The organism is Kribbella sp. VKM Ac-2568, assembly GCF_004345365.1.
GTDB classification, from domain to species: Bacteria; Actinomycetota; Actinomycetes; order Propionibacteriales; family Kribbellaceae; genus Kribbella; species Kribbella orskensis.
The window spans coordinates 1-115,031 of record NZ_SLVF01000014.1 but is presented as its reverse complement, the minus strand read 5'-3'; the positions used below and the strand labels follow the sequence as shown (position 1 = coordinate 115,031).

Sequence of the window (115,031 nt, the reverse complement as noted above, 5' to 3'; positions counted from 1 at the left end):
CCGACCGTTTGGCACCCGGGCTGGCATCGATCCCGCCCAACGACGCCCGCTGGCGTTCGAGGCAACTCGTCGGCGCCGGCACCCCGTCATACGTGCGGGTCGGCGAGCTGGAAACCGGTACTCCGGTGGTGGCGCCGCTGCTGCGCACCAACGGGTGGAAGGTGACGGCGGATCGTCACGAGGCCGCGCGGCGGTTGCTGCAGAGCGTGGCGTTGCGGCTGGTCGCCTCGGCCGAGCCGTTCCGGCTGCGCATCGACGCGTTCGACCCGCGGCTGACCGGGATGATGGGGCTGCTCGGGCACCTGACCACGAAGTACCCGCAATTGGTGCCGAGGGCAACGCACACCGCGGATCAGCTGCACACGGTGCTGTCCGGGTTGGTGGACGTGTCTTCGATGCGTGCCAGCAGGCAAGCACAGTTGGGGCACAAGCGGTTCGAGGATCTGGTCCGGGAGAGCGGCCGGGTGACCGATCCGTACCGGTTGATCGTGCTGTTCGACTACCCGGCCGGCATCGACAACCTGGCCCAGCGCGACCTGGTCCGGCTCGCGGCGACGGGTGCCGATCGGGGCATCTGCTTCCTCGTCCACCACGACCCGAGCAGCACCTCCGAGCACGAGGTCGACGCGCGGCAGTTGCTCACCCTCCTCGATCCCGTTGCCATCATCAACGAGAAGGTCGAGCTGTCGCAGCTGCCGAACGTGCCGGCCAAGCTCGATCCGGCCTTCGACGCGAACGTTGCCGCCGGCATCTGTGATGTCATCGCCGAGCTGGCCGAGATCGCGGTGCTGCCGACGATCGACTTCAACCGCACCCTGCCGGAGCGCCACACCTGGTGGCAACCGGTCACGGACGAGCTCAACACGGTCATCGGGTACGACGACCGCACCCCGGCGCTGGTCCGCCTGCGCAGCGGCAATCCCGCTCTTCCGCATGTTCTCGTGGGTGGCGCGGTCGGCCAGGGCAAGTCGAACCTGCTGCTGGTGCTGATCCACGGACTGGCCGCGCGCTATACCCCGGCGGACCTGGAGATGTATCTGCTCGACTTCAAGCACGGTGTCGAGTTCTCCTCGCTCGGGCCGGCCAACGAGCGGGAGCACTGGCTGCCGCACGTGCGGGTCCTCGGCATCCACAGCGACCGGGCGTTCGGCCTCGCCGTGCTCCGCCATCTGTCGGACGAGCTGGCCCGGCGCAGCGAGATCTTCAAGTCGCACGGAAACGTCGCGGACATCGCCGAGCTGCCGGTGAGCGAGGACCGCCCGCCGCGCATCCTCGCGGTACTGGACGAGTTCCAGGTGTTGCTCGAGGACGACGACGAGCTCGCCGACGAGGCGGCTCGGTTGCTGGAGCGGCTGGTCCGGCTTGGCCGCGCGTACGGCGTCCACGTGGTGCTGGCGACGCAGACGATCGAGGGCGTGAAGCGGCTGTCCACCCGGCGCGACTCGATCTTCGGGCAGGTGCCGTACCGGATCGCGCTGAAGACCACGCCGGCCGACTCGCAGGCGATCCTGCGGACCGGGAACACCGCCGCCGCCGAGCTGCAGTTCCGCGGCGAGGCCGTACTGAACGCGAACTTCGGCTCGCCCGACGACAACCAGCACGTCCTGGTGAGCTTCGCGGACAAGGTCGTCCTCGACGATCTCCGCCGCGAGCTGTGGGAGAAAGCCGGTACTACGCACCCGCCGCGGGTGTTCCACCTGGCCGAGCCGGCCCGGGTGACCGACACGGCGGCGGCGGTTCGACCCGAGTTGGGGGGTCCGTGGACTGGGCTGCCGATCGCGGTGACGGAGGAACCTGTTGCCGTGGAGGTGCGGCCCGAGCCCGGAGCCGGAGTACTGGTTCTCGGTGATGGTCCGGCGGATGCGCTCGGTGTGTTGACGGGACTCGCCGTCTCCGCGGCCGCGGCAGCTGCCGTACCGCCGCGGTTCATCTTCATGGACGGGACCGACTCGGCGCCGGTGGTTGCCGAGGGCAAGGGCGCGTTGATCCAGACGTTGCAGCAGCTCGGGTGTGAGGTCGAGACCGTCGACAAGCACGGCGACATCGTGCCGCGGCTGTTCTCCCTGCGGGACACGGTGCGGGACGGCCACGTCGGCGGTGCGACGTACCTGCTGGGCTTCGGCTTCCACGGCGTGCCCAAGATGCAGCTGCACGCCGACGGGTTCTTCGAGAGTCCCGCGAACGCGTTGCAGGACATCGTCCGCGGGGGACCGGCCCAGGGCCTCGTCACCTTCGGCTGGTGGAACCGGCTGCACGTCTGCACCGAGCAGCTCGGCTTCAACCGAGCCAACGTCGCCACCCACCTGTTCCTGCGCCACCCGCAGGACGGAGTCCGCGCGGTGGCCGGCTCGCTGATCAGGTGGGCGTCCGAGCCGCACCGCGCGCTGCTGTGGGACGGGCTGCACCCCGAGGCGCAGGTCGTCGTACCGTTCGCGCCGCTGCGTTTCGACGAGGTCGACCGTCTGCTGGAGCTGGTACGCCGATGAAGACCGAACAGCAGGAGTGGTCCGACTACGCGCGGGCCCTGCGGCAGGTGGCAGGCGCGCGGGCGGACGCCCAGCAGGCCCAGGACAGACTGACCGCGAACCGGTCGAAGGCGGAAGCCACTGCGATGGCAGAGGCGGACGCGATGGCCGAGCGTGGCCGCAAGCTGGAGACCCGGCTCAACGCGCTCGCCGAGGCGGCTGCTGCCAGCTTGCAGCGTGCCGGACTACCGCCGGAGGGCAAGCGGGCCACCATCCCGCTGCCGGAAATGCGCGGTATGACGGACATGGAGGCCGCCGCGGCCAAGCTCACCAAGCAGCTCGAGGACACGGTCGACAAGCTGGAGGAGGTCCGGACGAAGGCCCGGGCCCTGCAGGAGCGCCGCAGACGCCGTACGATCAGCGCCGCCGAGGTGCTGGTCGGGCTCCTGGTGGTCTGGGCGTTCAGGGGCTCGCTCCTGGTCGCCCTGGAGGCTGCCGCGATCGCCGCGGTCACACTGCTCGCCGCGTCGCGGGCGCTGGGGCTGCCGCGCCTGCCCGGTGCTCGATGGTGGGGCTGGGGCGGGTCGGCCGTGGTCTTCATCGTGATGGCAGCAGGCCTGCCCTGGTGGCTGGCGATCCTGGTACCAGCGGCAGTCTCCGGTACGGCGATCGTGCTGCCGAAGAAGCGCAACCAGTAGAAGCGACTTTCAGGAAGAGGCAGTAAGTGTCCGACGTACAGCGGCTCAAGGAACAGCTGCACCAGGTCTCCGCCGAGGCCAAGCAGGCAGCGGGCGGCCTGGCCGGCTTCAAACTCCGTTTCACCCAGCACAGCGCCCAGGTGGAGAGCCTGATCGCCGGTACTGCGACCGGGGTGGACCGCGACATCTCGGAGATCCTCGACGCCGCCGGCAAGGCGGTCGAGCAGGCCGCGGAGGCCCTGGAGATCGCCTCGGCCGGCTGCAAGAGCTACGCCGACCAGATCTGAGCAGATGCCCTCCGACCTGCAGCGAGTCGCTCGCGGCCTCGTCGAGTGTCTCGACGAGGTCCCGCAGGTAGTAGCCCACCTCCAACGCACAGCCGAACGCTGTAGGGAGAACGCTGCCCTAGCCATGGCCGCTTCCGAGGGCCGCGCCACGGTAACCGCCCAACAACTGGACGCGGCCGCCCGTTCGTGTGAGCAGGCCGCGCATTACTTGTCGATGGCGCCGCCGAAAGCCCGTGCTTGGGCCGAACGGCTGGTCGGCGCGTCGCGCTCCAGCGACCAGCCAGACGCCCAGTCGGCAGACCGAAACAAGGCGACCGGCGGGTCGGGGGACATTGCCGAGCGTGATGTCTTCGGCCGTGTCGAGCGGCTGTCGCTGCCGTTCAAACCTTCGGAACCTGCCGAGGGCAACGAACCCCCGCTGATCCAGGTCGCCCGGAAAGCCTTCGAGAAGCTCCGCAACAAGCAACAGAAGGCCGAAGAGCAGTACGAGGAACCCGAGCCGATCGAACTGGAGATCCTAGTCGCGGAATCAGGCGACCTCGAGATCACAGAGCAGGACCCGCCCGAGGAGTCGCAGTACGAGATCCAGGTCGACCTCGGCCCGGCGGTCGCAGAACTCCTGAAGTCCATGGCCGCCGACTCCCGCCAACAATGGTCCGAAGCCCACATCACCATCACCCCAGACCGAGTAACCGCGAACTACACCTACACCAAAAACCCGATCGCACCCGAGCCCCCTGTGGTTGATATCGAGCTCCCTGCACTTGTCGGCAGTTCTAGAGACACTCGGCAGCAGGAGCCGGTCGTCGTACCGGAGCTAGACGTCGCACTCGACGAAGCCCCAGACTTCGACCCGGCCTTCCATCGAGGTGCTCTGGGTGTGGAGTTCACCCCTGGGGTTCACGACCCGCAAGGCACCTTCGAACCCAAGGAACTGGACGTGGCGAAGCGGTTGGAGAAGGAAGGATGGCGGGTCGACGCCAGGCTGGCAGATCACGGGTCAGGTGATAAGAACCCGGACTCGATGGTGAGGAGGAGCCGCGCCGACCGCGGGGTTGAAGTCGAGTTCAAGACACTGAGGAGCGGCAAGGCCGATGCAATCAAGCGCAACATCCTCGACGCCGGCAAGCAAGTCCCACCGGGTGGTGAGGTGGTCATCGACGGGAGGCACGTCGGCTTGGAGGAGGCTGCCGCCTTGCGCGCGTTCCGCAGGGCGGTTGGTCAACCGGGGAGGACAATTGCGGGGGTCGTTCATTGTCTTCTGGGCGATGGGCGGCTGGTGACCTACACGAAGGGGTCTTGATGTCGACCGTCGACAATGTGTTTTTGAGTGTGGAGGAGCCTCCAACGGTGGTCGCCGGATGGCTGACGGACGTGCTGGGGTTCGAGCAGGTTGCGGGGCAGGCCGTTGGTGAGGAGGTCGGTCTGCGTGGCCGAGCGAAGGCGGACGATGGATGGCTCGGAGTTGTGGTTCAGCGCAACGGCTATGTGTCGCCGGAGCCGGAGGCTGATGAGGTTCAGGCGATCGATGCTTATGGGATCGAGATCGGCATTCGATACCGGCCCGAGGCCATGCTCCATCGGGAAGCACGGTCGATCTTCGACAAGTTGGTCGAGGCGCGACCGGAGGTTCCGATGTTGTTGACAGAGAACCTGGAGATCCTGGTTGCAGCCCACCTGCCAGGAGTGGGTACGCAGTACTTCGACCCCGGTACGACGCTCGACGCGCCAGATGTCGACACCTGGCGACCGTGGGTGCGTATGTAAGGCGGTCACTCTCGAGCCGGCGGATGTCGGGACGGCGGCGGACTCACTGACGGCATCACGTCGGGAGAACGGTGCGCTCTCCGGAAGGTTCGAAAAAGTTCTGTGGAATCGCGTCATGACCCGGTGACAGGGCCGTCACTACGAGTGAACCCATCCGCAGAGGAAAGTGGAAGTGATTGACGTGAACTGCAGGTCTTCGACGTCGCTGATGGGAACTCCGACAGGTGACGGGGCGGCGGCTCCGGGCGATGGGGCGGTCGCGCTCCGCTGGTACGGCGACTACCGACCACCACGGTCTGGGACAGCATCGAGTCCGTGATCGCGATCCACGGTCACCACGGCGCCACCGAGGTCGAGTGGTACGACCCCGACCCCGACCCCGACCCGGATCCGGACCTGGACGTGAGAACGGACCTGCCACCCCAGCCCTGGCCGGACCTGCACGCGGCTCCCGAACCAGACGACACCGAGCCGGCCGACAATGAACCCGACGGCGCCGTACGCGCTCCAGGCGACGGTCGAGCCGACGGACACAAGACCACGACCGGATCCAGCGCCGCGGACCTGGTCTGACCCAAGCGGGCCGGCGCGCCGAACTGCCTCCGGCGCCCGGCCCGCTCTCGCAAGTGTCCCGGGTCCTCGTGCTCTGGGCCTCCTGCCTAGGGTCCTAGCGCGTGTACTCCATCGACTGGGTGACGTCGAGGTTGTGGAACGTCGGCTCGCCGTCGCAGAGCGCCATCATCTTCTGCGCGAACTCCGTGGTGTCGGCGCGGTTCGAGTTCTCCATCGCCGCCTCGTACGACGCGAACTCCACGATGCTCAGGTAGTGACCCGGGTCGTCCCGGTCCTGCCCGGTCGTCGCCCGGACCGGAGCCTCGCCTTCACCCGCGGCCTCACGGGCCTTGCGGAACTCCTCGGTGAGCGCAGCGACCTCGTCCGGCTTGGAGGTCCGGTACTCGATGATCTGAACGAATGCAGCCATTTCTCCCCCTTGCTAGTTGGTCCTCCTGCTGCTGACATTGCGCCTGATAGGTGCCCACCGCAAGGGTTTGCCGGACGGTTGACTCGGTGCAGATCAGAGGCGACGAAGCGTGTCCGGCTGTCTGCCCTGGGCAGAGATCGTGGGTTTTGTCCGGGGCGCCTGATTTGCTGTCCGGGTGGACATTCTGATTCTTGGTGGAACCGCTTTCCTGGGGCGCGAGATCGCCACCCAGGCGCTGGCTCGTGGGCACGCCGTCACCTGTCTGGCCCGTGGTGAGAGCGGCGCCGTGGCCGACGGAGCGACTCTCGTCGTCGCCGACCGCAGCCAGCCGGACGCGTACGACGGCGTACCGGAGCAGGAGTGGGACGCCGTGTTCGAGGTGTCGTGGCAGCCAGGATTCGTCCGGGCCGCGCTGGAGGCCTTCGGCGCTCGCGCGAAGCACTGGACCTACGTGTCATCCGGCAATGCGTACGAGAAGTTCGACACCCCTGGAGCCGACGAGTCCGCGGCCTTGCGGGAGGCGACCGATCAGGACGTCGTCGATCGGGAGCTGTACGGCGAGGCCAAGGTCGCCTCGGAGCAGGCGTCCCTCGAGGCGGTGGGGGATCGCCTGGTGATCGCGCGGGCCGGCCTGATCGGCGGGCCGGGGGACAAGAGCGACCGGGCCGGGGCGTGGGTCGCCCGCGCCGCGCGAGCGCCTGAGGAGCCGCTCCTGGTCCCGGACACACCCGAGCAGCCGACGTCGGTGATCGACGTACGGGATCTCGCGTCCTGGCTGCTGGACTGCGCCGAGAAGGGCACGACGGGGACCTTCGACACCGTTGGCCCGGTGGTGCTGTTCGGCGAGTGGATCGACCTGATCCGGTCGGTCGGCGGGCACACCGGGCCGGTTGTGCTCGCACCGCGGGAGTGGCTGGAGGAGCAGAAGGTCGAGCAGTACATGGGGCCCGACTCGCTCGCGATGTGGCTGACCGAGCCTGGTTACGAGGGCTGGTCGAACCGCAGCGGTCAGGCGGCGATCGCGGCGGGGCTGAAGCATCGCTCGCGGGAGTCGTTCGTGGCGGACACGCTGGTCTGGGAGCGCGAGCTCGGTCTCGACCGGGAGCGCAAGGCGGGCCTCAGCCCACAACGCGAACGGGAGTTGATCGCGGCACTGAACGGCTGAACTCCTGGCGAGGGTGTCTGGCAGAGTGGGAGCCATGCGGCTCGTGCTGATCTCGGACACCCATCTGCCGGTACGCGCGAAGCGGCTCCCCGCCGCGATGTGGCAGGCGATCGACGACGCCGACGTGGTGATCCACGCCGGCGACTGGGTGAACGTCGAGCTGCTCGACGAGCTGGAAGACCGGGCCCAGCGACTGGTCGGCTGCTGGGGCAACAACGACGGTCCGGTACTGCGGGAGCGGCTGCCGGAGGTCGCCCGAGTGGCGTTGGACGGGCTGTCCGTGGCCGTCGTGCACGAGACAGGCGCGGCGAAAGGTCGCGAGGAGCGGTGCGAGAAGGCCTACCCGGACGTGGATCTGCTCGTCTTCGGGCACAGCCACATCCCGTGGGACACGACGACGCCCCGCGGTCTCCGCCTGCTCAACCCGGGCTCGCCGACGGATCGCCGGCGCCAGCCGCACTGCACCTTCCAGACGGCCGTGATCGAGTCCGGCCGCCTGAAAGATGTTGCCCTACACAACCTTTAGCCGTGCGCGGGTCAGCCCGGCACGACCTTCAGGTGAGTGCCGACCTCGGCCCGGGTGCGCAGTACGAGGTACTGCTACGCGTTGGCCGCTTCCTTGACGCGGGTCTTGAGACGGTCGCGGACCTCCTCGGGGGTATAGGCGTGGCGCTTCCGCTCGCCCCGCGCGATCACGACACCGGTGGCGGCGACTCCGACGAGCCCAGCCAGCCCTACGACCTTCCATGCCTTCATGTCACTAACCTAACTATGTGGAGACACGGATTTCACTGGATGACGCTACGGAACTGACACGAACAGGTGACATTTGGCTGTTCCGCGGGGAGAGCGCGGCCGATCGCGCGATCCAGCTGACCACGAACAGCCCGATCAACCACGTCGGCATGGCGATCGTGATCGAGGATCTGCCGCCGCTGATGTGGCACGCCGAGCTCGGTCGTTCCCTGCCGGACGTGTGGACCGGGAGCCACCACCGCGGCGTACAGCTGCATGATCTGCGCGACGCGGTGCTCGTCTGGTCCCGGCGGTACGGCCAGCGCGCATGGTTGCGCCAGCTCGAGTACCCGATCACCCGCGAGACCGAGGACGCCGTACTGCGGACCGTGGCGCGCCTGGACGGTACGCCGTTCCCGTCCACCGCCCGGCTGGCGTCGCGCTGGTTGCGCGGGCGGATTCCCAAGTTCCGTCGCGGCGAACGCGAGTGGGAGTTGGAGACCGCGTACTGCGCGGAGGTGGTCGCCGTGACGTATGAGGAGATGGGCCTGCTGCCGCCCGGGCGGCGTCCCAACTGGTATGACCCGGGGCGTTTCTGGAGCGGCGACGACCTCGACCTGGCCGACGGCGCGACCCTCGGCGAGGAGATCGCCGTGGACATCCCACCGGCAGACGAGCCCAGCGTCGCCCCAAGCTGACGAGCCACCGGCGGGAGCCCCGAAGGCAGGCGGACGTCTTCGAAGCTGACGAGCCACCGGCGGGACGTCATCCCTGGCTGACGTCCTGCCGGTGGGGAGGTTCCTCGCGCTGACGCCCCCCCGATCAGCGAAAGGTCCCCCTGCGCCGTACGCCTCCCCCCGGCGTACGGGCGTTGGTCAGGAAGCGCGGGCTGCCGCCGCGTGCCGGCGGGCGCGCAGCCACAGGACCACGTCCAGCGTGCGCAGGGGGGTGATGATCGGTTCGAGGCCGGCTTCCTGGTGCAGCACCTCGAGGTGCTCGCGGAGCTCCTGGGTCAGCGCCGAGTTCAAGGACACCCACCAGTTCGCGCCGTTGCTCAGGCCGACCAGAGTCCTCACCTGGCGGTCGTAGATCGGGATCAGCAGGGGCCGTTTGCGAGCCAGCAGCTTGCTCGCGGTGACTCCGGAGGTCCCATGCTCCCCGCCGTTCCACGCCATCGCCCGGAACCGCTGGAACAGCCGGCCGGCCGCCGACCGCGGCCCGAGGTCGGACCTGGAGGCGTCCCAGAGGTCCACATCCGCAGGGATCTCCGCCAGCAGTTCGGAGATCTCGGCGGCGTCCTTGACCAGCAGCCGGCTGGACACCGTGATCGGCAACCGGATCCCCAGGGCCGATATGGCAACGATGTCATCAGCCGTCAGCCTGTTCCGGTCCCGCTCCTGATCCTCCGGCGTCCCGATCCGCTCGAACCACCGCCCGCTGTACCCCGTACCGCGCGGTCCATCCTGGTAGTAGCTCGCGAGATCCTCCACTGCCTCGGAGTCCGTGACGAACTCCAGAAGCCGCGGCCTGAGACTTGTGTCGATAGTCAGTTGCATGTCACTCCGTTGTGAGCTGCGCAAGGCGTTCTCGGCGGGCACCGAGCGAACGCCGGAACGCGTTCAGTGCGCTGTTGGTCCAGACGAACCAGACGAGCGGTCTGACCAGGACGAAGATGCCGATGACTGACTCATCAGTGATTCCCCCTTGGCGCGCGTTGCGGCGCATTCGTTTGATGCGCGGCGCCGTCCGGCGTTCCCCCCACGCATCTGGCCTATCGATCGTTCCAATGCGTTCGTTACAACGAATTGCGGCCGTCGTTTTGTCTCGTGCGGCAACGTGTGCAGGTGTGGCTGTCGAGTCGTGTGTTTGAGGTTGTCCGTGGAGCCCGCGTGGGGGCGGTCGACGGAAAGTGTCGGTGGGGTGTGGTTGGGTTGAGGCAGGTTGGAATTCGAGCTGGAGGAGGCGCCGGGGATGTATGCCGTCATCGACACCGAGACCACCGGCCTGCTGCCCGGACACCGGCATCGGGTGATCGAGATCGCCGTCGTGCTGCTCGACGCGCACGGCCGGGTTGAGCGCGAGTGGGTGACGCTGCTGAATCCGCAGCGCGACCTCGGACCTCAACATATCCACGGGATTCTGACCGCGGACGTTCTCGCCGCGCCCGAGTTCGCCGATGTCGCGCGCGAGCTGGGGGAGTTGCTCGCCGGCCGGATGGTTGTCGGGCACAACGTCGAGTTCGACCTCGGTTTTCTCCGCGCGGAGTTCGCCCGCCTCGGCTTCGCAGTTCCGCTGATCACCGAGCGGTCGATGTGCACGATGGCGCTCGCGGGCTATCTGTATCCGGGCGCGAAGCGCACCCTCGGCGCGTGTTGTTCGGCGGCCGGCATCTCCATCGAGGGCTGGCATTCGGCGCTCGCGGATACTCGCGCGACCGCCCAACTCTTCAGTCACTATCTGCGCGCATTCCCCTCACCACCGCCCTGGCAATGGGCGTACGACGAGGTCCGCCGGCTGAGGTGGCCCTCGATACCCGGTGGGGAGTTCACGCCCACCGTGCGGCCGGTGCACGCGGGTGGCCGGCACGGGTGGATGAGTCGTCTGGTCGACCAGTTGCCCCGCGTTCCGGAGCCGCCGCAGGCCGACTCGTACCTCGCCGTGCTCGACATGATCCTGGCCGATCGCGAGATCAACCAGGAGGGCGCGGATCAGCTCGTGCACGTGGCGACCGATCTCGGGTTGAGCCGGTCGCAGGTGGACGAGCTGCACCGGGTCTACGTAGCGGATCTCGCGGATGCCTTGTGGACCGAAGGTTTCGAGGTCAGCGCCGAAGAGCGCAACGACCTGGACCGGGTGGCGGTGATGCTCGGGCATCGCGCTTCCGACGTTGATGATGCTTTGGTCCGAGCAAGCAACGGGCGATACGTCGTACCGGCGCGGCCTGGTGCACGAGCGTTTCCCGCAGGGAGCACGATGGTGTTCACAGGCGACATGGTCGAGCGGCGCGAGGTGTGGTGGGACCGAGCGGTGGCTGCGGGGTTCATCCCGCAGGAGTCGGTGCGACCTGACACGACGTTCCTGGTCGCCGCCGACGTGGACAGCCTGTCGGTGAAGGCGCGGGCGGCCCGCGGACTCGGCGTACCGATCGTCGCGCTCGCGGACTTCATCCGCATGCTGCCGCCCCACTTGCTCCCATCCTCCAACGAACGCAAGGCCGGCTGAGACGCCGCCCAGCCGGAACAGGTTCGACCCACCTGGGCGCTGTGGCCTGCCGGTAGGTGCCGGGCTGCTTGGGGCCCACCCGGCAGGTTGTCGGTCTGCAGGGGAGGTGCTGGGCGGCCGGGGTCGGCTGGAAGGGGAGGTGCCGAGGGTCGGGTTGCCGTGGGGAGAGCGGCTTGGCGCGGGGGATTAGGTGCTGGGTGCAACCGGCTGGTCGGGCGGTGGTTAAAGTGCGGGCGTGGACCTCGACGAGTTGGCGCAGCGGATCTATCAAACCTCGCATCTGACCGGTGCGTTCGTACTCCGCTCGGGCATCACCACGAACGAGTACTTCGACAAGTACCGCTTCGAGTCCGACCCGGTCCTCCTCGACGCGATCACCGAGGCGATGGCACCCCTCGTCCCACCGGACACGGAGGTTCTAGCCGGCCTGGAGATGGGCGGCATCCCCGTCGTCACCGCCCTCAGCCGCCACACCGGCCTCCCGTGCGCCTTCGTCCGCAAACATCCCAAGGCCTACGGCACCCGCCGCCTCGCCGAAGGCGCCGACGTCACCAACCGCCGAGTCCTGATCGTCGAAGACGTCGTCACCAAAGGCGGCCAAATCCTCCAGTCAACCAACGACCTCCGCACCCTGGGCGCCACCATCCACTCCGCCCTCTGCGTAATAGACCGCCAACAGGGCGGCCCCGAAGCCCTAGCCCCCGCCGACATCACCCTCCTCTCCCTCCTAACCGCCACCAGCCTCCGCCCACCCACTCCCCACCCCTAACCGCAGAGCCCCGCCTCTCCTACCCCGAGCCCGACCTCGGCCCCATCTGCTCGCCGACCACCACCAGCCCACCTCTTCCCAGCGCCATCCACTCCCCGCCGCCTGGCCACCTCTTTCCAGCGCGCCCGGTCCCGCCCGCACCCCTAGCCCGAGCCGCGTCCGCTCCCACCGCATGGCCACCTCTTCCCAGCGCGCCCGCCGCACCCGTCCGCTGGACACCTCGCTCCAGCGGCGTCCGCTCCCACCGGCTGCCGACCTCCTTCCAGCGCGCGCCTGCACCCGCCGCCGGACCTCGGCCGTCCTCCGCAGCCACTCGACCCGGGTGCGCCGCGACTTTGTGCACCGTTCGTGCATCGATGGAACCCAGGACTACTCATCCCGTGCACTAAGTGGATGGCAGATGCGGGCGGACCGGCGCCTTGTGCACGGTCTGAGCGCTCGTCGCCGGATGGAGTGCTCACGCGATGCACAAAGTCGTCGCGGTTTCGCGGCCGACCTCCAACCAGATCTCTGGTCGCTGCCCCAGGTCATCACCCGATCGTCGCCCGACGTTCGCCATCCGCTGCCACTGGGCGGCTGACCTCTGCCCATCGCCTGCCCGCCGCTCGCTGTGCTCCAGCGGCTGGCCCGGCTGATCGGTTGCTGGTTGCTCGGCTGTGCTGCGGTGGTTGGCCTCGGGTGATCGTCTGCTTGTTGCGCGTCGTGCGCCGATGGCTGGGCTCTGCTCGCCAGCTGCTCCTGGGGCGCTGGCTGCTTGGTTTCGCTTGCGGAGTCTCCCCGCGGTGGCTCGGGATGTGGTTAGGGGTGGTCTATTTGGTGGGCTTGGGTGGGGGAGACGGGGACCAGGATCTGGCCGGTGGTGGGGGTGCCTAGGAGGAGGGTTTTGGTGGGGTGGGTGGTGGTGTAGAGGGCTATATAGGCGCAGACGACTGAGTCGATGGCGTCTTCGAGGCGTTTCAGGTGAGACTTGCGGGTGGCGGATTCGGCTGCGGAGCGGATGGCGTGCCATTCCGGGTTGGACTTCAGGAGCAGGGGTGGGGAGGCATCTGCGAGGGAGTCCAGGAGCGTGATCAGGCGGAGTAGTTCGGAGTGGAGGTGGGGGAAGTCCCGGCCTGGTTTGTGTTTGTAGGTGAGGATTTTCGGCAGGTCGAAGAAGGTGACCAGGGCTGGGTGGGGGTAGACCTCGGCTGCTCGTCTTGGTGAGGTCGGGGCCAGGCCGAGGTCGAGAGCGTCTGCTAGGCGGAGGGCTCGGGAGCCGTTGGTGAAGCTGGGATTCGCGGTGTTGGCGGCGTGGCAGGACGCGCCGAAGCGGCCGAAGTGGCGGCTGACCAGGCGTTCGCACGAGCGGTGACCCGAGGGGTTCACCACGATGATCGGGGCGTCGAACGCGACGAAGCACGGGCCGGCCGTCCACGGGCGCAACCAGTCGAGGATGTCCTCGTCCGTCTGCCGGGTGGTGACGTCCAGCAGTGATCCGGTGTGGTCGAGGACCGCGAGGCCGGTGGTACCTCGCTGTCCCCAGGCGAGGTCCACACCGACGAAGTACTCGACCCCCGGCGCGACGGGATGCTCAGGTGCGGGCATGCCGGCGGATCCGGTCCGGCGTGCCGGGGTGTTTGGGTTCGGGGCGGCTCACTCCTCGACGTGGGACTGGCCGTCCTCGCGCTCTATTTCGAAGCGGAGGGTTTTGCCGGATCGGAGTCGCTCGATGGCCGACAGGCAGGCCTCCTCGCTCATGTGTACGCCGATCTCACCCAGTTTGTTGCGCAGCACGAGGGCGGCGTCCTCGGCGGACCGCGCACTCGACTCGTTGACCGCCTCGATGGTGGTGGCGGTGAGTTGCTCGCGGATGTCCGGGTGGACCTTGTGGATCTCGTGGGTGATTCTGAACTCCGACATCGCGACCTCGTTCTCCCTTGGCGGTCTGCCTGGCCTTGTCAATCAGACTAGTTCTCCGGACCAGTCGGACAGAGAGATTGTGTCGTCCTGGTCGTGGTTAGGCGAGTACCCGGCTGACGAATGTTTCAAGCCGTTGTCCGAGACGTTCGACCCGGACCCCCGCGGCGACGGTCTCGCTCTGCGGTACCTCGAGCTCGCGAAGGCCGCGCAGGTAGAGCGAACACGCCAGATCCGCGCAGATGTAGGTGCCCACGGTGTTCCCGGCCTTGCCGACCGCGCCGGCCCTGCGCGCGACGAACAACGCCACGTCGGTGACCTGGTGCGCCGTATGGCACAGGTCGCACAACCCGGTACCGCGCCGGGGCTTACCGGTCGCCGCGGTGTTCACGGCGATCCCGGTCACGTCGTCGTCCCGGCGTACGACGAGGTAGCCGCGGGCGGGCGCCTTCGGGTCGCGCCAGCCGAGGTAGTCCAGGCTGTCCCAGGGCAGGGAGTCGAAGTCGCGGGGGAGCGTCATCGCCTTCACGAGGCTCCTGGACGAGTTCACGAAGGAGCTTCTGATCTCCTCCGCACTGAGCGGCTGCACGGCTGGTCCTCCGGATCGGTCGACGATTGACGCAGCCGACCTCCTCGGGCTGCCGCCACAGCCAACCCGCTCGGGCGGCGCGCTGGCAACCGAAATAGTCTCGTTGCCTTAAGCAAGAAAGTCGATGCGAGACGGAGTCGACAACGCGGTAGTCGGCGGTGGCGGTGGTGGTGGCCCTGGACCTGGCGCGGCTCGGGGTGGCGGTCGTGGGTGGGAGTCAGGGCAACTGTTGCCCGGAGAGGGGTGGCGTTGGCGGACACGAAGGTGGCGGACGGCAAGCCCGTGAGGCATGGCGGAGCGGCTCCGGGCGCTTGTTGAGGCGGCAGGAGGTTTCTTGGGCGGATCAGCGGACATCCCGTAATCGGGTCTGGACGGAGGGCTCCCGGTCTGACAAGTTAGAAGATGAAAACTTAAACTACCTCTTTGGGAGGCGGACTGCATGACCACTGGACATCCCGAACTGACCGGCGACTACACCATCGACGCGGCGCACAGCCGGATGGGCTTCGTCGCCCGGCACGCGATGGTGGCCAAGGTGCGGGGCGGGTTCGACGAGTTCGAGGGCACGCTGCACATCGATGGCGAGAAGCCGGCGAACTCCAACGGCCGGGTCGCCATCCAGGCCAAGAGCATCGAGACCCGGAACAAGCAACGCGACGACCACCTGCGCAGCAATGACTTCCTCGATATGGACAACCACCCCGAGATCACGTTCGTGTCGACGGCCATCGAGCCGCAGGGCGACGAGAGCTTCAAGGTGACCGGTGACCTCACCATCCGCGGCATCACGAAGTCGGTCGACATCGACTTCGAGTTCACCGGCGCGGCGACCGACCCGTTCGGCAACTCCCGGATCGGGCTGGAGGGAGCGGTCGTGGTGAACCGGAAGGACTTCGGGGTCAGCTGGAACGCTGCCCTCGAGGGCGGCGGCGTCCTGGTGAGCGAGAAGGTCTCACTCGAGATCGAGATCTCGGCGATCAAGAACGCCTGACCCGCTACCCGCGCATGCCCGGCAGCTCTCCGGCTTCGGCAACGCCGCCCACTCCATCCACAGACCGAGCTCGTGGGAAATCCGAGGTCGTGGAAATTGTTGGGTGGCGGAGGTTTCGCGGGTTCGTCGCAATGGTGTCACGATCAGCGGTGGACCCCTTCCGGGCCTGGTTCGTCACAGTCGGTGCTGACAGACTTTCTGTGAGTGCCGGCTAGGTCCAGGGGGTCCGCCGATGATCGACACCACGCTGTATCGATGGTTGCGGCCCCTGCTGGGGCGCCGGCGACGAGGTCGCCGCACACCGGAGACGTTCCGTCCGCTCGGAACGAGTTCCCGGGTCAGCCGCCTGGCGACCCGGTACGACGCTGAGGTGGATCTTGCCCTGCAGCGACTCTGGCCGAAGGCGCGGGTGTACCACGATCGCGAGTTCACCCGGGATCGCGCGGACTTCCTGCTGGTGGTCCGCGGTCGCGGGGTGATGATCGAGACGAAGGTGAAGAGCGACCCGGGCTTGTTCCGCGGGTCCACCTTGCCGCCGCTGCTGGACCGGCTCCAGCGCGATGGGCGGCGTCTCGTCGTACTGCTCAATCAGGGCGATCCCACACCGGCGCGTGAACTGGTGGCGGCCAAGCTCGGTGACAAGGCTCGCGTCATCGTGTGGTCCGGGCCTGCTGACGACCCGACCCTGCTGGAAGCCGTCGAATCCCTCCTCCATCAGTCCAGCCGCCACGCCTGACAATCCCGGGGAGCCAGGCCGCCATCTCGGCGGGAAGCCTCATCATCCTCGCTGGAGAGCTGGAGAGCTGGAGAGCTGGAAGGGCCAGGGAGAGCCTCGGCGCCCTTGCCTGGGTGGAGAAACGACAGCGCGGAGAGCTTGGGGCTCTCCGCGCTGTGAGTTGGCTCCGGTCCGCGAGGTGTGCCCGGAGGCAGCGGACCGGAGTCGATTTGGGGGGGTGGTTACTCAACACTTCTCCGGGGTGGTGCGGCCGCCGTCGACCACCCAGACGCCTTCGAGGAGTTCGACGCGCATCTCGTCGAGCCAGCGGGTCGGGGTCGTCGCCGGGAGGACGCTCCTGCCTCTGGCGTTCACCGTGCGGGCCCGAGTCGTGTCGTAGCAGGCGCGGACGATCACGCCGGTGGAGCCGAGGGTTCGCTTGGCCCAGAGCACCTTGGTCTCGCCGGTGTTGTGCAGCTTGCTGGAGCGGTAGTACCTCGCTTGCTGGCTGATCGACTTGTACAGGGTCGGCGTCATCACTGGGACCAGTTGCTTGGTCGACTGACCGCCGCTCTGCATCATCACGTCGAACGCGACGCGGTACTCGTAATACGCGTTCACGACGGGGTCATCCGAGGGGCCGGCGTTCTCGTCGGCGGCCGCTCCCTTAGCGACCGGGTCGGGCAGGCCGTGCTTGAACGCCTTCTTGGCGCCTGGCGACGATGCGGCCACGTCGGCGGACTCGTCGTTACCGCAGCCAGCGAGCATCAGGACCGGGATCAGCGTGGCGATCACCGCCAGGTTCCGAATGCGCATGTTGTCCGAACCTCCTGTCGGGCGCGGCACTGCCGCTCGCGCCCACCGGCACTGACCGTGTAACGCCTCGACACGGACCGTGGTCACTGTGAGCTAGATCACAACGACCCCGTACCGGGGTACGGGATGCGACTTCGCTCTGTGGCTGGATGCCTGACGGGACGCAGATTTCTAGGCTCGATCTCACTTACTGAGACCAAGGAGCACCCCATGACGAACAGCCTCCCGCCCACCTCCGCAACCCCCGGCACCAGGTCCGCGGCAGGCGGTGGCACCACCTCCGCTGCGAACCGCCGCGGACCGGTGGCAGGCCGGGCGGCGGGGAAGGATCGGCGGCGGCGCGGGCTGGTGGGCCGGGTTGTGCGGGCGGTTGGGTATGGCGTGATGTTGGTGCCGATGGGGGTTGGCGCGATGGTGGGAGCGGTGGTTGGGCGGGGGGATGGTGTGCACGAGAGGTGGCGGAGGCTTGGGCGGTTTCTGGGGGCCGCCGAGGCTGTTCGGCTTAGGCGTCCGGGGCGGGTGGCCTTGTTCCTGCACGGGTTCTCGAGTCTGGTGCTCGGAGTCGTGTGCTGGTTTCTGGTGATGATGCTGGTGCTTGCTGTCGTCCGTGGGCCGTTCTATGGATTTGTCGAGCACGGTCCTTACGGGCCCGGCACTTGGGGCGGGCCAACCAAAGCAGGTGCCTGGGCGGCCCACGCCGCGATCGCCGTGCCGCTTATTCCGCTCCTCGGTTTCGGCCTCCGTGGCATCGCGCTCCTGCAGGCTGCAACTGTGCGCCGTCTCTACGGCTCCCGCACTGCTTGGTGGACTATCCCAGTCACCGCGGCGCTGACTCTTGCCGGTCTCGTCCTCCTCTACTCCTGGACCCAGCAGGTATGACGACGCGGGAGATTGAGCGGTCTAGGCTCGCGTCGTGACCTCCGAGCCGCGTGTTCAGGCCGGCTGGCCTGCCGGGCGAGGTGGGATCGCAGCCGGCGTTGCCACTGGGGCCTTGCTGGTCTTGACGACGGCCGATCTTGGGCAGCACTACGAGGTGCCCTTGGGCGGCGCGTTTGCGTTGGCAACGCTGCGCGCCCTGGCGTTGGCCCTGGCCTGGTTGCGGCCGACAATGGCGATGCCGGTTTCCTTGCTGGGAGCGGCTTTGACCGCCGCGGTGTGTGTGCCGGTCTCACCGGACGAGGCGTGGCCCTGGCCGGTGACGAGCGTCTTCGGGCAGGCGGCGGTGCTGGTCATCGTCGGCGCACGTGGTGCATCGCGGATCGCGCTGGCGGTCTGGTGGGCGGCCACGCAGGTAGTCGGCGTGGTCGCGATGGCGTTGGCGCCAGAGCGCGGCACCTGGGCCGGCTTGCTGACGATGGCGGTGTTGTCGGCGGTAGCCGTCGGAGTGGCGGACCTGCTCCGGTCACGAGCAGAGACCCGACGTCGGCTGGCTGAGCAGGAGACCATCAGCGAAGCAGAACGTGGGCAACGCGCCCGGCTGCAGGAGCGCGCACGCATCGCCCGGGAACTCCACGATGTCGTCGCGCACCACCTGTCCGTCGTGGTGGTTCGCGCCGACAGCGCGCCACACCGGTTGCGAGAACTGCCGGCTGACGTGCGCGAGGAGTTTGCCGGAATCGCGGACGATGCGCGCTCGTCCCTGATGGAGATGCGCCGCGTACTCCGCTTGCTGCGGGAGGATCCTGCCACCGAGGGGGACCGGCCGACAGAGCTTGGTCCGCAGCCAGGTCTGGCCGAGCTAGAGGAACTCGTGGCGACCACTCGCCGGGCAGGAGCCGACGTAAGGCTTGAGGTTGCACTCACGGCCGAGGCGGACCCGGCGGCGGAGCTCACGGCGTACCGGGTGGCGCAGGAGGCCATCAGCAACGCGGTGCGGCACGCCCCTGGCGTCAAGGTAGAGGTGGCAGTCCATGGAGCGGCGGATGCGCTTGTGTTGACTGTGGCGAACGGGCCTTCGCCGACAGCGGATCGTGCGGCACCGGGGAGCGGCCACGGGCTGGTCGGGATGCGTGAGCGGGTCGGATTGCTCGACGGCACCTTCCAGGCCGGGCCGACCTCCGAGGGTGGATACCTCGTGGAAGCATCGATCCCCTTGAACGCGAAGGAAGCCGGATGACGATCAAGGTCCTGGTGGTGGACGACCAGGCGATGGTCCGCGCTGGTTTCAGCGCGTTGCTGGGCGGACAACCGGATCTCGAGGTGGTGGGCGAGGCCACGAACGGCTTCGAGGCGGTGGAGCTCGCCGCCGAGAAGGCGCCCGACGTCATCCTGATGGACGTGCGGATGCCGGTCCTGGACGGGCTGGCCGCGACCCGGCAGATCCTCGCCGGCGCAACACCGGGTGAACCACCTCGGGTCATCATGCTCACCACGTTCGACCTCGACGAATACGTGTACGACGCGCTGCGCGCCGGAGCCAGCGGGTTCCTCCTGAAGCACTCGTCGCCGGACGAACTCGCCGCCGCAGTACGGGTGGTCGCGGCGGGAGATGCGCTGCTGGCTCCTTCGATCACGCGTCGCTTGGTCGAGGACTTCGCCCGGCTGCATCCCGTCCTCCCGACCACTGCAGCCGACCTCACGCCGCGCGAGACCGACGTACTCCGGCTGGTGGCGCGGGGTCAGTCCAACCGGGAGATCGCCGCGACCTTGGTGCTCGCGGAGCAGACGGTGAAGACCCATGTGAGCCGGATCCTGACCAAGCTGGATCTCCGGGACCGAGCCCAGGCTGTCGTCTACGCCTACGAGTCCGGTGTGGTCAGCCCGGGGCCGCGGCATTGAACAAACGAGCTCCCGTTTCGACAAGACGATCGCTCCTGTCCGGTGGGAGGGTGAGACGACTGAGGCGGGACCGGGCGGCAGTGGAGAGGCAGGGTGGTCGTGGTGGATGGGTTGGACAGGTTGCGGAAGCTCTGCCTCCGGTTGCCGGAGACATCTGAGCGGTTGAGTCATGGGGAGCCCACCTGGTTCATCCGCGGGAAGAAGACGTTCGTGATGTTCGCCGACCAGCATCACGACGACCGGACCGGTTTCTGGTGCGCGGCTCCCGAGGGTGTCCAGGAGTCGCTGGTGGCGGCCGATCCGGAGCACTTCTTCCGGCCGCCGTACGTCGGTCATCGTGGCTGGCTGGGGGTGTATCTGGATGTCGAGGGAGTGGACTGGGACCAGCTCGAGGAGATCGTCGACGACGCCTACCGCCAGATCGCACCGAAGACGCTGATCGCGCAGCTCGACCAGTCCGGACCGCAGTAGGGCGACTCAGCCACTCGGCGAGGCCGAATCGCTGGTGAGAGCAGCGAGATCCTCGGACCAGTGCTCGGAGAAGTCGTCCTCGGCGACATCGCAGTCATCCCGGCCTTGGCTGAGATCAGGGAGCTCGCGTGAGTCCCGGCCGTGGGTGAGCTCAGGCAGCTCGCGCGCAGGGCCCGACGGATCGGCCAGCCAAGCCGCTCGGGCGTCGTGACGGCAGGGCATGGCTGTTCGGTAGGTGGCGGCCGACAGCAAGAGAACCGTCAACTCGCCAGTGGTCACGCCCAGCTGCTCGGCATCCCGGGCGGAGGGCGGTCACCAGTGCTCCCGGCACGTCTTCGAGGACGACCCGGTGTCCCGGCCGGAGCCCTTCGACGGATTCCACCGGCCAGTCACGAGCCCAGCGCTCATCGCCCAGTTGCAGGACCTCGTCGAGCGGCGGCAGGGGGTCGATCAGCAGATCGGGGACCTCGGCGATGGCGCGGAGCATCACATGCCCGAGGGTGTGGTGGCTGCGCCAGTTGTTCAGGCTGTCGTCGGACTTCAGATGCCGCCGGAGCACGACGCGAAGACGCTCCAGCTCGGAGCTCTGGCGGGGTGGTTCGGGTGCGACGGGCTCAACCCAGAGCCGGCCGTTCCTGAGACGGAAGGCGAGCAGCGAATCGGTCGGGACGTCGGGTAGCCAGTCGGGCGGCCCGCACCAGCCACCGAACTCGCCGAGTGAGGACGTCACGGCCCCGCCGGCCGCCAGGGCGAGGGAGCCCTCGTGCACGAGCAGGTGGTCGAGCACCGCGAGCTCAGGACCGGTGAACAGCACCTGACGGTCCTTGGTGCCGTAGCGGACGCGGTGGGTCAGGGCAGCACCGTCGAGCATCCGCCGGGCGCTGTCGAACCGGCCGTCCGGGAGGTGCACCATGATCGGCGACTGGCGCAGCGCGGTGCGGACCGTGGTCACCGGGTTGGTCGACTTGGTCAGGCCGGCCGCGGCTACCCGGCGGGCCAGTTCGTCGGTGGGTTGCGGGCCGGCAGCGGTGATGAGATCGGAACAGAAGGCGACGATTCGTTTGCTCATGCCAAGGAAAGTACGAGCCTCCGACTATCGAAACCGCCTTGTCCACAAGGCAATTCAGTCGTGCTGAGGATCAGGGCGCTGTGGCAGGCGGGACACGGCGGCCGCCCGGTGCCGATCGCGCCGTGCAGATCAGCCTCGTGGGTGCCCGCGTCCACATATGGGTGGCACACCAGCGGATGGGTCGTGCTGCCGCTCCGGATCAGCTTCTCCAGCGTCGGTCCGGTCTCCGCCCACTCTTCCAGGATCGCGTCGACGGGCAGAACCTGACGAGCCTTCACCTGTACTGCGGTCCAGGGCGGCCGGGGTGCACCGTCCAGGTTGCCCGCCACGAAGTCGCGGGCGACACCTGCCAGGTGCGAGATCAGGTCGTGCACGGTCCAGTCGGGGCACGCTGGCACCCGGGTGTTCAGCTGCTCGGCGGTCAACGCCTGCGCCGCCTCGGTCACCCGCGCCCGCGTCGCGGCGTACAGGTCGGCACTCTCGGTCGCGTCCATGGCAGAACCTCCTCTGGATCTCATTGAAACCCTGACGAACGGCCGACGCGAAATTCGACAGGCGTCGATAGGGTGGCGCGGTGAGCGAGACGGCAGATACGCCCGCCCGGCAGTCCAGCGGGGAACAAGCTAGCGACGAGCAGGCAGGCGCCGGACAGGGTGGCAAGACGGTCGGTGACAAGGTCGCCATCGCCCTTGCGTTCGGCAGTTCGGCCGCGGTGCTGGTCCTCGAGTTGGTCTCCCTGCGGCTGGTCGCGCCGTACCTCGGGCTGACCCTCGAGACGAACACCGCGGTGATCGGCGTCGCCCTGGCCGCGATCGCCACCGGCGCCATGATGGGCGGCAAGTTCGCGGACGCTGTCCCGCCGACCAGGACGCTCGGCCCGCTCATCATGTTCGGCGGGGCTCTGGTGCTCCTGATCCTCCCCGTCGTCCGCTGGACCGGCGAGGCGGTCCGCGGCTCAGCCGGCGACGCCGTGTTCCTCGCCGTCGCGATCGCACTGTTCCTGCCGGCGTCGCTGCTCGCCGCGGTGACGCCGATGGTGACCAAGCTCCGGCTGTCCACCCTCACGCAGACCGGAACGGTAGTCGGACGGCTGTCCGCCTACGCGACTGTGGGCGCGATCGTCGGCACCGTGCTCACTGGGTTCGTCTTCGTCGCGAAGGTCCCGACGAGCACGATCGTGCTGTGGCTCGGCGGCGTCCTGGTGGTCGGCGGTGCCGCGCTGACGATCTACTTCCGGGGGCTGAAGGCAGCCGCGCGCCCGCTCGTGCTAGCCCTGATCGGCACTGGTCTGACCGCCTTCGCGCCGAGGCCGTGCGAGGTCGAGACGGCGTACCACTGCGCCCGCGTGGTGGCGGACCCGAGCCGGGAAGGCGGCCGGACGCTGTACCTGGACCAGCTCCGGCACTCCTACGTCGACCTGAACGACCCCAAGCACCTCGAGTTCGCCTACACCAAGGACTTCGGTGCCGCGATCGACGGCAGTTGGCCGGGCGCGCAGCCGTTGACCGCGCTGCACGTCGGTGGTGGCGGCCTGACCATGCCGCACTACCTGACGGCGACCCGGCCGGGCACCGAGAACAAGGTGTACGAGATCGACTCGGGGGTGATCGAGATCAACAAGGCGGAACTGGGCGCCGAGCCGGGCCCGGGCCTCAACCTGCAGGTGCGCGACGGGCGACTCGGCGTACGGTCGGAGCCGGCTGACAGCCGGGACCTGGTGGTGATGGACGCGTTCGGGGGAGTGGCGGTGCCGTGGCACCTGACCACCCGCGAGGTGGTCGCCGACGTCCGGCGAGTGCTCAAGCCGGACGGCCTCTACCTGGTCAACGTCATCGACTACCCGCCGCAGGCCTTCGCCAAGGCCGAGACTCGGACCCTCGAGGCGGAGTTCCCGCACGTCGCCGTGATCTCCAGGCCGAACGCGCTGAGCGGCGCCGAGGGCGGCAACTTCGTCCTGCTCGCGTCGGACCAGCCCATCGACTCCGCGGCGATCCGGCAGCGCCTGGCCGGCCGGTCCACCTTGCTCTCCGACGCCCCCGCGGTGCGGAGCTTCGTCGGTGCAGGACCGGTCCTCACCGACGACTACGCACCGGTAGATCAGCTGCTCACTCCCTACCCGAGCTGAGACGCGCCACCGCAGGAGTTGTGGAAGCCGCCGAAGGCTTGTTGCATGTCCACATGCACCCACGCGCAGGTCAGCCCGCACAGCCCGAGGATCTCGTCGACGTCGACGCGCTGCTCGCGGCCTACGACGGGATCACGCCGGACGTCGAGAACCCCGCCCAGAAGGTCGTCTTCGGTACGTCGGGCCACCGCGGCTCGAGTCTCGACGGCGCCTTCAACGAGGCACACATCCTGGCCATCACCCAGGCGATCTGCGAGTACCGCGCGGGAGAAGGTACTACGGGTCCGCTGCTGGTGGGCAGGGACAGCCACGGCCTGTCGGAGCCCGCGTGGCGCACCGTGCTCGAGGTGCTCGCCGGGAACGACGTGCAGACACTGGTGGACAGCGCTGACCGGCTGACCCCGACTCCGGGGGTGTCGCACGCGATCCTGCGGCTCAACCGTGGCGCGGGCGCCGGTGCGGATGGCATCGTCATCACGCCGAGCCACAACCCGCCGCGCGACGGCGGCATCAAGTACAACCCGCCCCACGGTGGTCCCGCTGACTCCGACGCGACCGGCTGGATCGCCTCCCGCGCGAACGAGTTGATCGCCGGCGGCAACCGCGAAGTACGGCGGAAGTCGTTCGAGGCGGCCCGGGCGCAGGCGGGGGAGTACGACTTCCTCGGTCACTACGTCGACGACCTGCCCGCGGTGCTCAACCTGGACGCGATCCGCAGTGCGGGCGTCCGGATCGGCGCGGACCCGCTGGGTGGCGCGAGCGTGGACTACTGGGCCGCGATCGCCGAGCGGCACCGCCTCGACCTGACCGTGGTGAACCCGCGGCTCGATCCGACCTGGTCGTTCATGACGCTGGACCACGACGGCAAGATCCGGATGGACTGCTCCTCGCCGTACGCGATGGCCTCGCTGGTCGCGCAGAAGGACCGCTTCGACCTGGCCACGGGCAACGACGCAGACGCGGACCGGCACGGCATCGTCACGCCCGACGCCGGGCTGATGAACCCGAACCACTACCTGGCCGCGGCGATCTCCTACCTGTTCGCCAACCGGCAGTGGGGTCCGCAGGTCGCGGTCGGCAAGACGCTGGTGTCGTCGTCGCTGATCGACCGGGTGGTCGCGGACCTCGGCCGCCGGCTGTGGGAGGTGCCGGTAGGCTTCAAGTGGTTCGTACCCGGTCTGATCGACGGCTCGGTCGGCTTCGGTGGCGAGGAGTCGGCGGGCGCGAGCTTCCTCCGGTTCGACGGCACGGTCTGGACCACCGACAAGGACGGCATCCTGCTCGCGCTGCTGGCCAGCGAGATCACGGCGGTGACCGGCGAGACCCCGTCGCAAGCGCACGCGAAGCTGGTGGAGAGGTTCGGCGCCTCGGCATACTCGCGGGTGGACGCGCCGGCCAGCCGCGAGGAGAAGGCGAAGCTGGCCGCGCTCTCGGCCGACGCGGTCACCGCGACCGAGCTGGCCGGTGAGCCGATCCTGGATCGGATGACCAGTGCCCCGGGCAACGGAGCGCCGATCGGCGGGCTGAAGGTCACCACGGAGTCGGCCTGGTTCGCCGCGCGGCCGTCCGGCACCGAGGACCTCTACAAGATCTACGGCGAGTCCTTCAAGGGCAAGGACCACCTGGACGAGGTCTTCGCCCAAGCCCGCGAGGTGGTATCAGGAGCCCTCGAGGCCTAGCGGACGAACGCTTCGACCAGGCGGACGAACGCTTCGACCTCGACCGCCTGGTCGAAGCGTTCGTCCGCTAGCCCTCGAGGCCTAGCGGACGAACGCTTCGACCAGGCGGTCGAGGTCTGCGGTGGGGTCGTTCGTCAGGCCGCTGTGGATCGGGCTGGGATGGACGACCGTACTGCGGGGCGCCGCGAGCCAGCGGAAGCGTTCGCCGATCCGGGTGGCTGCCGCCGGGCCGCCGTCCGGGTCACCCGCGCAGATTGCGCGGATGTGCTCCAGCGACGCGCACACGACGTCCACGTCCACCGCCGGGTCCAGGGCCTTCAGCCGGTTCGGCTCGACGTCCCAGGCGGCGCCGAGGAAGTCCAGCGAGCGGCAGTAGAGCACGGCGCCGACGTTCACGAACTCGCCGCGCTCGATCCGCGGCGCAGCCCGCAGGATCACGTAGTCGAAGGGCACCAGGTTCACCACGTCATTCACCACGTCATTCACCGGGCACCACCAGGCAGCCAGGCGGTCCGCTCGGCGAGCCGGGCGCAGAGGTGGCGGAGGTACCGCTCCCGGTCGCCCTCGGCGATCCACTCGTCGGGCACCAGATCGAGCACCTCGGTGAGCAGCTCCGGCGTGATCGCCGCCGCCAGTTCCGCGTCGATCCCCGGCACCTGCGGGGCGACGTCGGCGAACACGTGGTCGGCCGCGTCGTACGCGAGGGCGGTGAACTTCTCCGCGGACATCCAGGAGTGGTGGAAGTACAACGCGGCTCCGTGGTCGATCAGCCAGAGGTCCTTGTGCCAGACCAGCAGGTTCGTGTTGCGCCAGGAGCGGTCCACGTTGGCGACGTACGCGTCCAGCCAGAGGATCTTGGCCCGGGTGGCGTCGTCCGGCTTGCCGGTGGAGCCGTCGTACCCGAACGCGCCGGGCAGGAAGTCGACGGCCAGGTTGAGCCCGGCGCTGCGGATCAGCAGTTCCTGGATCTCGTAGTCCGGCTCCGACTTGCCGATCGCCGGGTCGAGTTCCATCAGCTTCAGCTCGGGCACCCGCAGGCCGAGCCGGCGGAACAGTTCGCCGACGATGATCTCGGCGACCAGCGCCTTCGGGCCCTGGCCGGCGCCGTGGAACTTGAGCACGTAGGTGCCGAGATCGTTGCCTTCGACAACGCCCGGCAGCGATCCACCCTCGCGCAGCGGCAGCACGTACCGGGTGGCGGTGACGATCGGCAGACTCACGCCGCAGAGCCTAGGCCATGGCTGCCGGCCACCCGCTCGCGGACCGCACGCCAGGCGCGCTGTTTCCGCCCTGAGCGGGCCGGGTACCTCGGAGTGCACCGAACCGAGGAGACACCTTGACCCATCCGTCCATGGGCGTTGAGGAGGAACTGCTGCTGGTGTCCGCCAGCGGTCGACCCCTGCCGCGCAGCAAGGCCGTCGCCGCCGAGGCCGAGGGCATCGACGTGGAGCTCGAACTGACCCAGGCACAGGTGGAGATCAACCTCCCCGTCTGTGACACGCCCGCCGAGCTCCGCGATCACCTGCAGCGCCTCCGCTCGCAGTTGGCCCGTGCCGCCGCCGAGGAGGGCGCGAAGCTCCTGGCGATCGCCGTACCGCCTGGTGGTGAGGCGGTGCAGTTGATCACCAACAAGCCGCGCTACCTGGAGATGGAGGCGCGCTACGGGCAGCTGGCTCGCGAGCAGAGCGTGTGTGGATGTCACGTGCACGTCGACGTGCCGGACAAGGAAGCCGCCATCCGGGTCAGCAACCACCTCCGGCCCTGGATGCCGACGCTGCTGGCATTGACGGCCAACTCGGCGATCTACCTGGGCGCTGACACCGGCTTCAGCAGTTGGCGCTCGATCATGTTTTCTCGCTGGCCTTGCTCCGGCCCACCGCCGTACTTCGAGTCGGCTGAGCACTACGACGCGCTGGTGGCGATGCAGCTCGAGTCGGGCAGCATCATGGACGAGCGGATGGTCTATTGGGACATCCGGCCGTCCACCCATCTGCCGACGGTCGAAGTGCGCATCAGCGACGTCCCGCTGACCATCGACGAGACAGTGCTGCTCGCGACGCTGATCCGCGCCCTGGTGATGACCGCGCTCGCCGACGGAGGCCTGGGCCCGAAGCTGGAGCCAGAGGTACTGCGGGCCGCGTACTGGCTGTCCGCGCGTGACGGGTTGTCCGACGACGGGCTGGACGTGCTCCGGGCCCAGACACTCCCGATGCCGAAGCTGTTCGACCTACTGCGGCAGCACGTGACTCCGGCGCTCGAGGAGCTCAACGAGCTCGACCTGGTGGACGAGAGCCTCCAGCGGCTGCTCAGAGAAGGCAACGGCGCCGCCAAGCAGCGCAAGGCCTTCCGTGAGGGCGAAGACATCGTCGCCCTCACGGAAATCAAGCCCTGACCAAGCACCAACCAGGCGCCAGCGGCAGGACCTAGCGCAGGAAGTCCTCCAGACCGTGCAGGTCGTCGGTGTTGAGGTGGTCGACGCCAGCCGCGACCAGCTCGGACCAGACGGCTTCGCGAGCCGCTCCACGCGTGTCCGGCGTCTCCCAGAACCGCACCCGGTAGCCCGCGTGGTGCGCCGTCGTCACGATGTCCCGCAGCTTGGCCCGCTCGTCCGCCGGGAACGCCCCGACGCCGCGCCAGGTGAAGTTGTTGGACCAGTTGTCACTCACGAGCGGCATCAGCGACGCCGGGAGCTTGGAGTTCAGGTCGGACAACCTGCCGTCGTACCCGGCGTACCGGACCTTCTGCGCCTTCAGCACGTCGAGCGGGCGGTTGCCGCTGATCACCGAGGTGACCGCGCCGGGGTAGGTGTGGCCGTTGACGTAGATCGTGCTGATGTCGCGGTACTCCCGCAGCGCCTGGTCGATCGCCGCATAGGTGCTCGGGCCGTCGCTCTTGATGTCGATCAGCAGTTGGAAGTCGGCGCCGTGCCGGTAGACCTGCCCGTGGTTCTGCTTGACCTGTTTCACGAGCGGCTGCAGGTACAGGCTCTCCAGGGTGCGGCCGGGTACTGCGTCCTCCTGGTCGTGGGCGACGCGGAGCTCGCCGTCGATCAGCCAGACGTCGGCCTCGACGCTGTTGAAGCCGCGATCGAGCGCATCCTGCAGAGGCCGCCGGTGCTCGTAGTCGTTGTGCGCGTGAGCCGTCGGCAGCGCCCGGATCGCAGGTTGGTCGTACGCCGTGGGCAGCCGGAAGCCCTCGTCCTGGGCAACCGTCCGCACCCGGTCCGGGTAGTCCGAGATGATGCCGTCGACACCCTTGTCGATCAGCGACCGCATCGTGGCCGGGTCGTCCACCGTCCACGGCACGACCTTCATACCGGCCTTGTGCGCCGAGCGCACCATGTCCGTGGTCACGTACGGCCGGTACGCCGGGTCGGTGACCTTGCCGTCCTGGGGGAACCCGTGCACCGGGGAGATCGCGTCGGCGCCGAACGACTTGGTCGCCTTGACCAGGTCGCCGTCGAAGTCGTCGATGTCGATCCCACCCAGCCAGGGGGACTTGCCCGGCTGGCCGGTCTGCAGGAAGTCGTAGTTCGTCAACGCCACGATCGGCAGCTCAGGGGCCACCTGACGCATCCGCATCAGCGCGCCCCAGTCGAAGCTCTGGATCGTCACCTGACGGCTGATCTTCGCCGTGCGGATCTCGCGCGCGACCACCTGGACGAACTGCTCGCGCGGCGCGGTCTCGTTCGGCGCGCCGGCCTCGACCTTGGTCTCGATGTTCAGCTTGACCTTGTCCGCGTGGAAGCGGTGGACCAGGTCGAACACGTCCCGCAGTTCCGGCATCCGGGCGCCCGGGTCCGGGGTCTGGCCGGGGAAGCCGGCCTGCGGCAGCGATCCGCAGTCGAGCTGCTTGACCTGCTTGAGGCTCAGCGTGTTGATGAACTTGCCGACGTACGGGTACTCCGGGTCGCCGGGCGTGTAGGGACCGGTGTCCTTGCACTTGGCGCCGGTGACCTTGCGGTCATGGGTGACGACCGCGTGGCCGTCCTGGGTGATCTGGACGTCCAGCTCGAGCGTGCTGACGCCGACCTCCAGACCACGGGAGAACGAGGCGACGGTGGACTCGACGGTGAGGCCGAGGCCGCCGCGGTGGGCCTGGATGTCGAACTCGCGGCCACGGCCGGCGCCGGCAGGCACCGCGACCACACTCTGGAACAGCAGACCGGCGGCCAGGGCAAGCGGAAGCAGCGCGCGGGGGAGGCGGCGCATGAGGGGTTCCCTTCTTCGGGGCACGGGGCGGACGGGCCGATGGTCCACCGCTCAGATGGACCGTGGCCCTCGCGAAGGTAGCCGAAAAAGGGCGGAATGGTGAGCCTGGAGTCGCCAGGTGATGACTAACGGTGCCGGAACCCGCCGACAGACCGCTATTCGTACTGCAGCGCCTCCAGCGGATTCAGGCGGGCGGCCCGGCGCGCGGGCCAGATCGCGGCGAACAGACCGACCACCACCGACACGATGGCGAAGATGACCAGTTGCCCGGTCGGTACGGCGAAACTGACCTCGTCCAGGCGGGCGGCCAGCAGCAGGGCGAGGCCGAGTCCGAGCAGGATCCCGATCACCGCGCCGATCAGCGCGGTGATCACGCTCTCGTGCCGGATCATCCGTTTCACCTGCCGCCGGGTGAGGCCGATCGCACGCAGCATGCCGAGTTCCCGGGTCCGCTCGAAGACGGTCAGCACCAGCGTGTTCACGATGCCGAACAGGCTGACCAGCACCGAGAGCGCGAGCAACACGTAGAGCACGTTCAGCAGGCTCCGGATGCCGTTCGCCTGGGCGTCCTTGAACTGTTCGCGGGTCTGCGCTTTGGCGTTCGGGAACGACTTCAGCGCGGAGTTGAGCGCTGCCGTGTTCGCGGCGGTGACGCCGCCCTGCATCCGCACGAAGGTGTAGAGGTTCTGCGGCTGCGGGTTGGTGGCGTCGAAGGTCGTCGTCGAGATCGTCACGTTGCCGAACGGCGAACCACCCGCGGGCGGCTTGAAGATGCCGCGCACGGTCAGGGGCAGAGTGGCCCCACCAACGGTCGTCAGCGACAACTGGGAGCCGACCTGCAGGTTGTGCTTCGTCGCATATGGCTCGTCCAAGATGGCGCCGTCCCGGCCCAGTTCGCCGAGGGTGGCCTGCGATCCACCCTCCCAGTCGAACCGCAGTACTCCGGGAGCCTGGGTGTCCACCGCGGTGACGTTGATCGTCTCGCCGAAGGCCTGTCCTTGGCCGCCGCGCACACTGGAGACCGCCTCCACGCCGGGCACATCCGCGACGGCTGCGGCCACCGTCGGAGGCAGCGGGCTGAAGTTGTTCAGCGCGGCGATCGCGTAGTCGCCGCTGAAGATCTTGTCGACGGCGTCCTCGAACGGCCGGATGATCCCGGCACCGAGCGTCGCCACCAAGGTCACGAGCGCCAGCCCGATCATCAGGGCCGCCGCGGTCGACGCCGTCCGCTGCGGATCGCGACGGCTGTTCTGCCCGCCGATCTGTACCGCCGGCCGATCCGACAGTACGCCGGGGAAGTCCGCCGGCCACTCCGGCTGCCAAGAGGTCACAGCGCGACGGAGGGCCATCACTGCCACGATCACCAGCAGGATCGGGTTGAGTACTGCGCCGAGCACGAATCCACCGGCTCGGCTCGCGCCTGACCCGGGTCCCCAGAATCCGCGGCGCAGCAGCCAGTACGGCAAGGAGAACAGCGGCCATGCCAGCGCTGACAGGACGACAACGGACCAGCGGGCGATCGGGTCCGAGGCCGCGGCCAACGGCTTCACCAGCCGGGCAGCGAACAGGGCGATGCCGATGAAGATCAGCAGGACGCCGACCGCCAGCAGGGACAACAGCGCGGTGGTGCTGAGCCCGTCGACGAACAAGCCGGCGATCACCAGGGCGACGCCACCGGCAGCGAGCAGGGCGGCACCCAGAGGCCGGAACCGGTGGAACCGGCCGGGCGGCAGCTTGGCGCCTTCCCGTACGGCGGCGATCGGCGGCACCCGGGTGGCTCGCCAGGCGGGCCGCAGGCTGGCCAGCAAGGTGACCAGGATGCCGACGGCCAGCGCGACCAGGACGGTTCGGGTGCGGAACACGAGTCCGTTGTTGGGCAGCGTCAACCCTGCCGCGTCGAAGATCTTGAACAGGCCGGTGGCGATGCCCAGGCCGAGGAACAACCCGACCGCGGCCGACACCACGCCCGTGACGAGTGCCTCGAGCACCACCGAGCCGAGGATCTGACGGCGGGAGGCGCCGAGCGTCCGCAGGGTGGCGAACTCGCGGGTCCGCTGGGCGATGGTGATGGACAGGGAGTTCGCGATCACGAACGACCCGACGAACAGCGCGATGCCGCCGAACACCAGCAGGAAGGTCCGGAAGAAGTCGAGGAAGCCGGCGGTTCCGGCCGAGTCCTCGGCCGCCTGCTCGTCCGCGGTCCGCACCTGGGTGCCTTCCGGCAGGATCTTCTGTACTGCGTCGACCAGCTGCTGCGGGGAGGTGCCGTCCTTGCCGGTGAGGAGGATCTGGTCCAGCTTGCCGGGCTTGTCGAACAGCCGTTGCGCGGTCGGCAGCTCGAATCCGGCCAGGGTGGCGCCTCCGATCGAGGAGACGGCGCCGAACTCGACCAGTCCCGAGATCCGCATCCGCTGGACCGCGCCGCGAGCCTGGACGCCGATCGTGTCGCCGGCCGCGAAACCCTTCTCCTTGGCGGTCTTGGTGTCGATCACGACCTCGTCCGGAGCGGGCCAGTCGCCGCTCACCAGGGCGAGGGAGTTGAACTCGGGCCGGTCCGGGTTGACGCTGAAGCCGAGGTTCGGCGCGCCGCCGAAGACGATCGCCTTGCCGTCGCGGCCGATCAGCTGCGCCTCACCCGCGACCGCGCCGTCGGCGAGGTCGACCTCGGGCAGTTCGGCCACCTTCGGCAGCAGGCTCTGATCGAACGATGGCGCCACGCCGGCGGTGTCGTCGCTCAGCTCGAACGCGGGTTTCCCGGTGATCGCCGCGTCGGTGTTCTTGTAGTTCTCCGAGAAGATCGAGTCGAAGGCGCTCGAGATCGAGTCGGTCAGCACGTAGGTGCCGGAGACCAGGGCGACTCCGAGGACGACGCCGACCGCCGTGAGCGCAGTACGGAGCTTGCGGCCGAGCAGGCCGCGGAGTGCGAACCGGATCATTGCAGGTCCAGCGTGTCGATGATCTGCAGGATCTCGTGCTGGCTGGCCTGACCGGTCTCCTTGACGATCTCGCCGTCGGCGAGGAAGAGCACCCGGTCGGCCATGGTGGCGGCGCGAGCGTCGTGGGTGACCATCACCGTGGTCTGGCCGTAGTCGTCGACCGAGGCCCGCATCAGGTTCAGGATCTCGCCGCTGGTCCGGGAGTCGAGGTTGCCGGTCGGCTCGTCGGCGAAGATCACCGTCGGCCGCGACACCAGCGCCCGCGCGATCGCGACCCGCTGCTGCTGGCCGCCGGACAGCTCAGCCGGCCGGTGGGTGAGCCGGTCCCGCAGCCCGACGCGGTCGATCAACTCGTCGAAGAAGGCCGGGTCCGGCTTCTCCCCGGCGATCGTCATCGGCAGCAGCACGTTGTCGCGCGCGGTCAGCATCGGCAGCAGGTTGAAGAACTGGAAGATGAAGCCGATGTGCTTGCGCCGCAGTCTGGTCAGGTCGTTGTCGCCGAGCGTGGTGATCTCGGTGCCGTCGATCTGCACCGAGCCCGAGGTCGGCTTGTCCAGGCCGGCCAGGATGTGCATCAGCGTCGACTTGCCCGATCCCGACGGCCCCATCACCGCCGTCAGCTGCCCGGGCGCGATGTCGACGCTGACCCCGCGCAAGGCGCGGACCGCCGTGTCTCCCTCGCCATAGACCCGTACGACGTCGCCCGCGAGAACGACGGACGTCTGTCCGTTCGATTGCCCCTCCATGCCGATCGCCCCTCCCTGGCTGATCAGCGGCCGCCCCAGCAGGCCTCATCCCTTTACCTTTCGGTCGAGTCTGCTCGCGTTCGGTGGATCCCGATAGGGGGTTTTCCCGGGCTCGACCCTGGTTGCCCGCCCCCGGCTCCCAGACCGCAGGCTGCTCAGAGCCAGCCGCGGCGGGCGGCTTGGAAGCCGAGTTGGAGCCGGGTCTCGGCGGCCACCAGGTCCATCAAGGCCCGGACGCGGCGCTGGACCGTGCGCATCGAAAGGCCCAACTGGTTTGCCACCGCTTGGTCGGTCAGCCCTGCCAGCAGCAGCCCGAGGATGCGGGCATCCAGCTCGGGCAGGCCGTCGCCGGGTGTGCTCCCGACCATGCCGTCCGTGCCGAGAACCAGCGGGAGACCGTCGCGCCAGACCCGGTCGAACAGCGCGATCAGGGCGTCGAGCATGCCGCTGCGATGCACGATCAGCGCGCCGATACTGCGCTCCGAGCCGGACAGCAGCGGCACCAGCGCGATCCGGCGATCCACGATGAGCAGCCGGATCGGGAGCTCCTGGACCACCCGGACCTCTTCACCCGCCTGCAGCGAGTCGGAGGCGGCGGCGAAGAAGCCAGGCCGTTCGAAGGAGCTGCGCTCGATCATCACCCGGTACCGCACGCCCCGGCTGACCGCCGCGTCCTCCTCGGTGTTCTCCTCGGCCGGGACGACCGCGATCTCCGCCTTGACGAAGCCGAGCACCTCCTCGCGGGCGGACATCTGCAACTGTGCGAAGCGCTGCCCGACCGCCTTGGCCCCGCGGACGACGTCGACCACGTCGCCCACCGACCGCTCCGTGTCCGTCCCCCGGTACACCTCGGTGAGCGACTCGATCTCCCGCTGCGCCCGCCGGAGCTCGTCCTCGCGCTGGACTGCCAGCGCCGCGAGAGCCACAGAGGGCGGCGACGCGACGTACCGGTCGGTGCCGCCGCTGGAGCGGGCTGCGAGGCCCAGCGACTCCAGCGCGGCCAGCGAGCGGGCCGCCTCGATCGGGTGGCAGCCGAGCCGGCCGGCCAGCCCCTCGGCGTCGTACGAGGGAACCTCGACGAGGGCGCGGTAGGCGAGTTCTTCGGAGTCCTCTAGTCCGAGCACGTCGAGCACGATGCCTCCCGGGGGCGGCTGAGTGGTGACAGCTGGCGGGTATCGGAATTGTCGCAATCTTGCCAGCACAGGGTGCTCTTTTGCTGGCGGTTTTGCGATGGACTACCGCGCAGTCCTCCTAACCTCCCGAAGGTGGTCCGATGGTTCACCGGTTCCTGGTCGGCGCGGCCGCAACCGCGCTGCTGACCTCTGTACTTGTCCCGGCCTCCGCCGCCCCAAACCCGGTGGCCGCCCCGCGGACCTCCCCGACCCTCCCCGTCCAGGTCGACAGCGCCAAGGTCGTCACCCTGCTCACCGGCGACAAGGTCCAGGTCGCTCCCGCGGGTGGTGGACGCAGCAGCGTTCGCTTCGTCCCCGCCGACCCGGCCGCCTCCGGCTACGAGACCCGCACGGTCGGCAAGGACCTGTACGTCGTACCGGACAGCGCGGCGAAGCTCGTCCTCAGCGGCAAGGTGGACGAGGCGCTGTTCAACGTCAGCGGGCTGATCCGCCAGGGCTACGACGATGCGTCCACCGATCGCATCCCGGTGATCACCACCTACAAGCCGACGGCCCGCCTCGCCCAGCAGGCAGTACCAGCCGGAGCCACCCGGACGAGGTCGTTGCCGTCGGTCGGTGCCGCCGCCCTGCGCACCGACAAGGAGCGGGCGCGGGAAACCTGGAGAGCGCTCACTTCGATCTCGGCCCCAGCCGGGCGGGACCTGGACAAGATCTGGCTCGACGCGAAGGTGAAGAAGACCCTCGACCAGAGCGTCCCGTACGTCGGGGCGCCGCAGGCGTGGCAGGCCGGGTTCGACGGCTCGGGCACCACGGTCGCAGTACTGGACACCGGTGTCGACGCGGAGCACCCGGATCTTGTCGGGGCGGTCAAGGCGCAGCAGAACTTCACCGACAGCCCGGATGCCGCCGACCACGACGGGCACGGCACGCACACGTCGTCGACGGTCGCGGGCAGGGGAGTGGCGTCGGAGGGCCGGAACAAGGGCGTCGCGCCAGGCGCGCAGTTGCTCTCCGGCAAGGTGCTGAACGACTCCGGCAACGGAGACCTGTCCTGGATCATCGCCGGGATGGAGTGGGCCGTTGCCGAGGGCGCCGATGTGATCAGCATGAGCATCGGCACCTCCGAGCCGGTCGACTGCACCGACCCGATGGCCGCGGCCGTCGACCGGATCAGCGCCAGCTCGGGCGTGCTCGTGGTGGTGGCCGCCGGCAACCTCTACGGACCGGCCGAGACGATCACCAGCCCAGGATGTGCGGCCTCCGCCCTCACCGTGGCGGCGACCGACCTGACCGCCACGACGGCGGACTTCTCCAGCCGCGGTCCCGTGCTCGGCAACCACGCGGTCAAGCCGGACATCGCCGCGCCGGGCGTCGGCATCACCGCCGCCAAGGCAGGCGGGCGCGGCGACTCGGCGTACACGGACATGAACGGCACCTCGATGGCGACGCCGCATGTCGCAGGCGCGGCGGCGATCCTCAAGCAGCAGCACCCCGAGTGGACCGGTCAGCAGCTGAAGTCCGTCCTGCAGAGCACCGTGCGCTCCGCCTCGACGGCAGGGATCTACGAGCAGGGCGCCGGTGAGCTCGACGTCGCCAACGCCGTCCGGCAGCAGGTCACCGGACCGGGCACGACCGACCTCGGCACCTTCGCCTGGCCGCACACGCCGTCGGAGAAGACCACCAAGCAGCTCGCCTACACCAACTCCGGCAAGACGCCGGTGACCCTCAGGTTCAACGCCGACCTCCGCGGCAACAACGGCAAGCGGTTGCCCAAGACCCTGATCCGCCTGGCAGCGACCTCGCTGCAGATCCCGGCCGGCACGTCCGCCACCCTGCCCGTCGTCGTCGACCCGTCCGGCGACCTCGACTACGGCCTGTACGGCGCGATCAGCGCGCGGGTGGTTGCCACCAGCAACGACGGCCGGACGGTCGTCACTCCGCTCGGGTTCTACCTCGAACCGCAGCACGTGGATGTCACGGTCAAGATGATCGACCGCAACGGCAAGCCCGCGTCGTCGATCACCTCGCTGGACGTGTTCGACCTCGACAGCATCGCCGCGCAGCGGATCGGGTTCGACGGCGCCGACCGCACTCTGCACCTACGGGCCGGCACCTACTCCCTGGCGGCGGTCGTCGCCACGCCTGGCGCTGACGAACTGGTCGAGTCGTACGCGTTCCTCGGCGATCCCGAGATCACGCTGAAGGAGAACACCACCATCACGTACGACGCGCGCAAGGCCGCCGAGGCGAAGGTGACCACGCAACGCCCGAGTGTGCGCAAGGGCGGCAGCCTCACCTACGGCCGGGTGGTCGACGACTGGGTGCTGACCAGCACGCACAGCTTCGCCGGTTCCCTGAAGGCGCTGTACCTGGCCGACACGAAGTCGAAGGCCACCCGCGGCACGTTCGAGGTGGTGGAGGGCTGGCTGTACGGATCACCCGACTTGGCGCCGTCGCCGTACCTCTACAGCCTGGCGTTCACCCACGCCAAGCAGATCAAGGGCGGCGTCGACCACAGGGTGCGCGATCGGCAGCTCGCGTCGATCGACGCGACCTACTACACGCCCGGCAAGAACCACACCTACTCCGAGTACACCGACGTGTGGCGGCCGTGGAGCCTCAACCTGATCCCGACCGGCAGCCGTGGTTCGGTGGCGGCGCCGACGCGGGTCGAGCACCTGGTCACGGCCGAACGCGACACCAAGGTGACCCAGATGGTCGGTCACAGCGACGCGATGGCGTGGCCGTTCGCCACCCTGATGACGTCGAGCGCGAAGGCGTACAAGCCGGGGAGTCACCACACCGAGACCTGGTGGAAGGCGGGTCTGCGTCCGGGCATGTTGCGGGACCAGACCACCGGACTCACGAAGGTCCCGGCGGCACGGGACGGCAACACGATCTGGAGCAACTTCCCGAGCTGGTCGGACACCCAGCCGGGCCACTTCTCGATGCAGGGATTCCTGGATCTCGGTGGCACCGAACTACTCGCCGACGGGGTCTCGCTCGGTCAGTACGGGTACTACGGTCAGGGCGTCTGGGACGTGCCGGCGGAGGCGACCGACCTCGAGCTGGTCTACAACCTCAACCACTGGCAGCGGACCGGCTACGTCTGGGAGTCACCGACCGACGCGGAGACCCGGTGGAAGTGGCGTGGTTCCTCGGCCGACACGGGCAAGCCGCTGCCGCTGCTGTTCCCGGACTACGACCTGAACGTCGACGCGAACGACCGGGCGCCGAAGGTCAAGGACTACCCGATCGCGATCACCGTCGGCGCGGGGGAGTGGTACCAGCCCGGCAACATCACCTCGGCCCGCGCCTGGGCGTCGTACGACGACGGCGGGACCTGGCTCGACGTACCGGTGAAGAACACCGGGGCGAACGTCACCGCGAGCGTGGACAACACCCTGGCAACCGATTTCGTCACGCTGAAGGTCGAGCTGACCGACGCGAACGGGAAGTCGGTCACCCAGACCCTGAAGCGTTTCTACGGAATTCGCTGGACACCTCACAGCCGGGCCGGGCATCCCAGGGGGCGCTGGGATGCCCGGCTCACGGATGGGCCCGCGCGACGACGGCGACGGGAGAGGATTTGAGGTGCCGGACCGGGAAGCGCCTCACGGCGCGTGGCCGCTCGAAGCGGCTAATTTTGGGACCCGGGGCTACCGCGGCCCGACACCTCCAACAGTGTAACGGGTGCCCAAACCCCTTGTCCTGTTGAGATGTCACGCATCGGACGCCGATAACACCTTGTTCGTCAGGTTGCAAGTACCCCGGCGGTGAACAACCTGACAGCGCGGCGAACTACCAGAGTTGGCCGGCGCGTTCGGTCCGCGCGGCCACCTGCAACTGGTCTGCCATCTCCACCAGCCGGGACGCGGAACGGACCTGGTCGTGCCCGTCGTCGGCCAGGTGCGCCCGGCCGGTCGCGACGATCCGTGCGAACGCCGCGGCTCGGTCCAGCGTGGTGGCGAAGTCACCCGTCGCCACGCCCCGCAGTACGGCGTCGACCATGTCCTTGACCTCTGTCGGCCCCGGCGGATCTGCGACGCCCGCCACCACCGCGTGGACCTCCGCGTACTTGCGGCCGGTGTCGTACTCGCGGGAGACGTCCTCGGCCGAGGTGTGCACCCAGGAGCGCAGCAGGTAGAGCCGCCAGAGCGTGCCGGGCAGCGAATCGGCGGGGGCATCCGACCACAGGTCGGCCAACTCGTCCAGACCGTAGTCGTCGGCCAGTTTGACCACCCGCGCGATCACGTCGGCGTCATCGCTCGACCGGGCGCCGCGAACGAGCAGTTCGGCCGTCCGGTGCGCGACCTCGGCGACCGCCGCCGGGTCATGGGCGCCAGGCAGCGACTCGAACAGCTTGGCACCCGGCAGGATCGGCCGGCGCGGCGTAGGTGCGGTCACTCGCCCAATGGTGCCCGACCCGCCCCGAGACCGCATTTCGACCCGGCAGTGCGACGTCCCGGCAGGACAGAACCACGCACCGCGACACACCACCGGGGTCAGTACAGTCGGAGGCATGGCATCAGCCGGTCGGAGTCGCTTGGTCAAGAACGTCGTCAAGTACGGCGTCCGGTACGGGCCGATGGCGTTCGAGGCGGTCAAGCACGGGCGGGAACCGGCCCAGCAGGCGCTCCAGGCCGCGCTGGCGAAGCGGTCGGCGCGGAAGAAGGCGCTCGAGCACGCCCTCACCGTCCGCGAGGGCTCGCTGCTCAAGGTGATCAAGGACGGCCAGGCGATCTTCTTCGTCTTCAGCGGCGACGCGATCGTCACCACCTACCCGCCGGTCCCGCAGTCCAGCTACCCCGAACTGCTCCGGCACGCCGATCTCGACCGCCGCGAGGACGCGGTCGCGCTGACCGCCCAGAAGCCCAAGATCGCCCCTCGGATGCCCCACCTCAAGCGTCGCAGCTGACTGTGGTGAGCGCCTCTCACGAGCCCTGGATCACACCAGGGTTGACCTCGGCGTAACACGCAGGACCCGGCTAGGCAACACCTCCCACGCACCCTGGAACGAACCGCCTGCAACCGGGCGGTGCCACGAGGGAGGGGCCTCACTCATGCTCTGGAAGATCAGGACCGAACTCGCCGACCGTCCCGGCGCCCTGGCCGAACTCGCCGCACGCTGTGGTGCGGATGACATCAATATTCTGAGTCTGGAAGTCTTCACCGCCGAGTCCGGCGCGATCGACGAACTCGTCATCTCCACCGGGGTCGGCTGGACCGCGGAGGATCTGACCGCTCTGGTCGCCGAGGCCGGCTGCTCGAGCACGACGGTCCGGCCGTGCCAGGCCGACGTGCTCAGCGACGCACCGACCCGCTACCTGCGGGCCGTACTGCGGCTCATCGACGACCCGGTCTCGGTCGACGAGGAACTGGAGACCCTGCAGGGCTTCGAGGAGTACACGCCCGCCGAGTGGGCCCGGGCCGACGTACTGGTCGAGATCGCGGGACGCCTGGCCGAGCGCTACCAGGCGTCTGTCACGGAGGGCCCACGCCCCGGCAGCGGAGTACCGGAGTTGCGCAGGGCCACTGTCGAGGATGCGTCGGCTGTGGTGGACATGCACGAGCGGTGCTCGTACGAGAGCCGCACCCGGCGGTACCACGTGCCGATGCCGAAGCTGACCGCCCGTACTGCGAGGCACCTGTCCGCCCCCGCGGGTGGCGTCTCCATCGTGGCGACGGTCGGCGACGCCGTGATCGGAATGGCGACAGCGGCTCCCTGGGAGGAGCTCAGCGGTACGGCGATGGAGGTGGCCGTCCTGGTCGAGGACGGCTGGCAGCGCCAGGGCCTCGGCTCGCAACTGCTGCGCCGGGTGATCCAGGAGTCGCGATACCTGGGCGCGGACCGAGTGGTCTGCATGGTGCAGCCCGAGAACGACGGGATGCTCCGCACCGTCGAGGGATTGCGGATGCGGACCCGGGTGGTGCAGGACAGCGGTCACTTGATGGTGACGGTCGCCCTGTCCGACCAGAGCCTGTCGCATGCGGTGGATCGGCCGTCAGTGCCCTATCGTCAGACGCGTGCCATCCCTGTCCCCCGGTCGCAATCCGCACGGTCTACTGGTCAACCTTCCCGCGAGCACACGCTCGCCGGTGGTGGAGCTGTTCCGGCGCTTCCTGATCGCGTTGGGGCTGCTGACCCTGATGGTGCTCATCGTGGTGGTCGACCGTGACGGTTACAAGGACACCTACGACGGCAGCGTAAGTCTGATCGACAGCATCTACTACGCGACCGTCACCCTGACCACGACCGGGTACGGCGACATCACTCCGGTGACGCCGACGGCCCGGTTGGTGAACGCCTTCCTCGTCACGCCGCTGCGGATCGCCTTCCTGGTGGTACTGGTCGGCACGACCCTGGAAGTCCTGGCGAACGAAGGTCGTCGCATCATGCGCGACTCGCGATGGAGGAAGCGCATGAAGGACCATGTCGTGGTGGTCGGGTACGGCACCAAGGGCCGCTCGGCCGTGCAGACGCTGCTGAGCAACGGGGTGAAGCGCGAGACCATCGTGGTGATCGATCCGCGCGCGCAGGCGGTCGGGGACGCGGGCAACGACCAGATGGCCGCCTTCCACGGCGACGCGACGAACCGGACCGTACTGCGGCGCGCCGAGGTGATGACCGCCCGCGAGGTGATCGTGACCACGGATCGCGACGACTCCGCGGTGCTCGTCACCCTGGCGGTCCGCCAGCTCAACCCGAACGCGCACATCGTCGTCGCGGTCCGCGAGGAGGACAACGTCCCGCTGCTGCGGCAGAGCGGCGCGGACGCGGTGGTCACCTCCTCCGAGGCGGTCGGCCGGCTGCTCGGCCTGTCCGCGGTCAGCCCGAACCTCGGCGAGGTGATGGAGGACCTGCTCACCTACGGCGAGGGCCTCGAGGTCGCCGAGCGCCCGGTGCTCGGCCGCGAGGTCGGCAAGGCGCCGTCCTCGGTCCCGGACCGGGTCGTCTCGGTCGTCCGCGACGGCAAGGTCCACCGGTACTACGACTCCTCCGTCTCGGTGCTCGCCGCCGGCGACAAGCTCATCGTCGTCCGCCCGGCCAAGGAGACTCCCTGGGCCGAGCGCCCGGGGGCCGACGAACAGGACGAGTAACCTCCTCCGAATACCTCAACCGCCCATCAGCTGTCCGGCTGGTGGGCGGTTGCCGTGGGTGCGGACCACGGGACGGGGTGGTCCGGTGTTGACGGGGCTTGCGCGGGGGTTCTACAGTCTGGCTTGTAAACGATTACAAGAACGATTACAGGAGACTGTGTGAGCCGGCCGACGATCGCGGAAGTGGCCCGGGCCGCCGGGGTTTCGGTGGCCTCGGTGTCGCGGGTCCTCAACGGCCTGCCCGCGACCGAGGAGATGGTCGTGCGGGTGCAACGCGCGGTCCAGGAGCTCGGCTACGTGCCGGACTCGCGCGCGAGATCGCTCAAGGTGGGCCGCACCTTCCAGCTCACCCTGGCCGTCGCCGACGTCGGTAACCCGGTCTACGTGACGATGATGCGCGCGGTCGAGGAGGTCGTCTCCGCCGCTGGTTATCGCCTGGTCGTGACCACCACCGGCTCCGACGTGGTCGACGAGGTCGCCCTGGTCCGCGGTATGGCGCGCGGTTACGCCGACGGCCTCGTGATCAGTCCGTTGCGGGTGGATGACGACCTGATCAAGTCGATCCGCGAGTGCGACGTGCCGGTGGTCGTCGCCGGTAACGTGCCCGCCTCGGCGGGGGTCGACACCGTCCGCGCGAACTCGCCGAAAGGAATGGCTTTGGCCGTGGAACACCTGCTGACCAAGGGCCGCGACCGGATCGCCTTCGTGAACGGCCCGGTGGACACCGTCCCGGGTGCCGCTCGGGCCAAAGGTTTCGCCGACGCTTTGAAGCAGTACAAGCTCGAGGCCGCCGGTGCCATCGAGGCCGACGACTTTACCTTTGCCGCCGGCCGCGCCGCTGGTCAGGAGTTCTTCAAGACGAACCGCCCGAACGCGGTGATCTGTGCGAACGACCTGCTCGCCGTCGGCGTGATGCACGAGCTCGCCGCGTACGGCCTCGCGGTACCGGCGGACGTCGCGGTGATCGGGATGGACGACAGCGAGCTGGCCGAGCAGTCCTTCCCGCCCCTGACCAGCGTCAACCTGGGATCGGCCGAACGAGGCCGCCGGGCCGCTGAGTTGCTGTTGGCAAGGATCGACGACGACAGCCGGAAGCCGAAGCGGATCGTCGTCCAGCCGACCCTGAGCGTTCGGAGGTCGACGCCGTGAGCACTGCCACCCTGACCGCCGCCCCCGAGCAGGCCGGCGGGTCGAAGCGGCCCGGCCGGCCGAAGCAGAACCGGGAGGCGATCTTCCTGTTCCTGCCCGCGCTGTTGCCGGTCCTGCTGCTCAGTGTGTACCCGCTGCTGCGCGGCATCGCGCTCGGCTTCACCGACGCGCGGGCCGGGCTGAACGTCGACACCAACTTCATCGGCTTCGACAACTTCGCCAAGCTGCTGCACAACGAGCTGTTCTGGGACTCCTTCCGGATCGGCCTGATCTGGACCCTGTCGGTGACCATCCTGCAGTTCGTCGCGGCACTCGGCCTGGCCCTGCTGCTGAACACGAACCTGAAGTTCCGCGGGGTGGCCAGGACGCTGGCGCTGATCCCGTGGGCGATGCCGCCCGTGGTGGTCGCGATCATGTGGCGGCTCCTGCTGCACCCGACCAACGGCCCGGTCAACGAGATCCTGCAGAGTCTGCACCTGACCGACCACCCGATAAACTTCCTCGGCGACTTCAGTACCGCGCTGCCGGCGGTGATCGTGGTCGGTGTCTGGGTCGGCATGCCGATGACGACCGTGACGCTGCTGGCCGGACTCCAGGGCATCGACCGCTCCCTGTACGAGGCGGCCGCGGTCGACGGCGCCGGCGCTTGGCACCAGTTCTGGTACATCACGCTGCCGCAACTGCGCACCGTCATCATCGCGATCACCAGCCTCGACATGATCTGGAACTTCAACTCGTTCGGGCTGGTCTACGTGCTCACCGCGGGTGGCCCGGGCGGCAAGACGATGCTGCCGATGCTCTTCGCCTACAACGAGGCGTTCCGGTACGGGAACTTCGGCATGGCGGCGGCGATGGGCGACGTGATGGTCGTCATCATCATCGTCTTCCTCGCCTTCTACCTGCGCAGCCGGTTGAGGAGTGAGGCATGAGAACCAGGCCGACCACCCGCGCACTGCAGTACCTCGCCGTGCTCTGCTACCTGGTGTTCCTGGCGTTCCCGCTGCTATGGCTGATCTCCAGCTCGCTGAAGTCGCCGCAGGAGTTCGCCAGCATCACGCCGTCGTTCCTGCCCAAGCACCCGGACCTGTCGAACTTCAGCGACGCGCTGGAGGAGCAGGGCCTGGTCCGGTCGATGCTGAACTCGTTGCAGATCTCGGTCGCCACCACCGTGCTGGTGCTGGTCGTCTCGCTGCCGGTCGCGTACGCGCTGGCGCGGTTCCGCAGCCGGCTGCGCCCGGTCACGAACGGCTGGATCCTGGTCAGCCAGGTGTTCCCGGTGATCCTGATCGTGATCCCGCTGTTCCTGATCCTGCGGCCGCTGCACCTGACCAACACGATTCCCGGTGTGGTGATCGTCTACATGGTCTGGTCGCTGCCGTTCGCGCTGTGGATGCTGCAGGGCTACGTCGCCGCCGTACCGCGGGAGCTGGAGGAGGCGGCGTCGGTGGACGGCGCGAGCCGGGTCCGCACGATCGTGTCGATCGTGATGCCGCTGCTGCGGCCGGGCCTGATCGCGACCGCGATGTTCACCTTCATCTCGGCGTGGAACGAGTTCTTCTTCGCCCTGGTCCTGTTGCAGGACCCGCAACTGAAGACGCTGCCGCTGGTGCTCGCCCGCTTCGTCGGGGCCGAGGGCCAGGTCCAGTTCGGACCACTCGCGGCCGCGTCCGTCCTGGCCACCGTGCCGAGCCTGGTGTTCTTCGCCTTCCTTCAGCGCCGGCTGACTTCCGGTCTGCTGAGTGGCGCTGTCAAGGGCTGAGTCCCTTCCCCCTGAGGAGAAAACATGAAGAAAGTAGTGACCGCCCTGATGGCGGCGGGCGCACTGGTGGCGCTCGCGGCCTGTGGTGGAGGCAGTGACAACAGCTCCGGTGACAGCGGGTCCACGGAGAAGGTGACGCTGAAGTTCCAGAGCCTCGCCTTCCAGAAGACCACCGTCGCGGCGACCAAGAAGATCGTCGCGGACTGGAACGCGGCGAACCCGAACATCCAGGTCGAGTACGTGCAGGGCAGCTGGGACTCGGTGCACGACCAGCTCGTCACCCAGTTCCAGGGTGGTACCGCGCCGGACGTGATCCAGGACGAGTCCGCCGACATCACCGGCTTCGCGAACCAGGGGTACCTCGCGGACCTCTCGCAGTACCTGAGCCAGGAGACGAAGGACGCCGTACCGCAGGGTGTCTGGGACACGGTGTCCAGCGACGGCAAGGTGTTCGCCGCGCCGACCCTGCTCCAGTCGTACGTCGTGTTCGGCAACTCCGCGCTGCTCAAGCAGGCGGGCGTCTCGGCCACGGGCGACTCGCTCAGCTGGGACCAGCTGCAGGCGGACGCCAAGAAGCTCACCGCGGGCGGCAAGTACGGGCTCGGCTGGGGCCTGAAGAGCCCGACCGCGACCGTGCTGAACCTCGGGATGAACTTCGACGCGGCCTTCTTCGAGGGCACCGGCCGCGACGCCCAGGTCAAGATCGGCGACCCCGAGCTCGAGGTGCCGAAGCGGATCAACGCGATGGCCTACACGGACAAGTCGATCGACCCGACCTCGCTGACCCAGAGTGGCTCGGACGTGCTGCCGGGCTTCTTCGGCGGCAAGTACGCGTTGATCGTCGGCGGTAACTACGCCGCCCAGCAGATCGTCGAGCAGGCGCCGAAGGGCTTCCAGTGGGAGGTGCTGCCGCCGCTGAAGGGCAGCTCGGAGAAGCAGGCCGCGAACCCGCAGACGCTGTCGGTGCCGGCCGAGGGCAAGCACATCAAGGAGTCCGCGCAGTTCATCGACTTCCTCATGAAGGCCGAGAACCTGGCCGCCGTCGGTCAGGGTGACTGGCTGATCCCGACCACCCAGGCCGCCCGGGACGCGATCCAGCAGGCGACCGGTGGCAAGAACGGCTGGACCCAGACGCTGGCCAGCGGGGCCGAGCTGACCAAGGCGCCGTTCCAGAGTGTGGAGAACTACCCGAAGTGGAAGGATCAGATCGCCACTCCGGCGCTGCAGGAGTTCCTGGCGAACAAGATCGATCTGGTCACGCTCGGCAAGAAGCTGAACGACGGTTGGGGCCAGGTCAACAGCTGATGCCCGAGGAGACCAGCACAGTGCTCGAAGACAAGTCGGTAGGGGCCCTCGTCGGCTCGGCGGTCGGCGACGCGATCGGTGGCGCCGTCGAGGGCTGGACCCCCGAGGCGATCCGGGAGCGGCACAGCGGCTGGGTGACCGGCATCGTCGGCCCCTGGTACGACGACTGGCGCAACGCCCGGCCGATCGCGCCGTACCACAAGGGCGACGGGCACATCACCGACGACACGTTGATGACGCACGCGCTGGTCGAGGTGTACGACGAACGCCGCGCGCACCTGGACGCGTACGCGATCGCCGAGTCGCTGGTCCCGAAGATGCTGTCGGGCCGCCGCTGGGTCCCCGAGCTCGAGGCGGACGCGTTGCTGCTGCAACGGGTCTTCCTGGCCGAGAAGTGGCTCGTCGCGCGGTTGCACTACGGGCACATCGACCCGCGCGAGGCGGGCGTCGGCAACATCGTGAACTGTGGCGCGGCGATGTACGTGGCGCCGGTCGGGATCGCCAATGCCGGCGATCCCGCCGGTGCCTACGCCGAGGCGATCGACCTGGCCGGCGCCCACCAGTCGAGCTACGGACGGGAGGCCGCCGGGGTGTTCGCCGCGGCGGTCGCGGCCGCGATGGTGCCCGGGGCAACGGCCTCGTCCGCCGTCGAGCAGGCACTGGCGCTGGCCAAGGACGGCACCCGGTCCGCGGTGGAGGCGATCGTCGACGCCGCCGACGGGGTGACGGACTGGGAAGAGGCGATTCCCTTGCTGCGCAAGGCGGTCGAGCCGTTCGACACGGTCGGGCCGGACTACCGGGACCAGTCGCTGGACGCCCGGCGGCCGAGCCGGAGCAAGGCGATCGAAGAACTGCCGGTGGCGCTCGGGTTCGTGCTCGTGTCGGGTGGCGACGTGCGCCAGGCCGTCCTGGGCGGGACGAACTACGGCCGCGACGCCGACTCGATCGCGTCGATGGCGGGCGCGATCACCGGGGCGCTGAGCGGCCGGGCCGGCGTACCGGCGGACTGGGCGACGACCATCGCCGAGGCGAGCAAGACCGATCTGGAGCAGCCCGGCCGCGTGATGGCCTCGGTCGCGAAGGACCTGCACCAGGCCGACGCCGAGCGGTGGGCCCGGCGTACAGCCGCCCTGGACGCCCTGACCTGATGTCAGCTGTCGAACGCCTGCAGTTCCACGATCCGGGAGTACCCGTGGTCGTTGGAGTCCTGCACGACGACTCGCACGGACTCCGCGACGATCGGGGTGAACGTGACCTTCACGTGTCCCTCGACATTGCCGCGGAGCTCCGCGACGGTGGTCCAGGCGCCGCCGACGCGAACCTGGACGTCGAAGTCGCGGACACCCATCACGGCCGCCGGGTAGCGGATCGAGTCGAGGGTCTGGAGCTCGACCCGGCCGACGGTGGTCGGAGCGGTGAAGTCGACGCCGTACGAGTCGGGGAAGGCGCCCTTGGTGGCGTCGTGCCAACCACTGGCACCCCATTGCTCGGAGTCGCTGTTGCCGTCGACACCGCCGCAGAGCTTCATGTTCCCGTGCGTCGACGAGGCGACGGCCTGCTCGCCGAGCAGCAGGTTGTCACCGGGACCCTTGGGCGGCGCTGGCTTGACGACTACAGGAGCGCTGAGTCGTTGCCCCTCGGCGGCGAGGTCGACGGTGAAGGTGCCCTCCGGTGTACCGCGCGGGACGCGTACGTCGAGCGGCGCGGTGACGAGTTGGCCGACCGGGAGATAGCTGGAGAACTGGTGGCGCGACAGGATCAGCGGAGCCCCGGCGCTGATCCGCATGTCGGCGATCATCGGCTTACGGCCGGTGTTGGTCATCCCGAGGGCGAGCCGGCCGGACGGGAAGCAGGGCAGCGGCACCACCTCGACGGGCTGTGGGGTGGCGCTGACGGTGACCTGACTCTTGCCGTTGGCAACGGCCAGCGCGGGGGCGAGCAGAGCGAGCGGTACGGCGAGCAGGGCGGCGCGTTTCATGGTGCTCCGATCCGTTCAGGCCTGGTTGACGCCGGGGACGCCGTTCTCGACGACCAGGGTGGCGCGGGTGGACGGCGTACCGCCGGGCGTGGTGACGCGGTCGACGATGCGGAACTCCGACGTCCAGCGCTCGCGGTCGAGGGTGCAGCTGAGGTAGCCGCGCTGGACGTTCTGGTACTTGACGTGCGGGTTCTCGGCGAGCAGCGCGCGGCCGGTGGTGTCGACGTCGACGCCGTCCTTGCCGGACGAGATCGACGTGGTGACGAACTCACTGCCGACGACGGGCGAGGACGGGTCGTCGAAGTCCGGCTTCAGGTCGGACGCGACGCTGCGATGGAGGTCGCCGGTGAGGACGACGAGATTGCGCACACCGCGGTCGCGAACTCCGGAGAGCACTCGCTGACGGGAAGCGGCGTACCCATTCCAGGTGTCCATCGGCACTTCCAGCCCCGCGCCGGTCTTGCGGTCCAGCTGGGCCATCGCGACCTGCTGGGCGACGACGTTCCAGCGGCCGGTGGATCGCCGCAGATTGTCCAGCAGCCAGCGTTCCTGGGCTGCGCCGGTGAGGGTCCGGGCCGGGTCGAGCGACACCTCATCCGGCGGCAGCCAGCTTCCGTCGCCAGGTTGGTCGGAGCGGAACTGCCGGGTGTCCAGGACGCTCAGGTCGGCGGTCCGGCCGTACCGGAGGTGCCGGTGCAAGCGGATCGACGGACCGTCGGCGGACTGGTCGAGCCGCAGCGGCATGTGCTCCCAGTAGGCCCGGAACCCGTTCGCCCGGCGGACCAGGAACTCCGCCTCGGACAGCCCGTCCTCGGAGATGTACCCGGCCCAGTTGCCCTCGACCTCGTGGTCGTCGAGCGTGACCACCCAGGCCGAGGCGGCATGTGCGGCCTGCAGGTCAGGGTCGGTCTTGTGCAGCGCATACCGCGCCCGGTACTCGTCCAGCGTGAAGATCTCGCCGGCGAAGTCGACCGGGACCTCCTGGTTGCGCACCCCGGCCGTCGGACCGACACCGACCTCGTAGATGTAGTCGCCGAGGAAGAGCACCACATCATGGTCGCGCCGGGCGACGTCCTGGTACGCCGTGTAGTACCCGTCGTAGAAGGCCTGGCAGGACGCGACCGCCATCGTCACCTCGGGCTGGTCCGTCGCGGCCGGCGCTGTTCGGGTGCGTCCGACCGGGCTGATCTGCGCGCCGACGCGGAACCGGTAGAAGTAATGCCGCCAGGGCCGCAACCCGCGGACGTCGACGTGCACGGTGTGCGCGTACTCGGGGCGCGCCTGAGCCTTCCCGCGGCGCACGATCCGTCGGAACTGCTCATCCTCGGCGACCTCCCAGTCGACCCCCACGGCGTAGTCGTCCATGCCGCCGAACGGTTCCAGCGGTCCGGGCGCGAGCCGGGTCCAGATCACCACGGCATCCGGCAGCGGATCACCCGAGGCGACTCCCAGGGTGAACAGCGGTCGGTTGCCGATGGGCTTCGGCCTGCCGGTGGCGCCAACACCAGGCAGGTTGCCGGTGAGGGCCAGCGCGGCGGCGGCTCCGGTGACACTGAGGAAAGTACGGCGAGTGGCTTTGGCAGCGGCGAGACCTCGGGCGGCGGAGAGCATGTGACGCAGTATCGAGCCGCAGTGAGACGAGTGACCAGGTGCGCGTTTCACCTGGCGCAACAGGCGATGTGGAAGGAAATGCTCCGATGAGACTGACCTGGGTGCAGCCGGAGGACCTGCTGCCGCACCAGCTGGTCCAAGGCCGTGCAGAGGGTGTCGACGTCGCGGACGTCGAGGATCGCTGGCGCCGAGCCGGCGGTACTGCGGACGCTCCGGTGTCGGGTGCCTCCGACAAGCCGGCGACGGCGGAGTTGCGGGAGTTGGCCCGCGCGTTGCTGGCCGAACTGGACTCGCGGACTCCCGCGTGGACGCCGCCGGTGATCCCGGTGCTGGACAAGCTGACCGGATCGGCCGACCTGTCGGAGCGCGTGCTGAACGCGTGGCTAGGCCGGGCCGCGGGCAACTTGCTCGGCAAGCCCGTGGAGAAGATCCCGCGCGAGGGCATCCGCGAGATCCTGGAGATCTCCGGGCAGTGGCCGCTGACGCAGTACATCACCGCGGTCGGAGTGCCTGACGAGGTGCAGGCGAAGTGGCCGTGGAACCGGCGGTCGAAGCCGACCAGTCTGCGTGAGGTCATCGACGGGATGCCCGAGGACGACGACCTGAACTTCGCGATCCTGGCGCTGCAGTTGGTGGAGCGGCACGGTTCGGCGTTGACCACCGAGGACGTGGCGCAGGCGTGGCTCGGCGAGCTGCCGGCCGGCCGGGTGTTCACCGCCGAGCGGGTTGCCTATCGCAACCTTCTCGAAGGGGTCGATCCGCTGCAGGCGGCGCTGGTGCGGAATCCGTTCCGCGAGTGGATCGGCGCGCAGATCCGGACCGATGCCTATGGCTGGACGCGCCCGGGGGACCGGATGGCCGCGGCTCAGCTCGCCCTGGCGGACGCACGGCTGAGCCACACCGGCTCGGGTGTCGACGGTGCGCTGTGGGTGGCGGCGATGTCGGCGGCGGCCATGGTGCTCGACGATCCACGCGAGGTCGCGCTGGCCGGTCTCGAGGTGGTCGACGCCGATGGTGAGATCGCCCGGGCCGTTCGGTTCGGGTTGTCCCTCGCCGACGCTCCGCTGGACGAGGCGCTCGACGCGCTGCACTCGGCGTACGGGCATCTGCACTGGGTGCACTCGGTCAACAACAGCGCCCTCACGGCGTACGCGCTGACCGCGCCGGACTTCGCCACCGGGATCGGCCGGGCGGTGATGGGCGGGTGGGACACCGACTCGGCCGGCGCGACTGTCGGGGCGGTACTTGGCGCGGTGCTCGGCGTTCCGGCAGAGTGGTCCAGACCATTGGACAACCGGATCGCCACCAGCCTGCCCGGGATGAACCAGGTGGCGATCGACGAGCTGGCCGCCCGGACTGTGGCGGCGGCGACGAGTGACGAGGGGGAGCGGCGTGGCTGACGTCGTAGTCGTCGGGAGCGCGAACGTGGATCTGGTGCTGCCGGTCCAGCGGATCCCGCGGCCCGGCGAGACCGTGCTGGCCGGCGGGCTGACCCGCGGGCCGGGCGGCAAGGGTGCCAACCAGGCGGTCGCGGCCGCGCGGTCCGGCGCCTCGACCGCGTTCGTCGCCGCGCTCGGCGCGGATGACGGCGGGACCTTGCTGCGGGACGCGCTCGGCGAGGCCGGGGTCGACCTGTCTCTCGTCTCGACCTCCGACCAGCCGACCGGTACGGCGATCATCACGGTCGCCGAGGACGGGGAGAACTCGATCGTCGTCGCACCGTCGGCCAACGCGACGCTCGAGCTGTCCGAGCAGGCGCTCCGCGCCGTGCGCGAGGCGAAAATAGTCCTTGCCCAACTGGAGATCCCGTTCGGTACGGTGCAGGCGGCAGCGGCGGCGAGCTCGTACTTCGTGCTCAACGCGGCGCCCGCGGCGGAGCTCTCGGACGAGTTGCTCGCGCACGTCGACCTGCTGGTGGTGAACGAGACGGAGGCCGAGGCTGTGGGGGGTCCGAAACTGTCGGCGCTGCTGGAACGGGTGCCCGCCGCGGTGGTCACGTTGGGCGCCGAGGGAGCGGTGATCCTGACCCGGGACGCCGCGGAAATCCGGGTCCCGGGCGTGCCGGTCGAGGTGGTCGACACCACCGCGGCCGGCGACACCTTCTGCGGAGTACTGGCCGCGACATTGGCTGCCGCATCAACTACCGTCTCGACTACCGCGCCAACCACTGGGCGCGACCTGACGAATGCGGTCCGACGCGCTAACGTTGCTGCTTCATTGAGCGTTCAAACCGGGGGAGCGATCCCATCGGTGCCTCACGGGGAAGTCATCGACGCGCGTTATGCGGAGGTATACCTGTGAACCCCCTCGAGCCCAGGCCGATCGACCAGCCCGCCAAGGTCGACCTCGGTCTGCGAGCCGACCCGGCCTTCCTCGACGACGCCAAGATCCTCGGCGCCCCCGACGACCCGGCCGACCTGCCCCGCTGGCGCGGCAAGCTCGCCGAGTGGTTGATGGGCGCCTACGACCGGACCCGGTACGACGGCGGCACGCACTATGAGGTGCCTGGCCGCGAGTGGACCCAGACGGCGTACTCGGTGGCGCTGGTCTGGCTGTGGGACGACCAGCTGTACGACGTGGACGCGGGCCGGTTCACGCCGGAGAAGTTCGTCCGGCAAGGGATCGAGGACTTCGGCGGGTACGACGCGGTGGTGCTGTGGCACGCGTACCCGGTGATCGGGATCGACTCGCGCAACCAGTTCGACTTCTACCGTGAGGTGCCGGGGCTGAAGGAACTGATCGACGCATTGCACGACCTCGGGCTGAAGGTCTTCTTCGACTACAACCCGTGGGACGTCGGCACCCGCCGGGCCGCCCGGTCCGACGCCGAGGAGTTCGCCGCGCTGGTCGCCGACTTCGGTGCCGACGGCGCCTTTCTCGACACGTTGAAGGAGGGCGACCCGGCCTTCACCCGGGCGCTGCGCAAGGTGAATCCGGCGATCGCCTTCGAGGGCGAGTCGAGGTTGCCGTTGGCAAGGATCGCGGACCACGCGCTGTCCTGGGCGCAGTGGTTCGCCGACACCCGGGCGCCCGGCGTCCTGCGGGCGCACCTGTTCGAGCGCCGGCACATGATGCACCACACCCGCCGCTGGAACCGCGACCACAGCGACGAACTGCAGTCCGCCTGGGTGAACGGCGTCGGCATCCTGGTCTGGGAGTCCGTGTTCTCCGCCTGGGTCGGCTGGAACGCGAGGGACCGGGCCACGCTGCGCCGGATGGTGGCGGCGCAGAGAGCGTTCTCTCCCGTTCTGATCAACGGCGACTGGATCCCGCTGACCCCGGAGATCCCGGACAAGGCCCGGGCGCACGGCGTCTTCGCCTCGCGCTTCGAGCTGGCCGACGTCACCTTCTGGACCCTGATCAACCGCCACGACGAGGACTTCGAAGGCGTCGTGCTGCACTCCGAGGACCAGGTCGGCGACTGGTACGACGTGACCTCGGGCGTGCCGATCACCGCGGACGACGACGGGGTGCACCTGGTCGTGCCGGGGCGTGGGGTCGCCGGGATCGTCCGGATCGGGGCGACGGCGGGCCAGACCTGCCGGGCGACCGCTCGCCGGCTCGGTACGTTCTCCCGGCCGCATGTCAAGGACTCGGCGTTCCCGGTCGCTCGGACGGAGCGTGTCGCCGTACCGGAGGTGACCGGTGGAGCCACACTCGGCCCGACGGTCGTCGTACCGGCCGGGGAGCGCTCTCTGACCGTTCGGCACCGGCGGCGCGAGACCGGGCTGTACGACCAGGCGCCGTACGTCGAGGAGTGGAAGCCGTTGCCTCCTCGTCTGCACGACATCCAGACGGTTCTGCGCGAGGTCACGCTCTCCGAGATCCCAGTGGCGATCCGCGAGGTGACCAACGCCGAGTACGCCGAGTTCCTGGCGGCGACGGGGTACCGGCCGAAGGTTGCGAACCGGTTCCTGGCGCACTGGGTGGACGGCGCGCCCGTGGCCGGCACCGAGGATCAGCCGGTGACATACGTCGACCTGCCGGACGCCCGCTCCTACGCGGCCTGGCGTGGCGGGCGGCTGCCCACCGAGGACGAGTGGCAGGTTGCCGCCGGGCTGGACGGGTTCACCCGCGCCGAACCGCTGGTGTGGAACCTGACCGAGAGCGAGCACCGCGACGGACGCAGCCGGTTCTGCATCCTCAAGGGCGGCTCGCACTACGTCGCCGAGGGCTCCGACTGGTACTCCGACGGTGGGCCGCGGGAGCCGGAGGTCAGCTTCAAGCTGGTCCTCACCGGCGGCGGCCTGGACCGCTCGGAGACCATCGGGTTCCGGTGCGCGGGATGACACCTGGAGTCTTCCGGTGCTCGGCATGATCGCTGTTCGTGGAGTTGTGAGAGGCGGGGCGGGATGAGGGCGGCGCCACTCGAAGGAGTGAAGGTGCTGGAGGCGGCGACGCTGTTCGCGGGACCGCTGGCGGCGACGTTCCTGGGGGACTTCGGCGCGGACGTGACGAAGATCGAGCACCCGTCCAGGCCGGACGCGGCGCGCGGTCACGGGACCAGCAAGGACGGCGTCGGGCTGTGGTTCAAGACGCTCGGCCGGAACAAGCGGCTCGCGACGCTCGATCTGTCCCAGGGCCGCGACGTGTTCCTCGACCTGGTCCGGGCTAACGACGTCCTGGTCGAGAACTTCCGGCCCGGCACGTTGGAACGCTGGGGACTCGGACCCGACGTACTGCTCGAGGCCAACCCGCGCCTGGTGATCGCCCGGGTGACCGCCTTCGGCCAGGTCGGGCCGTGGTCGAGCCGCCCCGGCTTCGGGTCGCTCGCCGAGGCGATGAGCGGGTTCGCGGCCGTCACGGGTGAACCCGACGGCCCGCCGACCCTGCCGCCGTTCGGCCTCGCCGACGGCATCACCGCCCTGGCCACTGCGTACGCCGTACTGGTGGCCCTGCGCGAGCGGGATCGGTCCGGGGCCGGCCAGGTGATCGACATGGCCATCATCGAGCCGATCCTGATGATGCTCGGCGGCCAGATCACGGCGTACCAGCAGACCGGCTACGTCCAGCCCCGGCTGGGCAACCGCTCGTCGAACAACGCGCCGCGCAACGTCTACCAGACCGTCGACGGCCGATGGGTCGCGGTGTCGACGAGCTCGCAGAGCATCGCCGAGCGCGTCGTCACCCTGGTCGGGCGTCCGGATCTGGTCGCGCAGCCGTGGTTCGGGACCGGTCGGCAGCGGGCCGAGCATGCGGACGAACTGGACGAGGCCGTCGGTTCCTGGATCAGGGAGCGCTCTCTGGACGAGGTCATGCTCGCCTTCGAGAAGGCCGAGGCGGCGGTCGGCCCGGTGCACGACATCCGCGGCATCATGACGGACCCGCAGTACGCCGCGCTGAACACGATCGTGTCCGTCGAGGACGACGAGCTCGGCGGTCCGGTGCAGATGCAGAACGTGTTGTTCCGGTTGTCGGAGTCGCCCGGGTCGATCCGCTGGGCGGGTCGCCCGCACGGCGCGGACACGGACGCCGTACTGGCCGAGATCGGTGTCACCGCCGAGCAACTGGCCGCGCTGCGTGAAGCTGGTGTCGTGTAGGTGCTCACCGCTCTGTATGTGCCGGCGAACAGGCCGGACCGGTTCGCCAAGGCTGTTGCCTCTGGCCCCGATCTGGTGGTGTTCGACCTCGAGGACGCCGTGCCCGTGGCCGACAAGGTGGACGCTCGCGGCTGGGCGGTTGCCTGGATCGCGGCGTTCAACGGATCCACGGCGATCGAGGTCCGGGTGAACGCGCCGGGGACGCCGTGGATCGAGGACGACCTGGCCGCGCTGGCCGCAGTACCGACGGTCCGGATCCGGCTGCCGAAGGTGGAGAGCGCCGATGACGTCCGGCAGGTGCTTCAACAGGTGCCGTCGGCAAGGATCACCGCGCTGATCGAGTCGCCGCTCGGGCTGGAGCGTGCCTTCGAGATCGCGTCCGCTGACCGTCGGGTGGTCGCGGTGGCGCTGGGTGAGGCCGATCTGGCGAGCTCACTCGGCGTCGATGGGCCGGAAGGTCTCGCCTGGGCGCGCGGTCGGATCGTGTCGGCTTCGCGCGCGGCCGGCCTGGGTGCGCCGATGCTGTCGGTCTACCCGCACGTGAAGGACGATGAAGGCCTGCGGCGTACCTGCCTCGAAGGCCGCGCGCTCGGCTTCGTCGGCCGGACGGCGATCCACCCGCGGCAGTTACCGACGATCGTGGAGTGCTTCACGCCGTCGGCCTCGCAGGTTGCCGAGGCGGCCGCGCTGCTGGCCGCGGTCGCCAAGGCCGGAGTAGCGGATGGCGGCGTGATCGTGCTTCCCGACGGCCGGATGGTCGACCCCGCGATGCTCGGCCGCGCCCACGAACTCACCACACTGATGCAGGAGATCGAGTCCCGCCAGAGTTAGAGTCGAGAGCATGCTGCCGCGCACTGTTGATGCTGTGGTGATCGGTTCGGGGCCGAACGGGCTGGTGAGCGCGATCGGGCTGGCCGACGCCGGCTGGGATGTGCTCGTCCTGGAGGCGGCGGATCTCTTCGGTGGAGCAGTGCGCTCGGAGGAGAGCGACGGCTGGATCAGTGATCGGTTCAGCTCCAGCTATCCCCTGGGCGTGGCCTCGCCGGTGCTCCGGGCGCTGGAGTTGGAGAAGTACGGGCTCCGCTGGGCGCACGCTCCCGCGCCGCTGGCGCATCTCATGCATCCGGACGACGAGACCGCGGCCACGATCCATCCTGACCCGACCGACACCGCCGAGTCTCTGGCGGTCGATCACCCGGCTGACGGCGACGCCTGGCTGCGGCTCTACCAGTTCTACGTGAAGATCCGCGAGCCCTTCCTGAAGTCGTTGCTCACCTCCTGGCCGCCGGTCGGGCCGGGGCTTCGGCTGGCACGCAAGCTCGGGTCGGTGGGGGAGCTGGCCCGGTTCGCGCGGTTCATGGCGATGCCGATGCACCGGATGGGCCAGGAACTCTTCGAGGGTCCGCGCGGGCGCGCTCTCCTGGCCGGGAACGCGTTCCACGCCGATGCCTCCCTGAGCGGGAGTGTCAGCGGCACCATGGGCTGGCTGCTCGCGATGCTCGCCCAGGACGTCGGCTTCCCTGTCGCCGCCGGCGGATCCAGTTCACTGTCGAAGGCACTCGTCCGCCGCGCCGAGCTCGCCGGCGTCCTCTTCGCCTCCGGTATTCCGGTCACGGGCATCGACGTCGTAGCCGGGAAAGTGACGGGAGTCCGCACTGCCTCGGGCGAGACGATCTCCGTCCGCCGCGCGGTGATCGCCGACGTCTCCGCCCCGACCCTGTACGGCGAACTGTTGCCAGCAGCAAGTGTTCCTTCCGGGCTGCGGCGGGACCTCGAGCGGTTCGAGTGGGACTACCCGACCGTCAAGGTGAACTACCGGCTCAGCGGGCCGATCCCGTGGCGCGCGGCGGAGGCACACTCGGCCGGGGTCATCCACCTCGGCGGTACCGCGGACGACCTGGTCCACCTGTCCGCGGATCTCGACACCGGGCGGTTGCCGTCGGCACCCTTCCTGCTGATCGGCCAGACCAGCAAGGCGGATCCCACTCGATCACCGGCCGGTTCGGAGGCCGTCTGGGCCTACTCACACCTGCCACGGGGAATCGCCGACGACGCGTCCGCGGACAAGCTGGCAGCCCGGATGGATCGCGCGATCGAACGTCACGCTCCCGGATTCCTCGACCTGGTGGTGGACCGCGACCTCCAGCGCCCGACCGACCTCACGGCGGGCAACGCCTCGCTGGGAATGGGTGCCCTGGGTGGCGGCACCTCCCAACTCCACCAGCAGCTGATCTTCCGCCCGACCATCGGTCTGGGCAGCCCCCGCACTGTCGTCTCCGGTCTCTACCTGGGCAGCTCAGCCATCCACCCCGGCCCTGGAGTCCACGGCGCCTGCGGCCACCTGGCTGCCCGAACAGCTCTGCGCGACGCCTCCCTCGTGGGCCCCCTGACCCGGATCCCCACCACAACCGCCCTCCGCCGCCTCCAACGCTGAACAGCCTGGCGTCAGGCCCGCCGCCCGAGGAGGTTGGTGGTGAGCTGGTGGAGGCGGGTCTGGGTTTCGGGGTCCTGGGCGATCGGGTTCGGAGGTGCGGGCACGCGCTCGTCGTAGTACGTGCCGTTGTCTCCAGAGAGTGAGGCGACCTCGAGCAGGTTCGCGGCGGCGTACTCGACGCTGTCGCCGCCGATGGAGAACATCGCGTGCAACAGGTCCGTCGCGATCACCCCGGGGTGCATGCTGACCACCTCGATGGATGGGTTTGGCAGGTTCTTCGCGAGCCAGCAGGTGTACGTCACCAGCGCGAGCTTCGAGAGTGCGTAGGCGGTGGACGGCGCATATGCGTGCCGCGCGAGCTCGAGATCATTCAGGTGGAGCGTCGCGGACAGGTGAGTCGCCGACGCCACGTTGACGATCCGGCCGGTTGGCATCAATTCGAGGAGCGTGGTGGTGAGCGCAACGGGTGCCAGGTAGTTCGTCTGTAGCGTGAGCTCGATGCCGTCGCGGCTCAGCGTACGAGCGGGTGCGCCGGGCCGGGCAGCGTTGTTGATCAGTACGTCGATCCGATCCGTCGCGGACCGGATTCCCTCAGTCAACCGCCCGACCGCCTCTAGCTCTCCGTAGTCGGCCTGCAGGTAGACGACCCCACCACCGGCCCGCATCCCAGCCCGGAGCTGGTTCATCAGATCTGTGACCTGGGTTGGCGACTGTGGTCCGTGGACGATCAGCCGCCGAGTCCGCTGAGCCAACGCGACCGCGGTAGCGCGACCGATACCCGTCGTCGCACCGGTCAGGACAATCGTCGCCCCCTCGAGCTCCACCCCATCACCCTAGGCCACGGCGCCTGCGGGGCGGGTGTGGTTGGGGTTGCGCCGGGGGAGTGCGAGGGTGGAGGTATGGAGGGGAACGAGGAGTATCGGGTAGAGGACCTGCTGCGGGAGTTGGCGCCTCAGGTGCTGGGGTTCCTGGCTCGGCGGAACGGGCAGTTCGACGCGTGCGAGGACGCAGTACAGGAGGCTCTGCTCGCGGCTGCGACGCAGTGGCCGGTGGATGGGGTGCCGACGAACCCGCGCGGCTGGTTGATCACCGTCGCGACCCGGCGGCTGACGGACCTGTTCAGGAGTGAGAACGCCCGTCGCCGCCGTGAGGACACGGTCGCCGCGATGGCCGGCCCTCAGGAGTTCGTTGCCCCTGGCGCCGATCAGGACCAGCCGCCGGAGTCCGACGACACGCTCACCCTGCTCTTCCTCTGCTGCCATCCGGCAGTCACCCCGGCCTCCCAGGTCGCGCTGACGCTCCGCGCGGTCGGCGGTCTGACCACGGCCGAGATCGCGAAGGCGTTCATGGTGCCCGACGCTACGATGGCACCGCGGATCAGTCGCGCCAAGAAGAGCATCAAGGCCGCCGGCAGCCGGTTCGCGATGCCGCCCGCGGAGGAGCGCGCCGACCGCCTCCGGGTGGTCCTCCAGGTGCTCTACCTGATCTTCAACGAGGGCTACACGGCCACCTCGGGCGCCGACCTTCAACGCGTGGAACTGACCGCCGAGGCGATCCGGCTCACGCGGCTGCTCTACCAACTCCTGCCGGACGAGGGCGAGGTCGCCGGCCTGCTCGCGCTGATGCTGTTGACCGACTCCCGCCGCCTCGCGCGCTCGGGCCCGGACGGCAGCCTGATCCCGATCGACGAGCAGGACCGGAGCCTCTGGTTGCAGGAACCGATCGCCGAAGGCGCCGCGCTGATCCTGCGGACGCTCGCCCACGGCGAGGTCGGCCCGTACCAACTGCAGGCCGCCATCGCCGCGATCCACGCGGAGGCCCCGAGCGCCGACGAGACCGACTGGCCGCAGATCCTGGCGCTGTACCTCCTGCTCGAGAGGATCTCGCCGAACCCGATGGTCAAGCTCAACCGCGCGATCGCCCTCGCCCAGGTGGAAGGCGCCCAGGCCGGCCTCGACCTGCTCGCCACCCTGGACGACGACAACCGGATGACCGACAACCACCGGCTCGACTCCGTCCGCGCCCACCTCCTTGAGCGCCTCGGCCGCCTGCCGGAGGCCCGCGAGCACTACCTCGCAGCAGCCCGCCGTACGACGAGCCTGCCGGAGCAGCGCTACCTGACGGGCAAAGCCGCCGGCCTCACCCTGCCGTGAGCCGGGCCACGCGACTGAGTTGTAATTTCGGTTTACAGCTGCGGCATGAGCTTGCAGGCAGCCGAGCTGGCGGCGTTGTCGGGGTGGATGCGGAGGATCGGTACAGCCGAGCCTCGTGCTTAGGGGAGAGCGCGAGCTTGGGGTCGCGACGATTCTGGCCGAGGTGCAAACGTGGATGTGGGGATTCGGTCGGTACGGGCTAGGGGTCGACGCTGAAGCTGAACATCATTCCGCTCTCGTGGTGTTCGGCGATGTGGCAGTGCGCCATCCAGAGACCGGGGTTGGTCACGTCGAGGAGGATGTCGACGGTTTCGCCTGTGCGCACGAGAACGGTGTCTTTCCAGACGAGATTGGGCTCGACGGTGTCGTCGCGGCTCATGACAAGGAATCGGCCCGCGCCGTGGATGTGGAAGGGGTGGTGCATTGGGTGGTCGGAGTCCATTTCGTTGACCAGCCTGATCTTCACCTGATCGCCGACCTTGAAGTGCCAGTCGATCGCATGGTTCTCCCCACCGGTGCTGCGGTCGACGAGCTTCCAGCGCATGTTGGCCGGTGTGGTGATCCGGTTGACGTCGACCATGTCGTCTTCCCACTCGATGCCACCAGTCGCGTCATGGTTGTCACCGCCCGCGTGGCCGTGCTGCTGGTCGGTCGCGTGGTGCTGGGCATGGGTGGGTTCGTCGCCGTGGTGTTCTTGGGCCTCGTTGACGAGTTGCGACGGCATGAGCTTCATCCCGCAATGGGGGCAGCGGTCGGGTGAGTCGCTCACGACGTCGGGATGCATCGGGCAGGTGTAGGTGGCGGCAACGGCAACAAGCTTCATGCCGCAGTGCGGGCATCGGCCTTGGTCGGCGGTGATGACTTCGGAGTGCATCGGGCAGGTGTAGGTGAGGGCGACGGAGATGGCTAGCAGCTTCATTCCGCAGTTGGGGCAGGTTCCCTCATCGACGCTTATCACCTCGGTGTGCATGGGGCAGGAGTAGACGATGGGGCCGTCGGGTACACCCATGTCCATTTCAGCCACGAACGCGAGCGTCTTGTCCGGCGCCACATCGCGGTACCGGTCCAGCCGATCCCGTTCGGCTGTCATGTCGGCGTTGGTGCGAAGCACCTCGAACTGCTTGCTCAGTTCCGGCTCGGCCGGGGTCTCGCGAACAGTGACTGACGCCAGGGGATAGGTGCGCTCCGGATGCCGGTGCTCGAGGGTCACCATCCCAGGCTGGTCGAACAGGACGTCGACGACGATCCGCTCCGACGGCGCAAGCATCACCTCAGTCACGAAGGCTTCCTGCTCGACCCTGCCGCTGTCACCACCCACCAGCTTCATCCGGGCCATGTCGAAGCCGACATTGAAGACCCGCGTGTTGGCCGTATTGGTGAAGTAGAAGCGGACCACCTCCCCGAGGTCGGCCGACAGTTCAGCGGCGACGTCACCGCTGATGAGCATGGTGTTGCCGAACCGCCCCATCGCCACGTACGTCGTCTCGGTGCGGCTGAACGACGCGATCTGACCGTTCTCGAGCAACACATCGTCGAGGGTGATCAGCTCCTCCCGGTTCACCGGGGGCCAATAGTCGGGGTCCGATGGGACGACCACGATGTTGCCGTACAGGCCCATCTCCTGGCCGTAGTCCTCGCGGATGTGGGGGTGGTACCAGTACAGGCCGGGATCGTGGAACTGCAGTCGATAGCTGAAGCTCTGACCCACCTGCATCGGTGTCTGGGTTTCGTGGGTCCCGTCATAGGCGTTCTCCAACCGTAGCCCGTGCCAGTGCACGGTGGCCTCGGTGTCGGCCTCGTTGGTCACGTTGATGACCACTTCCGAACCCTGCTGAACCCGCATGGTTGGCCCGGGCACCGACCCGTTGTAGGCAAGCATGCGCACAGTCGCATCGCCCAGCCGTTTGACCATCGGAGCGATACGCAGGTCGAACTCTTCCCCGTTTGCGAGAGAGACGATCTCGGATGGCTGGGATTCTGGAAGGTCACGTATGTCGGTGGGGAAGTTTCCGCGATTCTCACTTTCGGTGTGGTCACTGGGGCTCGACATGATTGGCCTCCTCCTGGCTTTCTCCCGCGTCGGGGTGTTCACGATTGGCTGCATCGGGCGGCAGTTTGCGGCTGTCGGCCAGGATCTGGATCTGTGTGGCGATGTACTCGGCGTCGTCCTTCACCCAGCCGAGCAACGCTGAGCCGCGGGTGTGTTGCCAGTACAGGCCGAGAAAGTAGAGTCCCGGCAGGTTGGTCACCCCTCTGTGGTGGCGGACCCGTCCTCCGGCATCCAGTACCGGGGCCTCGATCCAGGAGTAGTCGTGCTGGTATCCGGTTGCCCATACGACTGCGTCGACGCGGAGTTGGGTGCCGTCAGCGAAGTTCACGGTGTTGTTCGACGCGCTGACCGCTCTCGGATGCAGATCGACACCGAGACGCCTGAGCTGCCTTGGGCTTGAGCCGATGAGTGTCTCTCGCTCGCTCAGCCGGCGCCCGAGACGTGAATCGACAGTCATGTTGAGTAACCCTGTCTTGGTGAGCCACCAGAACAAGTCGCGGTGCCAAACCTTCTGGGGCAGTGGCGTTTGCCGTGAGCCGACCGAGAGGTGGACCGCGTGTGTGCCGGTGAGCTCCGTCGCGATCTGGAAACCGGTGTTGCCCCCACCGACAACCAGCACGGTCCCCGCCGGGATGTCCCGCGGTTGCCGGTACCCCGTGCTGTGCATCTGGAAGACCTCAGGACCGAGCTGACCGGCCAGCGCCGGCGTGAACGGCAGCTGGAACGGACCGGTCGCCACCACGACCTGGTCTGCCCTCACTCTCCTGCCGCTGCACTCGAGCTGAAACCCATCGTCGATCTGGGTCAGTGACCTGACGGCACTGTTCAAAACTACCGGGAGCTTGTAGGTCTCCGCATACGCCTTCAGATATGAGGTCACCTCGTCACGAGTCGGGTAACCGTCGGGATCCCCCGGGAAGGCCACTCCGGGGAGTGCGTCATACCGGCGCGGTGTGAACAGGGCAAGCGAATCCCACCGGTCCCGCCATGCTGCACCCACCGTGTCGGCGGCCTCGAGGATTATGAACCGGCGACCACGACGTGCCAGAAAGAACCCGATCGCCAGCCCGGCCTGGCCCGCACCCACCACGATGACCTCCACGCGGTCATCATCACCAACCCCCCGCCAGGCAGCTCCTGCTGCCCGAGCAGACGGTTCCAGCCGTTCGTCGGCTCCTCCACCGTTCACGTCTGAACACCTCCCGGTGCCTGCCGATCACCAACCCAGGAAGGTCCTCGACGGTGCCACCTGCCGCCTTGCGCACGGCCGCCCGCTCGGCTCCCGGAACCCACCGCCACCAGCAGGGCCAGGACCAACGCGGCCACTAGGCCCGAGGCGAGGCTGCCAAGCACCACCAGACCGATATGTCCTCGGGAAGGCACGGACAGAGCTCTAGTTTCCGCGTCCTCCGGGATGAGCGGTGTCTCGGCCATGCTGGCAGTTTCCGCTCTACCGGTCGGTGGTGTCGAGACGTCGGCGTAAGGCGTGCAGCGGGTGGCGGGGTTGACATCAGGAGGCCCGTTGCGAGGAACGAGCCCGACCGGACTGGATTGATCGTTGCCGGATGGTGCATCGGGCCCGAACGCTGAGCCGGCGGCCCCTGATTACCCACCGGCCCACACCCCTGACTCCCAACGCCCTACGCTGACACCCATCGAGGAACGGTGAGATTCGCATGAACCAGCCAGCGACCCACGCCCCAATCGGATCCATCGGTTGGACCGAGCGCACCGGTGGTGTGTTGACGGTCCGCGAACGCATCTCGCTCGCCCGGCCACTACTGCGCAGCCACCTCCGCATCATCGTCGGCAGCCTCGCGATGGCCACTCGCACACATTCGGGGCGCCGGAACTCGGTTGAACCAGACGCGCTGGTCCCGCCGGACTCGTTGCTGGCACGAGAGGCCGAGGCTGCTGCTCAGGACGTCCTGACACCGGCGTTGCTCAACCACTCGCGCCGTGCCTACGCCTGGGGTGCAGCCATCGCTGCACTCGACGAAGTCGAGTTCGATCACGAATTGCTGTACGTTGCCGCGATGTTTCACGACACCGGCCTGCCGAGCCGGGTCCCCGACGTCGACTTCACGGTTCGCAGCGCGGCACTGGCGCGCGACTTCACTGACCGCCACGACGTACCAGAGGTGCAACGCGAGCTCGTGACGAATGCGATTGCGCTGCACCACACCCCAGGCGTCGGTGTTGAATCCGGTGCCGAAGCCTTCCTGCTTTCCGCCGGTGCAGCAGTTGATGTGTTCGGGCTGCGCAGCAATCACCTACCCGACGCAGTCCGCAAGACAGTCGTCCAAGACTACCCACGCGTCGGCTTCAAGCGGGAGTTCACCGGGCTGTTACGAGCCGAAGCCAAGCAGGTCCCGCATGGTCGCGCCTGGTACCTACACCGCTTCGCGCTCAGTGACGTGACGATCAGGCTCGCTCCTTTCCGCGGATGAGAACCTAGCCGTTCCCTGCGATGCGCCCACGCGCAAAGCTTCAGGTGACGGTGGGTTCCGCATCCATCCCATCCTCCCGTACGTCAACGGCGCGGCTCCAGAATTGACCGCTGTCAACGTCCAGCGGAATGTCGGCAACCGGGGGCCGACACACGCGACCGAACACCACCAAGGGAAGGCCGCGTCGCGGGTCCGTGACGCACGCCGTTCCGGCTACCGGATCCGATGTGCGGCCGGTGAATGCCGCGTCAGGGACCCTTCAGCGGTTCCCCGGTCCGCACCGAAGTGACCAGGTCGTGGATCGCCTTGGTGACCGCGGCGGCGTGATCTGGGTTTTCCACGAAGGAAGCGTGGGTCGTCCCTGACACGACGCGATGAAGGCTGTTGGTGGACAGCGCGACTGTCTTGTTCTGGTCAGCCATCCATCCCTTGGAGTTTTCGCGTTCGGCGGTCAGGACGATCAGTGGCTTCGCATCGAGGCTGCGGAGTGTCCCCGCCTCGGGCACGGACCGATTCGCGACGCCGTACTCATCGAGGACTCCGCTCATTTCCTTCGCGGTGGCGGCGGTGGCGCGGGCATCGTCGCGGTACGTCGGCGGTAGGTCCGAGAAACTGGTGTCGGCGAGAAGCCGACCAAGCCCCAGCCGAGAGGTCGTTGCGACCAACGAGGACAGGTGCTTCAAGACGCTGTAGGAACCCGCCTTCTGCGGGGATACGGGTTTGTTGTTGGCGGCGGTGGAGTCAATGAGGACGAGTCCGGCGACCTCCTCGGGATACTTCGCCGCGTACGTCCTCACGTACAGGCCGCCAAAGGAATGTCCGGCCAGTACGTACGGAGCCGGAACGTGTGCGCGATCTAGCAGGTTGTGGAGATCGGTCGCGATCTGCGCACCATCGGGTGGACTCGCGGCAGGATCACTCCAGCCACGCCCCGCCCGGTCGTACACGCACACTCTGCTGTCGCGGGCCACAGAGGGTGCGATCAACCCCATCGAGGCCGCTGAGCCGCCCGCACCGGGCTCAAGAATCACGGTCGGACCGCGTGAGCCAGTGCACTCCAGGTGGAGTCGGTACGGTCCCACGTCGACGAGCTGACCGCGCATGGCGACCGCGGGTTCGGTCGATTGGCGGATCGTCTCGTACGCTCCGCCGAGGGCGACGATCACCAGGATGACCAACACTGGGTTCAGCAGCCACACCCTGGTCCGGCTGTGCAGCGCGCGCCTGGCGCTGGTCCAGACCCAAACCACCAAGACCAACAGAGCCGGCGGCCAGACCCACCCCAGCGTGTCCACCATCGCGTCCGGGGCCAAGAGCACTAGCGCCCCGGACAGCGCCATGAAGATCGCCGGCGCCACGGCCCAGCGCTGTGGTTGGTCGGTGAACCGAATCGACAGAACTGCCATCAGCGCCCACCCGAGGGCAAAGCCGAACAGCACCATGGCGGTGGCGAAGTCCACATTCACCGTGTCGACCGGGAGGAACGGGAGGATCACCGCCGCAGCGAAGCCCGCGGCCAGCGATCCGGCCACGACTCCGCCAACGTGCGAGCGCCGTGGCCCCGGGGCGGGCTCGGCCTGGTCGTCGCTCGTGGGCGCAGTCTTGCTTTGCCGCCTCATGACTGGCCCCCTCGGCTTTCTAGGTGTACTCGCATCCCCGCCATCGAGCATGCGCTCGAGGGCGCGGCAAGGAAATAGCCCGACCGGCTGCCCGTATTGCCATCCGACCGTGAACGGCCATGCCCGATCTTGCTCGAACGCACGCGAATGCCGCAGGTAGCGTGCCCTCAGTCCATCCGGGCACAGCCGAGATCCGGCGTCGAGCCACCAGAAGCCGAGCGGCGATGCGGCCTGGATTGCCCCCCAGATGAGTCCCCAGGTGAGCGGGGCGGCACCGTGTGGATGTAGAGCGATGGCGGGAGCGCACGCCCGCTGGACGGGTCCCGGACGCACCCGTGCCGTGCACAGCACGGGTGGGGCGGTGCGGTTCAGTGGTCTTGCGGCGGCTCGCGGTCATGCCCTGACCTCCGGGTGGGCCCTCGGCATCGGGATGTCTTCGTGGCCAAGGAGAACACGGCATCATCCCTGTGCGGCCGGTTGTCATTGATGCGATGGTGACGTCGAGGTGTTGGGGCCTCTCGGTGTGAGTTTCGCGCTTCATCTGTTTGCTTTGCGATCTGGTCCGCGACGTAGGACGCGTCCGAGCCGACCCAGCCGAGTAACGCGGAGGTTCGAGTGTGCTGCCAGGTCAGACCCAGCATGTACAGACCGGGGGACGGTGTGACGCCGCGTTCTCTGCCGTCTGCTCACTGCTGTTGGTGAGACAGGTGCGCACCGGCCCGGCTGCGCGGTGCGCGAGCCGGGCCGGCGTGGGGTGTGCTGTCGTTAGGCGGTGGCCAGCTGGTAGCCGGCGTCTTCGATGGCGGCGCGGACCTGGTCGTCGTCAAGCGGGGTGCTGCTGTGGACCGCGACCGTGCCGGTGGTGACGTCGACGTCGACGGAGGTGACGCCGTCGAGCTTGCTGATGCTGTTGTTGACCGATCTGGCGCAGCCGCCGCAGGTCATCCCGGCGACGGTGTAGGTCGCGCCGGTCGTGTCCTCAGCTGTGGACGGGTGGTCTCGAGGTTGACGGTGCTGCAGTTGCAATCGGTGCACATAGTGGTGGGTCCTCTCCTGAATCAATCGGTGGGGGAAATCGGTTTGCGGGTCAGCGGTCCGCGGTCAGGCGGACCCGGCGCAGGAGCTGGGCGTTGGCGGCGACGACGATGGTGGAGGCCGACATCAGTACCGCGCCGATCGCGGGACTGAGCGTGATCCCGGCCCATGCGAGGACGCCGGCGGCGAGCGGGATCGCGACAACGTTGTAGCCGGCGGCCCAGGCCAGGTTCTGGACCATCTTGCGGTACGACGCCTTGGACAGCCGGATCACGCCGGTGACGCCGCGCGGGTCAGACGAGGCGAGCACGACGCCGGCCGATTCGATGGCGACGTCGGTGCCGGCGCCGATCGCAATACCGACATCGGCCCGCGCCAGGGCGGGTGCGTCGTTCACGCCGTCGCCGACCATCGCTACGGTCAGGCCGCGTGATTGCAGTTCGCTGACCGCCTTGTCCTTGTCGGCGGGCAGCACCTCGGCGAACACCTCGTCGATGCCGTCGCGGAAGCCGAGGTCGGCGGCCACGGCACGGGCGACGGGTTCGGCGTCGCCGGTGATCATGACGATCTTCGCCACGCCTGCCGCCCGCAGCTGCGCGACGGCCTCGCGGGCCTCGGGTCGCACCTCGTCCTCCAAGGCGATCGCTCCGGTCGCCGCCGCCGTCGATCCCTCAACACGCAGGAGGTACAGCACGGCTGCTCCCCGCCCGGACCACTCCTCGGCCCTGTCCTTCAGAACGCTCGGCACCGTGGCGTCCAGCTCACGCAGCAGCGCGGGCCCGCCAACCGCATACGTGGCGCCTTCGACCGATGCCTGCACGCCGCGGCCGGTCAGCGACTTGAAGTCGCTCGCCTTGGCTCGCCCGCCGCGCTGGTCGGCGGCGATGACGATGGCTCGGGCCAGCGGGTGTTCACTGTCGGCCTCGACGGCACCGGCGATGCGGAGTACCTCCTGCTCATCGGTCCCGTCGCCGGCGATGCCTGTGACCACGTGCTCGCCCTTGGTCAGGGTGCCGGTCTTGTCGAACAGGACAGCCTGCACGGTCCGCATCCGCTCCAGCGCCAGCCGGTCCTTGACCAGGATGCCCGCCTTCGCGGCGACCGCGGTGGACAGCGCGATGACCAGCGGGATGGCCAGCCCGAGGGCGTGCGGGCAGGCGATCACCAGGACGGTGACGGTCCGTACGACGGATTCGCTGAGGGTGCCTAAGGCCCACCAGGCGAGGAAGGTGACCAGCGCGGCCGCGGTGGCGATGTAGAACAGCATCGCGGCGAACCGGTCGGCCAGGACCTGCGCACGTCCGCTGGACTGCTGCGCCTCGCTCACCAGCCGCTGGATCCCCGCCAACGCGGTGTCGTCGCCGATCGCGTCGACGCGGACCCGGATGGCGGAGTCGGTCGCCACGGTTCCGGCGACCACGCGGTCGCCGAGGGTCCGCGACACCGGCCGGGACTCGCCGGTAATCATGGACTCGTCCAGCTCCGCTGCGCCGTCGACGATCTCGCCGTCGGCCGGCACCCGGGCACCGGACCTGACCAGGACGACGTCGCCGACGCGCAGATCGGAGACCGAGACGGTCTCGACACCGTCGTCGGTAACCCGGTCGGCATCGTCGGGCAGCAGCGCGGCCAGGGCGGCCAGCGCGCCTTGCGCCTGGCCGATCGCCTTCATCTCCTGCCAGTGACCCAGCAGCATGATTGTGACGAGGGCAGCCAGTTCCCACCAGAAGTCGAGGTCGAACGCGCCGAGGCTGGTCGCAAGCGAGGCGACGTAGGCGACCGTGATCGCCATCGAAATCAGCAGCATCATGCCTGGGGTCCGGTCGCGCGCCTCCCGGACACCGCCGACCAGGAACGGCCAGCCACCGTAGAAGAACACGAAGCTACCGAGCACTGGGCCGACCCAGCTCATGCCGGGGAAGTCCAGGGTGTAGCCGAACCAATCCATCACCATGTGACTGGTGGCAACGATCGGCAGGGTCAGCAGCAGGCTCAACCAGAACTTCTGCCGGAACATCTCAGGGTCGTGACCGGCGTGCTTGTCGTGCCCGGCGTGCCCGCTCTGGGCGTCGTGCCCGTGGTGTCCGGAGTGGTTGACCGCCGTGCAGGTTTGCGCCGGGTGCGTGTCGTGGTGGTGCTCGTCGCCAGGGTGCTGGTGATCCTGGCCGGACTGGGTGGCCTTCGCCATGATCTGTCCTCTCAGCGTCCGGTATCGGTGTGGCCGCGGCCGACAAGCCGCTGCCTCACGACTCCGGCCAATATACCCCATAGGGGTATTCCGTTTAGATGAAGATTCGTTGTCAGGGAGTCGGTCCCCAGGGCCGCGCAGGCGCGGCCCTGGGGAAGTAGTGCCGGAGTTCACCGGCTCGACGGGGCGTCGGTGGAACGGGACGCCGTCGCGTCGACGGTGTCCGGGGCCGCCGGGGCGCTTCGCAGGGAGATCGCGGCAAGCACGGCACCAGTTGCTGCGATGACGGCTGCGCCGATGAGGGCCGCGGAATACCCGTCGGTGAGCGAGGTCAGGTCACCGAGCTTGTCGGCGCCGTTGCCCGCGGCGACCGCGGTCATCGCGGCCAGCCCGAGTGCGGAGCCGATCTGGTAACTGGTGTTGACGATCCCGGATGCCAGGCCACCTTCCTCGGGTCGTGCCGACGACAGCGCGATGCCGAGGCTGGGAATGAAGGCCAGCGACATCCCTGCGGCCGCGATCAGCGACGCCGGCAGCACGTCAGCCCAGAACGACCCGTCCGAGCGGATCAGCGACAACCCGGCCAGGCCGGCGGTGAGGATGGTCATGCCGGTGACGAGCGTCTTCTTCGGGCCGATCGCGGCGATCGCCTTCGGTGCGACCACGATCATGCCGACCATGATGAACGTCGTCATCGGCAACAGCGCCGACCCGCTCGGGAACGCGCTCAAGCCCAGGACCTGCTGCAGGTACAGGTTCAGGAAGAACCACATCGGCACCCACGCCGCGCCCAGCAGCAGCTGTGCCACGTTGGCCGCCGCCAGGTTCGGCGCGGTGAAGATCCCGAGCCGCATCAACGGCTCACGGCGACCGGCCTGCACTGCCACGAACACCACCAGCAGTGCGATCGCCGCCGCTCCGATGAGCAGGGTGGAGGCGTCGGTCCAGCCGACGTCGGGTGCGCGCACGATCGCGTAGACCCCAGCCCCGAGGCCCAGCGTCACGGTCAGCGCACCGAGGAAGTCGATCGAGCCGCGCCGCGCCGGCGCTTGCGGCATTAGCACCGGAGTCGCGATCAGCGCGACCAGGGCGATCGGGATGTTGAGGAAGAACACCCACGGCCACGACAGGTACTCGGTGATCACCCCGCCGAGGAACACCCCGGCCGTGCCGCCGGCCGGAGCGGCCGCGCCGTACAGCGCGATCGCCTTGGTCAACTCCTTGGGGTTGGCGCCGAACAGCATCATCAGTAGGGTCAGCGCGGCCGGTGCGATCAGCGCCGCTCCGACGCCCTGCACCGCCCGGCCAGTTAGCTCGGCCGCGACACCGTTGGCGAACCCTGCCACCAGCGACCCGACCAGCAGCACTGCCCAACCGGCCGCGAAGACCCGGCGCGCGCCCACCAGGTCCGACAACCGGCCACCGAGCAGCAGCAAGCCGCCGAAGGCGACCACGTAAGCGTTGAACACCCACGACAGGTCCCCCGGACTGAAGCCCAGATCGGTCTGCATCTTCGGCAGCGCGACGCCGATGATCGAGGTGTCCATAATCACCATGAACTGCGCCGCTGCGATCAAGCCGAGCGCCCACCAGCGCCGCGACGACGCCGGTGTTCTCACGTCACTCATTCTCTTACTCCCTACCGGTATGGGGTATCGACCGATCTCGCAAAGCTCCCTTGGATGATTTAGGGAGACAAGGCGATACCCTAGGGGGGTATCCTATGGATTTGCAAGGGTTGGCAGGATCTGGCAGGTGATTGGCCGGTAGTGTTCGCGGCGAGGTCAGGGAAGGAAGTGGTGGGCGTGACTCAACAAGCACAGCACGGATACATCGACGACAAAGAGGCCTACCTGCGCCGCCTGAAGCGGATCGAGGGCCAGGCCCGGGGACTGCAGGGGATGGTCCAGGACGAGAAGTACTGCATCGACATCCTCACCCAGATCTCGGCCATGACGAAGGCGCTGGAATCCGTCGCGCTCGGACTGCTGGACGACCACCTAGCGCACTGCGTTCTCGACGCCGCAGCCGCCGGTGGACCGGAGGCCGACCGCAAGCTCAAGGAAGCCTCCGAGGCGATCGCGCGGCTGGTTCGTTCCTGAACTCGATGCCGGGTCGCGACAACAGCACGAAGGCTGGACCACGAGCGACACTCGAGCTGAATCGCCCCGGGTTTCGTGGAGGCTCGGTTACTTGGATCCGGCCTCGGTGAGGACGGGGATTTCAGAGTAGTGCTCTGGCTCGATGTTGACCCAGTGGTTGGCCTCGAACTCGGCGGGCGGGATGAGTCCGATCTCGCCGTGGAGCCTGCGGTGGTTGAACCAGTCGATGTACTCGGCGACGGCGATCTCGACGTCCCGGACCGACGTCGAGCCGCCCTTGGGTCGCATGACGGCGTTGCGGATGCAGTCGGCCTTGAACAGCGAGTTGAACGCCTCGGCCATGGCGTTGTCGTACGGCGCACGCTCGAGTCGGGCAGCCGGCCGCGTCACGCCAGCGCACGAGTTTGTCGCGCCGGCCATCGATGATCGTCCGCCGCGCTTCGATCGCTGCCCGGTGCTCCTGCGGCCGGTTGATCTCGCCGGCGTCGGACTCCGCCGCTTGGTCGGCTGATGTCAGGCGAGAAAGTCGATGCGGTGTTCTCGGCCGGCGAAGGTGAAGGTGTCGCCGACTTGGAGTCCCTTAAGCGAGGAATAGATCAGCGAATCGGACGACAGGCCTTCGTAGGTCGCGCCGTCGCACTCGAACGCGGCCGCCACGACGCCGACGACGTAGCGAGCGCCGTCAAAGCCGACGAACGCGCCGGGCGCTACGGCAGTCTTGACGCCGAAGTCGAGATTCTCGATCCGGGTCAGGGTTGCTTTCTGCCGGTCCTCGACATCGTCGAGCAGCCCACCCAGGTCACCGGCCTCATCGGACTGGGACAGATCGCCGACCGAGTCCGCTACGTCAGGGTCCAACTGTGCCGCGGACTCGTGTTCCGCGGCGCCCGCGCGCGACGACCGAAGCTCGGCTTCGGCGTGGGCGATCAGCGCGTCCTTGACCCGCTGTTTGGCGACACTGTCCATCGCGGCCGGCTCAGTCATCGGCAGTCCTTCCAGGGAAACTCTTCCGCCACCGTCCCACAGCCGGGCCGTCTCGGCCACGGATCACAGTCTGCGGATCGCTCCGGCGACGGGGTGTCGCGTCAACGGGTGAGGAACTCTGCGGTCGGGTCTCATGGAGATCGCCCGCGGCTTCGGGGCTGGTCGGGTCGGATGTGCGCTGCGTGGTGGGTGTTGGTGAGCTGGACTCGGGACTGGACGTCGAGTTTGGCGAAGATGGCGCGGAGCTGGGTGCCGACGATGTTGTCGGAGATGCCGAGGGTCGAGGCGGCGACTTGTTGGTGTGGCCGGCGGCGATCAGTTCGCGACGCGTTGCTCGGCATCGCTGAGGGCTGCCCAGCCGGCCGGGCGCGCGCCAGCCGGTTCCCACTTCGTACGCCGCGCGCCGGCCCGCCGCATGGTGGCCTCGATGCCGTCGCGGCCGACCCGCGAGCCCTCACGCGGTGGGACGACATGGCCGATGCCGAGAAGGAACTCGTCGCGAAGATGGGTAAGCGCGGCCAAACGGTGATGATTCGTGAACAGACGCGGTCTGTCGTCGGCTACGGGTTGCTGGGCGCTGGGGAGGCCGAGCACCGGGTGGCCGCTGCCATCCCCGACTAGTTCAACAATCGGCACTTCCTCGACGCCGGGACTGCCCGGACGTCGTCCGCGCCATCGCGCAAGTTTCCGGCACCCGGCCGCTCGCCAGCTCGCCCACCGTGATCTCCCATGCCGATTCGCCGGAGTGAGGTCAACCTTGCTCGCGCAACAGAGCGGCCAGTACCGCTGCCTGGCTGTGGTCGACGTCCTTGGTCGCGGTCAGCAATGTGAGGGCATGGTCTTTGGCCAGTGTGCGCAGGTGGTCGAGCGCTATCCGTGCGGGAGGCGTCGCGAGCTCGTCGCGGTACCGTGCCTTGAATTGCGTAAACCGCTCAGGGTCGTGGCCGTACCACTTGCGCAGTTCCGTGGAAGGCGCGACGTCCTTGGCCCATTCGTCGAGCGCGGCCGCATCCTTGCGAATTCCGCGAGGCCACACGCGATCCACCAGGACCCGGATGCCGTCATCGGGCGCGGCTTGGTCGTAGATCCTGCGAACCCGGACGTCGCGGGAAGTCATGACTCACCGTCCGCGGGGTCGCTCCAGTCCGGCGGTATCAGTGCCGTTCCTAAACGCCGCAGCTCGTCACGGTGCAGTGCACTCAGGCGCGCCAGGGCGCGCTGGCCGGGCGGCGTCAGCTCGACCCGGACGACTCGAGCGTCGGCCGGATCGGGTGCCCGGTCCACCAGCTCTTGAGTCTGAGCTCGGTTCACCAGTTCGCCGACGCTGTGGTGCCGTAGCTGGAGGCGGTCGGCCAGCTCGCTCATCGTGGCCCATTCGCGACCGGGGAATCCCTTCAGTGCGAGCAGCAGTTGGTAGTGCTGCGGCGTCAGGCCGTGGCTGCGGACGGTCTGCTCACTGAAGCGCAGGTAGCGGCGGATACCGAAGCGGAAGCGGGCCAACGCCTCGAAGTCCGCCTTCGTCAGCGGTTCTGCCACCTGCTCGTCATCCATCGTCTTGGGCTGCATGTGATCCGTCCTCAGTGGGAGCAATGAACCGGCACTGATCCAAGTCTATCGTGTTACGATATAAATGTGCGGATCGTTCCACAGGGTGCGTGAGGCACCAGGAGGTGCGCCGTGGTTCGTGACTCCGGGGCAGCGCGCGGGCCGTATCCGCGATCGCCACCGTCTGCGCTTCTCGCCGAGCCGGCGGCCGTGGCGAAGCCCGCTGAGCTACCTAACCGGTGGCGTTGATCCGCTGCTCAGCAGGTGAGAGCGGAGAGCAACGAGTTTCTCGAGACAGCACCTGCCCGTCGGTCGTCGAGTTGGCATCGACGAGACCGGGGGCGCCTTCAATCGGAGAAGAAATGATCATCCTTTACGCACTACTCGCAGCCCTGGTTGTCGGTCTGATCGGAGCGGCGGCAAGTGTCCGCGTGGTCAAACAGTTCGAGCGAGGTGTCGTGTTCCGGTTCGGGCGGGTTCGTCCGGAGATTCGAAAGCCGGGGCTGGCGTTGCTGGTGCCGATCGCCGACCGGATGCAGAAGGTAAACATGCAGATCATCACGATGCCGGTGCCCGCGCAGGACGGCATCACCCGCGACAACGTGACGGTTCGCGTCGACGCGGTCGTCTACTTCAGCGTGATCGATCCGGTCCGCGCGGCCGTCGACGTCCAGGACTACATCTCCGCCATCGGCCAGGTCGCCCAGACATCCCTGCGATCGATCATCGGCAAGAGCGACCTGGACGACCTGCTGTCCAACCGGGAACGCCTCAACCAGGGCATGGAGTTGATGATCGACAGCCCCGCACTCGACTGGGGCGTCCACATCGAACGGGTCGAGATCAAGGACGTCGCACTGCCGGAGACGATGAAGCGGTCGATGTCGCGCCAGGCCGAAGCCGAACGGGAACGCCGGGCACGCATCATCACCGCCGACGGCGAGCTGCAGGCCTCGGAGAAACTGGGCCAGGCCGCCGAGGTGATGTCAGAACACCCCGCCGCCCTGCAACTGCGCCTGCTGCAGACCGTCGTCGAGGTCGCGGCCGAGAAGAACTCGACGCTGGTGCTGCCCTTCCCCGTCGAACTGCTCCGGTTTCTGGAACGGTCCACACCGCCCGAGAATGCCAAGTCGTCCGGTACTGGTGAGTCGACGACGCACGCGGGCACGAAGAATGGCTCGCCGGTCCCGGCCGCGGCTGATCTCCCGAAGGTCGGCGAGGTCGAGCCGTCCGGGCCGGCTGGCGGACCGGTCTCACTGGGGCGATCGAGGTCACCCCAAGTGCTGACGGCCAAGCCGCGAGGTCTGTCGGGCGCACCCTTGACCGCGTCCCCCGAAGCGGCCGGGTCGGCACAACCTCAGTGGGGTGGACTCCCCGCGGGTTGTGCCGACCCGACCTGGCAGCCGTAAGGATTTCCGGGAGGCACGCATGGGGCAGAACGTCGCACAGAAGCTGATCGCCACACATCTGGTCTCGGGTGACATGACGGCAGGGTCGGAGATTGCCCTGCGCATCGATCAGACGCTCACCCAGGACGCGACCGGAACCTTGGTGATGCTCGAACTGGAGGCGCTCGGTCTGGATCGTGTGCGCACCGAGGTCTCTGTGCAATACGTCGACCACAACCTGCTGCAGGCCGACAGCAAGAACGCCGAGGATCATGACTTCCTGCGCTCGGCCTGCAGCCGGTTCGGGTTGTGGTACTCCAAACCCGGCAACGGTGTCTCCCATCCGACGCATATGCAACGGTTCGGCCGACCGGGCCGGACGATGGCCGGCTCGGACAGCCACACCCCGGCGGGCGGGTCGCTGGGCATGCTGGCCATCGGCGTCGGCGGCCTCGAGGTGGCGATAGCGATCGCGGGGCAGCCGCTCTACCTTCGGATGCCGCAGATCTGGGGCGTCCGGCTGACCGGCGCTCTGCCACCGTGGGTGAGCGCCAAGGACGTCATCTTGGAGATGCTGCGCCGCCACGGCGTCAAGGGCGGCGTGAACCGGATCATCGAATACCACGGGCCCGGCCTGGCGCAGCTGACCGCCATGGACCGTCATGTGATCGCGAACATGGGCGCAGAGCTGGGGGCCACTACCACAGTGTTCCCCGCCGACGGCCAGGTGCGCGAGTTCCTGCGGGCGGAGCAACGCGAAGACGACTTCGTCGAACTGCTCGCCGACACCGACGCCGGCTACGACGTCACCGAGGAGATCGACCTCTCGACGTTGGAGCCGCTGATCGCGCTGCCCAGCTCACCGGGCAACGTGGTGACCGTGCGGGAGGTCGCCGGCCGAGACGTCGCCCAGGTGGTGGTCGGCTCGTCGGCCAACCCCGGCCTGCGTGACTTCGCCGTGGTCGCCGCGATCGTGTCCGGCCGCCAGAGCGATCCGCGGGTGTCCTTCGACGTCAACCCGAGCTCACGGCAGATCCTGCAGGACCTGACGAAGATGGGCGCCACCTTCGCGTTGATCCAGGCCGGTGCCCGGCTGCACCAATCCGGCTGCATGGGCTGTATCGGCATGGGGCAAGCGCCGGCGAACGGACGCAACAGCCTGCGCACCGTCCCGCGCAACTTCCCGGGACGATCCGGTACCCGGGAGGACTCTGTCTACCTGTGTTCCCCAGAGACCGCTGCGGCTGCGGCCCTCACCGGGCAGATCACCGACCCGCGCGACCTGCCGCAACTGCTCGGCATCGACTACCCAGACGTTCGGCTCCCGGCCGAATCCAGCGTGAACACCGCCATGCTCGAACCACCAGCACAGCAAGGTGGGAGGGTCGAGCTGGTCAAGGGAGCCAACATCTCGTCCCTGCCCGACTTCGCGGCGCTGCCGGACGAGCTGAACGTGCCGGTCCTGCTGAAGGTCGGCGACGATGTGTCGACCGACGAGATCCTGCCGGCCGGGGCGCGGGTGCTGCCCTACCGCAGCAATATCCCCAAGCTGGCCGGCTTCACCTTCACTCAGCTCGACGAGACCTATCCGCAACGAGCGTTGGACAGCCGGAACGCCGACGGGCACATCGTCGTCGGTGGCGCCAACTACGGGCAGGGATCCTCGCGCGAGCACGCGGTGATCGCGCCCCGCTACCTCGGGCTCCGCGTCGTCCTCGCCGTCTCCTTCGCGCGGATCCACTGGCAAAACCTGACCAACTTCGGCGTACTGGCGCTTGAGTTCAGCGATCCCGGCGACCACGGCCGGGTGAACCAAGGCGACCAGCTCGTCCTGACCGGGCTCCGGCACGCGGTCGGAGCCGGCAACGAGGTCACGGTCCACAACACCACCCGGAACCAGGACTACACGACCCGGCACCGGCTGTCCGGGCGGCAGGTTGCGATCCTGCTGGCCGGCGGTCTGATTCCCTGGCTACGCGAGCAGGACCTGACGTCAACGACGTAGTAGTCCGGCGCGCGGGCACCAGCCCGCCGGTTCGGCGCCGCGACGCCCAGGACCCCCGCCCCGTGTGGCTGGTTGTTCACTCGCGGCCTGCCTGGTCGGACTTGGACGTCTCGCCGCGGGGGTCGGCGGCGTGGCGCTCCGCATGCGTGGCCTGGATTTTGACGCCGACCAGCGAGGCGAGGACGGTGGCGATCAGGACGCCGACGATCACGCTCAACGACAGGCCGGTGCTGATCTCGGCGACCTCGAGTGGCTCGGCATCGTTGAGGAAGGGCAGGTTGTTCTCGTGCAGTGCGTGCAGGATGAGCTTGATGCCGATGAAGCCGAGGATGGCTGCCAGTCCGTACGAGAGATAGATGAGACGGTCCAGTAGTCCGTCGATGAGGAAGTACAGCTGCCGCAACCCCAGCAGGGAGAACGCGGTCGCGGTAAAGACGATGAACACGCTCTGGGTGAGGCCGAAGATTGCGGGGATGGAGTCCAGCGCGAACAAGACGTCAGTGCCGCCGATGGCCACCATCACCAGCAGCATCGGAGTCATCATCCGGCGACCCTGGACGACAATGAACAGCCTGTCCTGGTCGTAGGTGTCAGAGGTTCGCAGGATCCGCTTGGCGAGGCGGACTATGACGTTGTTCGCCGAGCGGCCGTTCACAGTACCGGGCTTGAGCAGTTGGCCGGCGGTGACGAGCAGGATCAGCCCGAAGATGTAGAACACGAAGGTATAGGAATTGACAAGCGCGGCCCCCAGGAAGATGAAAGCGGTGCGCGCGATGAGAGAGAAGACGATGCCGAAGAGCAACGCCTTCTGCTGGTCCGGGCCGGGCACCTTGAAGCTGGCCATGATGATGAGGAACACGAAGAGGTTGTCGACCGACAACGCTTTCTCGGTCATGTAGCTGGCGAAGTACTCGCCGCCCAGCGCCGCGCCACCGAAGAGCCAAACGCCGGCACCGAACAAGACGGCGATACCCACATACACGGCCGACCAGACCGCTGCCTCGCCGAGGGTCGGGGTGTGCGCCGCGCGCACGTGGAACAAGAAGTCGAACAGCAGTAGGGCAATGATCCCGAGGATCGTCAGTACCCAGACGAGGTGCGGTATATCCATCAGGCGCCGGCCATCGTCACCGTGGCCTCGTGGTGGTAGAGCGCGAGCTGTTCAGCGCTGACGCGCTTGAGTTCTCCTACCGGGAAGGGGGAGAGCAGTTGCCATCCCAGTTCGAGTGTGTCGGTCAGGGTGCGGCGCTCTGGTCCCTGGTCGAGGTAGGTGTGCTCGAACGCGGCGGCGAAGGCGAGGTAGCGCCGGTCTTCGGGGGGCAGGCCGCTTTCGCCGACGATGGACATGAGGCGGCGGACCTCGCGGCCGCGGGCGTAGCAGGAGTACAGCTGGTCGGCCAGGCCTCGGTGGTCGTCGCGGGTCTTTCCGGCGCCGATGCCTGCGTTCATCAGGCGTGACAGTGACGGCAGCACGTCGATCGGTGGTTCGATGCCTTGCCGATCGAGATCACGCGACAACACGATCTGGCCCTCGGTGATGTAGCCGGTGAGGTCGGGGATCGGGTGGGTGATGTCGTCGTCGGGCATGCTGAGGATCATCAGCTGAGTCAGCGATCCGGTGCCACCGCGGACTCGACCGGCCCGTTCGTACAGTGAAGCCAAGTCGGTGTACATGTAGCCGGGGTAGCCGCGTCGGCCCGGCATCTCCTCCCGTGCGGCGGAGATCTCCCGTAGCGCTTCGCAGTAGGCGGTCATGTCGGTCATCACGACCAGGACGTGGCGGTGCTGCTCGAAGGCCAGGTATTCGGCCATGGTCAACGCGACCCGAGGTGTTAGCAGCCGCTCGATGGTGGGGTCGTCGGCCAGGTTGAGCAGTAGGACGCTGCGGGCGGCGGCACCTCCCTTCAGGAACTCGGCGCGGAAGAACTCCGCCTCCCGGCGGGTGACGCCCATGGCGGCGAAGATGACGACGACTTCGGTGTCGTCGCCAGGCACGCGTGCCTGGGCCGCGATCCTTGCGGCGAGACCGTTCGCGGGCAGCCCGGCGCCGGAGAAGATCGGCAGTTTCTGGCCGCGGACCAACGTGACGAGTCCGTCGATCGCCGACACGCCGGTCTCGATGAACTGGTCGGGGTGGGCGCGGGTGATCGGGTTGAGGGGCAGGCCGTTGACGTGGCGGTAGTCGTCCGGGACGGGTTGCGGGCCGCCGTCGCGTGGCCGGCCGGCGCCGTCGAGGACCCGTCCGAAGTAGTCGGCGCCTACGCCGGTCTGGGCGGCGCGGCCGCGGGTGAGCACTGAGGTTTCGCGGCGCCCGATGCCGACGGTTCCGCCGAAGACCTGGACGACGGCCAGGGAGCCGTCGAGCTCGAGCACCTGGCCTTCGCGGACGGGCCCGTCGCCGGTCTCGACCTCGACCAGTTCGCCGTAGCCGACGCCGTCCATGCCATCCACGATGATCAGTGGTCCGGCGACCCGGGTCACCGTGCGGTGCCCGACGGTGAAGGGGGAAGCGTGGGCCTCGGCGGTGATCACAGTGAGCTCATTTCTTCGGCCATCCGCTGGATGAGGAGGGTGGCGGATTCGTCGACGTTCTCGGTGGGCCAGCGGCGCATCCGGCCGAGGTCGGCCAGCACGCTCGCGGCGGTGATGTCGGTGATGGCGACGCCACGCTGAAGAGCCGCGCTCATTGCAGCACCGGCCTCGTGGACGACGCGCAGCATGGCCAGCAGCCGCTGGGGCGAGCAGGACGCATCGAGATCGTCGAACGAAGACTGCTGGAGCAGGTCCTCACGCAACGCCTGCCCGATGCGCAGAGTGATCCGCTGCTCGGCGGCCAACGCTTCGACGCCGAGCAGCGACACCACTTCCTGCAAGGCGCCCTCGTCCTGCAGGGCTGCTGACGCCCAGCGGCGCAGCGGCGACCAGTCGGCGCCGACCTCCCGGTCGAACCATTCGTCCAGGCCGTACTGGGAGAAGCTCCGCAGCCAGTTCACGGCGGGAAAGTGACGCTGCCGCGACAGGGCGGTGTCGAGCGCCCAGAAGCATCCGGCGAGCCGCAGGCTGTTCTGAGTGATGGGCTCGGAGAAGTCACCGCCGGCCGGTGAGACGGCGCCGACGATCGTCACCGACCCGGTGCGCGGCGGTGTGCCGAGACACTGGACGGCTCCGGCCCGTTCGTAGAACCCGGCCAGCCGGGTGGCCAGGTAGGCGGGGTAGCCGTCCTCTGCGGGCATCTCCTCCAGCCGGCTCGACACCTCACGCAGTGCCTCGCCCCAGCGACTGGTCGAGTCGGCCATCATGGCGACGTTGTAGCCCTGGTCACGGTAGTACTCGGCGATAGTGATGCCGCTGTAGATGCTGGCTTCGCGGGCGGCGACCGGCATGTTGGACGTGTTGGCGATCAACACAGTGCGTTCCATCAGCGGGGCGCCGGTGCGCGGATCGGTGAGTCGGGGGAACTGTTCGAGCACCTCGGTGAGTTCGTTGCCGCGTTCGCCGCAGCCTATGTAGACGACGATGTCGGCGGTCGAGAATTTCGCCAGGGCCTGTTCCAGCACGGTTTTGCCGGTCCCGAAGCCGCCCGGGATGATGGCGCTGCCGCCGCGGGCGACCGGGAAGAGAAGGTCGAGGACTCGCTGCCCGGTGATCAGCGGCACGGTGAGTGGCAGCCGGTTCGCGACCGGGCGGGCCCGCCTCAGCGGCCACCGGCGCATCATCGCCACCGGGTGCCCGTCGATGTCGACGACAGGATCGAGAATGGTGGCCGGCCCGGGCCGGATCGCGGTGATGACTCCGGCCAGGCCTGCGGGTACCAGGATCCGGTGCTCGATGGCCCGTCCCTCGGCGACGGATCCGACCACGTCACCGGTCACGACGCGGTCCCCGACCTCGACGGCGGACCGGAAATCCCACCGGTGGTCGCGGTCCAGCCGGGGCGGGTCGGCGCCTCTGGCGATGTACAGGTTGCCGTCGGTGCTCAGATTCTCCAACGGCCGCTGAGTGCCGTCGAGGATGCGGCCGAGCAGCCCGGGCCCCAGTTCGGCGTACAGCGGTTCGCCGGTCGCTTCGACTGGTTCGCCGACCTGCAGACCAGTGGTGTCCTCGAAGACCTGCATCACCACCAGGTCGCCGTCGATCTTGATGACTTCGCCCAGGAGTGCCTCGGTGCCGACCCGCACCACGTCGAACAGGCGGGTGTGGGGCAGGTCGGTGGCGGTGACCACCGGGCCGGAGATCCTGGCTGTTCGCCCGGTGTCGGGGGTCACCTGCCTGGCCGCGCCCCAGCGTTCCCGGGTCGCGGAACCGCCGTGTTGTCTGGTCGTGGTCATGGCGTGCCTCCGCTGGGGGTGAAGGTGATTTGGTAGCCGATTGCGCGGGCCAGCAGGTCGCGCAGTGCGGCGTCCTTGGCGGCGGAGACGTCGCCGTCCTCGTCGGGGAGGGTGAGGATGAGCGGAGAGGCCTGTTTGGTCCACGCCGCGCGGATCGGTGCTGTGACGAGCGACCACAGTGCTCCGTGGACGGCGATGACGGCGGCCTGGCCGTCGGCGATCGCTTGGGTGACCGCGGCGATGGTCTGGTCGGCGTTGGCGGCGGTGACGGTTCGCGCGCCGCCGAGACGGAAGCCGGTGGCGGTTGCGGGTGTAGCGACGACGAGTGCATCGGTCATGGGCTGGTTCTTTCTGGGCGGCGTCGTCTTCATCGGACGAGCAGGTCGCGGACCTCGTAGGTGGGGGCGATGCCGGCGAGCAGGAGCCGGACGATGCGCGCCTCGCATTCGGCGGCCAGCACGTAGCCGACGGGGATGTCCGCACCGAGGAGGTCGCCGCGTCGCAAGCCGCGCACCCCCTGGCGCCACACGGCGGCGTCCAGATCCCATTCGAGCGCAGCGAGGTCTTCGTCGCGGAGGTGCCGTTCAAGAGGTTGCCGCCAGCCCGGGCGAGCGACCACAGCGGGCTGTGGATCGCCTTGCCGGGCGGCCAGCAACGCAGCCACGGACAACAGCCCTGTGGGTAGGAGCCGCGGTGTCTCCAGTGCCGGGTCGCGCAGTACGGCGAGCAGATTGGCCCGGTCGCACTCGGCCTGGATCAGCTCCAGGACGGGGTGGGCCGGCCGGCCGACCCATTCCAGCCGGTCGGTCCAGCCGTCGATCGCGGCCGCCGCGACGGTGGTCTCGAAGTCGTCGGGGTCGCCGTTCAGCTCGTAGTGCTCCCAGGCCACGGGAAGCGCCCGGGCGGTCAGCGGGTCGGGGAGCCTGTGTGCCGCCAGCCGCAGGACCGCGCTCGCGCCGTCAGGTGCTGCGGCGATGTCGGCGGCGGTTCGCTGGTCGAGTGCACCGACACCCATCACCGCGGCGAGCCGGACGGCAGCGGGCTGCCCGGTACGTGCGCCGCGCAGCAGCGCAAGGGTGTCTTGCAGGTCGTGCCGGGCCAGCAGCACCCCGACCGCGGTGCCGGCGGTGCCGGCGTAGAGGCCCCGTACTCCGCGCAGCAGGTCGCGCAGCCGCCAGCCGACCGCATCGAGGAGCCGGCGGTCGCCTAGTTGGTCGCGGTTCAGGTAGGGACGGTAAGTCGAAGCGGCGAGTCGTTCGGCGGCCGCCTCGCGGGAGACGCCGGCGAGCTGGTCGTAGTCGACGGGGCGGAGTAGGGCAGGCAGCCGCGCCCTGAGTCGGGTGTTGCCGGCGATGAAATCGGCGCGGGCTGTCATGCGTCGTGCTCCCAGGAGTGGCTGAGTCCGGCCCGGATCTCCGGCCAAGTGTTCGCGAGCCGAGTGAGGTAGGTGTTGTCGACGTAGCGGCCCTGGTCGTCCTCGGCGATGGCGCCGCCGTGGTCGAGGTCCGCGACCACTTGGACCGTAGCTTCGGGGCTCAGCGTCGCTGCGTGGGCCGGGTGAAGGTGCACCGTCGTAGCCTGCGGCATCGCCGTGACGGCTTCCTCCAGGCAGGCGGCGGCCATTGTCGGGCCATCCGGGGTGCCGGGCAGGGCGAGCAGTTGCTCGCGAACTTGGCTGAGGACTTCCTCCAACGCGTCGTCGCGCGCGGTCCGGACGGCTCGACGGGCTCCGAAACGCGCCGTGATCAACAGATTTTCCGCCTCCTGCCAGCTTGCGGCTTCGGCCGCTGTCACGACGTCCTGATGGATCTTGGCGGCCCGCTCGTGCGCATCGGCGAGCAGCTGAGCTGCTTGTCGGCGTCGTTTCTGTTGGGCCTTCTCGTGTTCTGCTGCTCCTTCTTCCTCTAGTGCGGTGAGCAGATCGCGCAGCGCCATCACTTGCCGCCGAGTAGCAAGATGATCATCGCTGCGACCGCGAACCCTAGGATGACCAGCGTCTCCGGGATGGCCACGAGCAGGATCGCGCGGCCGGTGAGCTCAGGTTTCTCCGCTACCGCACCCATGGCTGCGGCCCCGATCCGTGCCTGGGCGTAGCCGGTGGCCAGTGCTGACAGGCCGACAGCGAGGCCGGCGGCGAGGGCGATGAGTCCGAGTTCCATGATGTTTGTCCTTTCAGACAGGTGACCCTGCCGGGGCCGGCTCGGGTGAGGTGAGGGCGGGGGAGGGTAGCGCAGTGAGGCTCTCGGACTCGGGGCCCCGGGCAACGGAGCTTCCGAGAGGTGCGAAGAGTCGGCCGCCGCCTTCGTAGAACTGTCCGAAGAACTCGACGTAGTGAAGCCGGAGTGCCTGGATCGTCGGGCTGAAGGCCGCGAGGGCGAGGTTCAGCGCATGGAACAGGGTGGCGACGACGAGTCCGAGGAGCAGCGGTCCCCGGGTGCCGAGCTGGTTGGCGACCTCGGCGAGGTAGGTCGAGGCGAGACCGACCGCCGCGAGCCGCAGGTAGGACAAGACGTTGCCGAGGGTGCCGAGCAGATCGAGGGGGCCCAGCAGCAACCCGAGCGCACCCTGGGACACGCAGGCCACGACGACACCGACGACGAGGGCGGCAACCGCAGGGGTCAGTACCTGTGCGGGGAATCCCGCGGCGGCGACACCGGCCAACCCGAATAACCCGGCTAGCACGAGCAAGGTGCCTGCTTTCGACGCCAGATGCCGATGGTGGTGTTCGCGGGCCGCTGTCCAGACACCCAGCAGCAAGCCCAAGACGACGTGGACGAGGCCGATGGCCAAAGCGAACAGCAGCAACGGCTGGAGCGCGGTCGGGCCGCCTCGGTAGAACCAGAGCGCCGGCATGCCGATGCTGTGGCCCAAGCTGCCGAGCGCTTCGCCGTACAGGAGACCGAACAGGACCGTCCAAGCTCCGCCGAGCACTATCACCCGGCCTACTTCACCGATGGTGCTCCGCTTGGGCCAGTGCAGTCTGAGCCACCACCCGGCGCCCAGCAGGAGGGCGCCGTAGACGACGTCGCCGACCATCACGCCGAAGAAGATCGGCAGTGCCAGCGCCGTCAGCCCTGTGGGGTCCACATCGCCGCGCGCCGGCCAGGACAAGAGCCCGACCAACTGCTGAAATGGCTGCCAGCTGGTCCGGTTCCGCAGCAGTACCGGTTGGTCCACGGCTCGTGCACGGGTGTCTAGGCGCTCAACGGCGACGGCCGGGCCGAGCCGGTCGGCCAGGGCCTGCTCGACCCGTGCGGTCTGTTTGGCCGGGACCCAGAGCCTGAGGGTGAACGTGCGCGAGGACAGGTCCGCCTGCGTGGCCGCGACCGCGCGTTCGGCGCGGGCCCGCAGCGCGACGATGGTGGCGTGCAGCGACCCCGCAACCGGCTTGATCGTGGCGGCCAGCTGGGCGCGCACGCGGTCGCGTTCGCCGGGCAAGGCTGCGAGTCGCCTCCGCATCGCCTCGACGGTCGCGCGCAGCGACTTGCCGGCGTATGCGGCGGGGACACCTACCTCGACGATGCGCTCCGTGCCGAGCAGTGCGTTGACGTCAGGCAGGTAGGCGCGGCGAAGGACGAGCAGGCAGCCAACCGGGCCGCCGGGCGTCGCCGCCGAGGTGACCATCAAGTGCCCTCGGCCGAGCAGCTCGGAGAGTTGCCGAGTCAGCTCGGGGACGATCCGCAGGTCCGGGTCGTCGAGAACCAGCGCCACGCTGGCCAGGCCCAGGTTGGCCAGTTGTCGGTCGTTCAACCGGCCCAGTTCGGGAACGAGCGGCTGTAGCGCGTCAAGGGCTTCGATGGAGCGGGGCAGGGCCTCGGCCTCGCCGCGTAACTCCGCTTCCTCGGCCAGCAGCTTCGCCACCTGGGGTTCGAGGTGGTCCAGGGTGGTCCGGAGCGCGGCATCACCCAGCACAGCGCCGATCGCCGGCTGGTCGGCCAACGCGCGCACGGCGTCGGTGCGGACGATCAGATCGGCCAGATCGGATGGGGTCTCGCCGGGATCGACGATGGTGACGACTTCGGCTAGCCGTAGTTCCTGCAGGGCTGCGAGCGCGTCGTCCAGCCTGGGTCGGAGGCCGGCGACCTCAAGCTGGGTGAGCGGAACAATCATGGTCAGCTCGCCTCGTCCCGCGATGAGCGGGCCGGCTGCGGCAGGACCGCGGCAACGACGGCGGCGACGTCCTGGTCGCGGCGCTGTGCGGCGACCGAGCGCAGGCCGGCCGCGCTGCGGATTCCGGCTTGGGTCAACCGGGCGGCCTCGGCGCGGGCGGCGGACACGATCGCGGCCGCTCGCTGCCGCGCCACCTCCGCCGCCTGCGCCTCGGCCTCGGCGATGAGGTGGTCCGCCTGCACTTGAGCTAGTGCCACCTCATCGCGGGCTTGGTCCGCCGCGGCCAGCCGGGCGGCGATCGAATTCTCAAGCTCCCGCACCAACTCGTGCGGCGTCGCACGGTCCGTTGTTTCACTGCTGTCGTGCGTGCGGCTCATGCGGCGCTCCAGATGCGCTCGGGTCCGTCACTTGTGGCATCGCGGGAGGCCCGGCGGGTGCGGGCTCGCTTGAGCCGGGCGTTCTCCTCGCGCTCGCGCTCGTCCAGCGTCAGCGCGATCCGGCGCGCCTCGTCGTGCAGCTGGGGGAGCACGATGTTGTCCAAGGCATTGACCTGTTTGGTGGTCCGCCCGATCTCCATGGCCAGCCGACGCACGCTCAACTCAACCGCACACAGGTCCAGCAGCCACTCCAGCTGCTCCTCGTAGGCGAACGCGACGGTGTCGAGGTGGGCCGATACCAGGGAGGGTGCCCAGCCGCGGGTGGCTGGGCTGCGGCGTACCGGATCGTGACGCAGGTCGAACACGTGGACGCCGGCCACAGTCCGGGATCGCAGATCCGCGCCGATCCCGGTCGCGGCGGCCAGGGCACCCGATGCGAGTGCCTCCGGTCCGCAGACCGCGGTGGCCTCGTCAAGACGCTGACGGGCTTGGACCGCGAGGTTGCGCAGCTGTTCCAGCCCGTCCAGCAGCTCGGTTTGGTGGTGGCGGAACTCCCGCACCAGCGCCGTTCTCTTGTCTTTCAGCAGATCCCGGCCTTGACCGACGAAGACGGCCCGCCGGCGGCGGTCGAGCAACTCACTTCGGGTAGCGATAAGGGATTGCATGGCACTCTCCCGGATGCTTGATCGGGTATCTCTGACAATGCCGCTGCGTCGCTTCGTCGGGTATTGGCACCTTCGGCGAAGGTCGGATCGCCCGGATTGCCGGGAACCGGCAATGAGTGCAGCCGGCCTCAGGACGACACAACGCGGACGTTCGTGTTGCCCGAAGCAACAGTCACCTTGGGACGCGGTGCGGACCTGATACGTGGGTGCTCTGCTCGGCTCCGGGCTGGATGGTGTTGGGTTCCGCGGAATGGTTGCCGCCACGACCTGTGGTGCGGATGCCAGACCTCCAGCCACCGAAGGCCAACCCGGCGGGAGCGAGGGATAAATGCCCGCGAGACACTTGGAACTGCCGAAAGGGTGCGCGTCCCCCAGCTCTTCGCTCGGCATCTGCCCGCCACACCAGCGCCTGACCAAGAGGTCGCGAATGCGAAGGCGCCCGGATCTTGTATCGGGCAGGCACGTCACGAAACAGGCGGGAGATCTCGGAGCGCGAGAGCGGCCTGGATGAGGGCGGCGTGGGTCAGCGCCTGTGGATAGTTGCCGAGTTGCTCGCCTGTCTTGGGGTCCAGCTCCTCGGCGTACAGGCCCAAGGGGCTGGCGCGGTCCAGCAGTTCCGTGAACAGGTCGCACGCCGCGCGCCGGCGGTCGTCAAGCGCCAGCGCGTCAACCAGCCAGAAGGAACAGGGTAGGAAGGCGCCTTCGGTGCCCGGCAGTCCGTCACGTCCCGGTGGGTATCGGTAGAGCAGGGGACCATCGGCACTAAGTTGGCTGCGGATGGCGTCCAGTGTCCCGCGGACACGCGGTGATCCACGCTCCTCGAGTCCGATCCGGGGCAGGATGAGGAGGGCGGCGTCGAGCTCTTGCGAGCCGTAGCTTCTGGTGTAGCTACCCATACTGGTGTCGAAACCCAGCCGCCTGACGTCGACGCGGATCGCCTCGCGGGCGGCCTGCCAGCGTCGCCGCCGACGGGCGGAGAGCCGGTGCGTCTCGGCGATCCGCAGGGCCCGGTCAAGCGCCAGCCATGCCATCAGCTTGGAATGCACGTGATGCACCTGGTCCCCACGGACCTCCCAGATGCCTGCGTCCGGCTCATTCCACCGTCGAGCCACCAGGTCGGCGAAACCACGCATCGCGCGCCATGTTTCGGAATAGAGCGGATGCCCCGCCCGGACGAGGGTCCAGGCAGCGTTGAGCACCCACCCGTAGCCGTCAAGTTGGTGTTGTTGAGCGGCACCGTTACCCACACGGACCGGGACGCTGCCGGCGTAGCCGGGCCAGTCTTGGAGGCCACGTTCGGCGGGCGCCTGACGACCGTCCAGGGTGAGGAGAACCGGCAAGCGGGGACGTTGCAGGCGGCTGGCGTGCAACAGCCACCACAGGAACCCACGGGCTTCCTCGACCATGCCGACACCGAGGAACGCCGCGATCCCTATGCTGGCGTCCCGGGGCCAGGCAAAGCGGTAGTCCCAGTTCCTCACTCCGCCGTGCTGCTCGGGTAGCGAGGTGGTCGGCGCGGCCACGGGCGCGCCGGAGGGCGAGTACGTCAACAGGCGCAGCGTCAGCAGGCTGCGAATGACCTCCTCACGAAATGGCAGCTCCTGGTCGACCCGGGCCGTCCAGTCGCGCCACCGGCCCTCGTCCTCGGCGAGTAGCGCCCAGGCGGTGGCGGCCCCAACGTGGATCAGCGGTTCCCGGTGGGCGACGGTGAGGACGAACGTGACGGGCCGATCAGGGGTGACCATGAACGACGTCGGTTGACCGAGCTCGATAGCTGGCCCGGCATCGCAGCTCAGCGACGTGGCCAGCGCGCCCCACTCGCACACGAGATCCTGGCCGCGGCGTCGGACGCGCGGCCGGCTGTGGTCCTCACCGCGGCGAGGGTCGAACTCGACCATGGCTTCGACGGCTTCGCCGTCGGCGGACAGTCGCCGCACCAGGATCGTCGCAGGCAACAGGCGTCCGGCTACCTCGGCCACCATCGCCTCGGTCAGTGTCAACTTGCCTTCAGGCGTGGCCCAGGTGGTCTCCAGGGTCGCGCTGTGGTGGCGGTACTTGCGCTCGACAACTGTGGCGGCGGTGGCCGGCCCCAACCGGAACCTGCCCGCGGCGGGCCCGCCGACAAGTCGTCCGAAGATCGGGTCACCGTCGAACCGCGGCACGCACAGCCAGTCGAGTGAGCCGTCACTGGAGACGAGAGCTGCGGTGCGCGTGTCACCGAGCAGCCCGTAGTCGGCGATCGGCTTCATCTCAACGGACCTGGAGAAGCAGGCCGAGCACGACGCCGTAGACAAGATGGGCGGCGACGGCTACCGCTGGAGTCTGCACGCCATAGTTGAGGGCGAGCAGACCCGGCGGCTCAAGCACGGCCCTGCTCGCGGGTCCGGCGCGGTGTGAGGCCATCCGCGGGTGCAGGCCGGGAAGCACTGGGAGCAACACCATCAGCGCAACCGCGACATGCAGGAGCCCAAGCAGCCCGCCCAGCCACCAGGTGGCTCGATGCAGCAATGCGAACACGGTCGCGTATCCAAGCGCGAACACCTGGCCGACAACGAGGTGGATGAAGAACCCTGCGACCCGGGCGCGATCCGGATCCTCTGTGACCAGGGTGCCGAGTACGAGAGGAAGGTCCAGCCGGGTGAGGCCGGCCAGTTGCGCGGTGATCATCACGGCAGTCAGCGCGGAAGTGGCCACCAACCCGAATACCGCCCATCCGAACCAGTCCACGACGTCGCTGATCAGGCTCGTCGGCTGCGGGGGGACCGAAGGCTCCGCCAGCCATGGGTGGTGTCGTTCGGCGCGAGGTGCACGCCGCGCACAGACCAGTTCGGTGCGCCATCGCTTGTCCGATGAAGGGGGCAGGGCGCCACACAGAGCTCCCGGTCAGAGGTATGCGGTTCCTTCCATGGACCCGCAAGGATGCGCGTCGTCGAACGCGCCTGGTCATTGTGATCCCGCCCGTTCTGGTAATAGGTCCAGCTGGTAATAGGTCCAGCCTGGCGAAGCCGCATCAAGGTCCTGCGTCGAAGCCGCGGTGCGCCGAAGGCCTCTTTCGCGGCGTCTCGCGCCGCCCCGGCCAGCCAACCCGGCGCGGGGCGTCGGCCAACTGGTCGGTGGGCGGATCCTTCAACGCCAACGGGGGTCACGAGCTGTTCGTTGTTCTCGTCAGGAGCCGTGTCGTGCCGGCGCGTACTTGGTGGCGAGCCGGGCCAGCGCGAGGGCGGCGACCAGGAGGCCGAAGTCGCGCAGCGCGACGTCGTAGAAGCCCGAGAGCGTCAACAGGTTCAGGATGATGCCCGCAAGCCAGGCCGCGACGATCAGTGCGCCGTAGCGCGGAATCAGGGCGACGGCCACACCGGCGACGATCTCGATGACCCCGATGACGTACATCGCGTCCTGCCCGGAGCCTGGGACGATGTCGTTGATCCACGGGGCCAGGTAGCCCGGCCAGTCGGTGAGCAGGTTCGCGAACTTGTCCAAACCGAACACGATCGGCGCCACCGTGAAGACTGTTCGCAGGACGAGGAATGCCTGGTACGCCGGGTCGGACAGCGACTCCCGGCCGGTGGTGCGGGCGGTGCGCCCCTCAGTGCTCATGATTTGCTCCTTCTAGAGCGTCGATGTCCTTCTATGGTTGTCTCGCGGGCACGGATTAGCACCGCCCCTCATCGGCTGACTTGGAGCCTTCTGGTTGCCGATGATCGGCAACACGCTGATACATCGGATCGTCGGTCGAGCCAACGCTTTCCCGACGGCTCGGGTCGCAGGGTGATCATGGGCGGCCACGGGGCCGAGATGATCGGATTCCGGGGCTGCAAGGGGTTCCCTCGCGAGGGGAGCGACCGCGACGTCGGGGACCCGGCGAGAACCTACGGCACCGGGGAGAGGATGCTGCGCGCTTCCCGAATCATCTGGTGGGTGAAGCCCCATTCGTTGTCGTACCAGGCCATCACCTTGACGTTTCGTGGTTGAGTAGCCGCTCAGCTCAGGGATGCGCGGCGTGGGTCAGCTCCGCGGCGAATCCCTGTCGCCATGAGCCGTACCGCGGAGCCCAGTCGAGGATGCGCCGGGCGAGGGTGTTGTCGGCGCCGCGCAACTGGGTCATGAAGGCGACCCCCCAGCCGCCGGCGGTCAATCTGGCAAGAGCCACGGGTACGTGCTTCGGTGGCGGAGCGTCTAGCAGTTCGGCCAGGACGGGCAGCCACTCGCGGACCGGTGCCGGGTCGTCATCGACGATGTTGAGCGCGCCGCGCACGTGGCTGTGCAGCGCTGCGGCGATGGCCGAGGCGGCGTCGTCGACGTGGGTGAAGGAGAAGGTGCCGTCACCGGAGCCGACGATCGGCATCTTGCCGGACTGTACCTGACGGACGAAGGATCCATCGTTCGCATAGATCGTGCCGTGGCCGTAGAGCTGTCCCAGCCGCAGTACCAGCCCATCTGCCTGCCTGGTGCGCTCTTCAAGCGACCGCAAGGCGGCGAGCACCGGGGCGAACTGCCGGGGCGGATCCCGCCACCACGACGCCACCTCGGTGGCCGGGACCCACTTGTTCGGCTGGTAGATACACGCCAGGCCTTCGGTGATGATGCGTTTGGCGCCGGCCCGTTCGGCGGCATACAGCAGGTTGCGGGTGCCTTCGGTGCGCAGCCGATTGGTCTGCGCGAAGTCGCGGCTCATCCTTCGCGGATTGATCTTGGCCGGGATCGCGGTGAGCAGGTGAACAACCGCATCGGGTGCAGCATCCTTGACTACGCGGCTCAGCGCACCGGAGTCCAGCGCGTCGGCCTCGGCGACCACGGCTCCCAGCGTCTCGATCTCGACGGCGGCGCCGTACGACCGGGCCAGGCCGATGACCTCGTGGCCCTTGGAGGTGAGCAGTGGCAACAACCGGCGGCCGATGACGCCGGTTGCACCGGCTACGAAGACGCGCATTATTCCTCCTGGAAAGGGTCGGGTCTCGTCGTTGCACACCCGGCGTTACTGTGGTTTGTCATTGCCGCTGCCGTTCGTCGGGTCTGCGTGCTCCTGCCCAGCTGGGTGGGTCATCCTGGCCAGCCGCGGTACCGACTCGTCCAGCTCGCCGCAGTCGGCCAGCTGCTGCAGCGTCCGCACGACGATTGACTGCGCGTCGACGCCGAAGTGGCGGCGCAGTGCAGCGCGGGTGTCGGAGTGGCCGAATCCGTCGGTGCCCAGCGACGTCCAAGGCCCGCGGACGAACGGAGCAATCTGGTCAGGCACCGCGCGCATCCAGTCCGAGACCGCCAGGACAGGGCCCGCGTTTTCACTCAGCCGCCTCGTGACATAGGGAATTCGGGGAGGCTGGTCGGGGTGCGACTGATTCCACTCTTCGGCTGCGAGCGCATCACGACGTAGTTGGGTCCAGGACGTCACCGACCACACGTCGGCCTGGACCCCCCAGTCGGCCTGCAGGAGGCGTTGCGCCTCCAGCGCCCAGGGCATGGCGATGCCGGAGGCAAGGATCTGCGTCCTCGGCCCGGTGCCGTCGGCGGCGGGGGAGTAGCGGTGCATCCCCGCCAGGATGCCGTCGACGTCGACGTCGGTGGGTTCGACCGGTTGCGAGATCGGTTCGTTGTAGAGGGTGAGGTAGTAGAAGACGTTCTGGTCTTCGCCGGGTCGTGGTTCGCCATACATTCGCCGGAGTGCGTCGGCGGTGATGTGGCCGAGTTCGAATGCGTAGGCAGCGTCGTAGGCCACGCAAGCCGGGTTGGTGGATGCCAGCAGCAGCGAGTGGCCGTCCTGGTGCTGCAGTCCTTCGCCGTTGAGGGTGGTACGGCCGGCGGTGGCGCCGAGCAGGAAGCCTCGGGTCATCTGGTCCGCTGCGGCCCAGAGCTGGTCGCCGGTGCGCTGAAACCCGAACATCGAGTAGAAGATGTAGAGCGGGATCATCGGCTCGCCGTGGGTGGCGTACGAGGTGCCGGCCGCGGTCCAGGACGCCGCTGAGCCCGCCTCGGTGATGCCCTCGTGCAGGAGAACGCCGTGGGTGTCTTCTTGGTAGCTCAGCATCTGTTCCCGATCCACAGACAGATAGTTCTGTCCATGTGGTGAGTAGATCTTCTTGGACGGGAACAACGAATCCAGTCCGAAGGTGCGGGCTTCGTCGGGGATGATCGGAACGAACCGGTGACCCATCTGCGGGTCTCTCATCAGGTCCTTCAGCAGGCGGACGAATGCCATCGTGGTGGCGACCTTCTGCCGGCCGGAGCCGCGACGAGCGACCTCGTACGCCGCCTCACTGGGCAATTGAAGAGGCCTGCTGCGCACGCTACGGGAGGGCAGGTAGCCGCCAAGGGCGCGGCGACGCTCATGCAGGTACTGCAGTTCGGGCGAGTCTTTCGGCGGGCGGAAGTAGGGCGGCTTCACGGCGTCGAGCGCCGAGTCGGGGATCTCCAGGAACAGTCGGTCCCGGAATCCCTTGAGGTCCTCGAGGGTCAATTTCTTCATCTGGTGGGTGGAGTTGCGGCCCTCGAAATGGGAACCGAGGGTCCATCCCTTGATGGTCTTGGCCAGGATCACCGTCGGTTGCCCGGTGTGTTCGGTGGCCGCCCGATACGCGGCGTACAGCTTGCGGTAATCATGCCCACCGCGTTTGAGATTCCAGATCTCGCTGTCCGACAGATGCTCAACCATGGCGGCGGTGCGGGGGTCGCGGCCGAAGAAGTGCTCTCGGACGAACGCACCGGACTCGGCCTTGAAGGTCTGGAAGTCTCCGTCCGGGGTCGTGTTCATCAGGTTCAGCAGTGCGCCGTCGGTGTCGGCGGCGAGCAGCGGATCCCACTCCCGTCCCCAGATCACCTTGATGACGTTCCAGCCGGCGCCGCGGAAGTACGACTCCAGTTCCTGGATGATCTTGCCGTTGCCACGGACCGGGCCGTCGAGACGTTGCAGGTTGCAGTTGACGACGAAGGTGAGATTGTCCAGCTCCTCGCGGGCCGCGACACCGATCGCGCCGAGGGACTCCGGCTCGTCCATCTCGCCGTCACCGAGGAACGCCCACACCCGCTGGCCACTGGTGTTCTTGAGACCTCGGTCGTGCAGGTAGCGGTTGAAGCGGGCCTGATAGATCGCGTTGATTGCCCCCAGCCCCATCGAAACGGTCGGGAACTCCCAGAAGTCCGGCATCAGCCGCGGGTGCGGATACGACGGCAACCCGCTGCCGGGTCCGGCGTGGGACAGCTCCTGGCGGAACCCGTCGAGCTGTCCGCTAGTGAGCCGCCCTTCCAGGAACGCCCGCGCGTAGATGCCAGGGGAGGCGTGGCCCTGGAAGTAGATCTGGTCGCCGCCGCCGGGTGCGTTGTGACCGCGGAAGAAGTGGTTGAACCCGACCTCGTACAGGGCTGCGGCGGACGCGTAGGTGGAGATGTGCCCACCGACGCCGATGCCGGGCCGCTGTGCCCGGTGCACCATGACGGCCGCGTTCCAGCGGTTGTAGGCCCGGATCCGCCGCTCGACGTACTCGTCGCCGGGGAAGTCGGGCTCGGCGTCAGGGGCGATCGTGTTGAGGTAGTCGGTGCTGCGCAGATTCGATACTCCGACGCGCCGGTCGCGGGCTCGCTGCAGCACGCTGAGCATCAGGTACCGCGCCCGGTTCCGTCCGGCGTGATCGACCACCTGGTCCAGCGATTCCAGCCATTCCTGGGTCTCTGAGGGATCCAGGTCGAGGAGCTGGCTGTTCAACCCAAGGCTCTCCGGCAAGTCTTGCGGCGCGGACGTCATGACCGCTCCTTCAGCTCTGCGAGGCGGTTTGGTGCCGCGATCTGGAGGCTGGGCCGGCGCGCAGGCAGGGGTTTGATGGATTTGGTCCGGTGGGGGTGGACGATGGCTACCGGGCAGGCGGCGTGATGCAGCACGGCCTGACTGACTGAACCCAGCAGCATGCCGGTGAAGCCACCGCGCCCATGCGAACCGATCACGACCAGTTCGGCGCCGTCGGATTCATCGATCAGAGCTTGTGCCGGATGGGAGTGCACGAGCTTCACCTCCAGATCGATGCCGGGGAAGAGCACCCGCTTGCTCTCCATCGACTCGGCGAACAGTTGCTGCTCGACCTGCTCGACGATGTCCGCGGGAACGGCGAGCGATGGGTGCCGTCGGGTCGCCGTCGCGGCATGGACCGCGATGACTCCGACGCGGCGACGGGCCGCCTCCTGAAAGGCGAACCGGACCGCCGCGGTCGAGACCTCCGATCCATCGACGCCGACCACGACCCGGCCGGTTGGAACAGTTGGGAACGCCGTGCCATCGCGGTGCGGATGGACGACGATGACTGGGCACGGAGCATGCGCGGCCACCGCGGCGCTCACCGACCCCACCAGCAGACCGCGGAAGCCGCCCAGGCCCCGGCTGCCCACAACCACCAGCGCGGCACCCTGAGCTTGGCTCAGCAACGTCGGCGCAGCCCCGGCGACGAACAGCTCGGCGCTGACTCTGAGACCGGGGGCCACATGGCGGGCGTGCGCCTCCGCTTCGGCCAGCACCCATTCAGCTGCTGGCTGGAACGCGTTGTTCATGTCCCCGGCCAATGTCATGTCGAGTGCGTTGCGGACCATCGGCCAGCTGAAGGTGTGAATGATGCGGAGTGGACAACGCCGAGACCATGCCTCCGCGGCGGCCCAGGCAAGGGCGGCCTGGGCAGAGATCGACCCGTCGACACCGACCACGACCGGCGGACGGCCGCAGTTACTCACTGCATACGTTTTCGTCATGTGGGCCGCTCCGCTCCAGCTCTGGATGCTCTGCGGTTTCGAATGTGCCCTTCCGCCGGCACTCCAGGTACTGCCACGATCGGCGAACCTGTGACTGGCCTGATGGCCGACGCCCGGCAACGATGCTCTACTGGGGATCCACACTGCACACACGCATCGATCCCGCGCGAAGGGGAGTGAGATGAGCGAATCCAGCGGGCTGCCGTGGCCGGGGACCGGTCCCACGAACAGCGCGGATGAAGCCTGGCTGACGGCGATCGCGCAGGCTGCCGCAGGGGATGCCCAGGCGCCGCTGGAGCTACTGGTCGAATACCTCACCCTGCTCGCGGACGCCGCCATCTCCGGACGGCGACCGCGCGAGCACGAGTTGGCGATCGTGCGTGAACTCGGGCGTCGGGCCGCCGAGCAGGGCATCCCGGCCGGACGGGTTGTCGACCTGTACCTGTCCGCGGCCTGGCGGATGTGGCGAGACCTGCCCGACGTCGTGCCATACCGCGACCGCGACACGGTCCGCGCCTCGGCGCAGGCGGTACTGCGTGCTGTCGGTGAAGCGATCGCCGTACTCGTCGACAGCTACCAGGCCGCCACCCAGCAACTGATCCGGCAAGAGGAATCGTTGCGCCGCGAACTGGTCGACGATCTGCTCCGCGGCGACGCCGATGTGTCCCGAATTGTTGAGCGCGCCGAACCGTTCGGGCTCGACCTCGGCCGACCCCACCAGGTGGTTCTAGCCGCGCCCGCCGATGGTCTGCCTGACGGCGACACGACTGCCGGCATGCTGGAACGGTTCATTCTTGACCGCTTCGGGGACCGAGAGGTTCTCGTCGCCACCAAGGATGGCCTCCTGGTGGTCCTGATCCCGGCAACCGCCCCGTCCGCGGCACCGCGCACCACCACCAAGGACATCGGGGAACTCATCTACGACGCCTTGGTCCGCCATCGGGCGGGCCGTACCTGGCGCGTCTCGACGGGCCGCGCCTATCCAGGCGCCTACGGTATCGCGCGCTCTTACGAGGAGGCGCGTGAAGCGCTGATGCTCGCCGACCGGTTGCAGCTCGACGCGGCCGTCGTCGATGCCCGCGACATGCTCGTGTACCGGGTGCTGGTCCGCGACCAGGCCGCCATCGTCGATCTCATCCAGGCCGTGCTCGTCCCGCTGACCCAGTCGCGCGGGGGCGCCGAGCCGTTGCTACAAACTCTCGAGGCATACTTCGCGACCGGCGAGGTCGCGACCGAGGCCGCGCGGCGCCTGAACATGTCGGTCCGCACCGTCACCTATCGGCTGGACAAGGTGAAGGCTCTCACCGGCCACGACCCGGGCGATCCGGCGCAGCGGTTCATCCTGCACATCGCCGTCGTCGGCGCACGCCTTCTCGAATGGCCTACCCGTGATCTTCCCTCGGGTGCGGAGGCCTACGCCTAGCCGACTCGACGCTGCGTCCCGCAAGGGTCCAATCGTTGCCGGGCGTCGGCCAACTGGTCGGCCTCAGGTTCGCCGATCGTTGCCATACCTTTCATCGCCCCGCAGCGGCAAAGTCATAGCTGCACGAACAAGACCCCCGAGTTCCGGCTCACCCAGCGCGAAGCCCAGGCGGACTGTCCCTCGTGTGCATGGCCGAGTCACGGGCCGATCTTTCGGGATCCGGCTGCCGTAAGGAGGTTTGTCGTGGACCGATCAGTCGCCGCCCGCCTCGACGCGCCTGACACTGCGGTGCAGGAGAAGACACCATGAGGGCCTATCGAGTCTGCTGGCTGTTCTTCTGTGGTGTGCTCGGCGCATTGGGCGGCGTCGCAGCCTTCACCTGGTCCCTGTCGATAGTCCTTTTGCTGTTGATCTGCGCATCCTCGACAGGCGGCATCGTCGCGATGGTCGCGCTGGACCCTGGCGACGACACCCGGCTCCCGCGCGACAGCCGACGAATAGTCGCCATGAGCTCGATCCTGGCCGGGGCCGGGACCGTGGCGTTCATCGGCGTCGGGACATTGGTGGGTGGTCCGACGGCGGTCCTGCTGCTGGCGATCACGGCCGCGGGATCGCCCTACGCGATCGTCTACTCCCTTCGCTGGCTGAGGCAACACGGCCACCTGCCCACACTCTCACCGCAGGCAGCCCCGTCGGACCCTGCCGAGCGCTCGGCAGGGTCCGCCCCGGCTCCGATCTCGCGGATCCGACCGTGCCAGGAAGCCAAGCCTCACGTTGCGCCGGCTTCGTTGAGCGACGACGCCCTATGCCTGGCGTGGCGAGCCAGCTTCTCGGCTCTGCAAAGGGCCGGCTCGCCCGCGGAACGGTTATGCATCGTCGATGAGCGCCGGGCGTATCTCGAAGAGCTCGAGAACCGCAACGCCCGTGGCGTCGCCGCGTGGCTGGCATCAGGAGCCAGGGCGGCAGGAGACCCCAGCAGGTTCGTCCTGGGAGACAGCGTTCTAGGCCACCCAACGATCGACTGGGACAGCCTCATCCACGGCACGGACAACTGAGGCCCGCCCATGACCACCCAAGCCGCAACTGGCAGATGCCAGGGAACTGAGACCGCGATGACCAAGATTGAACGCCTCTATGGCTACTGCGGGCAGAGCCCGTGGCTGGACAACCTCACCCGCGCCTCGCTGCGTGACGGGACCCTGGCGCGCATGGTCGCCGACGGGATCCGCGGTGTCACCGCGAACCCGACGATCTTCGCTAGAAGCATCACCGGCTCCCACGACTACGAGGAACAGTTCTCGACGCTGATGGCGGCCGGCAAGTCGGTGGACGAGGCTTACTGGGAGTTGGTCATCTCCGACGCCAGCGAGGCTCTTACTGTCCTGCGTCCGGTGTTCGACGGGGGTGACTGCATCGACGGATTCGTATCGGTGGAGGTGTCTCCCGAGCTAGCCCACGACGCTCCGGCCACGATCGCCGCGGCGCGGTGGCTCCGCCGGCGGATTGACCAGCCCAATCTGCTCGTGAAGATTCCGGCGACTGCCGAGGGCGTCACCGCCGTCGAAACGCTGACCGGTGAAGGCTGCAGCATCAACGTCACGCTGCTGTTCTCCCTGTCCCGCTACGCCGAGATCATCGAAGCCTATCTGTCAGGGCTTGAGAGGTTCACCGCGAACGGTGGCGATCCCTCGACGGTCAGCAGCGTCGCATCGTTCTTCGTCAGCCGGGTCGACAGTGAGGTCGACCAGCGACTCGAGGCGCTCGGCACCGACGAGGCGCTCGCCCTGCGCGGCCAAGCCGCGATCGCGCAGGCCAAGCTGGCCTACCGGTTGTTCACCGAACAGTTCGCCACCGGTCGCTGGCACCGGCTCGCCGGCCTGGGCGCAGATATCCAGCGTCCATTGTGGGCATCGATGTCCACCAAGAACCCCAAGGACCGCGACACCCGCTACGTCGAGGAACTCATCGGGCCCGACACCGTCGCGACCTTGCCCGAAGCAACCATCGCCGCCTTCGAGGATCATGGCACGATGGCGCGCACCGTCGACACCGGTGTGCCGCAGGCAGCCGAGTTGATACAGCGGCTGGCCGCGGTCGGCATCGATATGACAGCCGTGGGCCGCACCCTCGAGGACAACGGCATCGCGAGCTTCGACAAGGCTTACCAAGACGTACTGGTGAACCTGGCGGCAGCCGCGCCGACAGCCGGCCATGCCCGCGAGAAAGGTTCCCCGCATACCTCTCGACGACGCACCCACGCCCGCAGCTGAACTTACCTCCCTCACCCGGCAGGAGGTCGTCGAGTGGGCCGTATCCAGGTCACTCGACGGGGTCACCGTCGCGAGCTGGCGCTCAGGGATGTTGCTCTTCGACGTTCTCTTCCAGGTTCTCCACTCGCCCCTCGTGGTCGCCGGCGTCCAGTAGGTTGTCGTGGGGCGCGCCGCTGTCTGGGTACTCCGCGAGCGCCAACTCCGGGTGATGTCTGTCGAACGCCGGGCTTTCGGATCGGATCCGTGGCAGGCTGAGGAAGTTGTGTCGCGGCGGCGGGCAACTGGTGGCCCACTCCAGCGACCGGCCCCAGCCCCACGGGTCGTCGACCCCGACCAGCGGCGACTTGCGCGACTTGTAGACGTTGTAGAGGAACGGCAACGTCGAGGCGCCGAGGATGAAAGCGCCGACGCTGGACACCTGGTTGAGGGTGGTGAAGCCCTCGTTCGCCCCGTACGACGCGTAGCGGCGCGGCATGCCCTCGACACCCAGCCAGTGCTGCACCAGGAACGTCGTGTGGAAGCCGATGAACAGCAACCAGAAGTGCAGCTTGCCCAGTCGCTCGTCGAGCATCCGGCCGGTCATCTTCGGCCACCAGAAGTAGAACCCGGCGAACATCGCGAACACCACCGTGCCGAACACCACGTAGTGGAAGTGCGCGACCACGAAGTAGGTGTCGGTGACCTGGTAGTCCAGGACCGGCGAGGCCAGGATGACGCCGGTCAGGCCGCCGAACAAGAAGGTGGTGAGGAAGCCCACCGCCCACAACATGGGCGTGTCGAACGAGATTGATCCTCCCCACATCGTGCCGATCCAGTTGAAGAACTTCACCCCAGTTGGGACGGCGATCAGGAATGACATGAAGGAGAAGAACGGCAGGCTGACCGCTCCGGTGACGAACATGTGGTGCGCCCACACTGTGGCCGAAAGTGCAGCGATCGCCATCGTGGCCGCGACCAAGCCGATGTAGCCGAAGACGGGTTTGCGGCTGAACACCGGCAGGATCTCGGTGATGATGCCGAAGAACGGCAGCGCGATGATGTAGACCTCGGGATGCCCGAAGAACCAGAACAGGTGTTGCCACAGCAGTGGACCACCGTTCGCGGCGTCGAAGACGTGAGCCCCCAAGGCTCGATCCGCCTCCAGCATCAGCAGCGCACCGGCCAGGATCGGGAACGCGATCAGGACCATCATCGACGTTATGAATACGTTCCAGGTGAAGATCGGCATCCGGAACATCGTCATCCCGGGAGCACGCATGGTGATCACGGTGGTGATGAAGTTGACCGCACCCAGGATGGTGCCCAGACCCGCCAGCCATAGACCCATGATCCACAGGTCACCGCCGACGCCCGGCGAGCGGACCGCGTTGGACAGCGGTGCATAGCCGGTCCAGCCGAAGCTCGCAGCCCCGCCTGGGGTCAGGAAGCCGCTGAATGCGATGAGGCCGCCGAACAGGAACAGCCAGTAGCTGAACATGTTGAGCCGCGGGAACGCGACGTCCGGGGCGCCGATCTGGACCGGCATGATCACGTTGGCGAACCCGACGAACAGCGGCGTCGCGAACAGCAGCAGCATGATCGTGCCGTGCATGGTGAAGAGCTGGTTGTAGACCTCTTCGTTCACGATCTGCAAGCCCGGCTTGGCGAGCTCGGCGCGGATCAGCAGCGCCATCACACCGCCGATCAGGAAGAACACGAACGAGGTGATCAGATACAGGTGGCCGATCAGCTTGTGGTCGGTGGTGGTTAACCACTTCACCACGGCCGTACCCAGGGGGCGGCGCTCGCCTCCAGGCGTTGCTTTGGACTCGACACGGTCAGCCAGTGACCGTATCCGCTCTCTGTGCGCGGTGATGTGCGTCAGCTGCTCCGCGAATGAATCAGCGTCGTCGGCGCTACGCACTCTGCCGGCGCCCCTGTGCCGCCTCACCAGTTCGCCGGTGGGTCGCTAGCCGGAAATGAGCCGTAGCCCCACACGTCAACGATGTCGGCAGGCCCGACGGCAGGCGGGGGTGGGGAATCCTGGCCTGTCCGTAATGGGACGGCTTGCACGCCGTCCGGGGAAACCGCATGACCGAGTTGTGTCACTGAGACCTCCATGCCTACCTGTGGGCAGCACGGCGAAGGAAGTTGTTCGCCGTGCTGCCCTGTCTGAGGCCACCCTGTCGCTTGAGGTCGGAGGTAGATATGCCCGCCGTCGGCCGTTCGTCGGCAGTCTGGTTGCCGGACACCGGCAACCAGGTCGAAGCGCCGCGGCCTCCGCGGGTCGGGTCCCGCAGCTGCCATCGTATGAAGGGGTTCCTGCCCGTGATGGCCAGGCAACCAGAGCCCTCGGATCGACTACCCGTTGGGTGTCATGGTTCGATCAGGCCGGCCCGGATGGCGTAGCGAGTGAGGTCCAGACGATCGCGCAGGCCGAGCTTGTGCAGCATGTTGGAACGGTGTCGCTCGACGGTCTTGGCGCTGATGAACAGCTTCTCTGCGATCTCCTTGGACGAGTGACCCTCCGCTACCAGCTTGAGCACTTCTTCCTCGCGGACGGTGAGAATCTGCGCGGGAACGCCTTCGCCACGGCGAACACGGTCCAGATAGTCGCGTATGAGCGCGGTGGCCGCACCTGGGTAGAGAAACGGCTCGCCACGCATGGCAGCCCGGCACGCCTCTACCAGGTCGCGGTCCGCGACAGACTTGAGGACGTAACCACACGCTCCGGCTCTGAGGGCCTGGAAGAAGTACTGCACGTCGTCGTACATCGACAGCATCAAGATCCGCAGGTCCGGCTGGAGGGCGGACAGCTCGCGGGCCGCCTGTAAGCCTGTCATCCGGGGCATCGCGACGTCGAGAATGGCGAGGTCGATGGGCTGACGCGCGGCCAAGGCGAGCGCTTCCGCGCCGTCGCCTGCTTCGGCCACCACGGTCAGGTCCGGTTCGCCCTCGAGGATGAGACGTACTCCGCGACGGACCAGCGCGTGGTCGTCGGCGAGCAGGATGCGCGTAGGGGTCAGTTCAGACATGATCAACCGCCGTCCCCGTGGAGTGGTACGGACAGGCCGACCTGCACGCCGCCCCCGGGAGCCGCCTCGAGTTCCAGGGCGGCGCCGATCAGCAAAGCACGCTCACGCATGCCGCGTAGTCCGGCGCCCTCGTTGGCGAGTCCGAAACCGCGGCCGTCGTCACAGATCAGTAGCTGGATGCGATCGCCGTCGCGGTACAGATGCACTCCGACCTGGGTGGCGTCGGCGTGACGGGCCACGTTGGTGAGGCTTTCCTGAGCCACTCTGTAGAGCACCAGTTCCGTCTGCTGATCCAACTTGGGCAGGTCGGCTTCGAACCGGCGATGGACTGCCAGCCCGGTGTGGGTGGACAGGTCGGTGGTCAGAGTGGTCAAGGCGCTGACGAGACCGAGATCCTCGAGAGCACCGGGCCGGAGTCTCCGCGCGAGGCGACGCACCTCATCGAGGCTTGCACGGGTGGTCTCCTGTGCATGCTGGAGGTCGGTTCGCAGACCTGGGTCGTTGGCATGGTCGGCCGCCCGCTTCAGTTCGAGCAGTACCGCGGTCATGCTCTGGCCGACTTCGTCGTGCAGTTCCTGAGCGATTCGGCGCCTCTCAGACTCCTGGGCGGACAGCGCACGCGCGCTGCTGGTCGCACGCTCGTGCTCCAGCCGGCCGAGCATGTCGTTGAAGGCGCGAACGAGGTCAGGGACGCCACCGTGACCGACTACCGAGACGCGTTGTCCAGGGCGGAGCAGATCGACGGTGGCCATTCGGCGGGTCACTCGCTCCAACGGTGCCAGGCCAACGTGTAGCAGGACGGCGTTGGCGACCAGCATGACCACAAGGCCGCCGATCAGCACGATCGCCTCCGTGAGGAGCACCGGCACGGAGACGGTCACAGGCGCCCAGAGCAGCAGCGCCGTAGCCCCGCCCAGAACCACTGCATTGAGTCCGAATATCCGCCAGAACAACGCCATCGCAACGTCGCCTTCCTCGATTGCACGTACGCCCACTATCCACCCCTTGCGTTGTCCCGGCGCCGGCGCCGAAATGCCATCCGGCTGGACTGCCCCGAGGTCAGCTGTCCGCGTTGGGCGACGTCGTGTGGCCCGTGGGGACTTCGTTCGCGAAGCTGGGATGGCGGTCGGCGGCGATCAAGGCGAGGCCGGCGCCGCGGACGGCGGCGAGATGAGGGGCGGGCGCGGACCGTACCGCGACGCGCAGTCGTCTCGCGAGCCGGTACGTGATCTCGGGACGCAGTGCGCCACCTCCGGTGAGCAGCGGCCCGCGTTCCAACGCGTCGACAACCTGCGGGCCGAGGTCATCATCACGCAGCAGACCCGTGACTGCGGTCACGATCCAGTCCACGAGAGCAGCAGCTGTCGTCGCAGCGCCAAGATCTGAGGTCCCCAGGGCGAGACGACTGGGTTTTGTGACGGCTCCATCCACCAACAACCCGACCTCTGTCAGGTGAGCGCCGATGTCCACAACCAACAGCGGCTGTTTCAGATCGGCGCCTGCTCCGATCGCACCGGCCTTCACGCTGTCGATGGTCAGCAGGGTGCGGGCGTCGAGAACCTCCAGCGCAGCCAGAGCGCTTACGCGATGCTCGTCGACGCACAGCACCGGGGTGGTCAAGACGACGATGGAGCAGTTGCCGAAGCCAGCTCGCCGGCCGAGCAGGTGATCGAGCAGGCGCACGGCTCCTGGGAGGTCGACGACCTGGCCGCGCCGCACGGGAAAACAGATGCCCTGGGCACCGGTCGACGTGGTCGTGGGCACATCGATGACCAGACCTTGGCCGGGCATCCATGCCCGCGTGCGGGCGCTGCCCAGGTCGATCGCGATCCCCGGCGACCGCCGACCAGCTGACCAGATGCCGCGCCGTCGCCGCGACGCCGGGCGTGGGGATCCAGTCACGCGGCCGCTGCCTCCTTCAGTCGGTGGCACGGTTCGCAGTACCGAGCGTGCGGCACGATCGTCAGGCGCTGCACCGGAATCGGCCAATCGCACAGGTGGCAGCTTCCGTAGTGGCCCGCCTCCATCCGGTCGAGCGCCGCCTCGACATCGGCGACGACCAGGCGGGCGGCCGCAGCGAGCGCGTTCAGCACCTCTTCTCGAGCCATCGTGTGCTGGTCGTCTCGCCGGTCGTCGGAGAGTGGCCAGACTTCGGAGATGCTTTCGAGTTGCTCCAGCCGAAATGCCAGCTCGTGATGAAGCTGCGCGCGCAGCGCGGCCAGCATCTTGGGGCCTATTCGGACTTCGCCGATAGCGGCAAACACGTAGTTCAAGGCTTCACACCTTTCGACAAAGGCGTAGGGGACGGACTGCTCCGGACGCACATCAAGTGCGTCCGGGTGGTCAGTCAAGAGGTCGGGTTGTTTGTAGGAGCCGACCCAGGTCAGAGGGCGCGCTGCTGACAGCCGACGCAGTTGCGCACGTAGGGCAGGATCTCCAACCGCTCTACCGGAATGCGGGTGTCGCAACCCTGGCACACGCCGTAGGAGCCCGCAGCCAGTCGCTCCTCAGCAGCAGTGATCTCGGCCAGTACCCGGTGGATGGCGGCCGTCTGAGCCAACATGAGCTCCTCTGCGCCGTGCGCTGCGCGTTGTCCGATGGCGCGCAGTTGGGTCAGTCGCGAGCCGCGTTCGTGTTCCAATCGCTGGCGGGCCTCATGCACGGTCATTTGCGCGGAACGGGCCGCTTGGGTGCTCACGTGACGCACGTCCTCTCACGAACGCGGGGTGTATGTCGAAGCTGCTGATGCCAACGGAGTCGTCGCACCACTCGCCTCGAAAAGCGTTTAACCTCCAACCATGGTCGACATCGACCGCAGCGACCATCCGGGCCAACACCCATTTATGGAGGTGCCCGACCTGTACGAAGGACGGGAACCGAGCAGAAGACCCGGTCGTGAGCTCGACAGCGGCGCCTACCACAGAGTGCTCATCGATTACCGACAGGACAGATAGACCACAGCAGGACGTGGGGAGACAAGTGGGTGGGGTCACCTCCCGCGGCTACGCCTCCTCCAGGATGTGATCTCCTGCGATCCATCCGACGGCCATCGTGGGCGCGGCGGTGTTGCCGGACACCTGGACAGGCAGGACCGAAGCGTCGGCGATCCGTAGGCCCTCGACCCCGCGGACCCGGAGTCGCGAATCGACGACGTCGTCGCCGTTGGGTCCCATCGCCGCCGATCCGACCGCGTGGAAGATCCCCGCGCCGGTGTCGAGGGAGTACCTCAGCACCTCTTCTGGAGTAGAGACCGCAGGCCCGGGAAACTCTTCGTCCAGGATGTAGTCAGCGATCGGACCCTGGCCGAACACGCTGCGTGCCGTGTCCAAGATGGCGGCGGTGGCCTTGCGGTCGCCCTCGTCCTCAAGGAAACGTGCGGTGATGATGGGTGCGTTTTCAGGGAGCTTGCCGGACAGGTGAACCGACCCAGTGGTGGTGGGGCGGGTCTGGTAACCCATGAACATGATCCCGGAATGCTTGGCGAGCTTCACGGTGGCGCTGCTGGTGTCGAGCGCCATCGGCACGAAGAGCCCATGGATGTCTGGACGATCCAGCTCGGGTGAGGACTTGAACTGGACCACCAGGTCGTAACCGGCGGTCGAGATCGGGCCCTTGCGGTTGAACAGGTACTTGAACCCTTCCCAGCCCTGCTTGGGGATCGTGTTGAGCTCTTGGGTGGGGCCGATGTTCTGCTTCAACCGCACCTGGGTGCTCACGCCGCGCTGCTCGATGACTCGTTCACCCACGTTGGGACTCTCCACGACCACGTCGATCCCGGCAGCGCGCAGGACCTCGCCGCGCCCGATCCCGGACCGTTCCAGCAGCAAGGGGGTCTCCACGGCGCCCGCGGATACGATGACCTCCTTGCGGGCGGTGTAGTCACGCGTCTGACCGCCTTCGCGGGCGCGTACTCCGACGACCCGCTTGCCTTCGAAAAGCAGGTAGCCAGCGCGTGTGCGGGTCTGGATCGTCAGGTTGGCGCGCTTGCGGACCGGGCGTACGAACGCGCTGTATGCGCTGGTGCGTACGCCGTTCTTGATCGTCGAGGGTGTGAAGCCGATTCGCTCGGTGTCGTAGGCATTCGCATCTTCCACCGACTGCCAGCCGTACTTCTCCGCCGAGCCGAGGATCGCCGACACCACCTCGTCGTCATTCTCGACCACCGAGACACCCAAGGGGCCGCCTGCTCCGCGCATGTCTGAGCCGCCGAGGTTGTGATCCTCCATCGACTTGTAGATCGGCAGCACGCGCTCCCAGCCCCAACCGGGGATCCCGCGGTCGACCAATCCATCGAAATCTGCCTTGGCACCTCGGGTCCACATCATTCCGTTGACCGCTGTCGAACCGCCCAAGACCTTCCCGCGAGTCCAGTCCTCGACCTGTCCACTCGGTCCGACGGGCTGGGTCTTGTAATGGTAGGTGTACCGGTCACCTCGGAGAGTGAAAAAGAACCCCTTCGGGATGTAGAGCATCGGGTTGGCATCCCGACCGCCGTACTCCAGGAGCAAGACCTCGTTCTTCGTGTCTTCTGACAGCCGGTTGGCCAGTACGGAGCCCGCAGCCCCAGCCCCGATGACGATGTAGTCGTAGTCGCCGCTCATGTCGATCTCCTTCGCTCAATGTTCGCGTGTGCACCGGAACATCACCCGCGATTATCGCTATAGTGTGTGTAGCGTAATTCGGTCCACCGATATTCCCGAGGAGATGCGTCAATGTCCGACAGTCGACACCGCGGCCGGCCGCGGCTGGAGGAGACCCAGCACAGCATCATCCGGGCGGCACTCGAGCTTCTGCGGGACAAGGGGCCGACCGCGGTGAACATCGACGCGGTGGCCGCTCGCTCCGGCGTCGCCCGAACGACCATCTACCGCCGCTATCGCAGCCGAGACGAACTGCTCGCAGCGGCGATCAACGACATCGTCGATCGACCGCTACCTCCCCAGGAGTTGTCGGTCCCGGACAAGCTGCGTTGGGTTCTCGAGCAGGTCCACGACTTCATGGAGAACGGGCTCGGACGTGGGGGGATCGCAGGAGTGCTCGCGGACACCGATCCGGCGTTCACCAGTGCCCTACGAGAACGAATCGCGCACCCGCTGAGTTCGCTGATGGACATCATGACCGCAGACGTCGAGGCTGGTCGCGTGAGCGCACGAATAGACCCCGACACCGTGGTCGGGCTCCTGTTCGGCGCCTATCTGGGTGAGGTGCTCCGGCATGAGGAGCCGCGCAGAGACTGGTTGGACCGCACCGTCGACCTGCTGGCCGACGCGATCACCGAACACTGAGCCGGGGCGGTCCTCAGTACAGACGCCTCTTCGAGATTCTGCACTCGCCTTTCGTCGTCGCCGGCGTCGAACGGACCGGATGCGGGGGAGGGTGACGAAGTTGTACCGTGGCGGTGCGAACTTGTGGCCCGCCGTGCTGCTAAAGGTCCGCACGACGGGCGCTGGCGATCGCGGTCCGCCAAGCTTGTTCGGCCGCCACACTCCCCACCGACAGGTTGGTTCTGCCCCGGAGCAGATTCAGTAGCACATGCGCGTAAGGCGAGAGACTGGCGTCGGGCTGGCGTCCGATCAGCGTCAGTGGCACGAGGCCGGAAGAACCTCGTGGCGACAGGGCCCTGAAGCTCAAGGAGAGGTCGTTCGGGCCGTCGAGGCCGATCCAGAGGCGGCCGCCGTCCGCCGAGTCGTCTGCGGCTGTGTGGGCTTGGAACGGCCAAGGAGGCTGTGAACGGAACCGCACCAGGATCCCCTTGCGACGGGCGATGAGGGCTTTGCCCGCGCGCATCCGGAAGCGTGTGCCCGACCAGCGTTCGTTGTCGATTGCCAGGACCACTTCGGCGAATGTTTCGGTGTTCCGTTCGGGGTCCAGACCGTCTTCAGCGACTTAGTCGGGAACCTGGCGGCCGTCAGCTCCGCCGCTGTCGGCCAGTCGTCCCGCGGTGTACCTGGCTGAGTGCGCCGGACCGGTCGTAGAAGCCGGCCCGGTCCTCCAAGGCGAGCGTCTCCTCCCACAGCACCTCGATCTGCACGGTCAATGAGCCAGCCATCCACTCACCGACGCCGGTTGGCGACGACCGCAGCAGCTCTTCGGCGAGCGGATTGGTGAAAGGGCACGAGCGGATGACGCGCGGCGAAATCCCTGCCCGTCTGCTCGCGGTGTTCGACCATCCGACGACCGCTGGACAACGTCCCTCACCGAGAGTAGGAACGTGAGCAGGCGCATCAGTCGAGGAGTGTTGACGATGTCGAAGGTAACGATCGTCGGAGCAGGAAACATGGGCCGCGGTATCGGTTCGCGGCTGGCCGGCGACAAGTTTCAGCTCCAAGTCCTCGCCCCCACCGTCGAGCACGCGACCGGCCTGGCCGACGAACTCGGCAACGGCGCGACTGCAGGCGGGGTGGACGATCCCATCGAGGGCGAGGTCGTGGTGCTGGCAACGCCGTACGACGGAGCCCTGGACTTCGTTTCGAGGCGCGGAGCTGACCTGACCGGCAAGGTGGTCGTCGACATCACCAACCCCGTGGATTGGGCTTCCTTCGATCGTCTGGTGACCCCGCATGACTCCTCGGCTGCGCAAGAGATCGCGGCCAGGCTGCCGCCGGGCGTCCCGGTGGTGAAGGCCTTCAACACCACATTCGCCGGGACGCTGACCAGCGGTGAGGTGTCCGGTCAGCAGCTCGATGTCCTCATCGCCTCCGACGACGAGGAGGCGAAGCGGAAGGTCACCCAGCTCGTGGAGTCCGCCGGCATGCGTCCTGTCGACGCCGGACCACTGCGCCGCGCCCAGCAGTTGGAACACCTGGGCTTCTTGCACATGGCCCTACAGGACAGCCTTGGCAGCGGCTACGGCAGCGCGGTGAAGTTCGTCAGTCCGTAACGGCGCTCGGTGCTCGACGATCGGTAGCGCTCGGGCTGCACGACACCGCGTTGGCTGCGGCCGAAGACCTGGCGGGCCTGGGTAATGCGGGGCGTCCGGGAGGTGTCAGGAACAGCTCGCGATCGCGCCAGACCACGACGACGGACAGCACCAGCAGGGCGGCCGGCGCGGTAGTAGAGCCAGTTCATCAGAATGACGAACGGGATCAGCGAGACCCCGTAGTTGAGGCTGTGGATCAAGCCCTCATCAACGACCTCCGCCTGGTAGCGGCTGACGTTCTCCAGCGCGCGAGACGCTCTGACCGCGGGGCTGCGAGACGCGCTCCCTGACGTGACCCAGGCGACGCTCTACCGGCATGTGGCCGCACTGGTCGAGGCGGTCATGTTGCCGACGACTTCGACCGGTTCATCGCCGCGGATGAACCCGCGTTGCGGTACCTGCTCGGCTTCGGACAGACAAACTTGTACGTCAATGGCGAGGATCTCGCCCGGATTCAGGCCGGCCTCGGCGAGTTGCTGGCGGCGTACCAGACTGACCGCACCGATGGACGCCACAGAGTCTCTTTGGCGACCGCATTGATCCCGGAACCGTCATCCGCATCGACCGACAGCGGGCGCGAATAGTGCTCGCCCGGGGCCCTGCGCTGCCTGCGCGGGTCCCGGTCGGGCGGACTGTCGGGCTGGGGCGGGTAGGTGGAGGTGTCCGTCGTGGACTTCGGCGATCTGGTCGACCGCGTTGAGGCTGGTGCGGTCGTGGGTGACCAGGACGGTGGCGGTGGCCTGTTGGCGGGTGAGGCGGGTGATCAGGTCGATGACGGCGGCGCCGCGTTCGTGGTCGAGGGCGCTGGTCGGTTCGTCGACCAGGAGCACCCTGGGATCATTCATCAGGGCGCGGGCGATGTTCACACGCTGGCGCTGTCCGCCGGAGAGCTGGTGGGGCCGTCGGCCGGCCTGGTCGGCCAGGCCGACGGCGTCGAGCAGTGCCATGGCCCGGTTCCGGGCGGTACGCGGCTTGCGGCCGTCGATCTGTGCCATCACCTGGAGCTGCTCGGCAGCGGTGAGGGATGGCAGCAGGTTGGGCTGTTGAAAGACGATCCCGATCTTGTGGCGACGCAGGTCTGTCAGTTCCGCGCGGGTCAGGGCGGTGGTGTCGGTGCCGTCGATGGCGACGGTGCCGGCATCGGGGCTGATGAGGGTGGCGGCGACGGCGAGGAGGCTGGACTTGCCGGATCCGGAGGGGCCGACGACGGCGGTGAGGGTGCCTTTGGGTACGTCAATGGTGACCTGGTCGAGAGCGGTCAACCGCGAACCGCCGTCGGGGTAGGTGAGGGTGATGTCGGTCAGGTTCAGGCTCATCGGGTGCTCCCCAGGGCGGTCAGCGGGTCGACGGAGGTGATTCGACGGATGGACAGCGCGGCGCCTAGCGCGCCGAGTGCGATGATCACGGCGGCCGGCACGAGGACCGTTGCGGGGGTGAGAAGGAACGGCACGGCTGAGCCGGCGACGAGAGCTCCGAGGCCGGCGGCGATGCCGGTGCCGACCAAGGTGCCGCCGGCCAGCAGGACGACCGCCTGGCCGAGGGCGTCCTTCAGCAGATTGGCGGTGGAGGCACCCAGAGCCTTCAGGACGGCGACGTCGCCGCTGCGCTGGATGGTCCACACGGTGAAGAAGGCACCGATGACGAGGGCCGAGATCGCGAACAGGAAGCCACGCATCAGTTGCAGGGAGCCGTTCTCGGACGAGTAGGAGCCGATCGCAGGCAGCGAGTCGTCCAGGGAGACCGTCTTGGTGGCCGCTGCCCGGTCGGCGGCCTTGAGATCGGCGCCGGAGGTGGTGATCACGGCGATGACGGTGGCGGTCTGCTCGCCGGCTTTGCCGGTGGGGGGCGCGGTCTTCTGCCAGCTGCCGAGGCTGATCCAGATGACCGGGGTGTGGCTGAAGGAAGCATCACCGCTGACGGCAGCGACGGTTACCTCCTGCCCGGCGAGGGTGAAGGTGTCACCCGCCGCGAGGCCGAGGTCGTCTGCGGCGGTGCTGGACAGGACCGCCGTCTGGTCGTCGAGCTTGTCGCTGGCGGGGGCGATCGCGGATCCGGGCTGGACGCCGAAGGCGGCCACACCGGCGCTCTTGGTTCCGGCGGTGGCCTTGGTGGTGGTGATGCCCAGCGGCTCGGCGCTGACCACCCCCGGAGTCTTGGCCCATTGCCGCCACTGCGTCTCTGTGACGGTGGAGTTGGAGTATGAAAGCTCCTGCCCACTGTTGAACGCGATCTCGTCGGCTGGCAGCGATGTGATGGCGGAGATGTTCTGCTGCCCCAGGCCGGCGGTCAGACCGGACAGCAGCCCGACCAGCAGGGTTATCAACACGATGACGGCGCCCATCAGGGCGAAGCGCCCCTTGGCGAACTTCAGATCTCTCCATGCGACGAACACGCAGCGGCCTGCCCTTTCACGGGTGGAATTGGTATGTCTCCACCTTCGCGGTCACGCTGTGGATCGGCATCTGGCCCAGGACAGTACTTGGCGCGTCGAAAGGCGGCATGCCGGTTCTAACTTTCGATGGAGGCATGGCCGGGTGGCGCTCCTTAGGCTGGAAGGACTGTGAACGCCACCGCCAACACCTTGACTCCTACCCGGCCACTGGCCTGGTGCCTGCACCTGTTGATCGTCGGGCTGCTCGCCCTGGCCGCCGGTCGGGCCCTCGCCGACAGCCGCCCGCACGCCGGACTGATCGTCGCCGCGGCCGCAACGTGCGCCCTGGTGTATGCGGCCGGTCCGGTGCTGCCCCGCGTAAGCCGCTCGCGGAGGGCCGCCGCGCTGTGGCTGGCTGCGGTGGGTGCTGTTTGGCTACTGCTGTTGGCGCTCTCCGCCGACGCGGTGTGGCTTGCGTTCCCGCTGTACTTTCTCGAGCTACACCTGCTACCGCGCCGGGCCGGCCCGGTCGCCGTGGTGACCACAGCGGCAGCGGCTATCGTCGGCTTCGCCGCTCACCAGGGCTCCTTCAGCGCGGCGGTGGTGATCGGACCTGCCCTCGGTGCTGCGGTGGCGGTGGCGGTGGTGTGGGGGTATCAGGCCCTGTATCGGGAGAGCGAACAACGCAGGCGCCTGATCGAAGAGCTCACCGCCACCCGCGCCGACCTCGCCCAGGTGCAGCACACCGCCGGTGTGCTGGCCGAGCGCGAACGCCTGGCCCGCGAGATTCACGACACCATCGCCCAGGGGCTGTCCAGCATCCAGCTGCTGCTGCGCGCCGCCGAACGCGCCCTGCCGCGCGCGCCGGAGAACGCCGTCCGCTACGTCGGCCAGGCCCGGCAGGCCGCCGTCGACAACCTCGCCGAGGCCCGCCGTTTCGTCGCCGCCCTCACCCCGCCAGCTCTGGAGGGCACCACCCTGGCCGACGCTCTGAAGCGACTGTGCGCCACCACCTCCACCAGGCACCCGCTCACCGGACGGTTCCACCTCACCGGCGATCCTGTACCGCTGCCCACCGCGCACGAGGTCGCGCTGCTGCGTGTCGCCCAGTCCGCCCTGACGAACACTGTTCGCCACGCGCATGCCAGCACCGCCGACGTCACCCTCAGCTACCTGGGTGATCACATCGTCATCGAGATCGTCGACGACGGCACCGGCTTCGACCCCGGCCAGCTGCCCGTCCCCGATCCCGAGAGCGGTGGCTTCGGCCTGAACGCCATGCGTGCCCGCGTCCACGCTCTCGGCGGTACCCTCGCCATCGAGTCCGCCGCCGGCCATGGCACCGCCCTGGCCGCTGAACTCCCCCTTCCACAGCCTGCCGAGACCACGTCCGAGGCCCGCCTGTGACCGACAACCCCATCCGACTACTGCTGGCCGACGACCACCCCGTGGTGCGAGCCGGGCTGCGCGCCGTGCTGGAGACCGAACCCGGCCTCGTCGTGGTGGCCGAAGCCGCCACCGCTGAGGACGCTGTCGCCCGCGCCGCCGAGGGTGGCATCGACGTCGTGCTGATGGACCTGCAGTTCGGCAAGGGGATGGGGGGTGCCGAGGCCACCGCCGCGATCACCGCCCGACCTGCCGCTCCACGCGTTCTGATCGTCACCACCTACGACTCCGACGCCGACACCCTGCCTGCCATCGAGGCCGGAGCCACTGGCTACCTCCTCAAAGACGCCCCACCCGAAGACCTGGCCGCCGCCGTACGCACCGCCGCGGCGGGCCGAACCACGCTGGCCCCGGCTGTCGCGGACCGGCTGATGAACCGGCTGCGTACTCCCGGCACCGCCCTGACCCGGCGTGAGTCCGAAGTTCTGGCACTGGTCGCCGAGGGCCTGTCCAACCAGGCCATCGGCGCCCGGCTCCACCTCACCGAAGGAACGGTCAAATCCCATCTGGCCCGTATCTACGTCAAGCTCGACGTGGACTCCCGCACCGCCGCTGTCGCGACCGCCACCGGACTCGGCATCATCCGCCGTTAACCAGGGCGGCCGTCGTGTTCAGCCGGGCCGAATCGTCCTACCGTGGGCCAATGGGAGGGACCACTCACCGAACCGTGGGTTGATCAAGGGGGACACCGAGACCGCGCTGTACCTGCACCACCGACCACCGCGCGGCCGGCGTACCGCGGTCCTGGAGGCGGCACTCCACGACGAAACTCAAACTCCCCGCTCAGGGGGGCGACGTTCGACGAAAGGACATGTCGTATGAACATCACCAGCAAGACGCGAGGCCGCCGGCTCCTGACCGTTGCCGGGTTCCTCGCCGTCCTGGTCGCCGCCGCGGCCCCGGCCTCGGCCGCACCGCAGCAGAAAGCAGCCCAAACGTCCAGCACCGCGGCCGCCGTCGCGACGGACCAGTCCCACAAACCGGGCACGAAACCGACGCTGGTGCTCGTCCACGGCGCCTGGGCGGACGGTTCCGGCTGGTCCAAGGTCACCCGCCGGTTGCAGAACGACGGGTTCACCGTCCGCGTCCCACCCAACCCGTTGCGCAGCCTCCCCGGCGACGCGGCAACGATCAGGGACTTCCTGTCGACGCTGTCCGGTCCCATCGTCCTGGTCGCCCACTCGTACGGCGGCGCCGTGATCACCAATGCCGCCACCGGCAACCCGAACGTCAAGGCCCTGGTGTACGTCGACGCTTTCGCGCCCGCCGAGGGCGAGATCATCTTGGCGCTCGCCGGGGCGGACTCAGCGCTGGCAGCCGATCCGACGACCGTCTTCGACTTCGTCCCCTACCCCGGAGCACCGCCGGGCGACGTCGACCTGTACCTGAAGCACAACGTGTTCCTGACCTCGTTCGCGACCGGAGTACCCCGCCCCGAGGCCGAACTCTTGTACGCGAGCCAGCGCCCACTCACCCTGAGCTCCGGAAGCCAGCCCTCAGGACCGCCGGCCTGGGCAACCATCCCGTCGTGGTACGTGCTCGGCACCCAGGACGCCATCATCACCCCGACAGCCCAGCAGTTCATGGCCGAACGCGCCCACGCCGAGATCACCCGCGTCAAGGCAGGCCACCTCAGCATGATCACCCAACCGCAGCAGGTCACCGCAGTCATCGAACAAGCCGTCCGAGCAACCAACTGAGCGCCACCCGCGGGCGTGCGGAGACCAACGCCGCACGCACGCGGCCGGCGGGTGGGGTCAGCGTGCCGAGTTTGGCTACTGTCTCGTCGGGTGCGTCTACTGACCCCCGTAGTGTCGTGGTGGATGGATCACCGAACCAAGGGGCACAGCGTGAATCAGCAGTCCGTGCCATCGGCACTTAGCACTGCGGACTGGCGCCGCAGGGTGTTCGCACTGTACGGCGATGTGCGCGAGGCGACCGACCGAGCCGAGGCACATGCGATCTGGCGGGCCGGGCGGGACGAGTTGCTGGCGAGTCACGATGCGTCGCCCGTGCCCGTCGAGGAACGCGAGGTGTTTCGTGGTGTTCAGATCGGGGACTACCAGCCAGAGTTGCGGTTCGAGGTCGCCATCGACACGGATGTGGAGCCGGTGCGGTGGGAGGTGCCTTCGGCAACCGATGGCGTGATTCCCTTCACCCGAATCGGGGCCCTGCACCTTCCAGCGGTTGGCGACTTGGATGTGTGGTGGCTCGAGTCTTACGGCGGTGGTGTGTTCGTGCCCCTCAAGGATGCCCTCGCCGGCGCCCGCACCTATGGCGGCGGCCGCTATCTGTTGGACACGGTCAAGGGTGCGGACCTGGGCGGTGATTTCCGAGAGGGCTGGCTCGTCGTCGACCTGAACTTCGCCTACAACCCCTCGTGTGCCTACAGCCCGCTGTGGACCTGCCCGCTCGCACCGGCAGGCAACACGGTGACTGCGGCCCTGCCGGTCGGCGAACTCACCGTCAACTCGACCCACGACCCCGAAGTTCAATCGGCTTGAGAAGTCCGTACCGATGGAAAGTCACCATCAGCGCCGGCCGACCGCAGTCACTCCGGACACGGGGTCATGGACATTGCGTGCTTCCAGGTCGAGGATGCAGGGAGTCATTGAGCTTTTGGGAGGGGCGGGATGGGGACGTCGTGGCGGCGGGTTGTGGCGGTCGGGTGCTCGGTGGGGTTGCTGCTGGGGCCGTTGGTGGTGGCTGGTCCGGCGCGGGCGCAGGATCGGCCGGCCAGGCCGGT

The 115,031-nt window shown here is 68.2% G+C and carries 108 protein-coding genes (1 of these 108 running past the window's edge); 50 read left to right on the top strand and 58 right to left on the bottom strand.

Going from position 1 to position 115,031, the window contains the following annotated elements; translation table 11 throughout:
* The 6 genes from EV648_RS34030 to EV648_RS34005 form a co-directional block, all read left to right on the top strand.
* Positions 1-2,486, top strand: partial view of an FtsK/SpoIIIE domain-containing protein gene (locus tag EV648_RS34030; protein WP_241995863.1) — the 3' portion only. 265 nt of this gene lie to the left of the window's left edge; the window shows 2,486 of its 2,751 coding nt (coding positions 266-2,751); its start codon lies beyond the left edge, outside the window; it ends in the stop codon at positions 2,484-2,486.
* Positions 2,483-3,163, top strand: a complete 681-nt coding sequence (locus EV648_RS34025; protein ID WP_132299220.1) for a hypothetical protein — start codon at positions 2,483-2,485, stop codon at positions 3,161-3,163. The genes EV648_RS34030 and EV648_RS34025 overlap by 4 nt, the downstream gene beginning before the upstream one ends.
* Before the next feature lie 26 nt (positions 3,164-3,189).
* Positions 3,190-3,450 (top strand): hypothetical protein, encoded by a 261-nt coding sequence (locus tag EV648_RS34020; protein WP_012922179.1) that lies wholly within the window; start codon positions 3,190-3,192, stop codon positions 3,448-3,450.
* Between the two features lie 4 nt (positions 3,451-3,454).
* Positions 3,455-4,753: a hypothetical protein gene (locus tag EV648_RS34015; protein WP_132299219.1), complete on the top strand. Its 1,299-nt coding sequence runs from the start codon at positions 3,455-3,457 to the stop codon at positions 4,751-4,753.
* Entirely contained in the window at positions 4,753-5,217 is a 465-nt protein-coding gene (locus EV648_RS34010) for a hypothetical protein (protein ID WP_132299218.1), read from the top strand. Before EV648_RS34015 ends, EV648_RS34010 begins: the two co-directional genes overlap by 1 nt.
* 315 nt (positions 5,218-5,532) lie before the next feature.
* Entirely contained in the window at positions 5,533-5,790 is a 258-nt protein-coding gene (locus EV648_RS34005; RefSeq protein WP_241995861.1) for a hypothetical protein, read from the top strand.
* A 94-nt stretch (positions 5,791-5,884) separates the two neighbouring features.
* Here the strand turns inward: EV648_RS34005 and EV648_RS34000 are convergent, their stop codons facing one another.
* Entirely contained in the window at positions 5,885-6,199 is a 315-nt protein-coding gene (locus tag EV648_RS34000) for an antibiotic biosynthesis monooxygenase (RefSeq protein ID WP_132299217.1), read from the bottom strand.
* A 175-nt stretch (positions 6,200-6,374) separates the two neighbouring features.
* Between EV648_RS34000 and EV648_RS33995 the strand changes: the two genes are divergently transcribed.
* Both EV648_RS33995 and EV648_RS33990 read left to right on the top strand, forming a co-directional pair.
* Positions 6,375-7,364: an NAD-dependent epimerase/dehydratase family protein gene (locus tag EV648_RS33995; RefSeq protein WP_132299216.1), complete on the top strand. Its 990-nt coding sequence runs from the start codon at positions 6,375-6,377 to the stop codon at positions 7,362-7,364.
* 34 nt (positions 7,365-7,398) lie between these two features.
* A complete protein-coding gene (locus EV648_RS33990) occupies positions 7,399-7,890 on the top strand; it encodes a metallophosphoesterase (protein WP_132299215.1) in 492 nt (163 codons plus the stop codon).
* A 74-nt stretch (positions 7,891-7,964) separates the two neighbouring features.
* On the opposite strand, the gene EV648_RS43460 is transcribed toward EV648_RS33990, so the two are convergent.
* A complete protein-coding gene (locus tag EV648_RS43460) occupies positions 7,965-8,120 on the bottom strand; it encodes a hypothetical protein (RefSeq protein ID WP_199234964.1) in 156 nt (51 codons plus the stop codon).
* Positions 8,121-8,137: 17 nt separating this feature from the next.
* On the opposite strand from EV648_RS43460, the gene EV648_RS33985 reads away from it, so the two are divergent.
* Positions 8,138-8,797 (top strand): hypothetical protein, encoded by a 660-nt coding sequence (locus tag EV648_RS33985; RefSeq protein WP_132299214.1) that lies wholly within the window; start codon positions 8,138-8,140, stop codon positions 8,795-8,797.
* 177 nt (positions 8,798-8,974) lie between these two features.
* On the opposite strand, the gene EV648_RS33980 is transcribed toward EV648_RS33985, so the two are convergent.
* A complete protein-coding gene (locus tag EV648_RS33980) occupies positions 8,975-9,655 on the bottom strand; it encodes a DUF6308 family protein (protein ID WP_132299213.1) in 681 nt (226 codons plus the stop codon).
* Between the two features lie 385 nt (positions 9,656-10,040).
* Here EV648_RS33980 and EV648_RS33975 point away from each other — a divergent pair, with 385 nt between their 5' ends.
* Both EV648_RS33975 and pyrE read left to right on the top strand, forming a co-directional pair.
* Positions 10,041-11,321 (top strand): exonuclease domain-containing protein, encoded by a 1,281-nt coding sequence (locus EV648_RS33975; protein ID WP_241995859.1) that lies wholly within the window; start codon positions 10,041-10,043, stop codon positions 11,319-11,321.
* Positions 11,322-11,556: 235 nt separating this feature from the next.
* Complete coding sequence (pyrE, locus tag EV648_RS33970) at positions 11,557-12,090, top strand: orotate phosphoribosyltransferase (RefSeq protein ID WP_132299212.1); 534 nt, start codon at positions 11,557-11,559, stop codon at positions 12,088-12,090.
* A 798-nt stretch (positions 12,091-12,888) separates the two neighbouring features.
* Here the strand turns inward: pyrE and EV648_RS33965 are convergent.
* The 3 genes from EV648_RS33965 to EV648_RS33955 all read right to left on the bottom strand — a co-directional run bounded on the left by EV648_RS33965 (position 12,889) and on the right by EV648_RS33955 (position 14,575).
* Positions 12,889-13,674, bottom strand: a complete 786-nt coding sequence (locus EV648_RS33965) for a DUF429 domain-containing protein (RefSeq protein WP_132299211.1) — start codon at positions 13,672-13,674, stop codon at positions 12,889-12,891.
* 48 nt (positions 13,675-13,722) lie between these two features.
* Positions 13,723-13,989 carry a hypothetical protein gene (locus EV648_RS33960; protein ID WP_132299210.1) on the bottom strand — a complete coding sequence of 89 codons (267 nt, stop codon included), beginning with the start codon at positions 13,987-13,989 and terminating at the stop codon, positions 13,723-13,725.
* Positions 13,990-14,086: 97 nt separating this feature from the next.
* Positions 14,087-14,575, bottom strand: a complete 489-nt coding sequence (locus tag EV648_RS33955; protein ID WP_132299209.1) for an FBP domain-containing protein — start codon at positions 14,573-14,575, stop codon at positions 14,087-14,089.
* 439 nt (positions 14,576-15,014) lie between these two features.
* On the opposite strand from EV648_RS33955, the gene EV648_RS33950 reads away from it, so the two are divergent.
* Together EV648_RS33950 and EV648_RS33945 are read left to right on the top strand one after the other, a co-directional pair.
* Complete coding sequence (locus EV648_RS33950) at positions 15,015-15,566, top strand: YceI family protein (protein WP_132299208.1); 552 nt, start codon at positions 15,015-15,017, stop codon at positions 15,564-15,566.
* A gap of 232 nt (positions 15,567-15,798) precedes the next feature.
* Positions 15,799-16,302 (top strand): hypothetical protein, encoded by a 504-nt coding sequence (locus tag EV648_RS33945; RefSeq protein WP_132299207.1) that lies wholly within the window; start codon positions 15,799-15,801, stop codon positions 16,300-16,302.
* 225 nt (positions 16,303-16,527) lie between these two features.
* Here EV648_RS33945 and EV648_RS33940 read toward each other — a convergent pair whose 3' ends face one another.
* Positions 16,528-17,097, bottom strand: a complete 570-nt coding sequence (locus EV648_RS33940) for a hypothetical protein (protein WP_132299206.1) — start codon at positions 17,095-17,097, stop codon at positions 16,528-16,530.
* 519 nt (positions 17,098-17,616) lie between these two features.
* Between EV648_RS33940 and EV648_RS33935 the strand changes: the two genes are divergently transcribed.
* The 4 genes from EV648_RS33935 (at position 17,617) to EV648_RS33920 (ending at position 20,346) form a co-directional block, all read left to right on the top strand.
* Positions 17,617-17,976 (top strand): hypothetical protein, encoded by a 360-nt coding sequence (locus tag EV648_RS33935; protein WP_132299205.1) that lies wholly within the window; start codon positions 17,617-17,619, stop codon positions 17,974-17,976.
* Between the two features lie 34 nt (positions 17,977-18,010).
* On the top strand, positions 18,011-19,213 hold the full coding sequence (locus EV648_RS33930) for a sensor histidine kinase (RefSeq protein WP_132299204.1): 1,203 nt from the start codon (positions 18,011-18,013) through the stop codon (positions 19,211-19,213).
* Positions 19,210-19,875, top strand: a complete 666-nt coding sequence (locus EV648_RS33925; protein WP_132299203.1) for a response regulator transcription factor — start codon at positions 19,210-19,212, stop codon at positions 19,873-19,875. The genes EV648_RS33930 and EV648_RS33925 overlap by 4 nt, the downstream gene beginning before the upstream one ends.
* 102 nt (positions 19,876-19,977) lie before the next feature.
* Positions 19,978-20,346: an MmcQ/YjbR family DNA-binding protein gene (locus EV648_RS33920; protein WP_132299202.1), complete on the top strand. Its 369-nt coding sequence runs from the start codon at positions 19,978-19,980 to the stop codon at positions 20,344-20,346.
* Between the two features lie 151 nt (positions 20,347-20,497).
* On the opposite strand, the gene EV648_RS33915 is transcribed toward EV648_RS33920, so the two are convergent.
* Positions 20,498-21,415, bottom strand: a complete 918-nt coding sequence (locus tag EV648_RS33915) for a hypothetical protein (RefSeq protein WP_132299201.1) — start codon at positions 21,413-21,415, stop codon at positions 20,498-20,500.
* Entirely contained in the window at positions 21,412-21,909 is a 498-nt protein-coding gene (locus EV648_RS33910; protein ID WP_158294144.1) for a maleylpyruvate isomerase family mycothiol-dependent enzyme, read from the bottom strand. Before EV648_RS33910 ends, EV648_RS33915 begins: the two co-directional genes overlap by 4 nt.
* A gap of 80 nt (positions 21,910-21,989) precedes the next feature.
* Between EV648_RS33910 and EV648_RS33905 the strand changes: the two genes are divergently transcribed.
* Positions 21,990-23,540, top strand: a complete 1,551-nt coding sequence (locus tag EV648_RS33905) for a fused MFS/spermidine synthase (protein ID WP_132299199.1) — start codon at positions 21,990-21,992, stop codon at positions 23,538-23,540.
* A gap of 53 nt (positions 23,541-23,593) precedes the next feature.
* Complete coding sequence (gene pgm / locus EV648_RS33900; RefSeq protein ID WP_132299198.1) at positions 23,594-25,219, top strand: phosphoglucomutase (alpha-D-glucose-1,6-bisphosphate-dependent); 1,626 nt, start codon at positions 23,594-23,596, stop codon at positions 25,217-25,219.
* 81 nt (positions 25,220-25,300) lie between these two features.
* Here the strand turns inward: pgm and EV648_RS33895 are convergent, their stop codons facing one another.
* Both EV648_RS33895 and EV648_RS33890 read right to left on the bottom strand, forming a co-directional pair.
* A complete protein-coding gene (locus EV648_RS33895) occupies positions 25,301-25,705 on the bottom strand; it encodes a DUF3037 domain-containing protein (protein ID WP_241995858.1) in 405 nt (134 codons plus the stop codon).
* Complete coding sequence (locus EV648_RS33890) at positions 25,702-26,439, bottom strand: HipA family kinase (RefSeq protein ID WP_132299197.1); 738 nt, start codon at positions 26,437-26,439, stop codon at positions 25,702-25,704. Before EV648_RS33890 ends, EV648_RS33895 begins: the two co-directional genes overlap by 4 nt.
* 116 nt (positions 26,440-26,555) lie before the next feature.
* Between EV648_RS33890 and EV648_RS33885 the strand changes: the two genes are divergently transcribed.
* The gene (locus tag EV648_RS33885) at positions 26,556-27,611 is read left to right on the top strand and encodes a glutamate--cysteine ligase (protein ID WP_241995857.1); all 1,056 of its coding nucleotides are present in this window, start codon (positions 26,556-26,558) and stop codon (positions 27,609-27,611) included.
* Positions 27,612-27,642: 31 nt separating this feature from the next.
* Here the strand turns inward: EV648_RS33885 and EV648_RS33880 are convergent, their stop codons facing one another.
* The 4 genes from EV648_RS33880 to EV648_RS33865 all read right to left on the bottom strand — a co-directional run bounded on the left by EV648_RS33880 (position 27,643) and on the right by EV648_RS33865 (position 34,245).
* Positions 27,643-29,430 (bottom strand): glycerophosphodiester phosphodiesterase family protein, encoded by a 1,788-nt coding sequence (locus EV648_RS33880; RefSeq protein WP_132299196.1) that lies wholly within the window; start codon positions 29,428-29,430, stop codon positions 27,643-27,645.
* A 155-nt stretch (positions 29,431-29,585) separates the two neighbouring features.
* Positions 29,586-32,366, bottom strand: a complete 2,781-nt coding sequence (locus EV648_RS33875) for an ABC transporter permease (protein ID WP_132299195.1) — start codon at positions 32,364-32,366, stop codon at positions 29,586-29,588.
* Positions 32,363-33,112, bottom strand: coding sequence for an ABC transporter ATP-binding protein (locus EV648_RS33870; RefSeq protein ID WP_132299194.1), 750 nt, complete (start codon positions 33,110-33,112; stop codon positions 32,363-32,365). Before EV648_RS33870 ends, EV648_RS33875 begins: the two co-directional genes overlap by 4 nt.
* A 155-nt stretch (positions 33,113-33,267) precedes the next feature.
* Positions 33,268-34,245: a helix-turn-helix transcriptional regulator gene (locus tag EV648_RS33865; RefSeq protein ID WP_199234963.1), complete on the bottom strand. Its 978-nt coding sequence runs from the start codon at positions 34,243-34,245 to the stop codon at positions 33,268-33,270.
* 140 nt (positions 34,246-34,385) lie between these two features.
* Between EV648_RS33865 and EV648_RS33860 the strand changes: the two genes are divergently transcribed.
* On the top strand, positions 34,386-37,838 hold the full coding sequence (locus tag EV648_RS33860) for a S8 family serine peptidase (protein WP_132299193.1): 3,453 nt from the start codon (positions 34,386-34,388) through the stop codon (positions 37,836-37,838).
* A gap of 208 nt (positions 37,839-38,046) precedes the next feature.
* On the opposite strand, the gene EV648_RS33855 is transcribed toward EV648_RS33860, so the two are convergent.
* Positions 38,047-38,652, bottom strand: a complete 606-nt coding sequence (locus EV648_RS33855; protein WP_132194726.1) for a hypothetical protein — start codon at positions 38,650-38,652, stop codon at positions 38,047-38,049.
* A gap of 115 nt (positions 38,653-38,767) precedes the next feature.
* Here EV648_RS33855 and EV648_RS33850 point away from each other — a divergent pair, with 115 nt between their 5' ends.
* The 8 genes from EV648_RS33850 to EV648_RS33815 all read left to right on the top strand — a co-directional run bounded on the left by EV648_RS33850 (position 38,768) and on the right by EV648_RS33815 (position 46,707).
* Complete coding sequence (locus tag EV648_RS33850) at positions 38,768-39,163, top strand: hypothetical protein (protein WP_241995856.1); 396 nt, start codon at positions 38,768-38,770, stop codon at positions 39,161-39,163.
* Positions 39,164-39,308: 145 nt separating this feature from the next.
* Complete coding sequence (locus EV648_RS33845) at positions 39,309-40,424, top strand: GNAT family N-acetyltransferase (protein WP_241995855.1); 1,116 nt, start codon at positions 39,309-39,311, stop codon at positions 40,422-40,424.
* Entirely contained in the window at positions 40,396-41,346 is a 951-nt protein-coding gene (locus EV648_RS33840; protein WP_241995898.1) for a TrkA family potassium uptake protein, read from the top strand. Before EV648_RS33845 ends, EV648_RS33840 begins: the two co-directional genes overlap by 29 nt.
* A 159-nt stretch (positions 41,347-41,505) precedes the next feature.
* Positions 41,506-42,495, top strand: a complete 990-nt coding sequence (locus EV648_RS33835; protein WP_132299191.1) for a LacI family DNA-binding transcriptional regulator — start codon at positions 41,506-41,508, stop codon at positions 42,493-42,495.
* Positions 42,492-43,424 (top strand): carbohydrate ABC transporter permease, encoded by a 933-nt coding sequence (locus EV648_RS33830; RefSeq protein ID WP_132299190.1) that lies wholly within the window; start codon positions 42,492-42,494, stop codon positions 43,422-43,424. The genes EV648_RS33835 and EV648_RS33830 overlap by 4 nt, the downstream gene beginning before the upstream one ends.
* Entirely contained in the window at positions 43,421-44,254 is an 834-nt protein-coding gene (locus EV648_RS33825) for a carbohydrate ABC transporter permease (RefSeq protein WP_132194718.1), read from the top strand. The genes EV648_RS33830 and EV648_RS33825 overlap by 4 nt, the downstream gene beginning before the upstream one ends.
* Positions 44,255-44,278: 24 nt before the next feature.
* On the top strand, positions 44,279-45,559 hold the full coding sequence (locus EV648_RS33820; protein WP_132299189.1) for an ABC transporter substrate-binding protein: 1,281 nt from the start codon (positions 44,279-44,281) through the stop codon (positions 45,557-45,559).
* Entirely contained in the window at positions 45,559-46,707 is a 1,149-nt protein-coding gene (locus tag EV648_RS33815) for an ADP-ribosylglycohydrolase family protein (RefSeq protein WP_132299188.1), read from the top strand. Before EV648_RS33820 ends, EV648_RS33815 begins: the two co-directional genes overlap by 1 nt.
* Positions 46,708-46,709: 2 nt before the next feature.
* Here the strand turns inward: EV648_RS33815 and EV648_RS33810 are convergent, their stop codons facing one another.
* Together EV648_RS33810 and EV648_RS33805 are read right to left on the bottom strand one after the other, a co-directional pair.
* The gene (locus tag EV648_RS33810; protein WP_132299187.1) at positions 46,710-47,537 is read right to left on the bottom strand and encodes a discoidin domain-containing protein; all 828 of its coding nucleotides are present in this window, start codon (positions 47,535-47,537) and stop codon (positions 46,710-46,712) included.
* A 15-nt stretch (positions 47,538-47,552) separates the two neighbouring features.
* Complete coding sequence (locus EV648_RS33805; protein WP_132299186.1) at positions 47,553-49,148, bottom strand: alkaline phosphatase; 1,596 nt, start codon at positions 49,146-49,148, stop codon at positions 47,553-47,555.
* A gap of 86 nt (positions 49,149-49,234) precedes the next feature.
* Between EV648_RS33805 and EV648_RS33800 the strand changes: the two genes are divergently transcribed.
* The 6 genes from EV648_RS33800 (at position 49,235) to EV648_RS33775 (ending at position 57,122) form a co-directional block, all read left to right on the top strand.
* Positions 49,235-50,548 carry an ADP-ribosylglycohydrolase family protein gene (locus EV648_RS33800; RefSeq protein ID WP_132299185.1) on the top strand — a complete coding sequence of 438 codons (1,314 nt, stop codon included), beginning with the start codon at positions 49,235-49,237 and terminating at the stop codon, positions 50,546-50,548.
* Positions 50,541-51,449 (top strand): ribokinase, encoded by a 909-nt coding sequence (locus EV648_RS33795; RefSeq protein ID WP_132299184.1) that lies wholly within the window; start codon positions 50,541-50,543, stop codon positions 51,447-51,449. Before EV648_RS33800 ends, EV648_RS33795 begins: the two co-directional genes overlap by 8 nt.
* Positions 51,446-53,437 carry an SUMF1/EgtB/PvdO family nonheme iron enzyme gene (locus EV648_RS33790; RefSeq protein WP_132299183.1) on the top strand — a complete coding sequence of 664 codons (1,992 nt, stop codon included), beginning with the start codon at positions 51,446-51,448 and terminating at the stop codon, positions 53,435-53,437. Before EV648_RS33795 ends, EV648_RS33790 begins: the two co-directional genes overlap by 4 nt.
* 63 nt (positions 53,438-53,500) lie before the next feature.
* Positions 53,501-54,688, top strand: coding sequence for a CaiB/BaiF CoA-transferase family protein (locus EV648_RS33785; RefSeq protein ID WP_132299182.1), 1,188 nt, complete (start codon positions 53,501-53,503; stop codon positions 54,686-54,688).
* Complete coding sequence (locus EV648_RS33780; protein WP_132299181.1) at positions 54,689-55,519, top strand: CoA ester lyase; 831 nt, start codon at positions 54,689-54,691, stop codon at positions 55,517-55,519.
* 10 nt (positions 55,520-55,529) lie between these two features.
* The gene (locus EV648_RS33775; RefSeq protein ID WP_132299180.1) at positions 55,530-57,122 is read left to right on the top strand and encodes an NAD(P)/FAD-dependent oxidoreductase; all 1,593 of its coding nucleotides are present in this window, start codon (positions 55,530-55,532) and stop codon (positions 57,120-57,122) included.
* 11 nt (positions 57,123-57,133) lie between these two features.
* Here the strand turns inward: EV648_RS33775 and EV648_RS33770 are convergent, their stop codons facing one another.
* Positions 57,134-57,946: an SDR family NAD(P)-dependent oxidoreductase gene (locus EV648_RS33770; RefSeq protein ID WP_132299179.1), complete on the bottom strand. Its 813-nt coding sequence runs from the start codon at positions 57,944-57,946 to the stop codon at positions 57,134-57,136.
* A gap of 75 nt (positions 57,947-58,021) precedes the next feature.
* Here EV648_RS33770 and EV648_RS33765 point away from each other — a divergent pair, with 75 nt between their 5' ends.
* The gene (locus tag EV648_RS33765) at positions 58,022-59,275 is read left to right on the top strand and encodes an RNA polymerase sigma factor (protein WP_132299178.1); all 1,254 of its coding nucleotides are present in this window, start codon (positions 58,022-58,024) and stop codon (positions 59,273-59,275) included.
* A gap of 199 nt (positions 59,276-59,474) precedes the next feature.
* Here EV648_RS33765 and EV648_RS33760 read toward each other — a convergent pair whose 3' ends face one another.
* A complete protein-coding gene (locus tag EV648_RS33760; protein WP_158294143.1) occupies positions 59,475-61,367 on the bottom strand; it encodes a multicopper oxidase family protein in 1,893 nt (630 codons plus the stop codon).
* Complete coding sequence (locus tag EV648_RS33755; RefSeq protein WP_199234962.1) at positions 61,309-62,427, bottom strand: NAD(P)/FAD-dependent oxidoreductase; 1,119 nt, start codon at positions 62,425-62,427, stop codon at positions 61,309-61,311. The genes EV648_RS33760 and EV648_RS33755 overlap by 59 nt, the downstream gene beginning before the upstream one ends.
* A gap of 787 nt (positions 62,428-63,214) precedes the next feature.
* On the opposite strand from EV648_RS33755, the gene EV648_RS33750 reads away from it, so the two are divergent.
* Positions 63,215-63,775: an HD domain-containing protein gene (locus EV648_RS33750; protein ID WP_158294142.1), complete on the top strand. Its 561-nt coding sequence runs from the start codon at positions 63,215-63,217 to the stop codon at positions 63,773-63,775.
* 248 nt (positions 63,776-64,023) lie between these two features.
* On the opposite strand, the gene EV648_RS33745 is transcribed toward EV648_RS33750, so the two are convergent.
* The 4 genes from EV648_RS33745 to EV648_RS33730 form a co-directional block, all read right to left on the bottom strand.
* A complete protein-coding gene (locus tag EV648_RS33745) occupies positions 64,024-65,394 on the bottom strand; it encodes an alpha/beta hydrolase (RefSeq protein ID WP_132299175.1) in 1,371 nt (456 codons plus the stop codon).
* A 765-nt stretch (positions 65,395-66,159) separates the two neighbouring features.
* Positions 66,160-66,429 (bottom strand): heavy-metal-associated domain-containing protein, encoded by a 270-nt coding sequence (locus EV648_RS33740; protein WP_241995854.1) that lies wholly within the window; start codon positions 66,427-66,429, stop codon positions 66,160-66,162.
* Positions 66,430-66,481: 52 nt separating this feature from the next.
* On the bottom strand, positions 66,482-68,617 hold the full coding sequence (locus EV648_RS33735; RefSeq protein ID WP_132299174.1) for a heavy metal translocating P-type ATPase: 2,136 nt from the start codon (positions 68,615-68,617) through the stop codon (positions 66,482-66,484).
* A 170-nt stretch (positions 68,618-68,787) separates the two neighbouring features.
* Positions 68,788-70,245: an MFS transporter gene (locus tag EV648_RS33730; protein ID WP_132299173.1), complete on the bottom strand. Its 1,458-nt coding sequence runs from the start codon at positions 70,243-70,245 to the stop codon at positions 68,788-68,790.
* Between the two features lie 171 nt (positions 70,246-70,416).
* Between EV648_RS33730 and EV648_RS33725 the strand changes: the two genes are divergently transcribed.
* Entirely contained in the window at positions 70,417-70,719 is a 303-nt protein-coding gene (locus EV648_RS33725) for a metal-sensitive transcriptional regulator (RefSeq protein ID WP_132299172.1), read from the top strand.
* Between the two features lie 87 nt (positions 70,720-70,806).
* Here EV648_RS33725 and EV648_RS33720 read toward each other — a convergent pair whose 3' ends face one another.
* Both EV648_RS33720 and EV648_RS33715 read right to left on the bottom strand, forming a co-directional pair.
* Positions 70,807-71,109, bottom strand: coding sequence for an integrase core domain-containing protein (locus tag EV648_RS33720; RefSeq protein WP_158294141.1), 303 nt, complete (start codon positions 71,107-71,109; stop codon positions 70,807-70,809).
* 123 nt (positions 71,110-71,232) lie between these two features.
* On the bottom strand, positions 71,233-71,703 hold the full coding sequence (locus EV648_RS33715) for a hypothetical protein (RefSeq protein ID WP_132299170.1): 471 nt from the start codon (positions 71,701-71,703) through the stop codon (positions 71,233-71,235).
* Between the two features lie 195 nt (positions 71,704-71,898).
* Here EV648_RS33715 and EV648_RS33710 point away from each other — a divergent pair, with 195 nt between their 5' ends.
* Positions 71,899-72,324, top strand: coding sequence for a hypothetical protein (locus EV648_RS33710; protein ID WP_132299169.1), 426 nt, complete (start codon positions 71,899-71,901; stop codon positions 72,322-72,324).
* A 130-nt stretch (positions 72,325-72,454) separates the two neighbouring features.
* Here EV648_RS33710 and EV648_RS33705 read toward each other — a convergent pair whose 3' ends face one another.
* Together EV648_RS33705 and EV648_RS33700 are read right to left on the bottom strand one after the other, a co-directional pair.
* Complete coding sequence (locus EV648_RS33705) at positions 72,455-72,820, bottom strand: DUF488 domain-containing protein (RefSeq protein WP_132299168.1); 366 nt, start codon at positions 72,818-72,820, stop codon at positions 72,455-72,457.
* Entirely contained in the window at positions 72,817-73,269 is a 453-nt protein-coding gene (locus EV648_RS33700; protein ID WP_199234961.1) for a MarR family winged helix-turn-helix transcriptional regulator, read from the bottom strand. The genes EV648_RS33705 and EV648_RS33700 overlap by 4 nt, the downstream gene beginning before the upstream one ends.
* A 341-nt stretch (positions 73,270-73,610) precedes the next feature.
* Between EV648_RS33700 and EV648_RS33695 the strand changes: the two genes are divergently transcribed.
* Both EV648_RS33695 and EV648_RS33690 read left to right on the top strand, forming a co-directional pair.
* Positions 73,611-74,657: a slipin family protein gene (locus EV648_RS33695; RefSeq protein WP_132299167.1), complete on the top strand. Its 1,047-nt coding sequence runs from the start codon at positions 73,611-73,613 to the stop codon at positions 74,655-74,657.
* A 19-nt stretch (positions 74,658-74,676) separates the two neighbouring features.
* Positions 74,677-76,641 carry an aconitate hydratase gene (locus EV648_RS33690; protein WP_132299166.1) on the top strand — a complete coding sequence of 655 codons (1,965 nt, stop codon included), beginning with the start codon at positions 74,677-74,679 and terminating at the stop codon, positions 76,639-76,641.
* A 76-nt stretch (positions 76,642-76,717) separates the two neighbouring features.
* On the opposite strand, the gene EV648_RS33685 is transcribed toward EV648_RS33690, so the two are convergent.
* The 16 genes from EV648_RS33685 to EV648_RS33610 form a co-directional block, all read right to left on the bottom strand.
* The gene (locus EV648_RS33685; RefSeq protein ID WP_132299165.1) at positions 76,718-77,752 is read right to left on the bottom strand and encodes a TerC/Alx family metal homeostasis membrane protein; all 1,035 of its coding nucleotides are present in this window, start codon (positions 77,750-77,752) and stop codon (positions 76,718-76,720) included.
* Entirely contained in the window at positions 77,752-79,173 is a 1,422-nt protein-coding gene (locus EV648_RS33680; RefSeq protein WP_255512884.1) for a V-type ATP synthase subunit B, read from the bottom strand. The genes EV648_RS33685 and EV648_RS33680 overlap by 1 nt, the downstream gene beginning before the upstream one ends.
* Positions 79,170-80,969: a V-type ATP synthase subunit A gene (locus tag EV648_RS33675; protein WP_132299164.1), complete on the bottom strand. Its 1,800-nt coding sequence runs from the start codon at positions 80,967-80,969 to the stop codon at positions 79,170-79,172. Before EV648_RS33675 ends, EV648_RS33680 begins: the two co-directional genes overlap by 4 nt.
* Positions 80,966-81,307: a V-type ATP synthase subunit F gene (locus EV648_RS33670; protein WP_158294140.1), complete on the bottom strand. Its 342-nt coding sequence runs from the start codon at positions 81,305-81,307 to the stop codon at positions 80,966-80,968. Before EV648_RS33670 ends, EV648_RS33675 begins: the two co-directional genes overlap by 4 nt.
* Positions 81,308-81,336: 29 nt before the next feature.
* Entirely contained in the window at positions 81,337-82,344 is a 1,008-nt protein-coding gene (locus EV648_RS33665) for a V-type ATPase subunit (RefSeq protein WP_132299162.1), read from the bottom strand.
* Complete coding sequence (locus EV648_RS33660; protein ID WP_132299161.1) at positions 82,341-82,904, bottom strand: V-type ATP synthase subunit E; 564 nt, start codon at positions 82,902-82,904, stop codon at positions 82,341-82,343. Before EV648_RS33660 ends, EV648_RS33665 begins: the two co-directional genes overlap by 4 nt.
* A complete protein-coding gene (locus EV648_RS33655; protein WP_132194926.1) occupies positions 82,904-83,128 on the bottom strand; it encodes an ATPase in 225 nt (74 codons plus the stop codon). Before EV648_RS33655 ends, EV648_RS33660 begins: the two co-directional genes overlap by 1 nt.
* Before the next feature lie 13 nt (positions 83,129-83,141).
* Positions 83,142-85,079, bottom strand: coding sequence for a V-type ATPase 116kDa subunit family protein (locus EV648_RS33650; RefSeq protein ID WP_132299160.1), 1,938 nt, complete (start codon positions 85,077-85,079; stop codon positions 83,142-83,144).
* 2 nt (positions 85,080-85,081) lie between these two features.
* The gene (locus tag EV648_RS33645; protein WP_132299159.1) at positions 85,082-85,456 is read right to left on the bottom strand and encodes a hypothetical protein; all 375 of its coding nucleotides are present in this window, start codon (positions 85,454-85,456) and stop codon (positions 85,082-85,084) included.
* Positions 85,453-86,121, bottom strand: coding sequence for a V-type ATP synthase subunit D (locus tag EV648_RS42840; protein WP_158294139.1), 669 nt, complete (start codon positions 86,119-86,121; stop codon positions 85,453-85,455). Before EV648_RS42840 ends, EV648_RS33645 begins: the two co-directional genes overlap by 4 nt.
* Before the next feature lie 464 nt (positions 86,122-86,585).
* Complete coding sequence (locus EV648_RS33635) at positions 86,586-88,370, bottom strand: glycoside hydrolase family 15 protein (RefSeq protein ID WP_132299157.1); 1,785 nt, start codon at positions 88,368-88,370, stop codon at positions 86,586-86,588.
* Position 88,371: 1 nt separating this feature from the next.
* A complete protein-coding gene (locus tag EV648_RS33630; RefSeq protein ID WP_132299156.1) occupies positions 88,372-88,848 on the bottom strand; it encodes a hypothetical protein in 477 nt (158 codons plus the stop codon).
* Positions 88,849-89,286: 438 nt separating this feature from the next.
* Entirely contained in the window at positions 89,287-89,718 is a 432-nt protein-coding gene (locus tag EV648_RS33625) for a hypothetical protein (RefSeq protein WP_132299155.1), read from the bottom strand.
* A 388-nt stretch (positions 89,719-90,106) separates the two neighbouring features.
* Complete coding sequence (locus EV648_RS33620) at positions 90,107-91,051, bottom strand: NAD(P)-dependent oxidoreductase (protein ID WP_132299154.1); 945 nt, start codon at positions 91,049-91,051, stop codon at positions 90,107-90,109.
* 45 nt (positions 91,052-91,096) lie between these two features.
* On the bottom strand, positions 91,097-93,853 hold the full coding sequence (aceE, locus tag EV648_RS33615; protein ID WP_132299153.1) for a pyruvate dehydrogenase (acetyl-transferring), homodimeric type: 2,757 nt from the start codon (positions 93,851-93,853) through the stop codon (positions 91,097-91,099).
* Entirely contained in the window at positions 93,850-94,842 is a 993-nt protein-coding gene (locus tag EV648_RS33610; RefSeq protein WP_132299152.1) for a universal stress protein, read from the bottom strand. Before EV648_RS33610 ends, aceE begins: the two co-directional genes overlap by 4 nt.
* A 181-nt stretch (positions 94,843-95,023) precedes the next feature.
* On the opposite strand from EV648_RS33610, the gene EV648_RS33605 reads away from it, so the two are divergent.
* From EV648_RS33605 to tal, 3 genes are all read left to right on the top strand, one after another.
* Positions 95,024-96,265 (top strand): CdaR family transcriptional regulator, encoded by a 1,242-nt coding sequence (locus EV648_RS33605; protein WP_132299151.1) that lies wholly within the window; start codon positions 95,024-95,026, stop codon positions 96,263-96,265.
* Between the two features lie 305 nt (positions 96,266-96,570).
* The gene (locus EV648_RS33600) at positions 96,571-97,320 is read left to right on the top strand and encodes a hypothetical protein (protein ID WP_132299150.1); all 750 of its coding nucleotides are present in this window, start codon (positions 96,571-96,573) and stop codon (positions 97,318-97,320) included.
* A 9-nt stretch (positions 97,321-97,329) separates the two neighbouring features.
* On the top strand, positions 97,330-98,535 hold the full coding sequence (gene tal, locus EV648_RS33595; protein WP_241995853.1) for a transaldolase: 1,206 nt from the start codon (positions 97,330-97,332) through the stop codon (positions 98,533-98,535).
* A gap of 82 nt (positions 98,536-98,617) precedes the next feature.
* On the opposite strand, the gene ctaD is transcribed toward tal, so the two are convergent.
* The 7 genes from ctaD to EV648_RS33560 all read right to left on the bottom strand — a co-directional run bounded on the left by ctaD (position 98,618) and on the right by EV648_RS33560 (position 106,150).
* Entirely contained in the window at positions 98,618-100,360 is a 1,743-nt protein-coding gene (gene ctaD / locus EV648_RS33590) for a cytochrome c oxidase subunit I (protein WP_370452759.1), read from the bottom strand.
* Between the two features lie 529 nt (positions 100,361-100,889).
* Positions 100,890-101,549, bottom strand: coding sequence for a response regulator transcription factor (locus EV648_RS33585; RefSeq protein WP_132299149.1), 660 nt, complete (start codon positions 101,547-101,549; stop codon positions 100,890-100,892).
* A gap of 2 nt (positions 101,550-101,551) precedes the next feature.
* Positions 101,552-102,544 carry a sensor histidine kinase gene (locus EV648_RS33580; RefSeq protein ID WP_241995851.1) on the bottom strand — a complete coding sequence of 331 codons (993 nt, stop codon included), beginning with the start codon at positions 102,542-102,544 and terminating at the stop codon, positions 101,552-101,554.
* Positions 102,545-102,608: 64 nt separating this feature from the next.
* The gene (locus tag EV648_RS33575; protein WP_199234960.1) at positions 102,609-103,451 is read right to left on the bottom strand and encodes a rod shape-determining protein; all 843 of its coding nucleotides are present in this window, start codon (positions 103,449-103,451) and stop codon (positions 102,609-102,611) included.
* Positions 103,448-103,813 (bottom strand): TraR/DksA C4-type zinc finger protein, encoded by a 366-nt coding sequence (locus tag EV648_RS33570; protein ID WP_241995894.1) that lies wholly within the window; start codon positions 103,811-103,813, stop codon positions 103,448-103,450. The genes EV648_RS33575 and EV648_RS33570 overlap by 4 nt, the downstream gene beginning before the upstream one ends.
* Before the next feature lie 119 nt (positions 103,814-103,932).
* A complete protein-coding gene (locus tag EV648_RS33565) occupies positions 103,933-104,247 on the bottom strand; it encodes a TraR/DksA C4-type zinc finger protein (protein ID WP_241995850.1) in 315 nt (104 codons plus the stop codon).
* 304 nt (positions 104,248-104,551) lie between these two features.
* Positions 104,552-106,150 (bottom strand): GMC family oxidoreductase, encoded by a 1,599-nt coding sequence (locus EV648_RS33560; protein WP_132299148.1) that lies wholly within the window; start codon positions 106,148-106,150, stop codon positions 104,552-104,554.
* Between the two features lie 111 nt (positions 106,151-106,261).
* Here EV648_RS33560 and EV648_RS33555 point away from each other — a divergent pair, with 111 nt between their 5' ends.
* On the top strand, positions 106,262-106,834 hold the full coding sequence (locus EV648_RS33555) for a TetR/AcrR family transcriptional regulator (protein ID WP_132299147.1): 573 nt from the start codon (positions 106,262-106,264) through the stop codon (positions 106,832-106,834).
* 139 nt (positions 106,835-106,973) lie between these two features.
* Here EV648_RS33555 and EV648_RS33550 read toward each other — a convergent pair whose 3' ends face one another.
* Together EV648_RS33550 and EV648_RS42835 are read right to left on the bottom strand one after the other, a co-directional pair.
* Positions 106,974-107,420, bottom strand: a complete 447-nt coding sequence (locus tag EV648_RS33550) for a hypothetical protein (RefSeq protein ID WP_132299146.1) — start codon at positions 107,418-107,420, stop codon at positions 106,974-106,976.
* 37 nt (positions 107,421-107,457) lie between these two features.
* Entirely contained in the window at positions 107,458-107,598 is a 141-nt protein-coding gene (locus EV648_RS42835; RefSeq protein WP_158294138.1) for a hypothetical protein, read from the bottom strand.
* 195 nt (positions 107,599-107,793) lie between these two features.
* Between EV648_RS42835 and EV648_RS33545 the strand changes: the two genes are divergently transcribed.
* Positions 107,794-108,429, top strand: coding sequence for an NADPH-dependent F420 reductase (locus EV648_RS33545; RefSeq protein ID WP_132299145.1), 636 nt, complete (start codon positions 107,794-107,796; stop codon positions 108,427-108,429).
* Here the strand turns inward: EV648_RS33545 and EV648_RS33540 are convergent.
* The 4 genes from EV648_RS33540 to EV648_RS33520 all read right to left on the bottom strand — a co-directional run bounded on the left by EV648_RS33540 (position 108,396) and on the right by EV648_RS33520 (position 110,860).
* Complete coding sequence (locus EV648_RS33540; RefSeq protein ID WP_132299144.1) at positions 108,396-108,668, bottom strand: hypothetical protein; 273 nt, start codon at positions 108,666-108,668, stop codon at positions 108,396-108,398. The genes EV648_RS33545 and EV648_RS33540 overlap by 34 nt on opposite strands.
* A 108-nt stretch (positions 108,669-108,776) precedes the next feature.
* Positions 108,777-108,983, bottom strand: coding sequence for a hypothetical protein (locus EV648_RS33530; RefSeq protein WP_132299143.1), 207 nt, complete (start codon positions 108,981-108,983; stop codon positions 108,777-108,779).
* Positions 108,984-109,019: 36 nt separating this feature from the next.
* Positions 109,020-109,784, bottom strand: a complete 765-nt coding sequence (locus EV648_RS33525) for an ABC transporter ATP-binding protein (protein ID WP_132299142.1) — start codon at positions 109,782-109,784, stop codon at positions 109,020-109,022.
* The gene (locus EV648_RS33520) at positions 109,781-110,860 is read right to left on the bottom strand and encodes an ABC transporter permease (RefSeq protein ID WP_132299141.1); all 1,080 of its coding nucleotides are present in this window, start codon (positions 110,858-110,860) and stop codon (positions 109,781-109,783) included. Before EV648_RS33520 ends, EV648_RS33525 begins: the two co-directional genes overlap by 4 nt.
* 228 nt (positions 110,861-111,088) lie before the next feature.
* Here EV648_RS33520 and EV648_RS33515 point away from each other — a divergent pair, with 228 nt between their 5' ends.
* The 4 genes from EV648_RS33515 to EV648_RS33500 all read left to right on the top strand — a co-directional run bounded on the left by EV648_RS33515 (position 111,089) and on the right by EV648_RS33500 (position 114,789).
* Positions 111,089-112,246: a sensor histidine kinase gene (locus EV648_RS33515; protein ID WP_241995845.1), complete on the top strand. Its 1,158-nt coding sequence runs from the start codon at positions 111,089-111,091 to the stop codon at positions 112,244-112,246.
* Complete coding sequence (locus EV648_RS33510; RefSeq protein ID WP_132194989.1) at positions 112,243-112,878, top strand: response regulator transcription factor; 636 nt, start codon at positions 112,243-112,245, stop codon at positions 112,876-112,878. Before EV648_RS33515 ends, EV648_RS33510 begins: the two co-directional genes overlap by 4 nt.
* A gap of 225 nt (positions 112,879-113,103) precedes the next feature.
* Positions 113,104-113,985: an alpha/beta fold hydrolase gene (locus EV648_RS33505; RefSeq protein ID WP_132299139.1), complete on the top strand. Its 882-nt coding sequence runs from the start codon at positions 113,104-113,106 to the stop codon at positions 113,983-113,985.
* Between the two features lie 150 nt (positions 113,986-114,135).
* Positions 114,136-114,789 (top strand): DUF1684 domain-containing protein, encoded by a 654-nt coding sequence (locus EV648_RS33500; protein ID WP_206751956.1) that lies wholly within the window; start codon positions 114,136-114,138, stop codon positions 114,787-114,789.
* The last annotated feature ends 242 nt before the right edge of the window (positions 114,790-115,031 follow it).

Excerpts from the sequence above, each read along its gene's own strand:
- EV648_RS33670 (WP_158294140.1), bottom strand. The coding sequence starts at position 81,307 with ATGACCGATGCACTCGTCGTCGCTACACCCGCAACCGCCACCGGCTTC.
- EV648_RS33845 (WP_241995855.1), top strand. The coding sequence starts at position 39,309 with ATGCTCTGGAAGATCAGGACCGAACTCGCCGACCGTCCCGGCGCCCTG.
- EV648_RS33525 (WP_132299142.1), bottom strand. The coding sequence starts at position 109,784 with ATGAGCCTGAACCTGACCGACATCACCCTCACCTACCCCGACGGCGGT.
- EV648_RS34000 (WP_132299217.1), bottom strand. The coding sequence starts at position 6,199 with ATGGCTGCATTCGTTCAGATCATCGAGTACCGGACCTCCAAGCCGGAC.
- EV648_RS33940 (WP_132299206.1), bottom strand. The coding sequence starts at position 17,097 with ATGCGCATTCGGAACCTGGCGGTGATCGCCACGCTGATCCCGGTCCTG.
- aceE (WP_132299153.1), bottom strand. The coding sequence starts at position 93,853 with ATGACGTCCGCGCCGCAAGACTTGCCGGAGAGCCTTGGGTTGAACAGC.
- EV648_RS33690 (WP_132299166.1), top strand. The coding sequence starts at position 74,677 with ATGGGGCAGAACGTCGCACAGAAGCTGATCGCCACACATCTGGTCTCG.
- EV648_RS33715 (WP_132299170.1), bottom strand. The coding sequence starts at position 71,703 with ATGACTGAGCCGGCCGCGATGGACAGTGTCGCCAAACAGCGGGTCAAG.
- EV648_RS33815 (WP_132299188.1), top strand. The coding sequence starts at position 45,559 with ATGCCCGAGGAGACCAGCACAGTGCTCGAAGACAAGTCGGTAGGGGCC.
- EV648_RS33620 (WP_132299154.1), bottom strand. The coding sequence starts at position 91,051 with ATGCGCGTCTTCGTAGCCGGTGCAACCGGCGTCATCGGCCGCCGGTTG.
- pgm (WP_132299198.1), top strand. The coding sequence starts at position 23,594 with ATGCACCCACGCGCAGGTCAGCCCGCACAGCCCGAGGATCTCGTCGAC.
- EV648_RS33990 (WP_132299215.1), top strand. The coding sequence starts at position 7,399 with ATGCGGCTCGTGCTGATCTCGGACACCCATCTGCCGGTACGCGCGAAG.
- EV648_RS43460 (WP_199234964.1), bottom strand. The coding sequence starts at position 8,120 with ATGAAGGCATGGAAGGTCGTAGGGCTGGCTGGGCTCGTCGGAGTCGCC.
- tal (WP_241995853.1), top strand. The coding sequence starts at position 97,330 with ATGACCACCCAAGCCGCAACTGGCAGATGCCAGGGAACTGAGACCGCG.
- EV648_RS33625 (WP_132299155.1), bottom strand. The coding sequence starts at position 89,718 with ATGAGCACTGAGGGGCGCACCGCCCGCACCACCGGCCGGGAGTCGCTG.
- EV648_RS33605 (WP_132299151.1), top strand. The coding sequence starts at position 95,024 with ATGAGCGAATCCAGCGGGCTGCCGTGGCCGGGGACCGGTCCCACGAAC.
- EV648_RS33705 (WP_132299168.1), bottom strand. The coding sequence starts at position 72,820 with ATGACTTCCCGCGACGTCCGGGTTCGCAGGATCTACGACCAAGCCGCG.
- EV648_RS33915 (WP_132299201.1), bottom strand. The coding sequence starts at position 21,415 with ATGAGCAAACGAATCGTCGCCTTCTGTTCCGATCTCATCACCGCTGCC.
- EV648_RS33850 (WP_241995856.1), top strand. The coding sequence starts at position 38,768 with ATGGCATCAGCCGGTCGGAGTCGCTTGGTCAAGAACGTCGTCAAGTAC.
- EV648_RS33665 (WP_132299162.1), bottom strand. The coding sequence starts at position 82,344 with ATGACAGCCCGCGCCGATTTCATCGCCGGCAACACCCGACTCAGGGCG.
- EV648_RS33555 (WP_132299147.1), top strand. The coding sequence starts at position 106,262 with ATGTCCGACAGTCGACACCGCGGCCGGCCGCGGCTGGAGGAGACCCAG.
- EV648_RS33950 (WP_132299208.1), top strand. The coding sequence starts at position 15,015 with ATGACCACTGGACATCCCGAACTGACCGGCGACTACACCATCGACGCG.
- EV648_RS42835 (WP_158294138.1), bottom strand. The coding sequence starts at position 107,598 with ATGGCTGGCTCATTGACCGTGCAGATCGAGGTGCTGTGGGAGGAGACG.
- EV648_RS33910 (WP_158294144.1), bottom strand. The coding sequence starts at position 21,909 with ATGGACGCGACCGAGAGTGCCGACCTGTACGCCGCGACGCGGGCGCGG.
- EV648_RS33925 (WP_132299203.1), top strand. The coding sequence starts at position 19,210 with ATGACGATCAAGGTCCTGGTGGTGGACGACCAGGCGATGGTCCGCGCT.
- EV648_RS33745 (WP_132299175.1), bottom strand. The coding sequence starts at position 65,394 with ATGAGGCGGCAAAGCAAGACTGCGCCCACGAGCGACGACCAGGCCGAG.
- EV648_RS33810 (WP_132299187.1), bottom strand. The coding sequence starts at position 47,537 with ATGAAACGCGCCGCCCTGCTCGCCGTACCGCTCGCTCTGCTCGCCCCC.
- EV648_RS33800 (WP_132299185.1), top strand. The coding sequence starts at position 49,235 with ATGAGACTGACCTGGGTGCAGCCGGAGGACCTGCTGCCGCACCAGCTG.
- EV648_RS33765 (WP_132299178.1), top strand. The coding sequence starts at position 58,022 with ATGGAGGGGAACGAGGAGTATCGGGTAGAGGACCTGCTGCGGGAGTTG.
- EV648_RS33645 (WP_132299159.1), bottom strand. The coding sequence starts at position 85,456 with ATGAGCCGCACGCACGACAGCAGTGAAACAACGGACCGTGCGACGCCG.
- EV648_RS33610 (WP_132299152.1), bottom strand. The coding sequence starts at position 94,842 with ATGACGAAAACGTATGCAGTGAGTAACTGCGGCCGTCCGCCGGTCGTG.
- EV648_RS33785 (WP_132299182.1), top strand. The coding sequence starts at position 53,501 with ATGAGGGCGGCGCCACTCGAAGGAGTGAAGGTGCTGGAGGCGGCGACG.
- EV648_RS33685 (WP_132299165.1), bottom strand. The coding sequence starts at position 77,752 with ATGGATATACCGCACCTCGTCTGGGTACTGACGATCCTCGGGATCATT.
- EV648_RS33820 (WP_132299189.1), top strand. The coding sequence starts at position 44,279 with ATGAAGAAAGTAGTGACCGCCCTGATGGCGGCGGGCGCACTGGTGGCG.
- EV648_RS33635 (WP_132299157.1), bottom strand. The coding sequence starts at position 88,370 with ATGAAGCCGATCGCCGACTACGGGCTGCTCGGTGACACGCGCACCGCA.
- EV648_RS33840 (WP_241995898.1), top strand. The coding sequence starts at position 40,396 with ATGGTGCTCATCGTGGTGGTCGACCGTGACGGTTACAAGGACACCTAC.
- EV648_RS42840 (WP_158294139.1), bottom strand. The coding sequence starts at position 86,121 with ATGCAATCCCTTATCGCTACCCGAAGTGAGTTGCTCGACCGCCGCCGG.
- EV648_RS33700 (WP_199234961.1), bottom strand. The coding sequence starts at position 73,269 with ATGCAGCCCAAGACGATGGATGACGAGCAGGTGGCAGAACCGCTGACG.
- EV648_RS33735 (WP_132299174.1), bottom strand. The coding sequence starts at position 68,617 with ATGGCGAAGGCCACCCAGTCCGGCCAGGATCACCAGCACCCTGGCGAC.
- EV648_RS34010 (WP_132299218.1), top strand. The coding sequence starts at position 4,753 with ATGTCGACCGTCGACAATGTGTTTTTGAGTGTGGAGGAGCCTCCAACG.
- EV648_RS33650 (WP_132299160.1), bottom strand. The coding sequence starts at position 85,079 with ATGATTGTTCCGCTCACCCAGCTTGAGGTCGCCGGCCTCCGACCCAGG.
- EV648_RS33655 (WP_132194926.1), bottom strand. The coding sequence starts at position 83,128 with ATGGAACTCGGACTCATCGCCCTCGCCGCCGGCCTCGCTGTCGGCCTG.
- EV648_RS33960 (WP_132299210.1), bottom strand. The coding sequence starts at position 13,989 with ATGTCGGAGTTCAGAATCACCCACGAGATCCACAAGGTCCACCCGGAC.
- EV648_RS33980 (WP_132299213.1), bottom strand. The coding sequence starts at position 9,655 with ATGCAACTGACTATCGACACAAGTCTCAGGCCGCGGCTTCTGGAGTTC.
- EV648_RS33695 (WP_132299167.1), top strand. The coding sequence starts at position 73,611 with ATGATCATCCTTTACGCACTACTCGCAGCCCTGGTTGTCGGTCTGATC.
- EV648_RS33585 (WP_132299149.1), bottom strand. The coding sequence starts at position 101,549 with ATGTCTGAACTGACCCCTACGCGCATCCTGCTCGCCGACGACCACGCG.
- EV648_RS33880 (WP_132299196.1), bottom strand. The coding sequence starts at position 29,430 with ATGCGCCGCCTCCCCCGCGCGCTGCTTCCGCTTGCCCTGGCCGCCGGT.
- EV648_RS33730 (WP_132299173.1), bottom strand. The coding sequence starts at position 70,245 with ATGAGTGACGTGAGAACACCGGCGTCGTCGCGGCGCTGGTGGGCGCTC.
- EV648_RS33675 (WP_132299164.1), bottom strand. The coding sequence starts at position 80,969 with ATGACCACGACCAGACAACACGGCGGTTCCGCGACCCGGGAACGCTGG.
- EV648_RS33965 (WP_132299211.1), bottom strand. The coding sequence starts at position 13,674 with ATGCCCGCACCTGAGCATCCCGTCGCGCCGGGGGTCGAGTACTTCGTC.
- EV648_RS34015 (WP_132299219.1), top strand. The coding sequence starts at position 3,455 with ATGCCCTCCGACCTGCAGCGAGTCGCTCGCGGCCTCGTCGAGTGTCTC.
- EV648_RS33775 (WP_132299180.1), top strand. The coding sequence starts at position 55,530 with ATGCTGCCGCGCACTGTTGATGCTGTGGTGATCGGTTCGGGGCCGAAC.
- EV648_RS33545 (WP_132299145.1), top strand. The coding sequence starts at position 107,794 with ATGTCGAAGGTAACGATCGTCGGAGCAGGAAACATGGGCCGCGGTATC.
- EV648_RS33505 (WP_132299139.1), top strand. The coding sequence starts at position 113,104 with ATGAACATCACCAGCAAGACGCGAGGCCGCCGGCTCCTGACCGTTGCC.
- EV648_RS33805 (WP_132299186.1), bottom strand. The coding sequence starts at position 49,148 with ATGCTCTCCGCCGCCCGAGGTCTCGCCGCTGCCAAAGCCACTCGCCGT.
- EV648_RS33875 (WP_132299195.1), bottom strand. The coding sequence starts at position 32,366 with ATGATCCGGTTCGCACTCCGCGGCCTGCTCGGCCGCAAGCTCCGTACT.
- EV648_RS33825 (WP_132194718.1), top strand. The coding sequence starts at position 43,421 with ATGAGAACCAGGCCGACCACCCGCGCACTGCAGTACCTCGCCGTGCTC.
- EV648_RS33945 (WP_132299207.1), top strand. The coding sequence starts at position 15,799 with ATGATCGACACCACGCTGTATCGATGGTTGCGGCCCCTGCTGGGGCGC.
- EV648_RS33560 (WP_132299148.1), bottom strand. The coding sequence starts at position 106,150 with ATGAGCGGCGACTACGACTACATCGTCATCGGGGCTGGGGCTGCGGGC.
- EV648_RS33600 (WP_132299150.1), top strand. The coding sequence starts at position 96,571 with ATGAGGGCCTATCGAGTCTGCTGGCTGTTCTTCTGTGGTGTGCTCGGC.
- EV648_RS33660 (WP_132299161.1), bottom strand. The coding sequence starts at position 82,904 with ATGGCGCTGCGCGATCTGCTCACCGCACTAGAGGAAGAAGGAGCAGCA.
- EV648_RS33870 (WP_132299194.1), bottom strand. The coding sequence starts at position 33,112 with ATGGAGGGGCAATCGAACGGACAGACGTCCGTCGTTCTCGCGGGCGAC.
- EV648_RS34025 (WP_132299220.1), top strand. The coding sequence starts at position 2,483 with ATGAAGACCGAACAGCAGGAGTGGTCCGACTACGCGCGGGCCCTGCGG.
- EV648_RS33860 (WP_132299193.1), top strand. The coding sequence starts at position 34,386 with ATGGTTCACCGGTTCCTGGTCGGCGCGGCCGCAACCGCGCTGCTGACC.